Here is a 115,343-nt window from a genome sequence, read left to right as displayed (position 1 = left end):
AGATTTACCTCCGTTGAGAGGTGAACCTGGTGAGAATGTGTCTATGAAAACAGGTCTGTACCATCCCGAAGAATTCAAGGACAACTGTGGTTTTGGCCTGATCGCCCATATGACGGGTGAGCCGAGCCACCACCTTCTGCAAACTGCCATGCAGGCGCTGACGTGCATGACCCACCGCGGCGGCATCAATGCCGACGGCAAGACCGGTGACGGTTGCGGTCTGCTCATGCAGAAGCCCGATCAATTCCTGCGTGCCATGGCCCAGGAGCACTTCGCTGTCGAGCTGCCCAAGCAGTACGCCGTCGGCATGGTGTTCTTCAACCAGGACCCGGTCAAAGCCGAAGCTGCCCGCGCCAACATGGACCGCGAGATCCTCGCCGCTGGCCTGAAACTGGTCGGCTGGCGCAAGGTGCCGATCGACACCAGCGTCCTCGGCCGCCTGGCCCTGGAGCGCCTGCCGCAGATCGAGCAGGTGTTCATTGGCGGTGAAGGCCTGAGCGACCAGGAATTCGCCATCAAGCTGTTCAGTGCCCGTCGTCGTTCGTCGGTGGCCAACGCCCACGACGCCGACCACTACATCTGCAGCTTCTCGCACAAGACCATCATCTACAAAGGCCTGATGATGCCGCGCGATCTCGCGGCGTTTTATCCAGACCTGGGTGACGAGCGCCTGCAAACCGCGATCTGCGTGTTCCACCAGCGCTTCTCCACCAACACCCTGCCGAAATGGCCGCTGGCGCAGCCGTTCCGCTTCCTCGCCCATAACGGCGAGATCAACACCATCACCGGCAACCGCAACTGGGCCGTTGCTCGTCGCACCAAGTTCGCCAATGACCAGATCCCGGACCTCGAAGAGCTCGGCCCGCTGGTCAACCGCGTCGGTTCCGACTCGTCCAGCATGGACAACATGCTGGAACTGATGGTCACCGGTGGCATCGACCTGTTCCGCGGCGTGCGCATGCTGGTACCGCCAGCGTGGCAGAACGTCGAGACCATGGACGCCGACCTGCGCGCCTTCTACGAATACAACTCCATGCACATGGAGCCGTGGGATGGCCCGGCCGGTATCGTCATGACCGAAGGCCGCCACGCGGTGTGCCTGCTCGACCGTAACGGTCTGCGCCCGGCGCGCTGGGTGACCACCACCAATGGTTACATCACCATCGCCTCGGAAATCGGCGTATGGGGCTATCAGCCTGAGGAAGTGCTGGCCAAGGGCCGTGTCGGCCCGGGCCAGATCCTTGCCGTGGACACCGAAACCGGCCAGATCCTCGACACCGACGCCATCGACAACCGCCTGAAGTCGCGCCACCCGTACAAGCGCTGGCTGCGTCAGCACGCCACCCGCATCCAGGCGACGCTGACCGACGACCAGGGTGTGGCCAGCTACGACGCTGACCAGCTCAAGCAATACATGAAGATGTTCCAGGTCACCTTCGAAGAGCGTGACCAGGTACTGCGCCCATTGGGTGAGCAGGGCCAGGAAGCCGTTGGCTCGATGGGTGACGACACGCCGATGGCCGTGCTGTCGCAGCGCGTGCGCTCGCCGTACGACTTCTTCCGCCAGCAGTTCGCTCAGGTAACCAACCCGCCGATCGACCCGCTGCGCGAAGCGATCGTGATGTCGCTGGAAATCTGCCTGGGTGCAGAGCGCAACATCTTCCAGGAGTCCCCGGAGCACGCTTCGCGGGTCATCCTCAGCTCGCCGGTCATCTCGCCCGCCAAGTGGCGTTCGCTGATGAACCTGGAGCGCGAAGGCTTCGACCGCCAGCTGATCGACCTCAACTATGAGCAGGGCGTCGGCCTGGAAGCGGCCATCCGCAACATTGCCGACCAGGCCGAAGAAGCTGTGCGTGGCGGCAAGACCCAGCTGGTGCTGAGCGACCGTTATATCGCCCCGGGCAAGCTGCCGGTGCACGCTTCGCTGGCCGTTGGTGCAGTGCACCACCGCCTGACCGAACAGGGCCTGCGTTGCGACAGCAACATCCTGGTGGAAACCGCTACCGCCCGTGATCCGCATCACTTCGCCGTGCTGCTGGGCTTCGGTGCCTCGGCCGTTTACCCGTACCTGGCGTATGAAGTACTGGCTGACCTGATCCGTACCGGCGAAGTGCTGGGCGACCTGGACGAAGTGTTCAAGTACTACCGCAAAGGTATCTCCAAGGGCCTGCTGAAGATACTGTCCAAGATGGGTATCTCCACCATCGCCTCATACCGCGGTGCACAGCTGTTCGAAGCCATTGGCCTGGCCGAGGAAGTGGTAGGCCTGAGCTTCAAGGGCGTGTCCAGCCGCATCAAGGGTGCGCGCTTCGAAGACCTGGAAAACGACCAGAAGCTGCTGGCGGCCGAAGCCTGGAGCGCGCGCAAGCCGATCCAGCAAGGTGGCTTGCTGAAGTTCGTCCACGGTGGCGAATACCACGCCTACAACCCGGACGTGGTCAACACCCTGCAAGCCGCCGTGCAGCAGGGCGACTACGCCAAGTTCAAGGAATACACCACGCTGGTGGACCAGCGCCCGGTGTCGATGATTCGTGACTTGCTCAAGGTGAAAGTGGCCGACCAGCCGCTGGCGCTGGAGCAGATCGAGCCGCTGGAGGCGATTCTCAAGCGTTTCGACTCGGCGGGTATCTCGCTGGGTGCACTGTCGCCGGAAGCCCACGAAGCGCTGGCCGAGGCCATGAACCGCCTGGGCGCACGCTCCAACTCTGGTGAAGGCGGCGAAGACCCGTCGCGCTATGGCACCATCAAGAGCTCGAAGATCAAGCAGGTGGCCACCGGCCGTTTTGGTGTGACCCCGGAGTACCTGGTCAACGCCGAAGTGCTGCAGATCAAGGTTGCCCAGGGCGCCAAGCCGGGTGAGGGCGGCCAGTTGCCGGGCGGAAAGGTCAACGGCCTGATCGCCAAGCTGCGTTATGCGGTACCGGGCGTGACCCTGATCTCGCCACCGCCACACCATGACATCTACTCGATCGAAGATCTGGCGCAGCTGATCTACGACCTCAAGCAGGTCAACCCGCAGGCGCTGGTATCGGTCAAGCTGGTAGCCGAAGCGGGCGTGGGCACCATCGCCGCAGGTGTGGCCAAGGCCTATGCCGACCTGATCACCATCTCCGGTTACGACGGTGGTACCGGTGCTTCGCCGCTGACCTCGATCAAATACGCCGGCGCCCCTTGGGAACTGGGCCTTGCGGAAACCCACCAGACCCTGCGTGGCAACGACCTGCGTGGCAAGGTGCGGGTGCAGACCGACGGCGGCCTGAAAACCGGCCTGGACGTGATCAAGGCGGCCATCCTCGGCGCCGAAAGCTTCGGCTTTGGTACCGCGCCAATGATTGCCCTGGGCTGCAAGTACCTGCGCATCTGCCACCTGAACAACTGCGCCACCGGCGTGGCCACCCAGAACGACAAGCTGCGCAAGGACCACTACATCGGCACCGTCGACATGGTGATCAACTTCTTCACCTTTGTCGCCGAAGAAACCCGCGAGTGGTTGGCCAAGCTGGGCGTGCGCAGCCTTGGCGAGCTGATCGGCCGTACCGACCTGCTCGAAGTGCTGCCAGGTGACACCGAACGCCAGCAATACCTGGACCTGTCGCCGCTGCTGGGCAGCTCGCACATTCCTGCGGACAAACCGCAGTTCTGCGAAGTCGACAAGAACCCGCCGTTCGACCTGGGCGAGTTGGCCGAGAAGATGGTTGATATGGCCATGCCGGCCATCCGCGACCAGGCGGGTGGCGAGTTCAGCCTCGACATCTGCAACTGCGACCGCTCCATTGGTGCGCGTGTGTCGGGCGAAATCGCCCGTCTGCACGGCAACCAGGGCATGGCCGCGGCGCCGATCACCTTCCGCTTCAAGGGCACTGCGGGCCAGAGCTTTGGCGTGTGGAACGCTGGTGGCCTGAACCTGCACCTGGAAGGCGACGCCAACGATTACGTCGGCAAAGGCATGACCGGTGGCAAGGTCACCATCGTGCCGCCAGCCGGCAGCCCGTTCGAAACCCAGCACAGCGCCATCGTCGGCAACACCTGCCTGTACGGTGCCACTGGCGGCAAGCTGTTTGCCGCAGGTACTGCGGGCGAGCGCTTCGCTGTACGTAACTCCGGCGCCCATGCTGTTGTCGAGGGCACTGGCGATCACTGCTGTGAATACATGACCGGCGGCTTTGTCTGCGTTCTGGGCAAGACCGGTTACAACTTCGGTTCTGGCATGACTGGCGGCTTTGCCTACGTGCTCGACATGGACAATAGCTTCGTCGACAAGCTCAACCACGAGCTGGTGGAAATCCAGCGTATCAGTGGTGAAGCGATGGAGGCCTACCGTAGCCACCTGGCGCGTGTCCTTGCCGAGTATGTGGATGAGACCGGCAGCGAGTGGGGGCGTGAGCTCTCGGAGAACCTGGACGACTACGTGCGGCGCTTCTGGCTGGTCAAGCCGAAGGCAGCCAACCTGAAGCAGCTGCTGTCCAGCACCCGTGCCAACCCGCAGTAAAAACAGCTGCAAGTGGCAAGCCTCGAGCTGCACGTAATGGCAGTGAGAGGTTTGCCCGGCTTAAGTGATCGTCTTGCGGCTTGCAGCGTGTAGCTTGCAGCTGCTGTAAAGAGGTTTTGAAAAATGGCTGAACGTCTGAACAACGACTTCCAGTTCATCGAAGTGGGCCGAAAGGACCCGAAAAAAAAGCTGTTGCGCCAGCGCAAGAAGGAGTTCGTGGAAATCTACGAACCGTTCAAGCCGCAGCAGTCCGTAGAGCAGGCGCACCGCTGCCTGGGCTGCGGTAACCCGTATTGCGAGTGGAAGTGCCCGGTACACAACTTCATCCCCAACTGGTTGAAGCTGGTCTCCGAAGGCAACATCCTGGCCGCGGCGGAACTGTCGCACCAGACCAACACCCTGCCGGAAGTATGCGGCCGTGTTTGCCCGCAAGACCGCCTGTGCGAGGGTGCCTGCACCCTGAACGACGGTTTCGGCGCGGTGACCATCGGCTCGGTGGAGAAGTACATCACCGACACCGCCTTCGCCATGGGCTGGCGTCCGGACATGTCCAAGGTCAAGCCAACCGGCAAGCGCGTTGCCATCATCGGCGCCGGCCCGGCGGGCCTGGGCTGCGCCGACGTGCTGGTGCGCGCCGGGGTAACCCCGGTGGTGTTCGACAAAAACCCTGAGATCGGTGGCCTGCTGACCTTCGGTATCCCCGAGTTCAAGCTGGAAAAGACCGTGCTCAGCAACCGCCGTGAAGTGTTCACCGGCATGGGCATCGAGTTCCGCCTGAACACCGAGGTGGGCAAGGACGTGACCATGGAACAGCTGCTCGCCGAGTACGACGCGGTGTTCATGGGCATGGGTACCTACACCTACATGAAGGGCGGCTTCCCGGGTGAAGACCTGCCGGGCGTGCATGACGCACTGGACTTCCTGATCGCCAACGTCAACCGCAACCTGGGCTTCGAGAAGTCGCCGGAAGACTTCGTCGACATGCAGGGCAAGAAAGTGGTGGTGCTGGGCGGTGGTGACACCGCGATGGACTGCAACCGTACCTCGATCCGTCAGGGTGCCAAGGCGGTAACCTGTGCTTATCGTCGTGACGAAGCCAACATGCCGGGTTCGCGCAAAGAGGTGAAGAACGCCAAGGAAGAGGGCGTGAAGTTCCTCTACAACCGTCAGCCCATTGCCATTGTGGGTGAGGACAAGGTCGAAGGCGTCAAAGTGGTCGAGACCCGCCTGGGCGAGCCTGATGCCCGTGGCCGCCGCAGCCCTGAGCCAATCCCGGGCTCCGAAGAGATCCTGCCGGCAGACGCCGTGGTAATCGCCTTCGGCTTCCGCCCGAGCCCGGCACCGTGGTTTGAACAGCATGGCATTCAGCTGGACAGCCAGGGCCGTGTGGTTGCCCCGGAGAAGGGCAAGTTCAAGCACCAGACCAGCAACCCGAAAGTGTTTGCCGGTGGCGACATGGTGCGCGGTTCGGACCTGGTGGTGACTGCGATCTTCGAAGGGCGTACGGCTGCCGAGGGTATCCTGGACTACCTCGAAGTCTGAGGTTCGACCTGTTCGCGGGCATGCCCGCTCCCGCAGGGTTAAGCGCAGAACCCGTGGGGGCAGGCATGCCCGCGAAGCTTTTGTATACAAAAACGCTTGATCTGTGGCATCCAATAGACAAAACACATGGCCATGGCCGTGCCTTTTGCGCTGGTGTCTGAGAAAATGCCCGCACTATTTTTCCGGATGCCGACATGACTGCCCTGAAGAACGATCGTTTCCTGCGTGCACTGCTCAAGCAACCCGTAGACGTCACCCCGGTGTGGATGATGCGCCAGGCCGGCCGCTACCTGCCGGAGTACCGCGCCAGCCGCGCCAAGGCCGGTGACTTCATGAGCCTGTGCATGAACCCGCAGTTCGCCTGCGAGGTCACCCTGCAGCCGCTGGACCGCTACCCGCTGGACGCAGCGATCCTGTTCTCGGACATCCTTACCATTCCCGATGCCATGGGCCTGGGCCTGTACTTTGAAACCGGCGAAGGCCCGCGGTTCAAGAAGGTCATCAGCACCCCCGCCGACATCGAGGCGCTGCCAGTTCCGGACCCACAGAAAGACCTCGGCTACGTGATGGATGCGGTCAGCACCATTCGCCGTGAGCTCAATGGCCGTGTGCCGCTGATCGGCTTCTCCGGCAGCCCGTGGACGCTGGCCACCTACATGGTCGAGGGCGGCTCGTCGAAGGACTTCCGCAAGACCAAGGCCATGGCCTACGACAACCCGCAAGCCCTGCACCTGCTGCTGGACAAGCTGGCCCAGTCGGTCACCAGCTACCTTAACGGCCAGATCCTGGCCGGCGCCCAGGCTGTGCAGATCTTCGACACCTGGGGCGGCAACCTGTCGGCGGCGGCCTACCAGGAGTTCTCACTGGCCTACATGCGCAAGATCGTCAGCGGCCTGATCCGCGAGCACGAGGGGCGCAAGGTGCCGGTGATCCTGTTCACCAAGAATGGCGGCTTGTGGCTGGAAAGCATTGCTGAAGCTGGTGCCGACGCGCTGGGCCTGGACTGGACCTGCGAGATCGGCGACGCCCGTCGCCGCGTGGGTGACAAGGTGGCGCTGCAAGGCAACATGGACCCGACCGTGCTGTACGCCAAGCCCGATGCCATTCGCAAGGAAGTGGCGCGCATCCTGGCCAGCTATGGCCACGGCACTGGCCATGTGTTCAACCTTGGCCACGGCATCACGCCGGAAGTTGACCCGGAACATGCGGGTGCATTCATCAACGCCGTGCACGAACTGTCGGCGCAGTACCACCAGTGACTTGATGCACTGCACAGTAAACCCGGCTTCGATGCCGGGTTTTTTGTGCGTTAAGTTTGAATTCAGCGATCGTCGCTAATCTGGTCCCATCGAAACCGAAACAGGACCCGATCCTCATGAAAATCCGTTATCTCGCCCTCATCCTCGCCCCCTTGTTCAGCACTGGCGCATTTGCCGCTGGCTACACCGGCCCTGGCGCCCAGTCGGTAACTACGGTTGCCGCCGCCAACGACGCCGCCGATGACACCCCGGTTGTGCTGCAGGGCTTCGTGACCAAGAAGATCAACAACGACGACAAGTACGAGTTCAAGGACAACACCGGCACCATCACTGTCGAGATCGACGACGAGGACCTGCCGCCGACGCCGTTCAACGACAAGACCAAGGTGAAGCTGACCGGTGAGGTTGAAAAGCACCTGATGAGCCGGGAAGTGGATGTGGATATTGTCGAGATCATCAACTGATCTGATGGCCTCTTCGTGGTCACCCCCGCACCCACAGGTTGTGGGTGCGGGCGTGCCCACGAACGCATCAAACCGTTTTGGGTGGTAACTTGCTCAGATGCAACGCCACCATCAAGGCCACCGCCAGCAAGCTGCCAATGAACAGCCCGATCCCGTTCCAGCCCCACTGGTGCCAGAACACCCCGCCCGCCGTACCGGCCACGCTGGAGCCAGCGTAGTAGCAGAACAGGTACAGCGACGACGCCTGCCCCTTGGCCTTCAGCGCCCGGCGGCCGATCCAGCTGCTGGCCACCGAGTGCGCACCAAAGAAGCCGAAGGTGAACACCAGCATGCCCACGATCACCATCACCAGTGGACTGGCCAGCGTCATCAGCAAGCCAACCGCCATTACCACGATACTGGCCCAGAACACCTTGCGCCGGCCCAGTTTGTCCGCCAGGGCGCCGACCTGTGCCGAACTGTAGATACCCGACAGGTAAACCACCGACAGCAGGCCGACCAGCGCCTGGTTCATGTGGTAGGGCTCGGCCAGCAGGCGGTAGCCGATGTAGTTGAACAATGTGACGAAGGCGCCCATCAGCAGGAAGGCTTCAAGGAACAGCCAAGGCAGGCCGGCGTCCTTGAAGTGCATGACAAAGCCGTCCAGCAGGCTGCGTGGGTTCATCGTCTGTGCGCGAAAATTGCGTGACTCCGGCAGCACCTTCCAGAACACCAGCGCGGCCACCAGGGCCAGGCCGCCAATGGTCAGCATCGCCATGTGCCAGCTGACGAAGTCGATCAGTACGCCCGTGATGAGCCGCCCGCTCATGCCGCCAATCGCGTTGCCGCCGATGTACAGGCCCATGGCCAGGCCAATGTGTTGCGGGTGGATCTCTTCGCTCAGGTAGGTCATTGCCACTGCCGCCAGGCCGCTCAGCGACAGGCCGACCAATGCGCGGGTGGCCAGTACCAGCTCCCAGCTGGGCATCACTGCGCTGGCCAAGGTGGACAGGGCGGCGCAGACCAGCGCGAATACCATCACGGGCTTGCGTCCGATGCGGTCAGAAATGGGGCCGGTGATCAGCAGGCCGAACGCCAGCATGGCGGTGGACACCGACAGCACCAGGCTGCTCTGTGCCGCGTTGATGGCAAACTCCCTGGACAGCAGAGGCATCATCGGCTGTACGCAGTACAGCAAGGCGAAGGTGGCGAAACCGCCGCTGAACAAGGCCAGCACGGTTTTCATGAAGGCGGGTGTGCCTTTTTCGATCCACATTTCGGTCAGGGTGGCAGGTTTTGGCTCAAGGAGGAGGGGGGCTACTGCAGTTTTCACGGGCGGGTACCTCTGGCGCAATGAAAAAAGCATATAGCTGGCTAACGATTAGATCCAATATATTGTTCGACCTATTTGAGATGTTTGGCGACTTGTTTGGAGCGGATCATGGAACTGCGTCATCTGCGTTACTTCATTGCTGTGGCCGAAGAGCTGCACTTTGGCCGCGCCGCCCAGCAGCTGGGTATTTCCCAGCCGCCCTTGAGTCAGCAGATCCAGGCCCTGGAGCAGGAGTTGGGGGCCCGGTTGTTCGACCGGACCAACCGTCGTGTCGAACTGAGCGAGGCCGGTCGATTGTTCCTCGAGGAAGCGCGCCAGGTATTGGCGCAGGTGGAGAAGGCCGCGGATGTCGCCCGGCGTGCGCAGTTGGGCGAGCTGGGCGAGATGAAAATCGGTTTCACTTCCTCGGCCCCGTTCACCTCGAAAATCCCCAAGGCCATTCACGCCTTCCGTCAGCGCTTTCCGGCGGTGCACCTGAACCTCAAGGAAATGAGCAGCCGTGACGTTGCCGAAGGGGTATTCGACGAGTCCATCGAGGTGGGGTTGATGCGGCCGATGCCGCTGCCGGAGGGGTTGGTGGCCACCGAGTTGTTCCGAGAACCGTTGGTGGCGGTGATCAATGCCTCGCATCCGCTGGCCGAGGGCACTGAGCAAGGCGTCTACATGGCGGCGTTGGCCCCTGAGCCCTTCGTGTTCTTCCCGCGCAGCTATGGCAGCGGTTTGTATGCACAATTGCTGAGCATGGCCCGGCATGCGGGTTTCAGCCCCCATTTTGCGCAAGAGGCAGGGGAAGCGATGACCATCATCGGCCTGGTCTCGGCGGGGCTGGGGGTGTCGGTGTTGCCGGCGTCGTTCCAGCGCATGCGCATCGAAGGGGTGGTGTACCGCACCTTGCTCGATGAAGAGGCGATGACGGCGGTGTGGCTGGTGCAGCGCGAGCGTGGTCATTCGGTGATGGCCAAGGCATTTGCCGAGTTGTTGACAGGGCAGGTGGTCGGTCAGGCGTGATGCCGGTCAAATGGCACTGGTCATTGCCCCACTGCCACCACATACTCGGGCATTCGTTGATACACGGAGGTCAATCATGCGGCGCGTGGTGTTCAATCAGAAAGGTGGCGTGGGCAAGTCGAGCATTGCCTGCAACCTGGCGGCGGTCAGTGCCAATGAAGGCTACCGGACCTTGTTGATCGACCTGGATGCCCAGGCGAACTCGACCCAATACCTCACCGGCCTGACCGGAGAGGACATCCCCATGGGCATCGCCGATTTCTTCAAGCAAAGCCTTTCCAGCGGGCCGTTCAGCAAGAAGAACAAGGTCGATATCTACGAAACCCCGTTCGACAACCTGCATGTGGTCACCGCCACTGCCGAGCTGGCCGACCTGCAGCCAAAGCTGGAGGCAAAACACAAGATCAACAAGCTGCGCAAGTTGCTCGACGAGCTGGACGAGGATTACGAGCGTATCTACATCGATACCCCGCCGGCGCTTAATTTCTATGCGGTTTCTGCGCTGATCGCTGCCGATCGCGTGCTGATCCCCTTCGACTGCGACAGCTTTTCGCGCCAGGCCCTGTATGGCCTGCTGGCCGAGATCGAAGACCTCAAGGAAGACCACAACGAAGACCTGGTGGTCGAAGGCATCGTGGTCAACCAGTTCCAGTCACGTGCCAGCCTGCCACAGCAGATGCTCGACGAGCTGTTGGCCGAAGGTTTGCCGGTGCTGCCGGTGTACTTGGGCAGCTCGGTGAAAATGCGCGAATCGCACCACGCCAGCCTGCCGCTGATTCACCTGGAGCCGCGGCACAAGCTGACTCAGCAGTTTGTCGAGTTGCATTCGCTGCTTGAAGAAAACGCTTAAACCCCTTGGCTACGCAGCCACTCTAGCAGCGACTGGAGTGGAAACGCCCCGGCCTGACGGCTGATTTCGCGGCCGTTCTTGAACAGCAGCAGGCTGGGGATCGAGCGTATGCCCAGTTGCCCTGCGAGGTTACGGTTGGCTTCGCTGTCGAGCTTGGCCAGGCGACAGCGGCCAGCAAGCTTCCGGGCGGCCTCTTCGAAGGTGGGGGCGAATGACTTGCACGGGCCGCACCAGTCGGCCCAGATGTCGACCAGCAGCGGCAGGTCGCCTTTGATCTGGCTGGCGTAGCTGGCTTCGGTAAGTTCGAAGGGGGTGCTCAACAGCACATCCTTTTTGCAGCGACCGCATTTCGGCGCATCGCCCAGGCGCTCGGCGGGCAGGCGGTTGAGGCCGTTGCAGTGGGGGCAGGGGATTACCAGTGGGTCGGTCATTTCATCTCCGGTGTTGGGTTCACGGTTTCCTTGTGGGAGCGGGCGTGCCCGCGAACACCGGCGAAGCCGGTGCAATCCATCACGTTGCCTGCTTCGCGGGCACGCCCGCTCCCACAGGATTCGGCGCTAATCAGGAAGAGCAGCTGATTTCCAGGTGCTTGCCCCACTCCGGCGGTCGCTCGGCGTAGGCCTGCATCCCGGGCTGTTCCTCGAACGGCCTGGTCAGGACTTGGTGCAGCCGTCGAACTTCACTGTAATCCCCCGCCTCGGCCGCTTCGATGGCTTTCTGCGCCAGGTAGTTGCGCAGCACGTACAGCGGGTTTACCGCATGCATACGCTCACGGCGGCCTTCGGCATTGCCGGGTTCACGCCCACAGCGGGCCAGGTAGTCTGCGCCCCAGGCATCGAAACCGGCCAGGTCGATAAAGTCATCGCGCGCCACCTTCAGCGCCTCAGCCACCGGCTGCTCACCCAGTTTGCGGAAGAACAGGCTGTAGTCCACGCCACCGCGTTGCATGCACTGCAGCAGGCGCTCGACCAGCGCCATGTCATCATCTTCGGCGGTGGTCAGCCCCAGGCGCCGGCGCATCAGGTCCAGGTAATGGGCCTGGTACAGCGGCAGGAACAGGCCCAACGCTTCCTTCAGTGGCTCAACTTCGATCACGGTGGTCAGTGCCTGGGCCAGCGCGCTGAGGTTCCAGTGGGCGATGGGCACCTGGTTGGCGTAGCTGTAGCGGCCACGGTCGTCGGAGTGGTTGCAGATGAAGTTGGCGTCGAAGTCATCCAGGAACGCATAGGGGCCAAAATCGAAGGTGATGCCGAGGATCGACATGTTGTCGGTGTTCATCACGCCGTGGCAGAAGCCATACGTCTGCCAGCGGGCGATCAGTTCGGCATTGCGCTCGACGATGGTGCGGAACATGGCCAGGTAAGGCTGCTCGGCGTCACGGCATTCGGGATAGTGCTGTTCCAGCACATGGTCGATCAACACGCGCTGCTGCTCAGGCTGCTTGGTGTAGTAGAAGTACTCGAAATGGCCGAAACGCACATGGCTCTGCGCCAGACGCGTCAGCATGGCCGCGCTTTCACGGGTTTCGCGCCACACTGGGGTGCTGGAACCGATTACGCACAGTGCCCGGCTGGTAGCGATACCCAGGGCGTGCAGGGCTTCGGAGGCGAGAAACTCGCGAATCGACGAGCGCAGCACGGCGCGGCCGTCACCCATGCGGGAGTAGGGTGTCTGGCCGGCGCCCTTGAGGTGCAGGTCCCAGTGTTCGCCTGCGTCGTTGAGCACTTCGGCCAGCAGCAGGCCACGGCCGTCGCCCAGACGTGGGTTGTACGAGCCGAACTGGTGGCCGGAATAAACCATCGCCCGAGGGTCGGCCTCTTCCCACAGTTTGTGGCCGCTGAACAGTTCGGCGAACACCGGCAGCTCGGCCTGGGCGGGGTCGAGGTCGAGCAAGGCCATGGCCGACTCGCTCGCTACCACCAGGCGCGGGTCTGCGATGGGTTCAGGCAGCACCTGGGTGGAGAACGCATCGCCCAGGCGGGCGAAGCGGTTGTCGAAGGTGAGTTGGTCGAGGGCTTTCACGGGACTGCTCCTTGGAATCGGTGCCTATGGGGCCGCTTGGCGGCCCTTCGCGGGTGAACCCGCCCCTACAAAGAACATGCAGTGCCTGAAAGCAGTGCGGTCCCTGTGTAGGAGCGGGTTCACCCGCGAACGAGGGCGAAGCCCTCGCAGCCATTTTGCACACAATAAAGTATTCGAGCCTATTCAGGCCGAAGCAGTGCCATCCGGTTTCGGCTGCTCCATCGGAATCAATTGCTGCTTGCTGCCCTTCGCATCCATCAGGAACACCTCTACCTGGCGTACCGAGATCTTGATGTTGTGGGCCTTGAACTCGCGGTTGATGTAGCGGTTGATCTCGTCCAGCGTCGGGTTGCGGTCGCCCAGGTCGCGGACGTGCATGCGCAGTTCGTGGTCCAGCGAGCTTTCGCCGAAGTTGAGGAAGTACACGATCGGTTCCGGATCCTTGAGCACGCGTGGGTTCTCATGCGCGCCCTTGAGCAGCAGGTCGCGCACCAGGTCGAGGTCTGAGCCATAGTCGATGCCCAGCTTCAGCGTCACCCGGGTGACCGTGTCGGTCAGCGACCAGTTGATCAGTTGGCCAGTGATGAAGGTCTTGTTGGGGACGATGATGTCCTTGCGGTCGAAGTCGGTGATGGTGGTGGCGCGGATGCGGATCTTGCTTACCGTGCCCGACAGGTTGCCGATGGTGATGGTGTCGCCAATCCGTACCGGGCGCTCGAACAGGATCATGATGCCGGAGATGAAGTTGGCGAAGATTTCCTGCATGCCGAAGCCCAGCCCTACTGACAGCGCGGCCACCAGCCATTGCAGCTTGTCCCAGCTCACCCCCAGGGTCGACAGGGTGCTGACGATGCCGATGCCGACGATGGTGTACGACAACAGTGTGGTGGTGGCGTAGGCACTGCCCTGGGCCAGGTTCAGGCGAGACAGCACCAGTACCTCCAGCAGGCCTGGCAAGTTACCGGCCAGGGCGAAGGTGATGCCGACGATCACCAGCGCGCCGAGCAGGTCGCCGAGGCTGATCGGTACCATGCTGGCGGCGGCGCCGGTGCCGCTGGTGTATTCGTAGAGGACGAAATTGTTGAGGTAGGCGAACACCGAGATCAGGTCGGCCCACACCCAGTACAGGCCGGCGATGAAGCCGCCGAGCAGGGCCAGGCGGATCAGGCGCAGCGACTGCTGGTTGACCTGTTCGATATCCAGCGTTGGCTCCTCGGTGATGACTTCGCCATCCAGCCCTTCCTTGGCTGCCGCACGCTTGGTCAACGCACGCTGGTAGGCCAGGCGTCGTGCAGCCACCGACAGGCCGCGCACGAAGGCGGCTTCTATCACCAACCAGAACAGCAGCAGGTACAGGGTGTAGATGAGGCGGTCAGTAAGCTTCAGTGCCGTGTAGTAGTAGCCGAAGCACACGGCGACGAACAGGGCGATGGGCAGGGCGGTGAATGCTACCCCCACCGCCCTGCGGAACAGCGAGGTGTCACGGTGTGCCGGGCTGCTGAGCAGCAGACGGCTGAGCAGCCAGGCCATCAGCGCATAGCAGGTCAGCACCACGCCGATGCCCAACACGTCGTCTGCCAGTGCTGAAGGTTGGTGCTCGGCCACCGCCACCACGCCGACCAGTGCCAGCACCACGGTGCCCAGGCGGCGAACCCAGCCGCGCAGGAACTCGACCTGTGGTTTGTGCCAGCGGAAGTGGACTTCCGCCACGCCACCGGGTGCGAGGATACGGTAGGCGGTGTAGAACACCAGCCAGGCCTGGGCCAGCTGCCAGAGTGCGGCGCCCAGGTTGGCGTTTTGCCCGCGGGCGTCGATCTGCAAGGCATAGCTGCACAGCGCCAGGCCAAGGCTGACCGGCATCGCCAGCAGAATGTTGATAAGGATTGCCTGGGGCGTGTGCCATTGGCTGTCACGGCGGAAGTGGCCGATATCCTGGTGCACTTTGCCTAACCGTTGGTAAAGGTATTTGCGCCGCCACAACAGCGCGCCGATCACCAACAGCAGCGGCAGGAACAGCAACGGGCGCTGGCTCAGGCCATCGGCCAGCTCTTTCAGGCTGGAGCCCCATGGCAGGTTGGCGACCTGGTCGGCCAGGCGCTCTGGCACGTATTGCAGCCAGTCCCAGTCCAGCGGCTTGTTGCTGGGGATCCAGAACATTTGCTCGTCGAGGGTGGTGCGCAGGCTCTGCGCGGTGCCCAGCAGCTGCTTCTGGTTGAGCTGCAGGGTGATCGATTCGTTGAGCAGCGCCGACAGCTCGCGGTTCAGCCGCTCCAACAGGTCGCTGCGGGTGATGGCCACTTCCAGCAGGGCCTTGCGCAGCTGCGGTGTCACAGCTTCCTGCGGTTGCGCCGCCAGCAGCTTGTCGACGTAGGTGACCGGGCTGCTCATCTGCTCGCGTTGCTGGTTGACTTCGAACTGGTACAGGCGGGTGTCGGCGATCTGGTCGGCCAGGTCGCGGTCGACCTTCAGGTGCGGCAGTGTCTGTTTCTGTTTATAGAGAATCTTCGACAGCAGCAGGCTTCCCTTGAGCACGTTGATCTGCTCGTCAAGCGCCTGGTCGGCCTGGGTCAGGCTGTCGAGCTGCTGCTTGGTGCGCAGGTTCTGCTGGGTCAGTTCGTTAAGGCGATCGGTGCTCTTGAGCAGGTAGTCGGAAAGCTTGAGGTTGATCGCGCTTTCAGTGGCCAGCAGGCTGCTGCCGCCGGCCTTCTGAGCCTCGATCGACTGCTGGGTGACGGCTTCCTGGGACTGGGCCAGGCGTTTGGCGTTGATCAGCGTCTGCAGGTCCTGGATTTCCTGCTCCAGGCGCGCAGCGCGCTCGACCAGCAGGTCGTGACGCGCATTGCCGAGGTCTTGCAGCAGGCTGTTGCCGGCCAGTTCCTGGCGGCGCAGCAGGGTCAGCGCGTTGAGCGAAGCCAACTCGGCGTTGAGCTGATTGCGCTGGTCGGCATTGATGGCTTTGCCACCGTCCTTGCCGGTTTTGAGTATGTTGTTGATCTGCTGGGTGCGGGTCTGGCTGCTGCTGATCTCCGCCTGGGCACGCTCGGGGCGGGTTTGCGAGTTGATGATCAGGCTGTTGGCTTCAGACAACGCCTTTTGCAGCTCGCCCTGCAGCGTGTTGCGTTCGCTGAGCATCTGTTCAAGCTGTGGCACGGTGAGGTTGGCGTAGCGCTGTGCCACCGGTTGTGCCTTGGTTTCCTTGAGCCTGGCCAACTCCTTCTGGCTGTCGCTGGTCTCCTTGGGGGCACTGCTCAGCTGCTGCTTGAGTGCAGCCAGTTTCTTTTCGTTGTCTTCCTTGGCAGCAAGCAGGCTCAACGTTTGTTCGAGCACCTGCTGCAGCGCCTTCTGGTCTGCCTCGGGCAGCTTGCGCTCGGCGATCTTGTCGAGGCTGTTCTGGATACTGGCGGTGGTCGGGGCTTCTGCCGCGCTAGCGGCAAAAGAAAGGGACAGGCACAACCCGAGCAGGGCTGTGCGAAGGTACACGCGCAGGGACATAGGCAGACTACTTGTGGATCCGGCTGAAACGAAGTTTAGAGGAACAATCCTGGTCCGGGTCGCGTTCCTTCGGGGAATCTGACGCCTACTTTCTGGATCTTGTTCCCGTCCATGGTCGCCACGGTCCAGATCGTGCCATGCCATTCGACCTGGTCCCCCACTACTGGAGCGCCTCCGACCTTCTGTCGGATGAACTGCGCCAGCGGCATTTTCGCGTCGAGGCCATCGAGCTTCAGGCCATACAACGCTGCCACCGCCCCCAGTTCGGCATCGCCTTCGAGCACGAAGTCGCCGAAGAAACGCAGGTCCAGGCCACGCTGTGGCGCTTGGCTGAACAATTTGCCGAGGGCCGGCAGGTTGTGCTCGTGGCCGATCACGCAGAGCATGTCGCCCACTTCCAGCACGGTGCTGCCCGACGGGTGCAGCAGTTGCTCGCCACGGAACAGCGCGGCAATCCGTGTGCCTTCGGGCATTTTCAGCTCGCGCAGGGCGGCACCGATGCACCACTTTTCGGCGCCCAGGCGGTAGACGAACATTTCCCACTCGCTGGTGATGTGCACTTCCAGGGCGGAGCGGGAAATCGGCGCCGGGTCTGGCGGTACGGTCACTTTCAGCAGCTTGGCCATCCACGGCAGGCTGGTGCCCTGCACCAGCAGTGACACCAGCACGATGAAGAACGCCAGGTTGAAGAACAGCTGGGCGTCTGGCAGGCCCGCCATCAGCGGGAACACCGCCAGAATGATCGGTACCGCGCCGCGCAGGCCGACCCACGAAATGAAGCCCTTTTCGCGGCCGTGAAAAGCCTTGAACGGCAGCAGGGCCGCGACCACCGACAGTGGCCGCGCCACCAGGATCATCCACAGCGCCAGGCCCAGTGCCGGCAGGGCGATGGGCAGCAGGTCGTGCGGGGTGACCAGCAACCCCAGCACCAGGAACATGCCGATCTGGGCCAGCCAGGCCATGCCGTCGAGCATATGCAGGATGCCATGGCGGCTACGGATCGGCTTGTTGCCCAGCACCAGGCCGCACAGGTAAACGGCGAGGAAGCCGCTACCATGCAGGGCGTTGGTCAGCGAGAACATTACCAGGCCGCCGGCCACTACCAGAATGGGGTACAGGCCGCCGGCCAGATTGATACGGTTGACCAGTTGCAGCATCAGCCAGCCGCCACCCAGGCCCAGCAGCGCGCCGATACCGAACTCACGCAGCAAGTGGCCCAGCAGGCTCCAGTGCAGGCCGGTCTCGCCGCTGGCGATCATGTCGATCAAGGTGACAGTGAGGAACACCGCCATCGGGTCGTTGCTGCCCGACTCGATCTCGAGGGTAGCGGAAACCCGCTCGTTCAGGCCTTTGCCGCCAAGCAGTGAGAACACTGCAGCGGCGTCGGTGGAGCCGACGATGGCGCCGATCAGCAGGCCCTGGATCAGGCTCAGGTTGAACAGCCAGGCGGCGATCAGGCCGGTGAGGGCGGTGGTGATCATCACCCCGACCGTGGCCAGCGACAGCGCCGGCCACAGCGCCACGCGGAAGCTTGCCACCCGCGTACGCAGGCCACCGTCAAGCAGGATGACGGCCAGTGCCAGGTTGCCCACCAGGTAGGCGGTTGGGTAATTGTTGAAGATGATGCCGCCACCATCGACACCGGCGAGCATGCCGACGGCGAGGATGATGACCAGAATAGGGATACCCAGGCGCGATGACAGCGAGCTGACCAGGATACTTGCACCCACCAGCAATGCGCCGATCAGGAACAGGCTGTTGATGGTGCTTGCATCCAAAGGCAGGTACTCCGAGACAGCGGGGAAGGGGCGTGGTAGCGCATTCAGCAACAGCTAGCAGGTCGCGTGCCAATCGATTCTAACCTGAGGCCGACGCAGGCTGTAAAGCGATACCGCATCGTCGCTGCGGCTTGCGGCTGTAATGGTTCGCCCACTGTCAGGCAGCCAAGTGACATGAATGTCAAAGAAACCACTTCTCTCGCCCAGGTGGCCCAGCGCCTGCTCGGGCAATTTCCTGATTTGCACAATCTGGCGCGCCAGGCGGCGGGCCACGTGCTTCGCCGCCAACTGGGGTACTGGCTGGACCCGGACGGGCTCTATTGGCACGAGTTCCAGTCGGCGGCCAGCAGTTCGTCGAGCTTCACCGGCTGGCGCCACAGTGGGCCGCCACTGCGGTCTTTGAGCCTTACCGAACTGGTCATCCAGCGATTCGGCCCGCAGCAGCAGGCCAGTGCTGACGAGTTGAGTGTTTATGGTGGCTTCTACCGGGTGGATGCCAGCCACGCAGTTTACGACGAGCGCAACGAAGTGCGGCTCGACCCTCGGCAAGTACTGACGGCGTTCTGGCAGTTGGATTTTGCAGGGCGCTACACCGAGGCGCTGAGCAAGTTCCGGTCACGGCATGGCGAAGACTATTGTGTCCTGGCCCGTGCCCGCTTCATTGCTGCTGTGGGCCAATCTGCGCTGAGCCAACCTGAGCGCCAGGAACTGATGGCGGTGACGGTCGCTGATGCCGCTCTGCCAAGCACCGTGCAAGGCCTGCGACAGGCCAGGCAGGCGAATGCCCAACCTCAATGGAACGCTCTTGTCATCGGCGGTATCAGCGCCAAGCTGATGTTCTTGCACAAGCTGAAGACTGGCAGGTTGTGCCTCTATCTTGCCGATGCGCAGGCTGTGGTGAAGGTATTCGACGATCGCCATGCGTTCCAGATGTGGATGGCTGACCAGGCCACCACGACTGCGGGGCGAGAGCGGCTGGTCAGGCTGTTCGTCGGGGACGGGGTACTGGCGCAGTCGCTACGCCCGCGTCTACGCAATTACTTCAAGTTGCTCGCACAGTCGCGAGGCGACACCACGTTTTCAGGACAGGCCATTGAAGGGGACCTGTTCGTTCGTCTGCGCGATTCGGTCATGGATGATCTGACCAGCGACGCCCACGAACGGCTGACCACCAACGCACAGTTGCGCAAGGCCGATTGGCTGTCGGGCTTGCAAGCAGCGAGTTTTATAATTGCGCCGATGGCGCCGCTTGGCTGGCCAGTGATATTGGCATCGCTCGGTCTGGGCACCGCAAGCCTGGCGCTGCACCTGGACCGGGCAATCAATGGCAAGCAGGCCTGGCGCACGGCAGCATGGTGGTCAGTACTGACGGATATCCTGTTCATCCTGCTCGATATAGCCATGATGCGTGCCAGCGAGCTGTTCACTGATGGCCACGTCCCCCCGCGTGTGACTGGTCAGGCGCAAGCCTCCGCTGCCAAGGTCGATTGGGAGCTTTACATGGCGCCGGCGGCAGACGACCTGCTGGCTGTGTCGGATCAGGCGCTGGCCCGCCAGGAAGCCCTGTTGGGCGCGGTTCCGTGGGCTGATCTCGATGCCGTGGGGCCCAATGGCGAGTATCTGGATGCATTCGGTGAGCCCTACCCCGTCTACCGCGATGAGCTCGGGTTTGGTTCGCCCGCCATTGCCGAGTACACCAGCTCGCCGGAGCGCTACAACAACCTGTGGCGGGGTATGCCGCTGGAGGGCACTCGCGCCGGGAATATCCAGCGCAGCCATGACCTTGCCCGCGCACTTGGGCAGATTGGCGTCAGTAATCAGGTAAGGCTGTATCGGGCTGCCTCCAGCCTGCGGGGCACGGGTTTTCAGGCAGTTGGTGAGGGTGCCATTGAAGTGGGTGACGTGCTGGTGACCACCGACTTCACGTCATTCACGGAAAACCCCTATGCCCTCTGGGAGGTTTTCAACGACCCGCAGACCCAGGTCAGCGGCAGGGGGGCTTTTGATGAAAATGCGTTGGTGTATGTATTGGAACCGGGCGAAGACATGCAGGCGACGCCCATCGGGCCCTTTTCAAGGCGACCTGATGAAGCGGAGTCTTTGATGATGCCCGGGCGCTACCTGCAAGTGGAAAAGGTGACGGCCGTTCAAGGGCACAATTATCGCTTTACCGAGGTGTGCCTGAAGGCACTGGCGCAGGCGCCAGGCGGGAAGGCCGTGCGTGAAATGCGCACAGGACAGTTGTTCGATCGCCAGGCGCTGGCGGGGCGACTGGGTGTCGAGGATGATTCGTTGATGCGCACATTCTTTGCGCTGCCCGCCTGAGCAAACGTGAAAGGGGCCGCTGCGCGGCCCCTGATCAAGGCCTCAGCCCTGTTTCACTTCACGCATCGGCTTGCCTTTCACTGGTGCATCCCCCGCCACGTAGTACTTGGCGGTGCTGCGCGGCAGTGGCTTGCGACCACGGATCTTGTCCGAAATCTTCTCGGCGATCATGATCGTGGTGGCGTTGAGGTTGCCGGTGATGATCAGCGGCATGATCGAGGCATCGACCACGCGCAGGCCCTTCATGCCGTGCACGCGGCCTTCACCATCGACCACCGCCATGTCGTCGGTGCCCATCTTGCACGAGCAGGACGGGTGGAAGGCGGTTTCGGCGTGCTCGCGGATGAACTTGTCCAGCTGCTCGTCGGTTTGCACGTCGGCGCCCGGGCTGATTTCGCGGCCACGGTACGGGTCCAGCGCCGGCTGGGCCATGATTTCACGGGTCAGACGAATGCCGTCACGGAATTCCTGCCAGTCCTGCTCGGTGGACATGTAGTTGAACAGGATGCTCGGGTGCTGGCGCGGGTCTTTCGACTTGACCTGAATGCGGCCACGGGCAGGCGAGCGCATGGAGCCCATGTGCGCCTGGAAGCCATGTTCCTTCACGCCATTGGAGCCGTTGTAGTTAATCGCAACCGGCAGGAAGTGATACTGGATGTTCGGCCACTTGAATTCCGGACGAGTCCGGATGAAACCCCCGGCCTCGAACTGGTTGCTGGCGCCGATACCGGTGCCGTTGAACATCCATTCGGCACCGATCGCCGGCTGGTTCCACCATAGCAGCGACGGGTATAGCGAAACCGGCTGGGTGCAGGCGTACTGCAGGTAAAGTTCCAGGTGGTCCTGCAGGTTTTCGCCAACGCCCGGCAGGTCGTGCACAACCGGGATGTCGAGGCTTTCCAGCAGGGCGCGCGGGCCGACGCCGGAGCGCTGCAGCAGTTGCGGCGAGGCGATGGCCCCGGAGCTGACGATCACTTCCTTGCGGGCGCGGGCTTCAACGCGCTCTTCGCTGTCGCCGACCAGGTAGGTCACGCCGATGGCGCGCTTGCCGTCGAACAGAACGCGATCCGTGAGGGCGTGAGTGACGATGGTCAGGTTCGGGCGCTTCTTGGCCTGGTCCAGGTAACCACGGGCAGTGCTGGAGCGGCGGCCGTTCTTGGTCACGGTGCGGTCCATCGGACCGAAGCCTTCCTGCTGGTAACCGTTGAGGTCTTCTGTGCGTGGGTAACCGGCCTGTACGCCAGCTTCGACCATGGCATGGAACAGCGGGTTGTTGCCGGCTTTCGGCGTGGTCACGCTGACCGGGCCTTCGCCGCCATGGTAGTCGTTCGGGCCGATGTCACGGGTTTCGGCCTTGCGGAAGTACGGCAGGCAGTCCAGGTAGGTCCAGTCTTCCAGGCCTGGCAGTTCTGCCCAGCCGTCGAAGTCCATGGCGTTGCCGCGGATGTAGCACATGCCGTTGATCAGCGACGAGCCACCCAGGCCCTTGCCACGGCCACATTCCATGCGGCGGCCGTCCATGTACGGCTCCGGGTCGGTCTCGTAGGCCCAGTTGTAGCGGCGGCCTTGCAGCGGGAAGGCCAGGGCGGCTGGCATCTGGGTGCGGAAGTCGAAGCGGTAGTCGGGGCCACCGGCTTCCAGCAGCAATACGGTGACGCCGGCGTCTTCGGTCAGGCGGGTCGCCAGGGTGTTACCGGCCGAGCCGGCACCGACGATGATGTAATCGAATTCTTGGGACATGAAAGTACCCTCGTGTTGGCGGTGATCGGGGAGCGGGAACGCCCGTGCGCGGTGGCACGGGCGAGGCTAGACAGGGTTCAGAAAACCGAGTTGTAGCCGCCCAGCTCGACCTGGACCGACTTGATGCGAGTGTATTGAGCCAGCGAGCTGACGCCGTTTTCACGGCCGACGCCCGACTGCTTGTAGCCACCTACCGGCATTTCGGCCGGCGATTCACCCCAGGCGTTGATCCAGCAGATACCGGCTTCGAGCTTGTGGATGATGCGGTGGGCGCGGGTGATGTCGTTGGTGCAGACGCCGGCGGCCAGGCCGTAGTCGGTGTCGTTGGCACGGCGGATCACTTCTTCTTCGGTTTCGTAGGTGAGGATGCTCATCACCGGGCCGAAGATCTCTTCCTTGACGATGGTCATGTCGTCGGTGCAGTCGGTGAACACGGTCGGGGCAACGAAGGCACCTTTGGCGAAGTCACCGGCAGTCAGACGCTCGCCGCCGCACAGCACGCGGGCACCTTCTTCCTTGCCTTTGGCGATGTAGCCCAGCACGCTTTCCATGTGCTGGAAGCTGACCAGCGGGCCGAAGTTGGTGTTTTCGTCTTCCGGGTTGCCAACGCGGATGCGGGCAACGCGCTCGGCGATCTTGGCTTCGAAGGCCGCCTTCATTTCAGCCGGGATGAACACGCGGGTGCCGTTGGTGCACACCTGGCCCGAGCTGTAGAAGTTGGCCATCATGGCGATGTCAGCGGCCTTGTCCAGGTCGGCGTCGGCACAGATGATCAGTGGCGACTTGCCGCCCAGCTCCATGGTCACTTCCTTCAGCGAAGAGCTGGAGGCGCTGGCCATGACTTTCTTGCCGGTGGTGGTGCCGCCGGTGAAGGACACTTTTTCGATGCGCGGGTGCTCGGTCAGCCAGGTGCCGACTTCGCGGCCGCTGCCGGTCAGAACGTTGAACACACCGTTCGGCAGGCCGGCTTCGGTGTAGATCTCGGCCAGTTTCAGGGTGGTCAGCGAGGTGACTTCCGACGGTTTGAAGATCATCGCGTTGCCAGCGGCCAGGGCCGGGGCAGACTTCCACAGGGCGATCTGGATCGGGTAGTTCCAGGCACCGATACCCACGGTCACGCCCAGCGGCTCGCGGCGGGTGTAGACGAAGGACGATTCGCGCAGCGGGATCTGCTCGCCTTCGATGGCCGGTACCAGGCCTGCGTAGTATTCCAGCACGTCGGCGCCGGTGACGATGTCGACGTAGCGGGTTTCGGAGTACGACTTGCCGGTGTCCAGGGTTTCCAGCATGGCCAGCTCGTCGTTGCGCTCGCGCAGGATGTCGACGGCGCGGCGCAGGATGCGCGAACGCTGCATGGCAGTCATCGCAGCCCAGACTTTCTGGCCACGCTCGGCGCTTTCCACGGCCTTCTCGACGTCAGCCTCGGTAGCACGCTGTACGTGGGCGAGGACTTCGCCGGTGGCCGGGTTGATGGCTTCGAAAGTGGCATCGCTGCCAGCGTCGACGTAAGCGCCATCAATGTAGAGTTTTTGCGTTCCGAAACGGGCCATAGTGTCCTCGCAAGTGCAGTTTGTGGTTTGGCTTGCGCGTCATGCTCCTGCCGGGTTGGCAAGGGCCCTGCGCGCATTGTCAGCAGCCTGGTCGTTTGTGCCCAGGGTGTGCTGCTTGGCCAGTTGTAGTTCCATGTATTCGTAAGCAATCCGTATCGCCTGGTCGGTGTCGAATGCATCACCCGACAGGGCGCCACGCAGCCACAGGCCGTCGATCAGGGCTGCCAGCCCGCGGGCGGCCTTGCGCGCATGGTAGAGCGGCAGGGCGCGGCGGAACTGGCAGCACAGGTTGGAATACAAGCGGTGGTCGTTGATCCGCTGCAACCTGTGCAAATCGGGCTGGTGCATGCTGGAAGCCCAGAAGGCCAACCAGGTTTTCATTGCCGGGCCGTTTACCTGGCTGGCATCGAAGTTGCCCTCGATGATCACTTTCAGGTGAGCGCGCGGGCTGTCGTCTTTCAGGGCCTGGCGACGTGCTCTGACGCCTTCGTTGAGCATGCTCATGATGTAACCCATCGTCGCTGCGATCAGGCCGTTCTTGTCCCGAAAGTAGTGACTGATGATGCCGTTCGACACACCGGCCAAACGGGCAATCAGCGCAATGCTGGCGTCCCCCAGTCCGACCTGATCGACCGCCTGCAATGTGGCTTCGATCAACTGCTGGCGCCGGATGGGTTGCATACCGACCTTGGGCATCTTGCTATCTCCTCAGGCCTGCGAGCAGACGACAGGCGGCTGACTCGGCGAAGGCCAGTCTATTTTGATTTGATTGAACGTTCAATCAATAAAGAATAAGCTCTGCGACAATTTGTGCCATTGACAGTTTTTCAGGCGGTCGAGAAGGCACGGATTGACACCCCAGGAAATCGCGTAACCCCCGGAATACAAGGTGTTGACGGGCATGAGCGATGCGAAATGCAGATTCTGCCGTACGGCCATTGGCCCTGCGACAGGCCCTTGGAGCGGGCGGGGTGACCTGTGACGAATGCGCGCACCTCCGTTGAGGCGTGGCATTTTCAGCAGGCCACCTGTCTGTTTTTGGCAACGTATCGATTCGGGATCACGGTTTCCAGGGTTCTTTTATAACACCTGATGCAGTGGGGATATTCCACCAATTGCTCGGGAAAGACTGATTAGCCTCCACAGCCGCACTGCCCGGAGCATTCGTGCAATGAGTTCTGCCTCACTTACCAAGCCCCCCGCCGAGAGGGTACGGGTCAACCGCGTGGTGTTTTTCACCTCCGCGCTGATGATCCTTGTTCTGACTGCCTTGCTGATCGCTGTACCCGAAACCGCCGGCCAGGTGCTGGGCGTGGCCCAGAAGTGGCTGACGCGCACCTTTGGCTGGTACTACATGCTGGTCATCTGCGGATACCTGCTGTTCGTCGTCTACCTGGCTTTCTCCGACTACGGCAGCCTCAAGCTGGGTGGCAAGGACGACCAGCCTGACTTCAGCTATGGCGCCTGGGCCGGCATGCTGTTCTCGTCCGGTATCGGTATTTCGCTGCTGTACTTCGGCGCCTCCGAGCCCCTGGACCACTACTTCAACCCACCGGAGGGCACTCCTGCCAGCCTCGAGGCTGCGCGCCAGGGCCTGCAGCTGACCTTCCTGCACTGGGGCCTGCACGGCTGGGCGATCTATGCCCTGGTCGGCCTGGCCGTGGGTTACTTTGCCTACCGCCACAACCAGCCGTTGGCACTGCGCTCGGCGCTGTACCCGCTGGTGGGCGAGCGTTGGGTCAAGGGCGCTGCCGGCAACGCCGTCGATATCTTCGGCATGTTCGTCACCCTGCTGGGCCTGGTGACCAACCTGGGCATCGGCGCGATGCAAGTGTCGTCCGGCCTGGAATACCTGTTCGGCATGGACCACAGCAAGACCAACCTGCTGGTGGTGATCCTGGTCATGGCCGGCGTGGCTACCGTGGCAGCGGTATCGGGCGTGGAAAACGGCATCCGCCGCCTGTCCAACCTGAACATCATGCTGTTCAGCGGCCTGTTGATCTTCGTGCTGCTGGGCGGCGAGACCCTGCACCTGCTCAACGGCTTCGTGCAGAACGTCGGCGACTACCTGAACGGCATCGTGCTGAAAACCTTCGACCTCTATGTGTATGAAGGCGAAGCCGGCAAGTCGGAGCGCTGGTTGGGCCTGTGGACCGTGTTCTACTGGGCCTGGTGGATCTCCTGGGGCCCGTTCGTCGGCATGTTCATTGCGCGTATTTCCAAGGGCCGCACCGTGCGCCAACTGGTGATGGGCGTGCTGCTGATCCCGCTGGGCTTCACCCTGGCCTGGCTGTCGATCTTCGGCAACACCGCACTGGACCTGGTGATCAACCAGGGCGCCGTGGAGCTGGGCAAGACTGCGCTGGAACAGCCATCGATGTCGATCTACCAGCTGCTGGAATACTTCCCGGCAGCCAAGATCGTCATTGGTGTGGCAGTGTTCGTCGGGTTCGTGCTGTTCCTCACGCCGGCCGACTCCGGCGCGGTGATGATGGCCAACCTGTCGTGCACAGGCGGCAAGGTCGACGAAGATGCCCCGCACTGGATGGTGGTGTTCTGGTCCGTGGTGATCACCCTGGTGACCATCGGCCTGCTGTTTGCCGGTAACTTCGAAGCCATGCAGACCATGGTCGTGCTGGCGGGCCTGCCGTTCTCGGTGGTGCTGGTGCTGTTCATGTTCGGCCTGTACAAGGCCATGAAGCAGGACGTGGTGATCGAGCAGGAGCGCGCCGAACTGGCCGCCCGTGGCCGTCGCGGCTTTAGCGAGCGCCTGACCCAGCTGGAACTGCAGCCGACCCAGGCCGTGGTGCAGCGCTTCATGGACAAGCAGGTCAGCCCGGCGTTGAAAGAAGCCGCTGCACAGCTGCAGACGCAGGGCTTCGAGGTGGAAACCCGCGTTGGCCAGTCGCGCAACCTGATGGGCTTGCGGGTGATGATGGAAGAGGGCAACCCGTTCGTCTACGAAGTGAGCCTTGACGGCTATATGGCCGCGCCGAGCGAGGCGCCGGTCGAGGGTGAGCCTGAACTGCGCCAGCGCTTCTACCGCGCCGAGGTCTATCTGCATGACGGCAGTCAGGAGTACGACCTGATGGGCTTTGCCCCAGACCAGATCGTGCGTGATGTGCTCGATCAGTTCGAGAGCCATCGCCAGGTGCTTGGCCGCGTCTATAGCTGACAGCCCGGCAGGTCGCCGCACCGCCAGGTGCCGCGGCCTGCCAGCAGCAATATGTAGCACCTGTTTCGCTACCATTTCCAGGACGCTTTGTGGTTCATTCCACAACGAGTCCTGGTCATGCCCGCCACTCACGCGCACAACCTCAAACACGCAGTCGCCGCCCAGTTCGCCAGCCGTCCCATGCTCCGCCAGGTCGTAGGCGAACAGGTCATGAAGGTGATCCTGGAGCACTATCCTCTGGTTGGCGTGCATCGCCCTGAAATGACCTCGGCTGCACCGCTGTACCTGATGTCCCTGCAGCCGGATGGCGTCTGGCGCCCTCAGCCGCTGGTGGATGTTGTGCTGCAGGCCCTGCTTGCGGCTAAACCACTGGACCTCGCCCCGGCGGGCGACTACCGCCTTAGCCTGAACCCGCCCCGGCGCTTTTTCGCCATCGAGTCGAGCTTCGAAACGGCTGAGGGCGATTTGATCGAGCCCGCGCGCCTGACCGATGGCCTCAACGCGTTGCTGCCAATGCTGCTTTGGCACTTCCAGCAAGCGCAGATCGACTATTGGAACGGCGACGGCACGATCGACCGGGACCTGTGGTTGCAACAGTTGTTGCGCGCCAACCTGCTCGATGGCCTGAAAGACGAAGCGCTGGACGACGAACAGCGCAAGCTTCTGCGTGACCTGATGATGGGCAACCGCACCGGGCTCGATGTGCAGCTGGTGCGGGTAGCCTTACGTGAGGGCGAAGACACGTTCCATGAGCTGTTGCCCGGCTTGCTGATTACCGCCTCCAGTGAGGTTCGCGAACTGACACTCTGGTGTTCTCCCGAAGGCCTGGTCCGCAGTTTCGACGCCCAGGCTGCATTCGGCGCGGCGTTGCAAATACAGATGGCTGGACGTTACCGGTTTGATGAGTTGAACTGGCAGGGCCTGACCGTGGAGGGCGACGCTTTCGCCCTGTACAGCGCCTCGCTGCTGGAAATCTTGCTCGAGCGCGTGGCCCGCCTGCGCTGGAGTGCGATCGACAGCGTCGACCAACTGGAGCACTACTGCCACTTGGCCTGCGACCCCGCATCATTTTTCGCCGAGTTCAGTGACCATGGCACCGGTGGGCTGGGCCTGGCGCTTCCCAAGGGCCTGTCGCGAGCCGATACGGATAGCCAGACCGCTTACCTCCAAGCCATGCTCGACTTGTCGCTACTGCAACAGCACAGCCCAGCGCAGGGCATTCAGGACGGTCTGCCGGACTTGCACACCTATGCGGCGACGCGCCTGCGCGAAGCGATGCTGCATGACCACCCGGTAGACGCCAATTATTTTCCTGATGACCTTCTCCTCACGGTCGAGACCTTTGTCAGTGACGGTCACGGGCTGGGCTTCGGCCAGAAGACCGGTGAAAAGACGTTGACCCTGACGCAGCTGGCGATCGGCCGCCTGGATGCCACCGCAGGCGGGGTGGTGACACACATCGCCCACCGGGAAAACCAGCTGATCATGAAGTGGATGACCATTGATTACGTCCGTGAGCTGGTGCAGCGAGTCGATATCGGCGGCAGTTATCCACGGCATGTTCAGTCGATGCTCGATCGCTCGGCGAGCCGCGCCGAACACATCTCGGCATTTGCCATACGCTGGCGTGTCACCCTGATGTTCGATGCTGCGCGGGCGCGTGCCGTCAAACGGCTCGACAAATTCGCCTACGGCGCCCTGGCAGAATTCTGCCGTAGCGGCGCGGAAGGGGCAGCCGCAGTGCGGATTGCACCGCTTGCGTTCAAACGCTCGCCGACATCAGAGAGGGTCGACGTCGCGCATGGTTTCTACGTGATCGAACTCATCGAGTTGGGTGTTCATCTGTTGTACTGCCCGCTGTACACCGAAAAGGCGCTGATTCAGTACGACAGCGCTCAAGCACTGTTGGATGCGATCATCCGCCCGGGGGCGTTGCAGGACAACGTGCTGCTCTGGATCGAGCAAGCTCAGCGCGCGGTCTACGGCAATGGTGGCTTCCGGGAGCCGCACCTGCCCCAATGGCTGCTCGACCCTTACACCCTCCCGGAGAAACCGCAGCCTGTTCAGTTGGCGCTGCAATTCTGGGCGCGGGACGTGGATCGGCAGATGTTCGAAGCCAAGGGCCGGATGTTGCTGGAGCTGGCGGATCGCAGCGCCATGAGCAACAGCGAGGTGCGCTGGCGGCTGGTCACGGCATTTTCCTGGGAGCTGCTGAATGTTGTGTTTCCGGTGTTGCCAGGGCCGCTCACCTCGGTTGCCTGGCTCTACATCGGCATGCGCAGCTTGATCAACGATGTGCAAGGACTGGCCAGCTCGCATCTCGACGAGCGCATCCAGGCGATGGTCGATGTGCTGAACAACACCTTGCTGGCGCTGATACACCTGCAGACGCCGAAACTGGCAGCGCCGCCTGTTTCTGGCGACCTGCCGCCAGCGCTGCTACAGGGGCCACCTGCCGGCACTGGGGTCGAGTTGGCGAACCTTTGCGCAGCAACGCGGGAGCCCAGCGCCTCGGTCGACAGCCTGCAGGCCATGGCCAACACCCACCTCGATTTTTCCTGGCGTGGGGCTGGGGGGCTCAATGGCCTGTCAAGTGCCCAGCGCGGCCAGATGCGCGCGTTGGCGGTCAGTGTTTTGCTGGAAGGGCGCGAACCGCAGACGCAGGGCGTGGCCGCGGGGCTGGTACGGATCGGGGATGATTTCTATGTGTCTCTGGACGGTGATGTCTACCGAGTCAGCCTTGATAACGCAGCGTTTCGCATCATTGGTCCGGACGGCACGGTTGGGCCATACCTGATGCGCGACGGCAATGTCTGGCGCCTCAATAATTCGCGCTTGCACGGTGGCAATGATCGCTCCGGCGAGTTGGCCCGCGAGCGATTGCGCAAGAAGCTTGACGGGCCGATCGCCAAGGCTCAGGCCGAGATAGAGCGGCTTATCCTGGCCGCAGAGGCTGCCACGAAGGATTTCAACGCGTTGAGCGAGCAGATTGTCGGTTTGCGTGATCCGGTAAAAAAAGTCGAGGAACGGTTGCAAAAGGCGCCACCCACCGAGCCGGGCGAACGTGCGCAATTCGAGCAGGCTACCGAGTTGTTCAAGCTCAAGTTCCAGCAGTTGCAAGAGCAGACGAGTAAGTTGCGCAACCAGCGCCTGCCCTTGAACGAGAGATTGTTCCTTGATTATCTCGAGGCCGAACGCAACATTACCTACGTGCTTGACAAGTCGAGCGCCTCGACGCACGTCGGCAGCGTAAGAGATCAACGGATACTCTTGGGCCAGGTCCGCAAGAACCTGATCAGCTTTGGCATGTTTTTCATTGATGAGCTACTGGCCTTGGGTGGGTTCAGGGAATATGACCAACTCACCAATGCGCTCAATGTCGCACCGCCAGAGAAACAGGCCGAGTTGTATGCCAGGTTCCGGACGATGTTGGAAAAGTTGCTTGAAGAGCAGCCCAGGATCATCAATGTCTCCAGCCAGCTGGATCGCCTGTTGGCCATCACCGACATCGACATGCAAGTGCCTTACGTCAATACCACGCTGACCGTTTCGAGCATTATCGAGAGCCGTAAGACGACCACGATCAACATCCGGTTTTTCCAGGCCATGGGCCTGGTCGAGCTGGCCCTGCAGTGGCACAAAGGCACGCCTACCCAGCACTACATGATCTTCCGCCATGCGCTCGCCAGTCAGCGTTTGCGGGTGGCTGCACAAACCCATCATCTGCTGATGTTCTGTGACTTGCCTGTCGCCGAACGAATCGAGGTGCTGCAAAGTGCGTGGGACGAATACCTCGCGGCGATTCTCAACGCCGAACGGATCAAGACACTCGGCAGCAAGCTCATCGATGTCCAGCGCCTTGAGGCCTACAAGCAACAGATGGTGGAACTGAAAACCATAGCCGGTGAGGCGTTGGTCGAGGCCATGCGCGAGCAGGCGGACGGGCAGGTCCGTGGCACACGTCGTGCGGTCTATTCACGAAAGAGCCTGCAGGTGGCCCATACGCGGGCTGGTCAGATAGTCATTGGCAGCGAATCGGTGGTCGACGGGCAGGCTGTGCTGCAAGTTGTAGCGGCTTTCAACAAGAGTGCGCTGCATCGCTTCCAGAAGCAGGGAAACACCTGGGTTGAAGAGGTAGCCGCGGGCGAACCGGAACAGCAGTCGCGGACTTCTACGCCGGAGTCCGAAAGGAACAACCGGGAACTGGCCGAGGCCATGCTGGCACAGAACGAAAATGTCATCGCTCAAGCCAGAGCCCTGGTTGCCAAGGATGCTGACGACATGGGCCTGATGTCGATGCTGGACGGCCAGATCAACGAAGTGTCCGAGTTGCGTGAACAGCTCAGCGATGCCAACGCAGAGCACGCGCTGCTGGCGGGCATGGACGATGCGCTGATTCAGTTGCGTCAGGCCCGCCGCGACTGTTTGGTAGCGCTTTACAGCAAGACGCGCTATCCAGGTGCCAGAGGGCTGAATTTTCTCCATCAGCAGGGTTTGCTCGCCGTGGAATATGTCGGGCCTCGGCAGGTGGTTTCCGATGGCTATCTGGACGAGTACCGGATCAGCCTGTTGCGTGCTCCCGGTGAGAGTCGAGGTAAACCCTTGTGGGCCGCGCATTTCCATTTTGCCGACTCGCAGGCGGCGCCGACGGCGTTTGGCAAAGGCCATCTCAAGCTGTGGAGCCAGCGCAAGATGGGGTATCGCGAGCAAATGAAGGCGGCGAGCGAGGGGCAGGTACTGAGCATTTATCGGGGTAACCTGACCTACGCACAGGCCAGGGATGTCATTCCGTTCAACCTCTGAACATTCGCCCGGGTGGCCCAGCGGCTGCCCGCGATCGGCAAATGCTAGCGATTGCTGTAACGGCCATGCTTACCGTGTGCAGGCATGGCCTGGTTGCCACGTGTGGCGATCATCTGTTGCAGCGTGACCAGTTCGATACCCAACTGCTTGAGCCGTGGAATCTGACTTTCCAGCACCGCTAGCGTCTGCGGGTAGGGGTGGCCGATCAACACGGCCGAGCCTTGCTTGCGGGCCAGCGTAATACCCTGTTGCAGCTGAGCGTCGATGGCTTCCGGCGTGCGCACGTCATCCAGAAATACATCCCGTGATACATGCGCGACATCGTGTGCTTGAGCCTCGGCCGCGGCAACCGTGGCGGCACTGGTGCGGCTGTCGACAAAGAACAGATGGCGCCGCTGCAGCTCGCCCATCAACCACGCCATGGGTTCACGCTGTGCGGTCATGCGGCTGCCCATGTGGTTGTTGATGCCGGCGGCGTAGGGCACCTTGACCAATGCTGCGTCCAGGCGCCGCGCCAGCTCTTCGATGGCGATGCCCGGGTGCCAGGCATAGGGCCCGGTGGCCGGGTCCATGGGCATGTGCAGGATCACCGTCTTGCCGGCCTTGTGCGCCTGGCGTGCAAAGTCGGTGGCATGCGGGGTGTCGGGCATGATCGCCATGGTCACCGGCCCAGGCAGGGCCAGGGTACGGCTGTCGCGCTCCGGGCTCTGGCCCAGGTCGTCGATGATGATGCTCATGTAGGCCTTGTTGGCCGGTGCCGCTTGCGCGATTCCGGCCATCAGGCAAAACAACAGACACAGCAGAAAACGCATAGGGTGGCTCAGTCGCCCTTGGTGATGTTCAGGCCCTTGAGCAGGCTCAGTGCCTGGCTCAGCTGGAAGTCGTCATCCTGCGGGCGTTCCTTGCGCTTGCTGCTGCCGGTCGGGCGGTCGGCGCCGCCGTTGCCGTTGCCCAGGTGGCCCTGCAGGTCGGCTTCCTTGAAGTTTTCGGTGTCGGCTTCGGCGGTGAGCTTGGCCGGGCGCACCTCGATGTCCGGGACAATGCCCTGGGCCTGGATCGAGCGGCCGTTGGGGGTGTAGTACAGCGCAGTGGTGAGCTTCAGGGCGCGGTCGTTGGCCAGTGGCAGCACGGTCTGCACCGAGCCTTTGCCGAAGCTGTCGGTGCCCATCAGCACGGCGCGCTTCTGGTCCTGCAGGGCGCCGGCGACAATTTCCGATGCCGATGCACTGCCACCGTTGATCAGTACCACCAGCGGCACGCCTGCGCTGGCATCGGCCGGGTCGGCCGAGAAACGCAGCTCGGAGTTGGCGATGCGGCCCTTGGTGTAGACGATCAGGCCTTTGGTCAGGAAGTGGTCGGCCACTTCCACTGCCGATTGCAGCACGCCGCCTGGGTTGTTGCGCAGGTCCAGCACCACCCCGCGCAGCTTCTTGCCGTTGTCCTTGCGCAGCTTGGCCAGGGCCTTGCCCACTTCGTCACCGGTCTTGACCTGGAACTGGGTGATACGGATGTAGCCGTAGTCGTTCTCCAGTAGCTGGCTCTTCACGCTCTTGACCTGAATGACTGCACGGGTCAGGTTCACGTCGAACGGGTTGCCGCCGTCGCGCACCAAGGTCAGGGTTATCTTCTCGCCGACCTTGCCGCGCATCTTGTCGACGGCTTCGGTCATGGTCTGGCCGCGGGTCGGGGCGCCGTTGATCTTGACGATCAGGTCACCAGCCTGCACGCCGGCCCGCGAGGCTGGGGTGTCGTCGATTGGCGAGACCACCTTGATGAAGCCGTCTTCCTGGCCTACTTCAATGCCCAGCCCGCCGAACTCTCCGCTGGTGCTTTCCTGCAGCTCCTGGAAGTCCTCGGGGCCAAGGTAGGCCGAATGCGGGTCAAGGTTGCTGAGCATGCCCTTGATGGCGTTTTCCAGCAGGGTCTTGTCGTCTACCGGTTCGACGTAGGCGGCCTTGATGCGGTCCAGGACCTCGGCGAAGGTGCGCAGTTCTTCCAGCGGCAGTGGCGCCTTGGCGGTCACCTCGGTGGCTGGCACTGCGGCGGCCTTGGCCGGCTCTGCGGCGGTGGCCAGGGGCGCGCCGACCGCCAGGGCGATGGACAGGGCCAGCTGGGTGAGACGAGGCGAGTGCAGCATGTCGAACGAACTCCTGATCCTGTAAGCGCTCCCTGGGGAGCATCGGCGCAGCACTCAGGCTGCGCCGTAGAAATTTGACTAGCCCCGGCACCACTGCGAAGGGTCGGTAGGCCGGCCCTGCTGGCGGATAGCGAAATACAAGCCTGCCGCGTCCTGACCACCGCTGTCGCCAACGGTGGAAATGGCTTCACCGGCCTTGACGATATCACCGGCATTCTTGAGCAGGCTCTGGTTGTGGCCGTACAGGCTCAGGTAACCGTTGCCATGGTCGAGAATGACCAGAAGCCCGGCACCGCGCAACCAGTCCGCGAATACCACACGCCCGCCGTGCACGGCACGTACCTGGGTGCCTGGGTTGGCGCTGATCATAACCCCGTCCCACTTGGCACGGGCGTCGCTACCGCGGGCATCACCGAAACGTGCCAGCAATCGACCATTGACTGGCCATGGAAGTTTGCCCCGCGCAGCAGAAAATGCGCCGCCGTAGTTGGCGCCATCGCTGGAAACCATCGGCCCGAGGGTGGTACGGGCCTTTTTCGGCGGTTCCACTGGCTCTGCAGGCTCACGGGCCCGGTCGCGGGCAGCGGCGGCGGCCAGCGCTTCCTGCTGGCGGCGTTTTTCCGCTTCCTGCTGCGCCAGCAGGGCCTTCTTGCGTGCCTCTTCAGCTTCACGCGCCTGGCGGGCGAGGGTTTCCTCGATGGTCTTCAGGACCTTGGCCAGGTCGGCCTGGTCCTGTTCGCGCGCTTGCAGCTTCTGATCGCGGTCCTTCACATCGCTGTTGAGCTTTGCCAGTACCTGCTGGCGCTTGGCGCGCTCGGTTTCCAGGGCCTGGCGACGGCTGTCGAGGTCGGTGCGCTGGGCCAGCAGTTGTTGTTGCTGGCTGGAAATTTCCTGTTCGACGTTGGCCAGTTGGCGCAAGGTCTCGTTGAAGGTGCGCAATTGCTCCAGGCGCGCCTTGCTCAGGTAGTCGTAATAGGTGAGGGTGCGGGCGAATTTCTCGGGGTTCTGCTGGTTGAGCAGCAGCTTGAGGTATTCCTCGCGACCGTTGTTCTGGTAGGCCGAACGGGCCTGAATGGCGATCAGTCGTTGTTGTTCAACGCGGGCGCTCTGGAGTTTTTTTTTCTCGGTATCAAGGCGCTCCAGCTCGCCTTCAGTCTTTTTTAGTTCTTGCTGCAGGGCCTCCACCTGCTTTTCGAGGTTGCCGATGTCGGTTTCGGTGGCTTTGAGGTCTTTTTGCACACCGGCCTTTTCTTCCTGGAGCTTGCTCAGCGTTTTCTTGAGCTCGGCAATGTCCTGGCGGGTGGCATCCAGTTGCTGCTGGGTCTGCGCACGCTCATCGGCGAAGGCCGGGCTGAGCAGGCAAGACAGGGCTAGGAGGATCAGGGCGCGAAGCATGGGGTTTGGCGTACCAAGGATGGAGACTGGCCTAGTATGCCCGCCTGGGCAGGCAAAAAAAACGCCTCGCTGCGGATGCAGGGGGGCGTTTGTCTGGAATTCATGTGCAATTGGGGCTGCAACGCAGCCCCTTTCGACATTCAGGCGTCGACCAGAATCGAAGTACCGGTCATTTCCACCGGCTTTTCCAGCCCCAGCAGCTTCAGCATGGTCGGCGCCACGTCGGCCAGCACGCCGCCCTCGCGCACTTTCACGTTGCGCTTGCCCACGTAGATGAACGGTACCGGCTCGGTCGTGTGCGCGGTGTGCGCCTGGCCGGTGCACTCGTCTTCCATCTGCTCGACGTTGCCGTGGTCAGCGGTGATCAGCGCTTCGCCGCCGACCTTGTCCAGTGCGTCGACAATGCGCCCTACACAGGTATCCAGTGCTTCGACGGCCTTGACCGCTGCCTCGAACACGCCGGTGTGGCCGACCATGTCGCCGTTGGCGTAGTTGACCACGATGACGTCGAAGCGCTGCTGTTCGATGGCTTCGACGATGCGATCGGTCACCTCTGGTGCGCTCATTTCCGGTTGCAGGTCATAGGTGGCGACCTTCGGCGACGGGATCAGGATGCGTTCTTCGCCTTCGAACGGCTCTTCGCGGCCACCCGAGAAGAAGAAGGTGACGTGGGCGTATTTCTCGGTTTCGGCGATGCGCAGCTGGGTCTTGCCGTTCTTCGCCAGGTATTCGCCCAGCACGTTGTTCAGGCTGGACGGGGCGAAGGCTGCTGGTGCCGGGATCTTCGCCGAATACTGGGTCAGGCCGATGTACGCCGCCATCTTCGGCAGGCGCGCACGGGCGAATTCCGTGAAGTCTGGTTCTACGAATGCACGCGACAGCTCGCGAGCACGGTCGGCGCGGAAGTTCATGAAAATCACGGCATCGCCATCTTCGACCTTGACGGCTTCGCCAATGCGCGTGGCCTTGACGAATTCGTCGCTTTCGTCGCGGGCGTAAGCTGCTTCAAGGCCTGCCAGGGCTGTGTCAGCGGTGTACTCGGCAGCGCTGTCGACGATGAGGTTGTAGGCAGCGCTGACGCGGTCCCAGCGGTTGTCGCGGTCCATGGCGTAGTAGCGGCCGATCAGGCTGGCGATACGGCCCTTGCCCAGTTTGGCGAAGGTGGCGTCGAGCAGTTCGATGGACGACTGCGCGCTGCGTGGCGGGGTGTCGCGGCCATCGAGGAAGGCGTGCAGGTAGATCTTTTCGGCGCCACGCTGGGCGGCCAGTTCGGCCATGGCCACCAAGTGGTCCTGGTGGCTGTGTACGCCACCATCGGACAGCAGGCCGAGGATGTGCACGGCCTTGCCAGCACCGACTGCCTTGTCCACAGCACCGGTCAGTACCGGGTTTTCGAAGAACTCGCCGTCGCGGATGGCCTTGGTCACCCGCGTGAAGTCCTGATACACGACGCGACCTGCGCCGAGGTTCATATGACCGACTTCGGAGTTGCCCATCTGCCCGTCCGGCAGGCCGACATCCATGCCCGAGCCGGAAATGAGGCCATGCGGCTGGGTGGCGCACAGGCGGTCATAGACCGGTTTATTGGCGGCAAAGATGGCGTTGTGTTCGGGGATATCGCTATGGCCGAAGCCATCCAGGATAATCAGGACCAGGGGTTTGGGCGTGCTCGTCATCAATCAAACTCACGGTTGTTCAAAGATGATAAAGACACGCATTTTAGGGCAAATACGCCACCTGCGGCGAATATTCGTCCCATTCCACCGACCGGCGCACCTGTGGTGGCAACATGAAGGTGGTTTTGTGGCCGGCCCGTCGGGCTTTGGTGGCACCAAGGGGCTGTGTATACTGGCCGGCATTTTCAATCGCCTGGAACACCGCTGATGGTTGCTCACCTGATTCAATTCGCGACAGATCACTACATCCTGGTTGCGATCTTCCTCATTCTGCTGGTCCTGCTGCTCATCAATGAAATCCGTCGTGGTGGCCAAAGCCTGACTAACGGCCAACTGACAGCCCTGGTCAATGCCGAGAAGGCCCTGGTGATCGACATTCGCCCGGCCAAGGAATACTCCGCCGGTCATATCGTCGGTGCGGTGAACATCCCGCAGGACAAGCTGGCCAACCGCATGACCGAGCTGGGCAAGCATAAAGAAAAGACCCTGATCGTCGTCGACGCGATGGGCCAGCAGTCCGGCACCATTTGCCGCGAGCTGCTCAAAGCTGGTTACAACGCCGCCAAACTGAGCGGTGGCGTTTCCAGCTGGAAAGCCGATAACCTGCCCCTGGTGAAGTGATATGAAGCCTGTCATCGTCTACTCCAGCGACTACTGCCCCTACTGCATGCGCGCCAAGTACCTGCTCGAGAGCAAGGGCGTGGCCTTCGAGGAAATCAAGGTCGACGGCAAGCCGCAGGTTCGCGCCGAGATGAGTCAGAAAGCCGGCCGCACGTCGGTGCCGCAGATCTGGATCGGCAGCACCCATGTCGGTGGATGCGATGACCTCTATGCCCTGGAGCGCGCGGGCAAGCTCGACGCGTTGCTGGCGGCCTGATTTGCACTGCATTCAAAAACATTAGGATAAGGATCTGACATGACTGACCAACAGACCAACGGCGCTGCTGCAGAAGACAACAGCCCTCAGTTCTCCCTGCAACGCATCTATGTGCGTGACCTGTCGTTCGAGGCCCCGAAAAGCCCGCAGATCTTCCGTCAGACCTGGGAACCGAGCGTTGCCCTGGACCTGAACACCAAGCAGAAATCCCTGGAAGGCGACTTCCACGAGGTCGTGCTGACCCTGTCGGTTACCGTCAAGAACGGTGACGAAGTGGCCTTCATTGCTGAAGTGCAGCAGGCCGGTATCTTCCTGATCGCCAACCTCGATGCGCCTTCGATGAGCCACACCCTGGGTGCGTTCTGCCCGAACATCCTGTTCCCTTATGCCCGTGAGGCCCTGGACAGCCTGGTGACCCGCGGTTCGTTCCCGGCGCTGATGCTGTCGCCGGTCAACTTCGACGCCCTGTACGCGCAAGAAATGCAGCGTATGCAGGAAGCGGGTGAAGCGCCTACTGTGCAGTAATTACTGCCGGTATAAAGAAAGCGCCTCTCGGGGCGCTTTTTTGTTGCCTGTGCGGGCCTCTTCGCGGGTAAACCCGCTCCTACAGGGGATCGCGCCGTTGCCTCGACCTGCGTAGGAGCGGGTTTACCCGCGAAGAGGCCGGCACAGGCAACACATCAGCTCCCGGCAAACCCGTTCTGCCGCCACGCCTCATACACCGTCACCGCCACGGTATTGGACAGGTTCAGGCTACGGCACCCCGGCCGCATCGGCAGGCGCAGGCGATGCTCGGCCGGCAGGCTGTCCAGCACCTCGGCCGGCAACCCGCGGCTCTCTGGCCCGAACAGGAAGGCGTCGCCCGGCTGGAAGGCCACTTCGTGGAACGGGTGCGAGCCCTTGGTGGTAAAGGCGAACAACCGTGGGTTGCCAAGGCTTTCCAGGCATCCGGCCAAGCTCTCGTGGCGCTTGAGCGTGGCATACTCGTGGTAGTCCAGCCCTGCGCGGCGCAGGCGCTTGTCATCCAGTTCGAAGCTGATGGGTTCGATCAGGTGCAGGGCGCAGCCGCTGTTGGCGCATAGACGAATGATGTTGCCGGTATTCGGCGGAATTTCTGGTTGAAAAAGGATGACGTGAAACATGCACGGCTCCAAACGTGAAGATGACGGGCATTCTACCCCTGAACCGGACGTGCGTTCGAAGGCCTTCCCACGGGTGATGCTGTCGTTGGCGATCGTCGGCTTGATGGTAGGGCTGATGATCGGTCGCCTGACTACGCCGGACGAGCGTGAACTGCAGCAGGTGCAAGTGATGCAGGATGGCCTGGAGCTGTGGTTCAACGAAGAGCCCCAGCTGCATGGCGAGAACGTGGAAGGGACGGTGGCGTTGCTGTTCCAGGCCCAGGGCAAGGCTCAGCAAGGGCAGCTCAGCTTGCAGGGCAAGCCGGTGAGCTGGCGGGTACAGCACAGCAAGGAAGGTTTGTTGCTGACGGTGGTGGCCGCGCGCCCCCTGCACGGCGAATGGGCCGGTGCAGAGGACGCTGGGCGCTGGCGGGTGCAAGTGAAACTGCACGAATAAAAGAGGGGATATCCCGGCCTGCCTGTACCAGGGTCCCCAAAAGGGGTACTGCGTATAAAGGGGGGATGCCCGGCCTGCCTGTACCGAGGTCCCCAAAAGCGGCGGTGCTGCAAATAAAAGAGGGGTTCACCCGGCCTGCCTGTACCAGGGCCCCCGAAACTGGAGATGTATTGCTTATTGCAGGGGGCGTGCCAGTTTTGCAAAAGCCGTGAATACTGGGCTTTGCGGGTGATTTGGCCGGATTTTGAGGGGATTTGTGCCTTCGAGAGGTGCAGCGGGCACAGGAACGGTGCATTCAGACGGCTGAAATGGCTGGGGCCGCTTTGCGCCCCATCGCGACACAAGGCCGCTCCCACAGGACCGTGGTAGGAGCGGGTTTACCCGCGAATACGGTGGCGGCGGCAACGGTGAGCGGCAGGTGGAGATTGGCCAGCAGGCCCGGCCTCTTCGCGGGTGAACCCGCTCCTACGACGACCGCGATGTGTGCCCACCGCCGTGGTAGGAGCGGGTTTACCCGCGAATACGGTGGCGGCAGCAACGCTGAACGGCAGGTGGAAATTGGCCAGCAGGCCCGGCCTCTTCGCGGGTGAACTCGCTCCTACGACGACCGCGATGTGTGCCCACCGCCGTGGTAGGAGCGGGTTTACCCGCGAATACGGTGGTGGCGGCAACGCTGAACGGCAGGTGGAGATTGGCCAGCAGGCCCGGCCTCTTCGCGGGTGAACCCGCTCCTACGACGACCGCGATGTGTGCCCACCACCGTGGTAGGAGCGGGTTTACCCGCGAATACGGTGGCGGCGGCAACGCTGAACGGCAGGTGGAGATTGGCCAGCAGGCCCGGCCTCTTCGCGGGTGAACCCGCTCCTAAGACGACCCCGATGTGTGCCCACCGCCGTGGTAGGAGCGGGTTTACCCGCGAATACGGTGGCGGCAGCAACGCTGGGCAGGTGGAAATTGGCCAGCAGGCCCGGCCTCTTCGCGGGTGAACCCGCTCCTACGACGACCGCGATGTGTGCCCACCGCCGTGGTAGGAGCGGGTTTACCCGCGAATACGGTGGCGGCGGCAACGCTGAACGGCAGGTGGAGATTGGCCAGCAGGCCCGGCCTCTTCGCGGGTGAACCCGCTCCTACGACGACCCCGATGTGTGCCCACCACCGTGGTAGGAGCGGGTTTACCCGCGAATACGGTGGTGGCGGCAACGCTGAACGGCAGGTGGAGATTGGCCAGCAGGCCCGGCCTCTTCGCGGGTGAACCCGCTCCTACGACGACCGCGATGTGTGCCCACCACCGTGGTAGGAGCGGGTTTACCCGCGAATACGGTGGTGGCGGCAACGCTGAACGGCAGGTGGAGATTGGCCAGCAGGCCCGGCCTCTTCGCGGGTGAACCCGCTCCTACGACGACCGCGATGTGTGTCCATCGCATCAGCCTTGGGGGCAGAGGTGATCCTGTGGGAGCGGCCTTGTGTCGCGATGGGCTGCAAAGCAGCCCCAGCAATCTAGAAGGCTAATTCAGCGCTCAGTGGTCATCACCTTCCTCATCATCCCCACCAGCCACATTCATCCCCAGCTCCTTGATCTTGCGTGTCAGGGTGTTACGCCCCCAACCCAGCAACAGCGCGGCATCGCGACGGCGACCGGCGGTGTGCTTGAGTGCCGTCTCGATCATGATCCGTTCAAAGCTCGGCACTGCGCTGTCCAGCAGGCTGGTCTGCCCGCGCGCCAAGGCCTGGTCGGCCCACTGGCGCAAGGCCTGCTCCCAGTTGGTTACCGGCGCGGCATCGTGTGGCAGGTTCAGCAGTTCGGGTGGCAGGTCGCCGATCAGCACTTCGCGGCTGGAGGCCATCACGGTGATCCAGCGGCAGGTGTTCTCCATCTGCCGCACATTGCCAGGCCATGGCAGGTTGCGGATGAACTCTTCGGTTTCCGGCTTGAGGATCTTCGGCTCGACTGCCAGCTCCTGGGCCGCCCGGGCAAGGAAGTGGCGGGCGAGGGCGGGGATATCCTCGCGGCGGTCGGCCAGGCGCGGAATATGGATACGGATCACGTTCAGGCGGTGGAACAAGTCCTCACGGAACTTGCCGGCCTGCACCAGTGACTCCAGGTTCTGGTGGGTGGCGGCGATGATGCGCACGTCGACCTTGACCGGCACATGGCCGCCCACGCGATAGAACTCGCCATCGGCCAGCACACGCAGCAGGCGGGTCTGGGTGTCGGCAGGCATGTCCCCAATTTCGTCGAGGAACAGCGTGCCACCATCGGCCTGCTCGAAACGGCCGCGACGCAAGTTGGCAGCACCTGTGAAGGCGCCTTTCTCATGGCCGAACAGCTCCGACTCCATCAAGTCCTTGGGGATGGCAGCCATGTTCAGGGCAATGAACGGCGATGCTGCGCGTGGGCTGTGCCGGTGCAGGGCGTGGGCCACCAGTTCTTTGCCGGTGCCGGACTCGCCGTTGATCAGCACGGTGATGTTGGAGTGGCTGAGGCGGCCGATGGCGCGGAACACCTCCTGCATCGCCGGGGCTTCACCAATGATTTCCGGGGTGCGCGCCAGGTTCTGTGGCACATCCAGGCCTTGCTGCTCCTGGGCGTGCTGGTTGGCGCGCTTGACCAGCGATACCGCTTCGTCGACGTCGAATGGCTTGGGCAGGTACTCGAAGGCACCGCCTTGGTACGAGGCCACGGCGCTGTCCAGGTCGGAGTGGGCGGTCATGATGATGACCGGCAGGCGCGGGTGCTGCTCGCGGATCTGCGCCAGCAGGTCGAGGCCGCTGGTGCCAGGCATACGAATGTCGGAAATGATCACGTCGGGTTGCTGACGTGCCAGGCGCCCCATGACACCGTCTGCGCTGTCGAAGCTCTGGGTGGTCATGCCTTCCTGTTGCAGGGCTTTTTCCAGGACCCAGCGGATGGAGCGATCATCGTCGACGATCCATACGGTTTCACTTCGGCTCATGAGGCGGTGGCTCCTTGTTCCAGAGGCAGGTAAATCGAGAAGGCGGTATGGCCAGCGTGGCTTTCACACTCGATCAGGCCCTGGTGCTGGCTGATGATGTTCTGGGTAATGGCCAGGCCCAGCCCGGTACCGTCCGGGCGGCCACTGACCATGGGATAGAAGAGGGTTTCCTGCAGTTCCGGCGGGATGCCTGGGCCGTTGTCGATGATCTCTACCCGCGCTACCAGGCGGTGACGCACGTGGCCGATGGTGAACTGGCGCAGGGCGCGGCTGCGCAAGGTGATGCGACCCAGGCGCAGCTCATTCTGCGAGCTGATCGCCTGCATGGCGTTGCGCACGATGTTGAGTACGGCCTGAATCATCTGTTCTCGGTCGATCAGCACGTCCGGCAGGCTTGGGTCGTAATCGCGCACCAAAGTGATGCACCCCTGGCTTTCGGCATCGACCAGGCTGCACACCCGCTCCAGCACTTCGTGAATATTGGTCATGGCCAGCGACGGCAGCTTGTTCGAGCCGAGCATGCGGTCGACCAGGTTACGCAAGCGGTCGGCCTCTTCGATGATCACATTGGTGTAGTCGCGCAGCCCTTCCTCGGGCAGTTCGCGGGCCAGTAGCTGGGCCGCTCCGCGGATGCCGCCAAGGGGGTTCTTGATTTCGTGGGCCAGGCCGCGCACCAGCATCTTGGTGGTTTCCTGCTTGCTCAGTTGGGCCTCTTCCTTGGTGATGCGCAGCAGACGGTCCCGCGGGTGCACCTCGAGCAACAGCAGGGTCTGGCCTTGATGCAGTATCGGCGTTACCGCGTAGTCGACGGTGATGGTCTGCCCGGTCAGCGATGTAAGCTGCGCTTCACGCTTGGTAAACGGGTGCGCCTGCTCGACCGCCTGGCGCAGCGAACTGAGCGCCTCGGTCGATTCGGTGAACAGCTCGCTGATGAACTGCCCATGGCTGCGCTGGCCGCTGACGGCCAGCAGCATTTCTGCGGCCGGGTTCATGTACTCCAGGCGCAGCTCGGCATTGAGCAGCAACGTGGCGGTGGTCAGGTTGTCCAGAAGCAGACGGTGCTGTGCATCGCTGATGGTCATAAGGCGTCGTTGACCTCGTTTGGCGCTTGCCTGGCACTTGGGGCCAGATCCGGGCGTGCTGTGGATCCGCTGATGCGAGACTCTCTTCCTGCAAAAAATGCAAGAAACAAACCAAGGCTCCGAAAAGAAGCGGAAATAGCTGAGAAAGGCCTGGATTTGCGCTCAATCGGATCAAAATTTGCTGAGCGGGCGCTCCGCGCGACCTGTTTTGGGGTGCATGGCGGAGCGTTCGGCGTTGTTATGCACCAATATAGAGCATTGGCGCGTCTAGTGTTTCGGGCACAGCTGTGCGGTTGCGCGGACCAGGGCTAGGTGGCGTATCGGGTCATTGGTGCGGGCGTGCAGGGCGTTGGCGAGTTTCCGCGCGCAGTCCTTTGGAGGGTGCCGGTCGAAGCGCCCCAACTCGAATAGAAGTGTTGTCTGAAGCTTGTCCAGACGAGGTCGCAGTTGGTCGACCAGATCAAGGACGGCTGCTGATGGCCTCTGCTCTAGCATGACCCAGCGATCGAGCAAGGTGTACTGCACCAGCTTGTTGGCCTCGATCTGGTCGCTGAAGAAAGCTGCGGCGCGTTCAGGGCTGAGGTCATGGTCGGCAGCCTGCTGGCGCACCAGGGCAAGGACTTCGCGCTCGCGCTCGGGCGCTGCTACGGCAAGGTTGTGTTCCCACTTGTGCAGTGCAACCGAGCTGGCCAGCTCCAGTCGGTACTCGATGTTGGATAGGAGTGGGTTGAATTCAGGCTGGGAGGCTTCAGGAGCGATGCAGCCGATCAAGGCAAACGGCAAGCAAAGTGACGTGATGGCCAGGCGCATGGTGTTCTCCATTCAGAGGGAGAATGGATTGTGCGCAGTTGACCAACTGCTGCTTGTAGGGGCGTTCTGATTCGCATGTATGAAAACAAAAACGGCCTCCCGAGGGAGGCCGTCGTGATCATGTCATCGGCGCGAGGCGCCAATCAGATCAGCAGCTGTAGTACAGCTCGTATTCCAGCGGGTGTACGAAGGTACGGACCTTGATTTCTTCTTCGCTCTTCAGCTCGATGAAGGCATCGATGAAGTCATCGGAGAACACGCCGCCCTTGGTCAGGAACGCACGGCCTTTATCCAGCTCTTCCAGAGCTTCTTTCAGGCTGCCGCACACTTGCGGGATGTTCTTGGCTTCTTCTGGCGGCAGGTCGTACAGGTTCTTGTCGGCCGCGTCGCCTGGGTGGATCTTGTTCTGGATGCCGTCCAGGCCAGCCATCAGCAGGGCCGCGAACGCCAGGTACGGGTTGGCCGATGGGTCCGGGAAGCGTGCTTCGATACGGCGGGCTTTCGGGCTGCCAACGTAAGGAATACGGATCGAGGCGGAACGGTTGCGAGCCGAGTAGGCCAGCATTACCGGGGCTTCGAAGCCTGGGACCAGACGCTTGTACGAGTTGGTCGACGGGTTGGTGAAGCCGTTCAGGGCCTTACCGTGCTTGATGATGCCGCCGATGAAGTACAGGGCGGTGTCGGACAGGCCGGCATAGCCTTCACCCGAGAAGGTGTTCTTGCCGTCTTTCCAGATCGACATGTGCACGTGCATGCCCGAGCCGTTGTCGCCGTACAGTGGCTTCGGCATGAAGGTGGCGGTACGGCCGTAAGCGTCGGCAACGTTGTGCACGACGTATTTCAGCGCCTGTACTTCGTCAGCCTTCTTCACCAGGGTGTTGAACTTGACGCCGATTTCGTTCTGGCCGGCAGTCGCCACTTCGTGGTGGTGAACTTCAACGGTCTGGCCCATTTCTTCCAGGGCGTTGCACATGGCAGTACGGATTTCGTGGTCGTGGTCGAACGGCGGAACCGGGAAGTAGCCGCCTTTCACGCCTGGACGGTGGCCTTTGTTGCCGCCTTCCACGTCAGCGCCGGTCATCCACGAGCCCTGCTCGGAGAAGATCTTGAACATCGAACCGGAGATGTCCGAGTGGAACTTCACTTCGTCGAAGATGAAGAACTCAGGCTCTGGGCCGGCGAATACGGTGTCACCGATGCCGGTGCTCTTCAGGTACTCTTCGGCGCGCTTGGCGATGGCGCGTGGGTCGCGGTCGTAGCCCTGCATGCTCGACGGGTCGACGATGTCGCAGGTGATGATCAGGGTTGGTTCTTCGGTGAACGGGTCCAGAACGGCGGTTTCGTCGACCGGCATCAGGATCATGTCGGAAGCTTCGATGCCTTTCCAGCCAGCGATGGAGGAACCGTCGAACATCTTGCCGACTTCGAAGAAGTCTTCGTCCAGCGCATCACGCGACGGCATGGTCACGTGGTGCTGAATGCCTTTGGTGTCCGTGAAACGCAGATCAATCCACTTGACGTCATGATCTTTGATGAGTTGAACCGACTTCGACATGTTGTCCTCCGGATGGTCTAGAGCGCGGTGGGCCGCTGCCCTGGAAAAAGGGTGTTGCCGGGCGCGGATAGTCGGCCAAGCTTACCTGCCTCACAAGGGAGCAAATTGCATGCCAGTGCCCGAAAATGGCGAGGGTGGGATAAAAGGGGGCGTTTGCGGGCATTTGTCGTTGGGTTAGCGGGTAAAAGTGCACCCTTACGATGCGTTTTTTGATCGTATCGCACCAATAAGGTGCGTGGCGTGTGGCGTGCCAGCTTCTAGGGCCTCTTCGCGGGTAAACCCGCTCCTACGGGCGGGTTTACCCGCGAAAGGGCCGGAACAGGCGCTGCAAAACCTGGCCTCTGCATTTATCTCAAAGCTTCTGATCAAAAGTTGGTCAAATCCTGAGCAATTTCCGATATAATTCGCGCCCCTCATTTTCGGCAGGCCCTGCGCGCGCTGTTAACCAATGAAACTTATCGTCAAAGTCTTCCCAGAAATCACCATCAAAAGCCGGCCGGTGCGCAAGCGCTTCATCCGCCAGCTTGGCAAGAACATCCGCAACGTGCTCAAGGATCTCGACCCTGAGCTCGCGGTCGATGGTGTCTGGGACAATCTCGAGGTGGTCACCCGCGTCGAAGACGAAAAAGTCCAGCGCGAGATGATCGAACGCCTCACCTGCACCCCGGGTATCACCCACTTCCTGCAGGTAGAGGAATACCCGCTGGGTGACTTCGACGACATCGTCGCCAAGTGCAAGCACCACTTCGGCCACCTGCTGGCCGGCAAGCACTTCGCCGTGCGCTGCAAACGCGGTGGCCACCATGACTTCACCTCGATGGACGTCGACCGTTACGTCGGCAGCCAGCTGCGCCAGCAGTGTGGCGCCGCCGGGATCGAGCTGAAAAAGCCTGAAGTGCTGGTGCGCATCGAAATCCGCGACCAGCGCCTGTACGTGATCCACAACCAGCACAATGGCATCGGCGGTTATCCGCTGGGTGCCCTGGAGCAGACCCTGGTGCTGATGTCCGGTGGTTTCGACTCCACCGTTGCGGCCTACCAGATGATGCGCCGCGGCCTGATGACCCACTTCTGCTTCTTCAACCTCGGCGGCCGTGCCCACGAGCTGGGCGTAATGGAAGTGGCCCATTACCTGTGGAAAAAATACGGCAGCAGCCAGCGCGTACTGTTCATCAGCGTGCCGTTCGAAGAAGTGGTTGGCGAGATCCTCAACAAGGTCGACAACAGCTACATGGGCGTGACCCTCAAGCGCATGATGCTGCGCGGCGCCGCCCATATGGCCGACCGCCTGCAGATCGACGCGCTGGTGACCGGCGAAGCGATTTCCCAGGTGTCCAGCCAGACCCTGCCGAACCTGTCGATCATCGACTCGGCCACCGACAAGCTGGTGCTGCGCCCGCTGCTGGCCAGCCACAAGCAGGACATCATCGACCAGGCCACCGAAATCGGCACCGCGGACTTTGCCAAGCACATGCCGGAATACTGCGGCGTGATCTCGGTAAACCCGACCACCCATGCCAAGCGTCACCGCATGGAGCACGAAGAAAAGCAGTTCGACATGGCCGTGCTGGAGCGCGCTCTTGAGCGCGCCAAGTTCATTTCCATCGATCATGTGATCGATGAGCTGGGCAAGGACATCGAAATCGAGGAAGTGGCCGAGGCGCTGCCAGGCCAGATCGTCATCGACATTCGCCACCCCGATGCCCAGGAAGACGAACCTCTGGTGCTGGAAGGTATCGAAGTCCAGGCCATGCCGTTCTACGCCATCAACAGCAAGTTCAAGCACCTGGACCCCACGCGCCAGTACTTGCTGTATTGCGACAAGGGTGTGATGAGCCGTTTGCACGCACACCATCTGCTCAGTGAGGGACATGCCAATGTGCGTGTTTATCGTCCGACATAAGACGCCGGGGCTGTATGGCGGCAGTATTCGCCATCGCCCTCCCGACCGCCGGGCCCGCTGAGCCTTAAACGGTACATATTGGCCGCCTACACTGGGCGGCAACCGAATCCTCTGATCGAGATACACTTGTGATCGAAAATCTGCGTAACATCGCCATCATCGCCCACGTTGACCATGGTAAAACCACTCTGGTCGACAAACTCCTGCGTCAGTCCGGCACTCTGGAGCGTAACGAGCTCAACGACGAGCGCGTCATGGACTCCAACGACCAGGAAAAAGAGCGCGGTATTACCATTCTGGCGAAAAACACCGCCATCAACTGGAACGGCTACCACATCAACATCGTCGACACCCCCGGCCACGCCGACTTCGGTGGCGAGGTTGAGCGTGTAATGTCGATGGTCGACTCCGTGCTGCTGCTGGTCGACGCCCAGGACGGCCCGATGCCGCAAACCCGCTTCGTGACCAAGAAGGCTTTCGAAGCCGGCCTGAAGCCAATCGTCGTGATCAACAAGGTTGACCGTCCGGGCGCACGTCCTGACTGGGTTCTGGACCAGATCTTCGACCTGTTCGACAACCTCGGTGCCACCGACGAACAGCTGGACTTCAAAGTGGTCTACGCCTCGGCCCTGAACGGCATTGCCGGCCTGGACCACACTGCCATGGCCGAAGACATGACCCCGCTGTACCAGTCGATCATCGACAACGTACCAGCACCGTCTGTTGACCGCGACGGCCCGTTCCAGATGCAGATCTCCGCACTGGACTACAACAGCTTCCTCGGCGTGATCGGTGTTGGCCGCATCGCCCGTGGCCGCGTCAAGCCGAACACCCCGGTTGTCGCCATCGACACCAACGGCAAGAAGCGTAACGGCCGTATCCTGAAGCTGATGGGTCACCACGGTCTGCACCGCGTTGACGTCGAAGAAGCCCAGGCTGGCGATATCGTCTGCATCAGCGGTTTCGATGAGCTGTTCATCTCCGACACCCTGTGCGCCCCGGATGCGGTAGAAGCGATGAAGCCGCTGACCGTTGACGAGCCGACCGTTTCGATGACCTTCCAGGTCAACGACTCGCCGTTCTGCGGTAAAGAAGGCAAGTTCGTCACCAGCCGTAACATCAAGGACCGTCTGGACAAGGAGCTGCTGTACAACGTTGCTCTGCGCGTTCAGGAGACCGACTCCCCTGACAAGTTCAAGGTTTCGGGCCGTGGTGAGCTGCACCTGTCGGTGCTGATCGAAACCATGCGTCGTGAAGGCTTCGAAATGGCCGTGGGCCGTCCTGAAGTGATCATCCGCGAAGTCGACGGCGTGAAGCAGGAGCCGTTCGAGAACGTCACCATCGACATCCCTGAAGAATCCCAGGGCAAGGTCATGGAAGAGATGGGTCTGCGTAAAGGCGACCTGACCAACATGGTTCCGGATGGCAAGGGCCGTGTTCGTCTGGAGTACAACATTCCAGCCCGTGGTCTGATCGGTTTCCGTAACCAGTTCCTGACCCTGACCAACGGTGCAGGCATCCTGACCTCGATCTTCGATCGCTACGACACCATGAAGTCGGGCCAGATGTCCGGCCGCCTCAACGGCGTACTGGTTTCGGTCGAGACCGGCAAGGCACTGACCTACTCGCTGGAAACCCTGCAGGCTCGCGGCAAGCTGTTCGTTGAACACGGCCAGGAGATCTACAACGGTCAGATCATCGGTCTGAACAGCCGTGACAACGACCTGGGCGTGAACCCGACCAAAGGCAAGAAGCTCGACAACATGCGTGCTTCGGGCAAAGACGAAGTCATCGCCCTGGTGCCACCAGTTCGCCACACCCTCGAGCAGGCCCTGGAATTCATCCAGGACGACGAGCTGTGCGAAGTGACGCCTAAGTCGATCCGTCTGCGCAAGAAGATCCTGGACGAAGGCGAGCGTACCCGCGCAGCCAAGAAAGCCAAGAACTGAGTTAGCTCAGGCTGAATGAAAACGCCCCCGGTCGAAAGGCCGGGGGCGTTTTTGTTTGCCTTGTGGAAAGCTCCAGTAGGAAGCGACTGTGTTTTGCAGGTGTTTGTTCGACGGCAAACCGAGGAGCCTTGTGACAATCAGAGGCCCTGCCTAGGTTGGCTGGCTCTTGCTTTGGAGCTTGGAACATGAATTGTCGTTACCTGTTGTTTATTCCGTGTCTCGCCGTCAGTTTTCAGGCCAGTGCCCAGCAGGCGTGTAGCGCGCTGCGACCGCAGGAATTAGCCCGCTGTCATGTCGAGAAGGTGAGACAGGCACCCTTGCAGTACCAGTTGGAGCAGAAGACACCCGCACAGGGCTATACGCTGTATCAATACCGGATGACCTCACAGACCTGGTCACCTGAGCCCGTTGTTGAGCCTCGCCTGTGGGAGCACCGCGTCGAACTGTTCGTGCCAGACGTGGCATTGGCGGAGAAAGCGTTGGTAGTGGTCAATAACGGTGTGAGGTTTGGTGAGGAACAACAAATCCCTGACTACTCGTCCGAGGCGTTGAGTGCCATTGCCGTGCAGACACAGACTGTTGTGGCGTCGATCAGCGATGTGCCCAACCAGTATGTGACCTTCCGTGATGCACAAGCGCCGATGCGCGAGGATGATGCCGTGGCCCACACCTGGGCGCATTGGCTGCGTAACGAAGCGGCTGCCCCGGAGCTGCCGCTGCATGTGCCAATGGCCGCTGTCGCCAGCAGGGGCATGGACCTCATGGCTGACGCGTTGCCCGAGCTACGCCTCGAGCAGTTCATCATCACCGGTGCCTCGAAACGCGGTTGGAGTGCATGGCTGACGGCCATGGCCGATGATCGGGTAGTTGCCATCGTGCCCAGCGTCATCGATGTTGCCGACACTTCCAGCATGCTGGAGGGCTTGCGCAAGCGGTACGGTGGTTCATGGCCATTGGCGCTCTGGCCCTATCAGGCTGCGGAAGTCTTGCAGCAGTTGGGCAGCCCGGCCTTCGCTCGGTTGATGGCACTGATGGACCCGATGCAGTACCTGGATGAGCCGGGTGCTCGCCTGAAGATACCGAAATACCTGGTGTCCGCCAGCGGGGATGATTTCTTCGCCCCTGATCACGCCACGGACTACCTGCAGCGCCTGCCTGGCCAGACCAGCCTCAGGGTGCTGCCGAACTCGGACCATGGGGGCGTGCGTGCGCATATTGTCACTACCCTCGTGCCGATGGTTCAGCGTATCCAGGCCAGCCTGCCCATGCCTCGCGTGCAAGTGGCTCCGGGCGAAGGAGCTGCGCATGTGCTGGTACGGCTTTCGGAAATGCCTGTAGCAGTGAAGGTGTGGACTGCGGCTAACCCCTTGGATCGGGACTTCCGCCATGCCTGTGGGGTACGCTACACATCGCAGACGATCATCCCCAGTGAGGCCTTCAGCCTTGACTGGGCGCCGCCGGCGCAAGGCTGGCAGGCGCGGTTCGTAGAGGCGCGGTTTGCTGATGGTTTCGTCGTCACCAGCCCGGTCAGCGTTTTGCCGCAGACTTATCCTGAGCATCCACCAGCGGATCAGGGGGGTGCTTGCCGGAGCTTCCCCGCTGGTTGAAATGGGAGCGGTGGGTTCAGTGCTTCATGCCCAACTCGGCATCGCCACAGAATCGAGCGCCGCCCGCGCGGCACTCGATTTATGCCCCGGTGCAAGACTCAACGCCCAACCACCTTGGGCTTGTAGGCGCAATACCCCGGCCGCGGTCCGACCTTGGGGTGGTTGCGGCAGGTATCCGGGCGCTTGTCATAAATGGTGCACAGCCGGCTTTTACGATCCAGGTACATGCAGTCGTCGTTGCTCATCCGGGTCAGGGTGAAGATCCCGGACTTCTGGTTGAAGCGCTCGATGATGCCTTCTTTTTGCAGGCGCTTGGCCACGTTCTTGGGTGGTTCGTCTTTTTCGAACTCGTCAACCACGCCGATACGGATCAGATCCTTGATCTTCACCTCCACCGGCAGGGTGCAGCAGGTCGAATGGCAGCCATGGCACATGTTGCTGGTGTAGCGCTGCCAGGTCTCCAGGCGGTCGACTTCGGCCGCGGCGATCAGGGTCGTTTTCATCTTTATAGGGTGGATCACGGTCTTGGGGCGCGCGATGATACCGGAATTGTTCAATTTATGAACAACCTTTTGCCGGAATCGCAAAGTGGGCATGAAAACTGCGAACCGTAACTGTCGCTCTCTGTCGAAGGGTCTAGTCTCAACACTCTCCCTCCGCTTTCGTCAACTTGCCCGAGGATGCCGCATGTCCCAGGAACCTAAAGCACGTGACGCCGAAGTCGCGGATTTTCGCGCTGCTGTACTGAACAAGCTGACCTATGCGGTCGGCAAGGACCCCGAGCACGCCTTCGACCATGACTGGTTCGAAGCCATTGCCCTGGCCGCGCGCGATCACATGGTCGACCACTGGATGGATCACACCCGGCAGGCCTATCGGCGCAGCCAGAAGCGGGTCTACTACCTTTCCCTGGAGTTTCTCATCGGCCGCTTGCTGTACGACAGCCTGAGCAACCTGGGCCTGCTGGACATCGCCCGCGATGCGCTGGAAGGGCTGAATGTGGACCTCGAACGCATTCGCCTGCTCGAGCCGGACGCCGCGCTGGGCAATGGTGGCCTTGGCCGTCTGGCGGCGTGCTTCATGGAGAGCATGTCTACCCTGGGTATCGCTGCCCATGGTTACGGCATCCGCTACGAGCACGGGCTGTTCCGTCAGGCCGTGGTCGATGGCTGGCAGCAGGAACAGACCGAGAACTGGCTGGATTTCGGCAACCCCTGGGAGTTCGAGCGCGCCGAGGTGATCTACCCGATCAGCTTTGGCGGCAGTGTCGAAACGGTGCACGATGCAAGCGGTACCCAGCGCCAGGTATGGTGGCCGGGCGAGACGGTGCGGGCGGTGGCCTACGACACGCCGGTAGTCGGCTGGCGTGGATCCAGCGTCAACACCCTGCGCCTGTGGCGTGCGCGGGCGCTGGAAGAGCTGCATCTGGAGCGCTTCAACGCCGGTGACCACTTGGGGGCTGTGGCTGAAGTGGCGCGTGCCGAGAGCATTTCGCGTGTGCTGTACCCAGCCGACAGCACCGAGGCCGGCCAGGAACTGCGCCTTCGCCAGGAGTACTTTTTCGTCTCGGCTTCGCTGCAGGACTTGCTGCGGCGCCACCTGAACATGAACAAGGACCTGCTCAACCTGCCTGATGCAGCGGCCATCCAGCTAAACGACACCCACCCTTCGATTGCGGTGGCGGAGCTGATGCGGTTGCTGGTGGATCAGCACGAAGTGCCTTGGGAAAAGGCCTGGGAGCTGACCGTCGGCACGCTCGCCTACACCAACCATACCCTGTTGCCAGAAGCCCTGGAAACCTGGCCGGTAGCGCTGATGGAGCGCATGCTGCCGCGGCACATGCAGATCATCTACCTGATCAATGCCTACCATATCGATGCGTTGCGGGCCAAAGGCCTGCACGATTTCGACGTGCTGCGCGCGGTTTCGCTGATCGAGGAAGACAACGGCCGAAGGGTGCGCATGGGTAATCTGGCGTTTCTCGGCTCGCACAGCGTCAACGGTGTGTCGGCGCTGCACAGCAAGTTGATGAAGAGCACGGTGTTCTCCGAGCTGCACAAGCTCTACCCGCAACGGATCAACAACAAGACCAACGGCATTACCTTCCGCCGCTGGTTGTACCAGTCCAACCCTCAGCTGACCGAGATGCTGGTCGAGGCGCTTGGGCCGGAACTCAAGGACGACCCGCAGACGCTCCTGGCGGGCCTGGTGCCGTTCGCCGACAAACCCGGTTTCCGCAAGCAGTTCGCTGCCCAGCGGCTGCACAGCAAGCGTGCCCTGGCCAGCATCATTCAGGATCGCATCGGCGTCACGGTCAACCCCGAGGCGTTATTCGACGTTCAGGTCAAACGCATTCACGAATACAAGCGCCAGTTGCTCAACCTGCTGCACACCGTTGCACTGTACCAGGCCATACGCAACGACCCTGGCACCAACTGGGTGCCGCGGGTGAAGATCTTCGCCGGCAAGGCTGCGGCCAGTTACCACCAGGCCAAACTGATCATCAAGCTGGCCAACGATATCGCCCGGGTGGTGAACAACGACCCGACAGTGCGCGGCCTGCTGAAGGTGGTGTTCCTGCCCAACTACAACGTCAGCCTGGCCGAGAGCATCATCCCGGCGGCAGACCTTTCCGAGCAGATATCCACCGCGGGTTACGAAGCTTCCGGTACCAGCAACATGAAGTTCGGCCTCAATGGTGCGTTGACCATTGGCACCCTGGATGGCGCCAACGTGGAGATGTGCGAACAGGTGGGGGCCGACAACATGTTCATCTTTGGCCTGACCTCGCAGCAGGTTGAAGCGCGCAAGCGTGCCGGTGATTTTGGCGCCAATGCTGCCATAGCCGCTTCCAACCGCTTGACCGATGTGTTGCAGGCCATTCGCAGTGGTGTGTTCTCGCCAGACGACCCTTCCCGGTACACCGGGTTGATCGACGGCCTGGTGGCCTATGATCGCTTCCTGGTGTGTGCCGATTTCGATGACTACTGGGATGCTCAGCGCCGGGTCGAGGATCTGTGGCACACACCGCAGGAGTGGTGGCGCAAGGCGGTGCTCAATACCGCGCGGATGGGCTGGTTCTCGTCGGATCGGACCATTCGCGAGTATGCGACCGAGATCTGGAAGGCGCTGGATTGAGACAGGCCTGTGCTGGCTTGTTCGCGGGTAAACCCGCTCCTGCAGGGCTCTCATAAGCCTGTAGGAGCGGGCGCGCCCGCGAATCGCCCCACAACCAGACCACCGGCCTGGCGAAGGCTGAACTACCGACCTATTGTGCCGTCTGAGAGCCGTGGCGAGTCTCATCACTCGCTAGCCCGTCACTCTCCCTGTAAACTGCGTGGGTTTTTCATCCCCCCAATCCGTTCGGAGCCATACATGTCCCGCGTTACCCTGAGTCGCTATCTGATTGAGCAGACCCGCAGCAACAACACCCCTGCCGATCTGCGCTTCCTGATCGAAGTGGTAGCGCGTGCGTGCAAGGAAATCAGCCACCACGTGTCCAAAGGCGCCCTCGGTGGTGTGCTGGGCAGCATGGGCACTGAAAACGTGCAGGGCGAGGTCCAGAAGAAACTGGACGTGATTTCCAACGATATCCTGCTGGAAGCCAACGAGTGGGGCGGTCACCTGGCTGGCATGGCTTCCGAAGAAATGGACAACGCGTACCAGATCCCGGGCAGGTACCCGAAAGGCGCCTACCTGCTGGTCTTCGACCCGCTGGACGGTTCGTCGAACATCGACGTCAACGTGTCGGTCGGTACCATCTTCTCGGTTCTGCGTTGCCCTAACCAGTACCTGAGCCAGAACGAAAGCCTCAACGAAGAAGCGTTCCTGCAGCCAGGTACCGAGCAGGTTGCTGCCGGTTATGCCATCTACGGCCCGCAGACCATGCTGATCCTGACCCTGGGCAACGGCGTCAAGGGCTTCACCCTGGATCGCGAACTGGGCAGCTTCGTGCTGACTCACGAAAACATCCGCGTACCGGAGACCACCGCCGAGTTCGCCATCAACATGTCCAACCAGCGTCACTGGGAAGCCCCGGTACAGCGCTATGTGGGCGAACTGCTGGCAGGCGAGACCGGCCCGCTGAAGAAGAACTACAACATGCGCTGGATCGCCTCGATGGTGGCCGACGTGCACCGCATCCTGACCCGTGGCGGCCTGTTCATGTACCCACGTGACGCCCGCGAACCAAGCAAGCCGGGCAAGCTGCGCCTGATGTACGAAGCCAACCCGATGTCGTTCATCATCGAACAGGCCGGTGGCGCTTCCACCAACGGTTACGATCGCATCCTCGACATCAAGCCAGAAAGCCTGCACCAGCGCGTGTCGGTGATTCTCGGCTCGAAGGAAGAGGTCGAGCGCGTCACCGCTTACCACAAGGAGTAAGTCATGCTCGCACCTTGGCAGCCGTTGCTGGAATGGTGGTTCGGTTGGGGCACCAGTGCCCAGGCCGTGGCTGACGAGAAGAGCACGCTGTGGTTCGGCAAGCATTACGATGCCGACGCCCATGCGCTGTTTGGCGACCTGGTCGAGCACGCCCTGGCGGGTGGGCTCGAAGAGTGGCAGCAAACCCCGCAGGGCTGGCTGGGCCTGCTGATTTTGCTCGACCAGCTGCCACGCATGATCTACCGCGACACGCCGCGTGCCTTCGACGGCGACCGGCGTGCCCAGGTAGTCGCCATGCAGGGCCTGCAGAAGGGCTGGGACTACCAGCTGCTGCCGATCCAGCGCGTGTTCGTGCTGCTGGTACTGGAGCATGCCGAAGTGCTGGACTGGCAGAACCTGTGCGTGGAGCGTTATCGAATGCTGCTGGACGAACAGCCCGAGGCCAACCGCCGGCTGTTCGAAGGCTTCCTCGACTATGCCGAGCAGCACCAGCGGGTAATTGCCCGCTTCGGGCGCTTCCCGCACCGCAACCTGGTGCTGGAGCGGCCGAGCACCAGCGAAGAGATGGACTTTTTGCTGGAACCTGGTTCCCGTTTCTGAGGCCCAGGGAGCCTGCTGCGCAGGCATCGCAACGCAAGGCCGCTCCAACGGGGGCGGCCTTTTTTATTGGGCGCATGATTAATGCTTTGTGATTAATCGCACAGTAGTGGCCATCCGACCAATGGTGTAGGGGCATAGGGGGTGGGGCAGGGAACCTGGGAGGGATTTTCACGTCGAAGGTCACTGCAGGCCACTCGCCTGTATCATCTTTCAGGAGTGTCCCTTCATGTCGTTGCGTTCCCTCGCCCTGTTGTCGCTGTGCGTCGTGCTGACTGCCTGCAGCAAGATCAATCAGGAAAACTATTCCAAGATCAAGGCCGGTATGAACAAGGCCGAGGTCGAGCAGTTGCTCGGCACGCCGACCGAATGTTCTGGCGCGTTGGGCATGAGCAGCTGCACCTGGGGGGACGAGAAGAGCTTCATCAGCGTGCAGTACGCAGCTGACAAGGTGCTGATGTATTCCGGGCAGGGCCTCAAATGAGGCGTGCGTACCTGCTGATGGGGGTATGCCTGGCGTTGCTGCTGGGCGGCTGTGCAGGTTCCGTGCACGACCCGCTGGCGCCGAAAACCGCCGGAAATGTCGACCTCAAGCGCTACCAGGGCAAATGGTACGAGCTGGCGCGCCTGCCCATGCGCTACCAGGAAGGCTGCGAGCAGTCCGAGGCCCATTACAACCTCAGGCCTGATGGCAGTTATGGCGTGCTCAACCGCTGCCGCACCATGGGTGATGAATGGCTTCGCGCCGAAGGGCATGCGAATATCCAGGAGCCGGGGCACACCGACAAGCTATGGGTCGAGTTCGATAACTGGTTCACCAGGCTGGTGCCAGGCGTGGCGCGGGGTGAGTACTGGATTCTTTATGTGGACGACCACTACCGTACGGCCATCGTCGGCAGCCCGGACCGCAAATACCTTTGGATTCTGTCGCGCACGCCGACACTGCCGGCCTGGGAGCGTGAGAACCTGCTGTCCAGGGCGCGGCAGCAGGGGTATGACACCAGCCGCTTGATCTGGCGGGCGTCCGATCAGCAAATAGTAAAAATGCACTGAGTTTTTTGGGGTTGCGTTGCAACCCTTCGCGGGCAAACCCCACAGGTTCTGCACTGAACCCTGGGCTGCCCCCAAGACATTTTGTGGGGCAGTCAACCTGTGGGAGCGGGCTTGCCCGCGAAGGGCTGCAACGCAGCCCCGGTACACTCAGCCCAAAAGCTGGCGCAACACCTCGGCAAACGCCCGCCCGCTTTCTTCTTCTTGCGCATGCCGCCCCTGGCGCACCACCCACTGCCCATTCACCATGACATCGCGCACCTGGCGATCGCCGCCGGCAAACAGCCAACGGTTGAGAATGGCATCACCCTCCGCCATGGCGATGTAGGGGTCCTGCCCATCGAGCACCAGCCAGTCGGCACGCTTGCCCACCGCCAACTCGCCGACCGCCTGCCCCAGCGCCTGCGCACCACCGGCCAGCGCCGCGTCATACAGCGTGCGCCCGACCATCGGTTGGTCGCCGCGATACAGGCGGTTGCGCCGCTGGTCCCGCAGGCGTTGGCCATATTCCAGCCAGCGCAACTCCTCCACCACGCTTAACGACACATGGCTGTCCGAGCCAATGCCCATGCGCCCGCCCTGTGCCAGGAAATCCACTGCCGGGAAGATCCCATCGCCCAGGTTGGCTTCGGTGGTCAGGCACAACCCGGCCACCGCGCCGCTGCGGGCCATGGCGGTCACTTCGTCCGGTTCGGCATGGGTAGCGTGTACCAGGCACCAGCGGCGGTCCACGTCCACGTGCTCGTACAGCCACTGCAGCGGGCGCAGGCCGCTCCAGGCCAGGCAGTCGTCGACTTCCTTCTGCTGTTCGGCGATGTGGATATGCACTGGGCACTGCCTGTCGCTGGCCGCTAACACTTCGGCGATCTGCCCAGGCGTTACCGCCCGCAGCGAGTGGAAGCACAGGCCCAGTTGCTGCGCCGGTTGCGCGGCCAGCAGCGGGGCGAGCTGGGCTTGCAGCTGCAGGTACTGCCCGGTGGAGTTGATGAAGCGCCGCTGCCCGTCGTTCGGCGCCTGGCCGCCAAAGCCTGCATGGCTGTACAGCACCGGCAGCAAGGTCAGGCCGATGCCGCTGTCGGCTGCGGCCGCGCTGATGCGTCGCGACAGCTCGGCGGGGTCGGCGTAGGGCTTGCCGGCCTGGTCGTGGTGCACGTAGTGGAACTCCGCCACCGAGGTATAACCGGCCTTGAGCATCTCGATGTACAACTGGCGAGCGATGACCTGAAGCTGCTCTGGGTTGATCTGCCCGACCAGGCGGTACATCAGGTCTCGCCAGGTCCAGAAACTGTCGTTGGGGTTGCCGGCAACTTCCGCCAGGCCTGCCATGGCGCGCTGGAAAGCGTGCGAGTGCAGGTTGGGCATGCCGGGCAGTAGCGGGCCGGCCAGGCGCTCGGCGTCTTCGGCCGAAGCGCCAGGCTCGATGCTGGCCACACGGCCATCGCTGGCGACCTCGATACGCACATGGCTGGCCCAGCCCGTAGGTAGCAGGGCGCGTTCGGCGAAGTAGGCTGACATCGGTGGAATCCTGTTATTGTTAACTTGTATATACATATACAGGCGTTTGCCTGCCGGGTAAACTGCGGCAAGCTACCGCTCATTTCATTTGCACAAGGATCCATCGCCGTGCCGACACCTCCTGTCTCCGTGCTGGTTGCCCAGATGGGCGAGGGCCCGGCGCCGCTCTACGCCCGGGTCAAACAGATGATCATCCAGCAGATCGACAACGGCAGCTGGCCACCGCATCACCGGGTACCCTCCGAGAGCGAGCTGGTCAACGAGCTGGGCTTCAGCCGCATGACCATCAACCGCGCCCTGCGTGAACTCACCGCCGAAGGCCTGCTGGTGCGCATGCAAGGGGTCGGCACCTTCGTGGCCGAGCCCAAGGGCCGTTCGGCGCTGTTCGAGGTCAACAACATTGCCGACGAAATTGCCGCGCGCGGGCACCAGCATAGCTGCCAGGTGATCACGCTTGCCGAAGAAGCGGCCGGCTCCGAACGGGCGCTGGCCCTGGACATGCGTGAAGGTCAGCGAGTCTTCCATTCGCTGATCGTGCATTTCGAGAACGGCGTGCCGGTGCAGATCGAGGACCGTTACGTCAACGCGGCCATTGCGCCCGATTACCTCAAGCAGGATTTCACCCGGCAGACGCCTTACGCCTACCTGTCCCAGGTGGCGCCGCTGACGGAGGGCGAGCACGTGGTCGAGGCAATCCTGGCCGAGCCGGAAGAATGCACCCTGTTGCAGATCGACCGGGGCGAGCCTTGCCTGCTGATTCGTCGTCGCACCTGGTCCGGCCGCCAGCCGGTGACCGCTGCACGGCTGATCCACCCCGGTTCCCGTCATCGCCTGGAAGGACGTTTCAGCAAATGAGTCAGCTGCAATTGTTGCGTGCGCACAATTACCCGCGCATGCCTTGGAAGAATGGTGGTGGTTTCACCGAAGAGATCACCCGCGACAGTGGCGAGGGTCTGGACGGTTTTGGTTGGCGTCTGTCGATTGCCGACATCGAAGAGTCGGGCGGGTTTTCCACCTTTGCCGGCTACCAGCGGATCATCACCGTGCTGCAGGGCGACGGCATGCGCCTGCTGGTCGATGGCCAGGCCAGTCGGCCATTGCTGGCGTTCGATGCGTTTGCGTTCAGCGGCGAGAGCCAGGTCAGCTGCAAGTTGCTGGGTGGGGCGATCCGCGATTTCAACCTGATCTATGCACCGCAGCGATATCGGGCGCGGTTGCAGTGGCTGGATGGCACCAGCCGGGTGTACAGCTCGGCGTCGACGGTGTTGTTGTTTGCTGCCAGCAGCCATGTTGAGGTGACCATCGTGGGGCGTGAAACGCAGCGGCTAGGGTTGTATGACTGCCTGCGGCTGGAGGGCAATGACGAATTGCTTGGGCTGGAGGTTCAGGGGCGGTTCTGCCTGATCGAACTGGTTGAACGCTGAGGGTCTGGCTGTAGGTTTTTGTCGCCTGTGAGATCGAGCGCCGCAGGTGTCCGGCTCGACACATTCTGCGCCTGTGAGATCGAGCGCCGCCCGCGCGGCGCTTCGCGGGTAAACCCGCTCCTACGTTTGTTTCAGGCCAATTATGCCTGTGGGATTTGCGCGCGAACGCCTTGGTGCCCATCTCGATATCGCGTCGTACCAGCAAGGCGGTCGCGCGCGCCAGGCACAGGATGCACTGGCCCGAAACAAACGTAGGAGCGGGTTTACCCGCGAAGCGCCGCGCGGGCGGCGCTCGATCTACGCACCGCCGCAGAACTCAAGCCGGACTACGTTTGTTTCGGGCCAATTATGCCTGTGGGATTTGCGCGCGAACGCCTTGGTGCCTATCTCGATATCGCGTCGTACCAACAAGGCGGTCGCGCGCGCCAGGCACAGGATGGACTGGCCCGAAACAAACGTAGGAGCGGGTTTACCCGCGAAGCTCCGCGCGGGCGGCGCTCGATCTATACCCCAACATAAATCTCAAGCCAGGAACGACAAGGTCCGATTATTTTGGTTGTCCATGCTTGTACATACAAGTAAAGGTGTGTTTGTATATTGACCACGACATACCCGCCCGCGGACGACCGCAGAGGACCTTTCCCGTGACCGACAACAACAAATACCGTGACGTTGAAATCCGTGCCCCACGTGGCAACAAGCTGACCGCCAAAAGCTGGCTGACCGAAGCGCCACTGCGCATGCTGATGAACAACCTCGATCCACAGGTCGCGGAAAACCCGAAAGAGCTGGTGGTATACGGCGGTATCGGCCGCGCCGCGCGCAACTGGGCCTGCTACGACAAGATCGTCGAAACCCTGACCCGCCTGGAAGACGACGAAACCCTGCTGGTGCAGTCGGGCAAGCCGGTCGGTGTGTTCAAGACCCACAGCAACGCACCGCGCGTGCTGATTGCCAACTCCAACCTGGTGCCACACTGGGCCAACTGGGAACACTTCAACGAACTGGACGCCAAGGGCCTGGCCATGTACGGCCAGATGACCGCCGGCAGCTGGATCTACATCGGCAGCCAGGGCATCGTCCAGGGCACCTATGAAACCTTCGTCGAAGCCGGTCGCCAGCACTACGGCGGCAGCCTGAAAGGCAAGTGGGTACTCACCGCTGGCCTGGGCGGCATGGGCGGCGCCCAGCCACTGGCCGCGACCCTGGCCGGGGCTTGCTCGCTGAACATCGAATGCCAGCAGAGCCGTATCGACTTCCGCCTGGAAACCCGCTACGTCGACGAGCAGGCCACTGACCTCGACGACGCCCTCGCACGCATCGCCAAGTACACCGCCGAAGGCAAGGCCATCTCCATCGCCCTGCACGGCAACGCCGCCGAAATCCTCCCAGAGCTGGTCAAGCGTGGCGTGCGCCCGGACATGGTCACCGACCAGACCAGCGCCCACGACCCACTGAACGGCTACCTGCCAGCCGGCTGGACCTGGGAACAGTACCGCGACCGCGCGCAGACCGAACCGGCTGCAGTGGTCAAGGCCGCCAAGCAGTCGATGGCCGTGCACGTGCAGGCCATGCTGGACTTCCAGAAGCAGGGCATCCCGACCTTCGACTACGGCAACAACATCCGCCAGATGGCCAAGGAGGAGGGCGTGGCCAATGCCTTCGACTTCCCAGGCTTCGTCCCGGCCTACATCCGCCCACTGTTCTGCCGCGGCGTCGGCCCGTTCCGCTGGGCGGCGCTGTCCGGTGAAGCCGAGGACATCTACAAGACCGACGCCAAGGTCAAGGAACTGATCCCCGACGACGCCCACCTGCACCGCTGGCTGGACATGGCTCGCGAGCGCATCAGCTTCCAGGGCCTGCCGGCACGTATCTGCTGGGTGGGGCTGGGCCTTCGCGCCAAGCTGGGCCTGGCTTTCAACGAAATGGTCCGCAGCGGCGAGCTGTCGGCACCGGTGGTGATCGGCCGTGACCACCTCGACTCCGGCTCGGTATCCAGCCCGAACCGCGAAACCGAGGCCATGCGTGATGGTTCGGACGCTGTTTCCGACTGGCCGCTGCTTAACGCCCTGCTTAACACCGCAGGCGGCGCCACCTGGGTATCGCTGCACCATGGCGGTGGCGTGGGCATGGGCTTCTCGCAGCACTCGGGCATGGTCATCGTCTGCGACGGTACCGATGAGGCCGCCGAGCGTATCGCCCGGGTACTGACCAACGACCCAGGGACTGGCGTCATGCGTCACGCCGATGCCGGTTATGAAATCGCCATCGACTGCGCCAAGGAGCAGGGCCTGGACCTGCCGATGATCACCGGCTGATCACCACGCTTTGGATCGCACCCTGCAAGGGGTGATACTGAACAACAAGAAGGAGCGCGCAGGCACCCACAAGCGGGCCTGCGGCTCCACGCGATTTGGAGTAGTAACGTGACCGAACTCACCCTCAAGCCCGGCACCCTGACCCTGGCCCAGCTGCGCGCGATCCATGCCGCGCCTGTGCGCCTGCAACTGGATGCCAGCGCCGCACCGGCCATCGACGCCAGCGTCGCCTGTGTCGAGCAGATCATTGCCGAAGACCGTACTGCCTACGGCATCAACACCGGTTTCGGCCTGCTGGCCTCGACCCGCATCGCCAGCCATGACCTGGAGAACCTGCAGCGTTCGCTGGTGCTGTCCCACGCTGCCGGTATCGGCGCGCCGCTGGATGACGACCTGGTGCGGTTGATCATGGTGCTGAAGATCAACAGCCTCAGCCGTGGCTTCTCCGGCATCCGCCGCAAAGTCATCGACGCGCTGATTGCCCTGGTCAACGCCGAAGTCTACCCGCACATCCCGCTGAAAGGCTCGGTAGGCGCATCCGGTGACCTTGCCCCGCTAGCGCATATGTCGCTGGTGCTGCTGGGCGAAGGCAAGGCCCGCTACAAGGGCCAGTGGCTGCCGGCCACCGAAGCCTTGGCGATTGCCGGCCTCGAACCGCTGACCCTGGCCGCCAAAGAGGGCCTGGCCCTGCTCAACGGTACCCAGGCCTCCACCGCCTATGCCTTGCGTGGCCTGTTCCAGGCCGAAGACCTGTATGCCGCGGCCATCGCCTGCGGCGGCCTGAGCGTCGAAGCTGCGCTGGGCTCGCGCTCGCCCTTCGATGCGCGTATCCACGAAGTGCGTGGCCAACGCGGCCAGATCGACACCGCGGCCTGCTTCCGCGACCTGCTGGGCGACTCCAGCGAAGTGTCGCTGTCGCACAAGAACTGCGACAAGGTCCAGGACCCGTACTCGCTGCGCTGCCAGCCGCAGGTCATGGGTGCCTGCCTGACCCAGCTGCGCCAGGCCGCCGAGGTACTGGGCATCGAAGCCAACGCCGTGTCGGACAACCCGCTGGTGTTCGCTGCCGAAGGTGATGTGATCTCCGGCGGCAACTTCCACGCCGAACCGGTGGCCATGGCCGCCGACAACCTGGCCCTGGCCATCGCTGAAATCGGCTCGCTCAGCGAGCGCCGCATCTCGCTGATGATGGACAAGCACATGTCCCAGCTGCCGCCGTTCCTGGTGGAAAACGGTGGGGTCAACTCCGGCTTCATGATCGCCCAGGTCACCGCTGCCGCCCTGGCCAGCGAAAACAAAGCCCTGTCGCACCCGCACAGCGTCGACAGCCTGCCAACTTCGGCCAACCAGGAAGACCACGTGTCGATGGCCCCGGCCGCCGGCAAGCGCCTGTGGGAAATGGCCGAAAACACCCGTGGCGTGCTGGCCATCGAATGGCTGGGCGCGTGCCAGGGTCTGGACCTGCGCAAAGGCCTGAAGACTTCGGCCAAGCTGGAGCAGGCGCGCCAGGCGCTGCGCAGCGAGGTGCCGCACTACGACCGTGACCGTTTCTTCGCGCCGGATATCGAAAAGGCCGTGGACCTGTTGGCCAAGGGTAGTCTGACCGGCTTGCTGCCGGCGGGTGTGCTGCCAAGCCTGTAATGCTCCTTGGGGCCGCTTGGCGGCCCTTCGCGGTCAAGCCCGCTCCTGCACAGATTGCGATCTGCAAACGCTATCCATGTAGGAGCGGGCTTGCCCGCGAAGGGGCTGCGCAGCAGCCGCTCAATCTCACGACCACAAAAACAATTCAAGGACGTGACATGCAACAAGCTCAAGGTCTCAAGCGCGGGCTAAGTGCCCGCCACATCCGTTTCATGGCCCTCGGCTCCGCCATCGGCACCGGCCTGTTCTACGGCTCTGCCTCGGCCATCCAGATGGCAGGCCCGGCCGTGCTGCTGGCCTACCTGATCGGCGGCGCTGCAGTGTTCATGGTCATGCGCGCTCTTGGCGAAATGGCCGTGCACAACCCGGTGGCCGGCTCCTTCGGCCACTACGCCACCACCTACCTCGGCCCAATGGCCGGTTTCATCCTTGGCTGGACCTACGCTTTCGAGATGGTCATCGTCGCCATCGCCGACGTCACCGCGTTCGGTATCTACATGGGCTTCTGGTTCCCGGAGGTAGCCCGCTGGATCTGGGTGCTGGGCATCGTTTTCCTGATCGGCGGCCTCAACCTGTGCAACGTCAAGGTATTCGGCGAAATGGAATTCTGGCTGTCGCTGCTCAAGGTCGGCGCCATCGTGGCGATGATCCTGGCCGGCCTCGGCATCATGGCCTTCGGTTTCAGCCAGGTGGGTACCGGGCATGCCGTGGGCATGAGCAACCTGTTCGACCATGGCGGCTTCATGCCTAACGGCGTGGGTGGCTTGATCGCGTCGTTTGCGGTGGTGATGTTCGCCTTCGGCGGTATCGAGATCATCGGCGTCACTGCCGGCGAGGCAAAAGACCCGCAGCGCGTCATTCCCAAAGCGATCAACGCGGTGCCACTGCGGATCCTGCTGTTCTACGTGCTCACCCTGTTCGTGCTGATGTGCCTGTACCCATGGCCGCAGATCGGCAGCCAGGGCAGCCCTTTCGTGCAGATCTTCAGCAACCTGGGCATTGGCTCTGCCGCTGCCGTGCTGAACGTCGTGGTGATTTCCGCTGCCATCTCCGCCATCAACAGCGACATCTTTGGCGCTGGCCGCATGATGTATGGCCTGGCCCAGCAAGGCCACGCCCCGCGCGGCTTCAGCAAGTTGTCGAAACATGGCGTACCGTGGATGACCGTTGTGGTGATGGGGGCTGCGCTGCTGATCGGCGTATTGCTCAACTACCTGATCCCGGAAAATGTGTTCCTGCTGATTGCCTCGATCGCCACCTTCGCCACGGTGTGGGTGTGGCTGATGATCCTGCTCACCCAGGTAGCCATGCGCCGCAGCATGAGCCGCGAGGAAGTGGCCCAGCTCAAGTTCCCGGTACCGTTCTGGCCATACGGCCCGGCCATGGCCATTGCGTTCATGGTGTTCATCTTTGGCGTGCTCGGCTACTTCCCGGACACCCAGGCGGCATTGATCGTCGGCGTGATCTGGGTGGTGTTCCTGGTGGCGTCCTACCTGCTGTGGTGCAAGCCGCGCGCAGGGCAGGGCCAGCCGGTAGCGGAGCCGGCCGAGCTGCACCGCTAGCAAAGGAGATTGTGCATGAGAACCCTCTGGCAGCATTGCCATGTTGCAACCATGGCCGACGGCCGCTACTCGGCCATCGAGGACGCGGCGATCGTCACCAGCGCCGGGCTGATCGAGTGGATAGGCCCACGCGCCGAGCTGGCGCCCGTCGAAGCTGACCGCACGGTTGACCTGGGTGGTGCCTGGGTCACTCCCGGGCTGATCGACTGCCACACCCATGCGGTTTTCGGCGGCAACCGCAGCGGCGAGTTCGAGCAACGCCTGCAGGGCGTGAGCTATGCCGAAATCGCCGCACAGGGTGGCGGTATCGCCAGCACTGTGCGGGCTACCCGTGCGGCCAGCGAAGACGAGTTGTTCGCCAGTGCTCGCCAGCGCGTCCGGGCACTGATGCGTGATGGCGTGACCACCCTCGAGGTCAAGTCCGGCTACGGCCTGGACTTGGCCAATGAGCGCAAGATGCTGCGAGTGGCCCGGCGCCTGGCCGACGAGCTGCCGCTGACGGTGCGTGCCACGTGCCTGGCAGCGCACGCTTTGCCCCCGGAGTACGCAGGCCGGGCCGATGACTACATCGCGCACATCTGCGATGAAATGTTGCCGGCCCTGGCCGCCGAAGGCCTGGTAGATGCGGTGGATGCCTTCTGCGAACACCTCGCGTTCTCGCCGGCCCAGGTCGAGCGGCTGTTCATCAAGGCGCGCGAACTGGGCCTGCCGGTCAAGCTGCATGCCGAACAGCTGTCATCGTTGCACGGCTCAAGCCTGGCCGCGCGTTACCAGGCACTGTCGGCTGACCACCTGGAGTTCATGACAGAGGAAGACGCCGTGGCAATGGCAAACGCCGGCACGGTCGCCGTGCTGCTACCGGGTGCGTTCTACTTCCTGCGTGAAACACAGCTGCCGCCAATGGATGCATTGCGCCGCCACGGGGTAAAGATTGCCCTGGCCAGCGACCTCAACCCCGGCACCTCGCCAGGGTTGTCGCTGCGGTTGATGCTGAACATGGGCTGCACCTGCTTCCGCATGACGCCGGAAGAGGCCCTGGCAGGCGTTACGGTGCACGCCGCCACGGCGCTGGGCCTGGGTGACAGCCACGGCTCGCTGCAAGTGGGCAAGGTGGCCGACTTCGTCGCCTGGCAAATCGAACGCCCCGCCGACCTGGCCTACTGGCTGGGTGGCGACCTGCCCAAGCGCGTAGTGCGCATGGGCCATGAAATCTCCAACTGAGCGAGGCACGATGGACAAGGTACTGAGTTTTCACCAAGGTCGCCTGCCGCTGCTGATCAGCATGCCGCACGCTGGCTTGCGTCTGACCGACGCCGTGCGCGACGGCCTGGTCGACCAGGCGCAAAGCTTGCCGGACACCGACTGGCACATCCCGCAGTTGTACGACTTTGCCCGTGACTTGGGCGCCAGCGTGGTGGCCGCAGAGTACTCACGCTTCGTCATCGACCTGAACCGTCCGGATGACGACAAGCCGCTGTACGTCGGCGCCACCACGGGCTTGTACCCGGCGACCCTGTTCGGCGGCGAACCCCTCTTCAAAGACGGGCTGGCGCCGTCTGGCGAAGAGCGCAAACGCTACCTGGAGCAGATCTGGCGCCCTTATCACGCGACCATTCGTCGTGAGCTGGACCGCTTGCGTGAGCAGTTTGGCTATGCGCTGCTGTGGGATGCCCATTCGATCCGTTCGCTGATCCCGCACCTGTTCGACGGCAAGTTACCGGACTTCAACCTGGGTACTTTCAACGGCGCCAGTTGCGATCCGGCACTGGCTGAGCGGCTGCAGGGTGTGTGCGCCAAGGTGCAAGGTTACAGCCATGTGCTTAATGGTCGGTTCAAAGGCGGTCACATCACCCGGCATTATGGCGACCCGGCCAACCATATCCATGCTGTGCAGCTGGAGCTGGCGCAAAGCACCTATATGGAGGAAGTCGAGCCATTTGCCTACCGGGAAGACTTGGCGCAACCGACGCAAGCGGTATTGAGGCAGCTACTGCAAGCGCTGCTGGCCTGGGGCGACGAGCGTTACAAGCGTTGAGTGGAGGCGGCGACGCTATCGGCGTCGCCAGGCACCGTGGGAGGCAGTTGCCGGAATTCTGCGCAAGGGTCGATTCGCGCCGTTCGAACGCGTCAGCAAGGACGGTGCTGAAAGCGCAATTCAGGTTTATGATGGCCCACGGCCGAATAATCCTCACACGGAGTGCGCAATGCAGACCCTCTACCCGCAGATCAAACCCTACGCCAGGCACGATCTGGCCGTGGAAGCGCCGCATGTGCTTTATGTCGACGAAAGCGGCTCGCCGGAAGGTCTGCCCGTGGTGTTCATCCACGGAGGCCCCGGTGCTGGCTGCGACGCCCAGAGCCGCTGCTACTTTGATCCCAACCTGTACCGCATCATCACCTTCGACCAGCGCGGCTGTGGCCGCTCCACGCCCCATGCGAGCCTGGAGAACAACACCACCTGGCACCTGGTCGAAGACCTGGAGCGCATTCGCGAACACCTTGGCATAGACAAGTGGGTGCTGTTTGGTGGCTCTTGGGGCTCGACCCTGGCCCTGGCCTACGCTCAGGCTCACCCCGAACGCGTGCACGGCCTGATCCTGCGCGGCATCTTCCTGTGCCGGCCGCAGGAAATCGAGTGGTTCTACCAGGAAGGCGCCAGCCGCCTGTTCCCCGACTACTGGCAGGACTACATCGCACCGATTCCACCGGAGGAACGCGGCGACCTGGTCAGGGCCTTCCACAAGCGCCTGACCGGTAACGACCAGATCGCCCAGATGCACGCCGCCAAGGCGTGGTCCACCTGGGAAGGCCGTACCGCCACCCTGCGCCCCAACCCGCTGGTGGTCGACCGCTTTTCCGAACCGCAGCGGGCGCTGTCGATCGCCCGCATCGAATGCCACTACTTCATGAACAACGCCTTCCTCGAACCGGACCAGCTGATCCGCGATCTGCCCAAAATCGCCCACCTGCCGGCGGTGATCGTGCATGGTCGCTACGATGTGATCTGCCCCTTGGACAACGCCTGGGCGTTGCACCAGGCCTGGCCGAACAGTGAGTTGAAAGTGATCCGTGACGCCGGTCACGCGGCTTCCGAGCCTGGCATCACCGATGCCTTGGTGCGTGCCGCCGACCAGATGGCCCGACGCCTGCTCGACCTGCCCCTGGAAGAAGCATGAGGGGCCTGCTGCAGCGCGTGCGCGGTGCGCGGGTTGAAGTGGCGGGGGAGGTGGTCGGCGCCATCGACCAAGGGTTGCTGGTGCTGGTCGCGGTCGAGCCTGAAGATTCCCGTGAACAGGCCGATAAGCTGTTGCACAAGCTGCTGAACTACCGGGTGTTCAGTGACGAGCAGGGCAAGATGAACCTGTCGCTCAAGGGTGTCGGGGGTGGCCTGCTACTGGTGTCACAGTTCACCTTGGCGGCCGACACCCGCAATGGCATGCGTCCAAGCTTCTCGACCGCAGCGCCACCGGCCCTCGGCGCCGAGTTGTTCGACTATCTTTTGCAACAGGCAAAAGCTCAGTACGCCGACGTAGCCAGCGGCCGTTTTGGTGCGGATATGCAGGTGCACCTGGTCAATGATGGCCCGGTAACATTTATGTTACAAATATGAGGTCAAAAAACCCGTTGTTCACAGGAAAACAAGGGGTTTTGTACGATAAATAGTTGCTCCAGCCTGATGCGTTGTCACGCAACCTGCTGGATAATCGCGCGCTGCATGGACCTGCGTTCGTAGGTCCGTTTCACTCTGACTCGAGCATTGTCTGGATCCGTTTGGGGAATCATTACGCCCTCTCGGGGTCCGAACAGTGCTCGCCAACCCGGCATTTGTCGCTGGCCGTTGGTTTCATGATCTGTTTTCGGCGAGGGTTGCTCGTGATTGTTAGTCCCCAAAAAGCATCAAGAATCCCCAGCGTCGGGCTACGCAAGGCGCTGATGGCCAGTGTGGCTCTGGTCGGCCTGATGAGCGCGGGCCAGCTGTGGGCATTCAATCTTGACGATGTTGCTGCCAAGGCAAAGGATCTGGCCGGCCAGAAGTACGAAGCGCCAAAAAGCAACCTGCCGGCCGTGTTCCGCGACATGAAGTTCGCGGACTACCAGAAAATCCGTTTCCTGCAGGAAAAGGCCGAGTGGGCCAAGGACAAGACCCCGTTCAAGCTGTCGTTCTATCATCAGGGCATGCACTTCGACACCCCGGTGAAAATCAACGAGGTCACCGCCACCAAGGTCGAGGAAATCAAGTACGACCCGGACCGCTTCGAGTTTGGTGACGTGCCGCACGACCCGGAAACCACGAAAAACCTCGGTTATGCCGGTTTCCGCGTGCTGTACCCGATCAACAAGGCCGACAAGCAGGACGAGATCATGACCCTGCTTGGCGCCAGCTATTTCCGCGTGGTCGGCAAGGGTCACGTGTACGGCCTGTCTGCCCGTGGCCTGGCCATCGACACCGCCCTGCCGTCGGGCGAAGAATTCCCGCGCTTCACCGAGTTCTGGGTTGAAAAGCCCAAGCCAGCCGACAAGCACCTGGTGATCTACGCGCTGCTGGATTCGCCGCGCTCCACCGGCGCCTACAAGCTGACCCTGCGTCCAGGCAACGACACCGTGGTCGACGTGCAGTCCCGCGTGTTCCTGCGTGACCATGTCAGCCGCCTGGGCATTGCGCCGCTGACCAGCATGTACCTGTTCGGCCCCAACCAGCCGTCCAAGGTGCTCAACTACCGCCCGGCCCTGCACGACTCCGAAGGCCTGTCGATCCATGCCGGCAACGGCGAGTGGCTGTGGCGCCCGCTGAACAACCCGAAACACCTGGCCGTGAGTAACTTCAGCGTCGAGAACCCACGTGGTTTCGGCCTGATGCAGCGTCAGCGCGCCTTCAGCGACTACGAAGACCTCGACGACAACTACCAGAAGCGCCCAAGCGCCTGGATCGAGCCGAAGGGTGACTGGGGCAAGGGCAGCGTCGACCTGGTCGAAATCCCGACCGCCGACGAGACCAACGACAATATCGTGGCCTTCTGGAGCCCGGAGAAACTGCCGGAGCCAGGCAAGCCGTTCGAGTACGCCTACCGCCTGCACTGGACCATCGACGAGCCGAAGTTCCAGGCCCCTGATCTGGGCTGGGTCAAGCAGACCCTGCGTTCCACGGGTGACGTCAAGCAGTCCAACCTGATCCGCCAGCCAGATGGCAGCGTGGCATTCCTGGTCGACTTCGCCGGCCCGGCGCTTGCCGCCCTGCCGGAAGACACCGCCGTGCGCAGCCAGATCAGCGTGGGCGACAACGCCGAGGTGGTCGAGAACAATCTGCGCTATAACCCTGAGACCAAGGGCTGGCGCCTGACCCTGCGCCTGAAGGTCAAGGAAGCCAACAAGTCGACCGAAATGCGCGCCGCACTGGTGCGTGATGTACCGGTCGAGCCTGCCAAGCCTGCCCAGGACGCCAAGCAGGACAAGGCCGCAGCCAAGCATGCCAAGGCCGAGAAAGCCGTCAAGGCTGAGCAATCTGCCAAGGCCGAACAACCTGCCGCCGATGCGGCGCCCACCAACGGGGCCCCGGCCACCACCGAGAAGGTGCTGACCGAGACCTGGAGCTATCAGTTGCCTGCCGATGAGTAACTCAAGCGCAAGGCCGGAATCGCTTGGCGAGTACCTGGCCCACCTACCACTGAGCGACGAGCAGCGGGCTGAACTTGCCAGCTGCACCTCGTTCAGTGAGCTACACCAACGCTTGGCGGCCAACCCGGCCGCCAGCTCTGCCGAGGCCGTGCAGGCCTCGGTGGGCCCGCGCCTGACCGTGGGCAGCGCCGCCGAGCTGGAAGAAGCCGAAATGCTCGGCGTCGACGGCAGCGGCCGCCTGTGCCTGAAGATCGCCCCGCCGATCAAACGCACCAAGGTCGTGCCCGAGCCATGGCGCACCAATGTGCTGATCCGCATGTGGCGACGCATGACCGGCCGGCCCAACGCCCCGCAGCCGCCCAAGCGCGAGCTGCCGCCGGCCCGCTGGCGCACGGTCGGCTCTATCCGCCGTTACATTCTGCTGGCGCTGATGATCGGCCAGACCATCGTCGCTGGCTGGTACATGAAAGGCATCCTGCCGTACCAGGGCTGGTCGTTCGTGGACCTTGACGAAATCGTCAACCAGCCGCTGTGGGACACGGTGGTGCAGGTGTGGCCGTATGCCCTGCAAACTTCCATCCTGATCCTCTTCGGCATCCTGTTCTGCTGGGTGTCGGCGGGCTTCTGGACCGCGCTGATGGGCTTCCTCGAGCTGCTCACCGGGCGCGACAAATACAAGATTTCCGGTAGCAGCGCAGGCAACGAGCCGATCGCGCCCGAGGCGCGTACCGCGCTGGTGATGCCGATCTGCAACGAAGACGTGCCGCGGGTGTTCGCCGGCCTGCGCGCAACGTTCGAGTCGGTGGCCGCCAGCGGCAACCTCGACCGGTTCGACTTCTTTGTGCTCAGCGACACCAACGACACCGACATCGCCGTGGCCGAGCAACAGGCCTGGCTGGATGTGTGCCGTGAAACCAAAGGCTTTGGCCGCATCTTCTACCGCCGCCGTCGGCGCCGTGTAAAGCGCAAGAGCGGCAACCTCGACGACTTCTGCCGTCGCTGGGGTGGCGAGTACAAGTACATGGTCGTGCTCGACGCCGACAGCGTCATGAGTGGCGAGTGCCTGAGCAGCCTGGTGCGCCTGATGGAGGCCAACCCGGACGCCGGCATCATCCAGACCGGGCCGAAAGCCTCGGGCATGGACACCCTGTATGCACGCATGCAGCAGTTCGCTACCCGCGTGTACGGCCCACTGTTCACTGCCGGTCTGCACTTCTGGCAGTTGGGTGAGTCGCACTACTGGGGCCACAACGCGATCATCCGCATGAAGCCGTTCATCGAGCACTGCGCCCTGGCGCCGTTGCCGGGCAAGGGCGCGTTCGCCGGTGCCATCCTTTCCCACGACTTCGTCGAAGCCGCGCTGATGCGCCGTGCCGGCTGGGGTGTGTGGATTGCCTACGATTTGCCGGGCAGCTACGAAGAACTGCCGCCAAACCTGCTCGACGAGCTCAAGCGCGACCGTCGCTGGTGCCACGGCAACCTGATGAACTTCCGCCTGTTCCTGGTCAAGGGCATGCACCCGGTTCACCGTGCGGTGTTCCTTACCGGGGTGATGTCTTACCTGTCGGCGCCGCTGTGGTTCCTGTTCCTGGTGCTGTCGACCGCGCTGCTGGCGACCAACACGCTGATGGAGCCGCAGTATTTCATCGAGCCGTACCAGCTTTACCCGCTGTGGCCGCAGTGGCACCCGGAGAAGGCTGTGGCGCTGTTCTCCACCACCATTGTGCTGCTGTTCCTGCCCAAGCTGCTCAGCGTCATCCTGATCTGGGCCAAGGGCGCCGTCGAGTACGGTGGACGCGTCAAGGTCACCTTGTCGATGCTGATGGAGATGCTGTTCTCCATGTTGCTGGCACCGGTACGCATGATCTTCCACACCCGCTTCGTGCTGGCCGCGTTCCTCGGCTGGGCTGCGACCTGGAACTCGCCGCAGCGTGACGACGATTCCACGCCGTGGGGCGAAGCGGTGCGCCGGCATGGCCCGCAGACGCTGCTGGGCATTGCCTGGGCCGCACTGGTGGCGTGGTTGAACCCGAGCTTCCTGTGGTGGCTGGCGCCTATCGTCGGTTCGCTGGTGCTGTCGATCCCGGTATCGGTGATTTCCAGCCGCACCCGCCTGGGCCTGGCGGCCAAGGACGAGAAGCTGTTCCTCATCCCAGAGGAATACGCCACGCCACAAGAGCTGTTGGCTACCGACCAGTACACCCACGAAAACCGCTGGCATGCCCTGCATGATGGCTTCGTGCGGGCCGTGGTCGACCCGCGGCAGAATGCCCTGGCCTGTGCCATGGCCACTGCCCGCCATGGCCAGGCGGCACCGATCGAAGCGTTGCGTGCCGAGCGCGTTGCCAAGGCGATTGAAGTCGGACCAAAAGGCCTGGACCTCAATACTCGCCTGGCCCTGCTCAGCGACCCGGTGGCACTGAGCCGCCTGCACGAGCAGGTGTGGGCCGAGCACAATGCGGCATGGATCGATGTGTGGCGTGCGTCGATCAACAATGACCCGCATTCGCCGCTGTTGCCGTTGCACCCTGAAAACGCAGGCCAACCGAGCCTCGTCGGCGCCTGATCGGGCCTGTTCGCGGCGGTTCGGCGCCCCGATGAACCCGCTCCTACGGGGCGCCTGATCGGGGCTCTTCGCGGGTGAACCCGCTCCTACGGGGCGCCTGATCGGGCATCTTCGCGGGTGAACCCGCTCCTACCAGGGATACACATGCCCTTGTAGGAGCGGGTTCACCCGCGAAGCTTTTTGGCCTAACCCCCTCATTTTGGCCAACAAAGTCCCCCCGCGGCTATAGGTCCACGGGCCGCCATGCGTTAGCATCCCTCTCCGATACGACGCTTCGGCCAGTACGGTCGTGCCAACACAATAAGATTCGCTACTTTTCTTGCTAGGGGACTTGGTGATGATCAAGAAATACCTTTCGCGACTGCTGGTCGGTGTGACCGCCCTGGTCGCCGTGACCGCGGCCCAGGCGGGCGCCATCGATGACGCGGTCAAGCGCGGCACCTTGCGGGTGGGCATGGACCCAACCTACATGCCGTTCCAGATGACCAACAAACGTGGCGAGATCATCGGCTTCGAAGTCGATATCCTCAAAGCCATGGCCAAGTCCATGGGCGTGAAGTTCGAGGCAGTGTCCACCGCCTATGACGGCATCATCCCGGCCCTGCTGACCGACAAGTTCGACATGATCGGCAGCGGCATGACCCTGACCCAGGAGCGCAACCTGCGCCTGAACTTCAGCGAACCCTTCATCGTGGTTGGCCAGACCCTGCTGATCCGCAAGGAGCTGGCTGGCGAGATCAAGTCGTACAAGGACCTGAACAACGAGAAGTACCGCCTGACCTCCAAGCTTGGCACCACCGGCGAAATGGTCTCCAAGAAGCTGATCAGCAAAGCCAAGTACCACGGCTACGACAACGAACAGGAAGCCGTCATGGACGTGGTCAACGGCAAGGCCGACGCCTTTGTCTATGACGCGCCGTACAACGTGGTGGCGGTGGATAAAGCCGGCGCCGGCAAGCTGCTGTTCCTCGACGAGCCCTTCACCTACGAGCCGCTGGCTTTCGGCCTGAAGAAAGGCGACTACGACAGCATCAACTTCATCAACAACTTCCTGCACCAGATCAAGCACGACGGGACCTACGATCGTATTCACGACAAGTGGTTCAAGAACAAGGACTGGCTGAAGGAAATGGAATAAGGCTCAGGCCACAAGCCCGGCTTTATGACCCCGACGCGCAGGCAAACCCTGCGCGTTCGCATTTACGGAAGTACCCCACGTGATCAAACACAAGAAAGCCCAGTGGCCTTGGCATGGGTTGACTGCCCTGGTCCTGGTAGGCCTGGCGCTCAGCCTTTACATGGCCACCTCGATGATTTCCTACGAGTGGCGCTGGAACCGCGTACCGCAGTACTTCGCCTACAAGGCCGAGGAAACACAACGCGCTGCCGGCTACGGCACTGTGCAGGAAATCGTCATTTCCGGTGACAACGCCCGCGTCACGCTGAAGGACGAAAGTGGTGCCGAGCAAGTGCTCGATGTGGACAAGGACAGCCTGCAACTGAGCCGCGGCGACGATGTTGCCGAAGGCGACCAGATCGGGGTAACCCGCCATTGGGCCGCTGGCCCGCTGGCATGGGGCCTGTGGACCACCTTGTGGATCTCGGTGGTGTCCGGGGCGCTGGGCCTGGTGATCGGCCTGTTCGCCGGATTGTGCCGGTTGTCGAACAACCCGACCCTGCGCGACCTGTCGACCGTCTATGTCGAACTGGTGCGCGGCACGCCGCTGCTGGTGCAAATCTTCATCTTCTACTTCTTCATCGGCACCGTGCTCAACCTGTCCCGCGAGTTTGCCGGGGTAGCGGCGCTGGCATTGTTCACCGGTGCTTACGTGGCCGAGATCGTCCGTGCTGGCGTGCAGTCGATCGCCAAGGGCCAGAACGAGGCTGCCCGGTCGCTGGGCCTGAACGCTGGCCAGTCGATGCGCCATGTGATCTTGCCGCAGGCGTTCAAGCGCGTGCTTCCGCCCCTGGCCGGCCAGTTCATCAGCCTGGTCAAGGACACCTCGCTGGTGTCGGTGATCGCCATCACCGAGCTGACCAAGAGTGGCCGTGAGGCCATCACCACCTCGTTCTCTACTTTCGAGATCTGGTTCTGCGTGGCAGGCCTGTACCTGCTGATCAACCTGCCGCTGTCGCACATCGCCAGCCGGCTCGAGCGGAGGCTTGCGCAAAGTGATTGAAGTTCGTGACCTGCTGAAAGTCTTCGACACCCGTGGCCAGGTGGTAAGGGCTGTGGATAACGTCACCACTCAGGTCGCCAAGGGCGAAGTGGTGGTCGTGCTCGGCCCGTCGGGGTCGGGCAAGTCGACGTTCCTGCGCTGCCTCAACGGCCTGGAGCATTTCGACCAAGGCCATGTGGCCATCGACGGCCTGCAACTGGCCGACCCCAAGACCGACATCAATGCCTACCGCCGCGAAGTCGGCATGGTGTTCCAGCACTTCAACCTGTTTCCGCACATGACTGTGCTGGAAAACCTGTGCCTGGCGCAAAAGGTGGTGCGCAAGCGCAACAAGGCTGACCGCGAAGCCAAGGCCCGGGCGTTGCTGGAGAAGGTGGGTATTTCGCAGAAGGCCAACGAGTACCCGTCGCGCTTGTCTGGCGGCCAGCAACAGCGGGTGGCGATTGCCCGGGCCCTGGCGATGGACCCGAAAGTGATGCTGTTCGACGAGCCGACCTCGGCGCTTGACCCGGAAATGGTCGGCGAAGTGCTGGACGTGATGAAGACCCTGGCCCAGGAAGGCATGACCATGGTCTGCGTCACCCATGAAATGGGCTTTGCCCGCGAAGTGGCTGACCGGGTGCTGTTCTTCGACCATGGCAAGCTGCTGGAAGATTCCGCGCCAGGCGCGTTCTTTGATTCGCCGAAGGACCCGCGCGCGCAGGCGTTCCTGCGCCAGGTATTGTGAAACTTGGTGGGCGGTAGAGCGTAGCCAACCCCCGAAACTCGCTTTCTGCGGGTTGGCTATTTCACTCATCCGTTGATTTGGAATACAGCTGGCAAATGAATAATTGCGTGGCTTAAGTGATTTTTCTAATTGCTTTTGAAGCTACATGAGGATATTTATTCGTTAGGTAATTTAGACGGCTGCGCGCTGCCTGAATTGCTATTTTGTTCTGTTCAACTCGCCACTTTGCTGCCTCAACTTTCGACGGTGTTTGCTCTAGTTGGAGGCGCTTTGTAGTCAACTGGTCATGCTTGGCTGCAAGCTTCCTCAATCCGGACGCTTTATCGGCGTAACCTGCGTATAAGTAACTTCCCTTTACGCCGTGCTTGCTATTTTCGTATATGACTGTTCCATCCATTTTGCTCATGTCGTCCATGAGCGCTAACATTTCCTCATTTATTTCTTGGAGTCTGGTATCAGTCGTTTGAATATCTTGCTGTATCTGAGCGTGTTTTCTTTCTTCGTTTCCGACGTTAAACTCTAAATTTTCAGTGCTGTCTATGTGATGTTTCAAATTTTTTGAAGCTTTGACTAGAGACTTTCCAGCTTTCCAATCCTTGTAGCGCGCTATAAGTCCACGGGCATTTCCTGAAGGATCATTATAATTAATCGGGTCTCCCGCAGTGTAAGCATATGCATTAAGATTTCCGGCCAAGAATATGCTGGCACGATCGGCAGAAATAAATCGCCTCAGACGGGGGCTGTATCCACGTTCTCCGCGGCCTAACAAGTACACGCCGAAATATTCCAGATACTCTCCGTTGAAGCCTAGTGTTACAGGTAAAGGCCCAGTGCCGTAATTTCCATAAGCACAGTATGTCACGCTGTTGATGGCAGAACTCTGGGTCGAAACCAACACGGACTTTGCTCTGTCCAAAGCAATCAGGTTGGTCTCGGTAAAGAGTGACCCCCCTAGCTGGCACAGCGGAGTGCCGGCCGCGTTCATTACTCTTATTGAACTACCAGGCACTCCAATAGATGCGAGCCGATCATGCTCATAAAAGCGTAACTGACGATTAGCCATCAGAAGATTCCCTGTTGAATCATGACCTCAAGGATGCGGGCAGCAAGGTAGCCCCGACAACTGGCAAAAATGCCAGGTTGGTGCGCTCCGGTAATTCTTTATGCCCAAGCCTGGGTTGAACGGTCGAGGGGCTGCAAAGCAGCCCCGCTAACCTCAGATGCTGAACCGCCCAACCATCCCCCGCAATTGCTGCCCCAACTGCTCCAGCTCCCCGCTCGAGGCTGCCGTCTGCTCACTGGCCGCACTGGTCTGATCCGAAACATCCCGCACATTGATCACACTTCGGTTGATCTGCTCGGCCACCACGCTCTGTTCCTCACTGGCGGTGGCGATCTGCTGGTTCATGCCCTGAATGCTCGATACCGTGTCGGTGATCTGGCTCAATGCGTGCCCGGCCCTGCGGCTCAGCTCCACGCTTTGTTCGGTCAGGCTCTTGCTGCTGTCCAGCAAGCGGGTCACTTCGTCGGTACCGTTGTGCAGGCTGTCGATCAGTTGGCCGATCTCCTCGGTCGCCGTCGACGTGCGCTGGGCCAGGCCACGCACCTCATCGGCCACCACGGCAAAGCCGCGCCCGGCTTCACCGGCCCGTGCCGCTTCGATCGCTGCGTTCAGCGCCAGCAGGTTGGTCTGTTCGGACACCGACTTGATCACATCGAGGATGCTGCCAATCCGCTGGCTCTCGCCTGCCAGGTGCTGCATGGCCGCCAGACAATGGTCCATCTGTCCGGCCAGTTGTTCGATACGGCCGATGGCTTCGGCGACTACCTGGTCACCCACCTGTGCCTGCTGGTCAGCGTTGGTCGCGGCCAGGGAGGCTTGCTCGGCGTTCTGTGCCACTTCCTGTACGGTGGCGCTCATCTGGTTCATGGCAGTGGCCACCTGGTCGGTTTCCTCGCGCTGCTGATTGATGCGCAGCTTGGTGTCTTCGCTACTGGCCGCCAACTGCGTGGCGGCCTGTGACAGCTGGCCGACACCCTGATCAATGCCGCCGATCAGCTCGCGCAGGCTCAAGGTCATCTCGCGCATGCTGGTTTGCAGCTGGCCCATTTCGTCGCGACGTTGCACGGTGTCGACCTGGCTCAGGTCCCCTTTGGCGATGCGGGCGGCCACAGCCAGCGTCTGGCGCAACGGCTGGGTGATCTGCAAGGTGATCAGCCAAGCCGCCAGAGCCCCTACCACCATTGCCAGTAGCGCCACACTGGTCAGCAGCGACCGGGCGGCCAGGGCCTCACTGTCGCGTTGTTCGACCTTGCGTTTGCCCAGTTCGAGGCTCACTGTTCGCAGCTCATTGCCCATGTTTTCCATGTTGTTCTGCAACTGCTCGACACGTACGGCGGCGCGGCGATACTGATCCAGGCTGGTGCGGTACTTGCTCAGCTCGACACCCGGTTGCTCACTGATGGCGCGTGGCAAGCCCAACGGCGCAAGGCCTTCAAGCAGTTGCGCAAGGCTACTGTCGGCGGCGTCGAGGGCGTTATCACCGACTTTGGCAAAATCCTCGACCGGGACGAAGGTGTAGGCTGGAACCAGGCTTTGCTGGTTGGCACCTTCGACATGCCGGCTGAGGGTGTCCATCAGGCCCAGCACACCACTTTGCTGACTGTCGTCAGGCATTTTCAGCAAGGCCTGGGTCTGCAGTTGGTCAATCGCCTCGCTGAGTGCATGCTCCTGCGACTGCAGGGCTTCGCGCAGGGCTACACGGCTGGCGACGCTGCGCTGCAGTTCGCTGAAGTTGTCGCGCAGGCTCTGCAACAATGCCATTTTTTCTGTCAGCAACTGCCGTGACTCATCGACATTACTGCGTTGCTGCAGGGTGGTCAGCATGCTGTTGAGCTGGTCGAGGATGTTGCTTATGCGCGCTCTGCTGGCATCGTCGTTGAGCACGCGGTAGGTGATGCGTTCCGCGCGCAGGTCTTTTGTCAGGTCGTTGATCAGGCCTATTTCGCTGAGTTGCTGTGAGCGCACGATGGCACCATCCAGGGCACGCCAGCCGCTGATGGTGGTGGCCAGGGTGAGCAGCAGGACCACGGCAAAGCCGAGGGCCAGCTTGGCGGCGACACTGATGTTGCCGAGCTTGCGGTTGAGGGAGCCAAGCATGGGGAATCTCCGAACGAGTGAGAGAAAGGATGCAGGCGCATGGCTGGCATCACATCCCTGCCCATCGGCAGCGGAGCTGTAGGACTTGACCTGATAATCAGGTAGGAAATTTCGTCGCGAACAGTAGGATGCATATCGTCCTGTGCCGTCCTCTTCGCGGGTGAACCCGCTCCTACAGCGGCCTGTGCATGTGTGTAGGAGCGGGTTTACCCGCGAATACGGTGGTGCCGGCAACGGTGAACGGCGGGTGGAGATTGGCCAGCCGGCCTGGCCCATTCGCGGGTGAACCCGCTCCTACGAAGGCCTGTGCATTGTGTGTAGGAGCGGGTTTACCCGCGAATACGTTGGCGGCGGCAACGGTGAACGGCGGGTGGAGATTGGCCAGCAGGGCCGGCCCTTTCGCGGGTGAACCCGCTCCTACGACGGCCTGTGTATGTTGTGTAGGAGCGGGTTTACCCGCGAATACGGTGGTGCCGGCAACGGTGAACGGCGGGTGGAGATTGGCCAGCAAGGCCGGCCCATTCGCGGGTGAACCCGCTCCTACGACGGCCTGTGCATGTGTGTAGGAGCGGGTTTACCCGCGAATACGGTGGCGGCGGCAACGGTGAACGAAGGGTGGAGATTGGCTAGCAGGGCCGGCCCTTTCGCGGGTGAACCCGCTCCTACAGCGGCCTGTGCATATGTGTAGGAGCGGGTTTACCCGCGAAGAGGACGGACCGGGCGACCGCTAGTTCAGATCACAGCCTGAACCGCCCAACCAACCCTTGCAAATGGGTACCCAACCGCGCCAGTTCCACGCTGGAGCTGGCCGTCTCCTCACTGGCCGCCGAGGTCTGGTCGGAAATATCACGCACATTCATCACGCTGCGGTTGATTTCTTCGGCCACCGCCGTCTGCTCCTCGGCCGCCGTGGCAATCTGCTGGTTCATCGCCTGGATCGACGACACCGTGCGGGTGATGGTTTCCAGCGAGCTGCCGGCGCGGCGGGTCAGCTCGACGCTGCTGTCGGTCAGTTGGCGGCTGTTGTCCATCACGCTGGCCACCCGTTGGGTGCCGCTTTGCAGGCCGGCAATCAACTCTTCGATCTCTTCGGTCGACTGCTGTGTGCGCTGGGCCAAGCTGCGCACTTCGTCGGCAACCACGGCAAAGCCACGCCCGGCCTCACCGGCGCGGGCGGCTTCGATTGCTGCGTTGAGGGCCAGCAGGTTGGTTTGCTGGGCCACCGATTTGATTACGTCGAGTACGCTGCCGATCTTGTCGCTTTCGGTCTTGAGCAGGTTCATCGCTTCGCTGGAGTTGACCACTTCGCTGGCCAGGCGCTCGATCTGTGCCACTGCCTCGCCCACCACGCGATCGCCCTCGCGGGCCTGCTGGTCGGCCATCAAGGCGGCTTCCGAAGCCTGTTCGGCATTGCGTGCCACTTCGTGCACGGTGGCAGTCATCTGGTTCATCGCAGTCGCCACCTGGTCGGTTTCGACCTTCTGGTTGTTGACCCCGGCGCTGGTCTGTTCTGTCACCGCCGACAGCTCCTCGGCAGCGCTGGCGATCTGCGTCACGCCGTCGCCAATGCCGCCGATCAGTTCACGCAAACCTTGGGTCATGCGATGCATGCTGGCCTGCAATTGGCCCAGCTCGTCGCGGCGTTGTACCTGCAGGCTCTGGGTCAGGTCTCCACTGGCCACACGCTCTGCGGCGCGCAGTGTTTGGCGCAGCGGGATGATGATTTGCCGGGTAATGGCCCAGGCGGCCAGCAGGCCAAGGGCCAGTGCCAGCACGGTGGCAACCGTGAGCAGTGTTTTGGCCTGCGCGGCAGCGGCATCGCGCACCTCGGTTTGCGAAGCGGTCATCATCTGGCTGGCCTGCAGCAGTACCGTGCCTTGTTCAACCATGCGTTGCAGCGCTTGCTCGCTGGCGAGCTGGGCATTGCCGAACTGGGTCACCGCATCGCGGTAGCCGCCCATGGCTGTGGCGGCATCATCCAGGCTGGCAGCATGTTCGGCTGGCACTTTGGCCGGCAGTGCACGCAGCTCGGCCAAGGCCTGGTCGATGGCCTTCAGTGCCGTTTGCTGGTAATCGGCATTGCCGCTGTAGGTGTAGCCACGCACCTGGAAACGCGCTTGTTGCAGCAGGGAGCTGACGTCCACCGCGTGCTGGTACTGGTTGATGTCAGCGCCTTGCAGCAGGCTACGCTGTACGCGGCCTATCAAATCCACGGCCTTATCGGCGCTGCTACCCAGTACATCACGGCTGGCTTCGCGGCGTTGGTCGGCCTGCTTCAGCTCGTTGAATGCCTGCTGGTAGATGCGCACTGCCTCGCGTTGCTGTTCGAGGCGTTGGCGATCGGCGGGTTGTTCGATCTGGCCAAGCATCAGCTGCACCTGGCGATCGAGGTTGCTCAGGGCTTTTTCCAGTTCTGCCAGCGAAGCGTCGTCGCGGCGGCGATCGTACTGCTGGCGGGCGATGCGCAATTCCTGGGTGTATTGCTGGATGACCGAGATGTTTCCCAGTTTGTCGCCACGGTCGATGATGCTGTCCATGCCGTGCCAGCCGGTCAGGGTAATCGCCAAGGTCAACAGAAGCACCAGGCCGAAACCCAGCCCCAGTTTGCGATTGACGCTCACATTGCCCAGCGATTGGGCTAACCATTGATACATGTTCGACTCCCCGGCGGCTTGGCAGCACAAATAATTGTATTGTTGCCAAGGCCATCGGCCCGGGAGGGGGAAACTTGATGGGCGAAGAAGGGGTGTTTGTGTCAGAAAATACGCGAAAGCAGCGCGGTGACGGCGGTCTCCACCCGCAAGATGCGATCACCCAGCTGTACCGGCGCCAGGCCTGCCTTGCCCAGCAGGTCGACCTCGTAGGGGATCCAGCCACCCTCAGGGCCGATGGCCAGGGTAACGGCTTGTTCTACGGCGCGCGGACAGGCTGGGTAAGGGCCGGGGTGGCCGACCAGGCCTAGGGTGCCGGCGGCGATGGTGGGCAGGCGGTCTTCGACAAAAGGCTTGAAGCGCTTTTCGATGATCACCTCGGGCAGCACGGTGTCACGCGCCTGTTCCAGGCCCAGGATCAGGTTCTCGCGAATGGTGTCGGGCTGCAGAAAGGGCGTTTGCCAGAAGCTTTTCTCGACCTTGTAGCTGTTCAGCAGGATCAGCCGCGGCACGCCCAGCGTGGCCACGGTCTGGAACAGCCGTCGCAGCATTTTTGGACGAGGCACCGCCAGCACCAGGGTCAGCGGCAGCTTGGCCGGTGGCTGCTGGTCGAAGGCCACTTCAAGTTCGGCTTCGTGCTTTTCCAGGCGCAGCACCGTGGCCTTGCCCATCAGGCCGTTGATACGGCCCACGCGCAGGTTGTCGCCCACTGCCACGCGGTGGATTTCCTGCATATGGGTGAAGCGCCGATCAGCAAGAACGACGCGGTTGGCCGAGACGAAGTCGGCCTCTTCAAGAAGCAACAGGTTCACGGTTGGGTCGCTGGTGGCTGGTCGTTATGGTCGTCGGCGGTTTCGTCGTGGGCGGTGCGCTTGCGGATCAGGCTGCCGCACAGCACGCCGATCTCGAACAGCAGCCACATGGGCACGGCCAGCAGGGTCTGGGAGAAGATGTCCGGTGGGGTGAGGACCATGCCGACCACGAAGCAGCCGATGATCACATACGGGCGGACTTTCTTCAGGTACTTCACGTCGACCACGCCGATCCACACCAGCAGCACCACCGCCACTGGGATTTCGAAGGCCACGCCAAAGGCGAAGAACAGCGTCATCACGAAGTCGAGGTAGCTTGCGATGTCGGTCATCATCGAAACGCCTTCTGGCGTGGCGCTGGCGAAGAAACCGAAGATCAGCGGGAATACCAGGAAATAGGCGAATGCCATGCCGGCATAGAACAGGAAGATGCTCGACACCAACAGTGGAATGGCGATGCGCTTTTCATGGCGGTACAGCCCTGGCGCGATAAAACCCCAGATCTGCTGAAGGATGAACGGGATGGCCAGGAACAGCGAGACGATCATGGTCAGCTTGAACGGCGTGAGGAACGGCGAGGCCACATCGGTGGCGATCATCGTTGCATTGGCCGGCAAGTGCTCGCGCAGTGGCGCGGAAACCAGTGTGTAGATCTGCTGGGCGAAGGAGAACAGCCCGGCAAAGATCAGGAAAATGACGGCAACGCAGCGCAGCAGGCGGGTGCGCAGTTCGGTCAGGTGCGAAACCAGCGGCATTGGCTGGTCGTGTTCCGGATTCTCGCTCATGGGGCTCGCGGCGGTTGAGGCGGTTCAGACGGTGCGGCCGGGGCAGCGGGTGCTTCGACCGGCCTGGCTTCGAGCCCGGCAGGTGGCTGCACGCTGGCCGTGGTGACCGGCGGCTGCGCGGGTGGCGTCATTGGGTTGAGGATACGCTTGGCTTCCTCTTCCATCTGCAGGATGTGCTCGTTATGCAGTTGGCGGCGGATGTCGTCGGCGCCTATTTCGCGCTCCACTTCCATCTTGATGCTGTTGAAGCTGCGTTTGAGCCGGCCGATCCACAGCCCTGCCGTGCGCGCGGCACCCGGCAGGCGCTCGGGGCCGAGCACCAGCAGGGCGACCAGGCCGACGAGCAGCAGCTCGCTGAAACTCATGCCGAACATGGGTCAGTCTTTCCGCTGCGGCTCTTGGACCGGGTGGGCCTGGCCTTCGATGGTGTGGCCTTGCTGCGGCTGCGCGGTGTTTTGCACCGGTGGCACAGGCTGCGCAGGCGGCGGAGTCTGCTCGGCCGGCTTGGTCTCTTCTTCGTTCATGGCCTTGCGGAAGCCCTTGATCGACTCGCCCAGGTCGCTGCCGAAGTTCTTCAGCTTCTTGGTGCCGAACACCAGGACCACGACGACCAGCAGGACGATCCAGTGTTTCCAGTCAAAGATACCCATTTCGTACTCCTGAAAATTGTGTGTACAGCATATCGATGTGGCAACCCGGCGCCTGTGGGAGCGGGCGTCCCCGATAAAACATCAGGCAGATGGCTGGCGTGCGGCCTTTTCATCATGCCCGGAAAGCCCGAAGCGGCGTTCCAGTTCATCCAGCACGGCTTGCGGATGCTGGCCCAGCGCGCTGAGCATCACCAGGCTATGAAACCACAGGTCGGCGGTTTCGTAGATGACATCGCTGTAATCCTTGCTGATCTGGGCATCCTTGGCCGCAATGATCGTTTCGACCGACTCTTCGCCGAGCTTTTCAAGGATCTTGTTCAGGCCCTTGTGGTACAGGCTGGCCACGTAGGAGCTGTCAGGCGCCGCTTGCTTGCGTTCTTCAAGCACTTCGGCCAGGCGGTTGAGGGTGTCGCTCATGTCAGTGTCCTGCGCTGTAGATGGCATCCGGGTCCTTCAGGACCGGGTCGACGATTTTCCACTGGCCGTCTTCATAGACGCGGTAGAAGCAGCTTTCACGACCGGTATGGCAGGCGATGTGGCCCAGTTGCTCGACCATCAGGATGATCACGTCGGCGTCACAGTCCAGGCGCAACTCATGCAGTTTTTGCACATGCCCGGACTCCTCGCCTTTACGCCACAGCTTGCCACGCGAACGCGACCAGTAGATGGCACGCTGCTCGGCGGCGGTCAGGGCCAGCGATTCACGGTTCATCCAGGCCATCATCAGCACGCGTCCGGTCTTGTGGTCCTGGGCGATCGCCGGTACCAGGCCATCGCTGTTCCACTTGATCTCGTCCAGCCAGTCTTTCATCGTCGACTCCAAAGCGGGCCCGCTCCTGTGCCGGGCCCTTTGCGCTAGTGTGCCAGCCACAGGCGCGGCTGGCTATTGGCGCACGATCAGGTAAAGGCCCGCAGCCAGCATCAACCAGGCTGGCCAGGCGGCCGGGGCGGCCAGGCTGGCGGTTTCGGCAGCGCCTGCGGCCAAGACTGCGCCACCGCCAAGCAGGCCGGCACCCAGCAGGCGCAGCGCCCAGCGGTCGCCCTGGCGGCGCCGTTCCGGCAATTGTGGATCGTGCAGGTGAGGCTGCGACAGGCGTTCGAGCAGGTCGCGGGTCATGCCGGCCAGGTGCGGCAGTTGCTCTACCTGGCTGTGCAGGTTGCCGAACACGGCCTTGGGGCTATAGCGGTCGCGCATCCAGCGTTCGAGGTACGGCTTGGCGGTGCTCCACAGGTCCAGCTCGGGGTACAGCTGACGGCCCAGGCCTTCGATGTTGAGCAGGGTTTTCTGCAGCAATACCAGCTGTGGCTGCACTTCCATGTTGAAGCGCCGTGCAGTCTGGAACAGGCGCATCAGCACCTGGCCGAAGGAAATATCTTTTAACGGTTTCTCGAAGATCGGCTCGCACACGGTGCGAATCGCTGCTTCGAACTCGTTGACCTTGGTGTTTGCCGGCACCCAGCCCGAGTCGATGTGCAACTGGGCGACGCGGCGGTAGTCACGCTTGAAGAACGCAAACAGGTTGCGCGCCAGGTAGTCCTGGTCCTCGGCGGTGAGGCTGCCGACGATGCCGCAGTCGATGGCAATGTACTGCGGGCTCCACGGTTTGACCGTGCTGACGAAGATGTTGCCGGGGTGCATGTCGGCATGGAAGAAGCTGTCGCGGAACACCTGGGTGAAGAACACTTCCACGCCGCGCTCGGCCAGCAGCTTCATGTCGGTGCGCTGGTCGGCCAAGGTGGCCATGTCGGTCACCGGTACGCCGTAGATGCGCTCCATCACCAGCACCTTGGGGCGGCACAGGTCCCAGTACACCTGGGGCACGTACATCAGCTCGGAGTCTTCGAAGTTGCGCCGCAGCTGGCTGGCGTTGGCAGCCTCGCGCAGCAGGTCGAGCTCGTCGTAGATGGTTTTTTCGTAGTCGCCGACGATTTCCACCGGGTGCAGGCGACGGGCATCCGCCGAGGCGCGTTCGGCGGCCTTGGCGATCAGGAACAGCCAGGCCAGGTCCTGGGCGATGACCGGCTTCAGGCCCGGGCGCACCACCTTGACCACCACCTCTTCGCCGGTTTTCAGGCGTGCGGCGTGCACCTGGGCCACCGAGGCCGAGGCCAGAGGCTCGACGTCGAAGCGGTTGAACACCTCGCCGACCTTCGCACCGAGCTGTTCCTCGATCAAGGCCACGGCTTGTTTCGGGTCGAACGGTGGCACACGGTCCTGCAACAGCATCAGCTCGTCGGCGATGTCGGGGGGCAGCAGGTCGCGGCGGGTGGACAGCAACTGGCCGAACTTGATGAAGATCGGCCCCAGGTCTTGCAGTGCCAGGCGCAGGCGCGCGCCACGGCTGAGTTCGGTGGGCTTGCGTGGCAGCCAGCGCCACGGCATCAACAGGCGCAGGCTGGCCAGCCACCAGGGCAGCAAGGGCTGGTCGAACAGCAGGTCATCGAGGCGGTAGCGGATCACCACACGCTGGATGCGAAAAAGACGTCGGACGGCGAGCAGCTTCATGCGTTATCGCTGGTATCAAGGGATCGGGAGAGGCGCCTGAGGCGCGCTTCGAGGCGTTCTGTATCAAGCTTCAAGGCATCGAGCTCGCTGAAGGCGGCTTCGGCCTCGCGCTTGCCGACCAGGGTACGGGATTCTTCGGCCAGGTATTCGGACAGGTTCTGGCTGAACCGTGCCAGGCCTTGGCGAGTCCAGCGAGCGCGCAGGCGGATATGGCCGGCCAGCATTGCCGTGGCGACCGGGCCAAGCCAGCGTTGCAGCTCGTGCTCCCAGTCCAGCTCCAGGTCCTGCAGCACACCGAACAGGTCGAGCAGTACGGCGCTGTCGCCGTGCAGTTCGACCTGCGGGCTGTGCAGCACGGCGGTCTTGTCCTTGGCCAGGGCCAGTTGCGCCAGGCTACCGGCGGGGGCGCGCAGGCTGCAATCGACCTCACCCTGCCAATGGGCGGCGAGCATCAGGCCCTCCTCATCGGGCAGGATGAACACCTGCAGGGCCGGTTGGCGGCAGTCGATCTCGATGACCTTGCCTTCCAGCGCGGCCAGCCGCGGCAGGGCCGTGCTGTCCAGGTGCAGGACGCGGTTCAGGCCATGTTCGACGCTGGCGAGCAGCCCGGCCAGCAACATCAGGGCTTGATCCCCCGGTGCACGGCAACGATGCCGCTGGTCATGTTGTGGTAGGTGACGCGGTCGAAACCGGCCTCGACCATCATGCTCTTCAGGGTTTCCTGGTCCGGGTGCATGCGGATCGACTCGGCGAGGTAACGGTAGCTCTCGGCGTCATTGGTGATCAGCTTGCCAGCCAGCGGCATGAAGGCGAACGAGTAGGCGTCGTAGGCCTTGGACATCAGCTTGTTGGTCGGCTTGGAGAACTCCAGGATCAACAGGCGGCCACCGGGCTTGAGCACGCGCAGCATCGAACGGATGGCGGCGTCCTTGTGGGTGACGTTGCGCAGGCCGAAAGCGATGGTCACGCAGTCGAAGTGGTTGTCCGGGAACGGCAGCTTTTCAGCGTCGGCCTGGACGAACTCGATGTTGCCGGCCACGCCACGGTCAAGCAGGCGGTCACGGCCAACCTTGAGCATCGAATCGTTGATGTCGGCCAGCACCACCTGCCCGGTCGGCCCGACAAGACGCGAGAACTTGGCCGCCAGGTCACCGGTACCGCCGGCGATGTCCAGCACGCGGTTGCCGCTGCGCACGCCCGACAGCTCGATGGTAAAGCGCTTCCACAGGCGGTGCATGCCGCCGGAAAGCACGTCGTTCATCAGGTCGTACTTGGCTGCTACCGAGTGGAACACTTCGGCGACTTTCTTCGCTTTCTGGCTTTCAGGCACGTCCTGGTAGCCGAAATGGGTGGTGGGTTCGGCGTGGTCGCCTTTGCGCTGGTCGTTCATATCGCTTCACCGAAAAAAATTACCGCCATTCTAGGGCGAACGGGCGGATTTGTCTTGGCGGGGTGTGCCAGTGGGCAGGGGCGGGCATAATGCGCATTATGTCTACATCTTCAGGAACGCCCGCATGACCCAGATCAGCGTCGAACGCAAACACTCCCTCGGCCGTGATGCCGCCCGCGCCAAGGCCGAAGCGCTGGTCGACAAGCTCAGCCGCGAGTACGACCTCAAGGCCACCTGGAACGGTGACCGGGTTGACGTTGCGCGCAGTGGCGCCAATGGCAGTGTGCACATTGGCGACGACAGCATCCGTGTCGAATTGAAGCTGGGCATGATGCTGTCGATGATGAGCGGCACCATCAAGGGTGAGATCGAGCGGGCGCTGGACAAGGCCCTGGCCTGAGCCAGAGCCGCTCTCAGATTACTGCGGCGCGTCCGCCGGAAAGGGAATGATGCCAATCACCTGCTCCAGGCGCAGATCGCCGCGGTAGATCGCGATGCGCTCGTGTGCGTCTGCGGCCTGCTCGAGCATGGCCTTTCGGCCCCTTACGCCTGCATCCCAGAATTTGAGGTGGCCCTTGACGAAGTCATGCCCCCTCGCTTCGAGGCTGGGGTAGTGAAAATGCGCCTCCCACAGTACCCGCTGTGGCGCTTGCACATTGCGAATCTCGTAGACGTCGAGGTAATCATTGGCGTGACGTAGCTGCCGGCGAATCACGGTCTGCCTGATCCGAATCCGCTTCTGCTCAGCCAGGAAGCGAAGGGCCTTGCCGTCGGGATGGCGGGTGTTCAGATACGCGTCGGTGAGCAGCCGAAGCCTTTCGTGATGGACGCGGTCTACCGCTGCCCGAAGGAGATCGACCAGGCTGGAGTCCAGTGGATTGTTCAGCTCGGTCAGTTGTTGCTGCACTTCGCGCATGTCACCTGCCGGCCATTCCAGAAAGTCGGCCAGGCTGTTGGGCTCATCGGCATAGTGCGCGGCGAAGGCAATTTTCCCATCCACCTCTGCCAGCAGGCGGCTTGCGCGCTGGCGCAGCTGTGCCCGGTCGTACTGGGCCGGCCGCGCTTGCTCAGGTACGGCATGCCACACCCCGTCGCGTTGCGCGAAACTGCCGGCAGGCTCCTGGTTGAATGCACTGCGCTGGATGGCCCGATTGCCCATTTGGTCGATTTCCACCAGCAGCGGTCGACCTCGGTCAACACGGATGACCCGGCGCCTGATCGTTGCGGGGCGATGGTAGGGCGCTGGCGAGGGGGGACTGATGCCGCTGTCGAGGTTGGTCAGGGTCGCGCTCAGTTGCTGCTCCGTGATCTGGGTAATGCTGGACAGTTCGCGTATGTATTCGTCCAGCACGTCAGCGACCAGCGCAGGCGAGTCCAGTGTCCTCATGTATTGGGCGCGATCCAGCACGGTACGGTATTTCTGAAGGATATCCTCAAGCAGTTCGGCTTTGACCTGGGCCGTCTCTTCGGTGGCTGCCAGCCCGTCGTGGCTCCAAACCGTACGGCTGAATTCGATGCCGCTGAGCGGCGCGCGCATCGCAAGCAAATGCTCGGCCGTGTCCGCAGAGAGCCGGGTCTTGTCCACGGCGAGGTAGGCCAGGTCACTGAGCAGCTGGGCCCGAATGACCAGTGTCGAATACGTCCTGCGTCGAATGGTCTGGGCGAGTTTCGTGGCTTTATTGGGAAAATCGATCTTGGGGTCCTGCAGTGCTTGCGCGAGGGTCCGGTCCAGCCGCTGGCTGACGACAAGCAGGCGGCGGCTGGCCTGGCTAGAATTGCGTACCCGTTCGCGATAATCGAGGTATTGCTGTATCTGCTCGGCAGTCTCTGGAACGCGGGGCAGCCCGATGGACTGTGCGCTCAGTGCCTGGTGGTCGACCTGCTCCAGCAAGCGGCGGCACAACAGCATGTCGTTTTCGATGGCTGCACCGTACCAATTGCCGTATCGGCGTCGGTTCGGGGCTCGGGTGTCGAATTTGCTGAACCGTGGTTCGGCCATCTCCTTGAATACTTCGATATTCCCGTGCAGCAGCGTGCTCTGCCGTTCCAGGTACAGCGCGGATGCCCTGATTTCCGGTAAGTGGCGTAGGCGCTGGGCTTTGAGTGCCTGCACCTGAAGCTGCAAGGCTGGCGGCGGGGTAGCGCGCTCATGTGCAGGTAATGCATCGATAGCCAGGCTGTATTCCAGCGCGAGGTCGTCATAAGCCTGCAGTTGTACTTGGCTGCGCTCCATCAGTGGTGCCATCTGATTCAGCGCTTGTTGGTTAGCCGTGGCGGTTGCGCTCAACGTGTCGAACCGCTGGCGGTTTTCCGCGTTGATGGATTGCCTGTTCCTTGGCATGCCGCCAAAGAGGGTCAGATTCAAAGTCCATTGGCCATGCCAGCGCGTCAACCAGGGGCCTTTCTGGCGTTCACGACCCACGATATGGTAGCCGTCCGGGGCGCCATTCCATTGGGACACCCATTCGCTGCTGCTCGGCTCTGGGCCGATGATCTGCATGCCGTTCCAGGTCTCGATGACCTCATAGACGTCATCGCCCAGCTTGACGTAGTAACGGCCGGCGATATTGAACAACCCACGCAAACGGCCCTTTGTCAGTGGCGCGTGCCCTTCGAGTGGCTGCGAGGCTTGCAACTGGGCCATTGCCTGGCGTTCCTGTACCGACAGGTTGCTCAGGCGCTGCTCGTCATGCCAGCTTTCTACACGAACGCGCGTGGGCTGCGGCGCCTCGACGGGGGCCTGCCACGGTTTCTCCTGTGGCTGCTCGAGCGCTGGGGGCGGGGATTCTTCCTTCGGCGCAGGGCCTGAAAAACGCAACGTAGTGGCCGCTTCGCTGTTGGCAGGTGGCGTTGCGGGGCGATGCGCAAGGAGCAAGGCCAGGTTGGTGAGAAGGTCTATGGCGGCGACGATCTTATCGTCACCGCTGCGCTTGATCAGCGCCTCCACGTCTTCCTTGGCCGCCGACAGCGCCACGACCAGCCATAGCAGGGTGGTCATCGGGCCATGCCAAAGCTGGGTGACGGTATTGAAGATCGCCCAGGCAGCCTCCTTCACCAAAGCCCGCACTTCCTGGGCATTTGAGACGCTGTTGCTGGCTGAGGCCAATAACATGGTGTCGATGCGGGCGTTGAACAGGTGGATGTCCAGATCATCCGTCCAGGCCTGGAACGAGGCCTGAACCGGGCGTGTTAGGCGTTGCAAGAGACCGTCCAGCAGCTCGACCGGCACATTGAGCAGGTGCATCAGTTTGGTAATGTTCGGGTGCAGGTGCGGGTGCTTGAAGCCGTCGTTCTGGTAAATCGGACGCGCGGCATCGTCGAGCCAGGCCAATACGCTCTCTTGCAGTTCGCCCCTGCTGCGGATTGCGTCCATCAGCAATTCGAGGGTCGGAAATTCCTGCAACGTTCTGTCGGCATAGAAGGGGCGGTACAAGACCCAGCTGCCGCTTGCCGGTATTTCGATGATGAACATTCCGTGCACCACATCGCTTGCCGAAGCGCCAGGCGCGCAAAGGAACGCCAGGGGGGCGACGCGCAGAAGGTCCGCGCGATTGTCCATGCCCTGGCAGAAGCTGAGCATTGCCTGGCTTGCCGTTTCGCCAAGCTGTCGCTCGATCTTGGCCTTCAGGGTGCTGAACCGAAGGGCGTAACGCCACTCCCTGGCATGTTGCCTGATTCGTTCGGACCTGCGCGGTTCGGTTCTGACTTGATCTTGCAGGTAAGTGGGGTAGTGACCGCCGATATCGACCTGATGAATCAGCGCCCTGATCTGCTCGATGCTTAGCCAGTCCTTCACGGGCGAGCCATCCTCGAAACTGAGCCCGGTCATCACCTCGCCAGCCTCAAGGCGCAGGCGGGAGATCGCCAGGTCGGTCAGGGGCTCCGTGCGCAAGAACAGTGACTGCCCTTGTGTGCCGGCGCCGATGATGGCCTGGGAAATGCGGATGTGCACCTTGTTCGGGTCGTGTACCGCCTTGTCTGGGTAGCGGGTCTGCAGGGTCTCACGCAAGCGGCGAGCGGCGTAATCACGGATATCTTCGACATCGCCCAGCGATGTGCAGCCCTTCGACCGACCTTGGTTCGCCGCCAGATCGAGCAGTGCAGTGTGATAGGCGTAGCGGTCCTCAGCGCTGGCATTGAGCAGCCATCGCGGTGGGCTGACAGCGGGTGCAGTTCGTTCCTGCGAAGGCAGGTCGAAGAAGTAAGCTGACGGGTCGCTCACCTGGCGCAGTTGTCGCTCCAGCTCGTCGACGGTTGCCAGGCTACCAAGACGCAGGCGTCCGATGTCGTCAAGGATATCGTTCAGCAGCTGCCTGGCCTGGAAGGCGAAAGGGCGTCCGATCACCGGTGTGTGCGCCCAGGACAACGCTTCGAAGCGATAGCGTTGCGCTAGCTGCCGTTGCAGCGCGGTGGCAAAGCTGGGCAGGTCGACATGGCGACGAACCGAACCGCAGGGCTTGCATTGCAGAACCAGGTTGCGGTTGCCACTTGTGGTGATGAGCAATAGATCCGGTAGGGTAACGGTGTGTGCCCCGCCATCCGTTTCGAGCGTGACTTGTATCGCCTCGACAGCCAGGCTCTCGAATACCCCGTCGAGCAGTGCGTACATTGCAGCTTTTTCATCATCTGCCAGGCCTTGGCCAGGGAGGTTCTCGAGCAATGCGGCCTTGATGGTGTGTTCCAGCCAGAGCATGCGCGAGACTTGGCTGTCTTCGTCGAGCCCGTTCCAGAAGCCGATCTGGGCTTGCTGGAAGGCGGGTATCAACGCACCAAGCACTGTATCGAAGTCATCGTTGAGCTTCGTCAGGTCCGGGGTGATTTCGGGTTGGCGGAGGTTGTCCGGGCCTTGCTGCTGAATTTGAAACACATGGGGTGGGCTGATGCTCAGCTTGTCTGCGGCGCTTAGTTGCACAGGTTCCTTGGCCAGAAAATGCCTGAGAAGCTCGTCCGGCAGCCCGCTCTGACGTGGGAGATCACCTGTGCTGGCCGGTGCATGCAGGATGACGAAAGGATCGAGCGATGTGATGTGAGGGTGGTTGCGGTGCAACCATGGATACCGGTCGCTGAAAGTCTGGAATGCTTCTTTTGATAAAACGTCCCGCAGGCTGGGTCGTTTGGAGAAACAGGCTGCCACGCTTTGCTTGAACGTCAGCCTGGGTGGGTTTGCTACAGCAGTCATGGCGTCGATGTCCGTGAGGTGAAGCCTGCGACGCTAGCGCTATGGTCAACGGGGCTTGCGGTATATAGATGCGACAACGACGACCTTAGGGTGAGGTTTCTAATTTTCTTCCCTACCTTAATGCTCAAGCCCAGCCTCCATGGGCGGTTTTCCACCACTCATGAGCATGAGGTACACAGCATGGCCAAAGTGATTGTGAAGAAAAAAGACGAAGCCCTGGGCACGCTTGGCGAGGTGCGCGGCTATGCGCGCAAGATCTGGCTGGCCGGTATCGGCGCCTACGCCCGCGTCGGTCAGGAAGGCTCTGACTACTTCAAAGAGCTGGTCAGGGCGGGTGAAAGTGTCGAGACGCGCGGCAAGAAGCGCATCGACAAAGAGCTCGATGCCGCCAACCACCAGCTTGACGAAGTCGGTGAAGAAGTGAGCCGCGTACGCGGCAAGGTAGAAATTCAACTCGACAAGATCGAAAAAGCTTTCGACGCACGGGTCGGTCGCGCCTTGAATCGCCTGGGTATTCCGTCTAAACATGACGTTGAGGCGTTGTCGACCAAGCTTGAACAGTTGCATGAGCTGCTTGAGCGCGTCGCGCACAAACCATAAGGAGAGCAGGATGGCTGGCAAGAAGAACACCGAAAAAGAAGGCAGCTCCTGGGTCGGCGGGATCGAGAAATACTCCCGCAAGATCTGGCTGGCGGGGCTGGGTATCTATTCGAAGATCGACCAGGACGGCCCGAAGCTGTTCGACTCGCTGGTGAAGGATGGCGAGAAGGCCGAGAAGCAGGCGAAAAAGACGGCTGAAGATGTTGCCGAGACTGCCAAGTCTTCGACCACTTCGCGGGTGTCAGGCGTGAAGGACCGTGCGCTGGGCAAGTGGAGCGAACTTGAAGAAGCCTTCGACAAGCGCCTTAACAGCGCCATCTCGCGCCTTGGCGTGCCGAGCCGCAACGAGATCAAGGCACTGCACCAGCAGGTGGACAGCCTGACCAAGCAGATCGAGAAGCTGACCGGTGCTTCGGTTACGCCGATTTCGTCGCGCGCTGCAGCAACCAAGCCGGCTGCAAGCAAGGCTGCGGCCAAGCCACTGGCCAAGGCAGCAGCCAAGCCTGCGGCGAAAACGGCGGCGGCCAAACCTGCTGGCAAAACCGCAGCGGCCAAACCCGCAGCCAAAACCGCAGCGGAAAAACCTGCAGCTAAGCCAGCAGCCAAGCCTGCAGCGGCCAAACCTGCGGCAGCCAAGAAACCTGCGGTGAAGAAAGCTCCAGCCAAACCGGCAGCGGCCAAACCAGCAGCACCAGCTGCCAGCGCTGCGCCTGCAGCGACCACAGCACCGGCAACTGCCGCCACCCCGGCCAGCAGCACGCCATCGGCACCGACTGGCACCGGTACCCTGATCTGATACTGCGTCGCTTTCTTCGCGGGCTCGCCCGCTCCCACAGGTACAGCGCAGATCCGAACATCAGCGCAGACCCTGTGGGAGCGGGCATGCCCGCGAAGGCCCCACCACGGATCTGCTCGGCCTACCCCTCCAGGTACTTCACTGCCAGCTGCTCCGCCGCCGCCCGGGCCTGGGCCTGCAGATGCGGCGCCACCAGCATCATCACCTGATACACCACGATCCCCACATCCCCCTCGCGCCCCAGCACACGCTGGTAATCCAGCGAGAACATCAGCGTCAGTGTGATCTGCTCAACCAGTTGCCCCAGCGCCTGGGTATCACTCTCTACCAGCCCCTGGCTCTTGAGGCTGGCCAACAGCGCCGCCAGCGTGCGTTTGATTGCATTGATCAGGCTGCGCATGCCTCGGGCGAGTTTGGGCAGGCGCCCGGTCAGGTTGGACAGGTCCTGGAACAGGAAGCGGTACTGAGCCATGCGCTCGACGATCAAGTGCAGAAACAGCCAGTAATCCTCTGCGTCCAGCCGCACCTCCAGCGGTGGGTCCAGCAACGGCATCAACGCTTCTTCAAAACGCTCGAACAAGCCCAGTACCAAGGGCTCCTTGCCATGGAAGTGGTAGTACAGGTTGCCTGGGCTGATGCCGAGTTCGTTGGCAATTTCCAGAGTGGATACGTTGGGTTCGCCCTGCTGGTTGAACAACTGCAGGGCGCATTCAAGGATACGGTCGCGGGTTTTCATCCAGTCAGCAGCTCATCGGGTCAGCACGTAGGTGCCTGGCGCGGGGCCCAGCGGTGGATAAGTGGCGTTGCCCAGTTCAGTGCGCGGCGCCTTGAGCAGGCCGGAGCGGGCGGTGATCCACTCCAGCCACAATGGCCACCAGCTGCCTTCGCTGCGCTTGGCGTCGTGGAACCAGGCGCGTGGGTCGCTGCTCAGCTTGGGGTTGGCCAGGTAGTAGGCCTTCGGGTTGCCTGGCGGGTTGATGATGCTCTGGATATGCCCGCTGTTGGCCAGCACGAAGCGCCGCTCGCCACCCAGCAGCAAGGCCGAGCGGTACACCGCGTCCCATGGTGTGATGTGGTCGTTGCTGCCGGCCACGGTAAAGCTGTCGATATTGACCTGCTGCAGGTCGATCGGCGTCCCGCACACCTCCAGCCCGGACGCATAGGTCAACGGGTTGAGCTTGAAAAACTCCAGCAGGTCGCCATGCAGCGCGGCGGGCAGGCGCGTGCTGTCGGCATTCCAGTACAGGATGTCGAACGCCGGCGGTGTCTTGCCGAGCAGGTAGTTGTTGACCCAGTAGTTCCAGATCAGGTCGTTGGGCCGCATCCAGGCGAAGATCCGCGCCACTTCGCCACCGTCCAGCACGCCACGCTGATAGGAGCGTCGCTTGGCCGCTTCGATGGTCTGCTCATCGGCGAACAGGCTGGCCGGGCTTTCGAACTTGCTGTCCAGCAAGCTGACCAGATACGTGGCACTGCGCACCCGGCGCAATTGCTTCTTGGCTTGCAGATGGCCTTGCAGTGCGGCCATGGTCAGGCCGCCGGCACAGGCACCCATCAGGTTGGGGTCGCGGTTGCCGCTGATACTGCGGCAGGCATTGAGCGCTTCCTCCAGGGCTTGCACATAGCTGGAAAGGCCCCATTCACGGTGGCGTGGGTCGGGGTTGCGCCAGCTGACCATGAACACCTGCAAGCCGCTTTTGAGCATGTACTGGACGAAGCTGTTGGTAGTACTGAGGTCGAAGATGTAGAACTTGTTGATCTGAGGCGGCACGACCAGCAGTGGGCGTGCGTGCTGCTTTTCGCTCATCGGCGAGTACTGGATCAGCTCCAGCAGCTCGTTGCGAAATACGACTGCGCCAGGGGTTGCGGCCAGGTTGACTCCCACTTCGAAGGCGCGCTCGTCCACCTGGCGCGGCAGCCCATCGTTGTGACGCAGGTCGTCGAGCAGGTGGGCCACGCCGCGCACCAGGCTCTGGCCGCCGGTGTTGAACAGCTCTTTGACCGCCAGCGGATTGAGCAGTGAGTTGCTGGGCGCCAGCGCATCGTTGATCAGGTTGAACAGGAAGTGGGCGCGGGCTCGATCATCGTCGTTCAAATGGCTTTCATCGATCCACTGGCGTGTCTGCTTCTGCCAGGCCAGATAGGCCTGCAGGCCGCGGCGGTAGAACGGGTTCTGGCTCCAGGTCGGGTCACTGAAGCGTGCGTCACGCGGGTTCGGCTGGTAGGGCGTGTCCCCCAGCATCACCCGCCCCAACTGCCCGCCAAGCGCCAGCAGATGATGCGCGGTATGCAGCGGGTGGCGCAGGCCGTGACGGCCGACGTTACGCAGCGTGGAAAGCAGGTCGCGGCCGCGAAGGCCGAGGATCGCGTTCTGCACGTTCATGCCGGTGGCGGGGAGCGTTCTCGATCCTTTGGCCGGTTTGTCTGTCATGGCAACACTCCCTCGTCTGATCCATTTCCCTGTCAGGCCGCAGCTGTTTCACCCCCCCGAGGCCGGACGGGGATGCATGACCGCACGCTGACGTTCTTCCTGCAGGAACTTCATGATGATCGGGGCGACGGCTTCGGCACGGGTGATCAGGAACAGATGTCCGTCGTCGATAATGTGTAGCTGGGCATTGGGAATCCGCCAGGCCAGCAGGCGCATGTTGATCAGCGGGATCAACGGGTCGTCGTCGCCGGCCAGTACCAGGGTGGGCTGCCGGATCTTGTGCAGCCAGTGGATGCTGGTCCAGCCCAGCCCGGCGAACAGCTGCCAGTAGTAGCCCAGCTTGCCGCCGGAGCGCACCTTGGCGGCATGGTGCATGGCCAGGTCGGGGTCACGTCGGAAGCCGCCGCCATAGATCATCGGCGCAATGCGGATGACATGCGATGGCTGCACGTAACGCCGGGGGCTGGCCATCATCCACAGCACCTTGGGCTTGCCTGGCACCATTACCGCACCGGCAGCGGTGGCGGCCAGCACCAGCTTCTTGCAGCGCTCGGGGTAATCGTGAGCAAACTGCTGGGCCAGGGCGCCGCCCCAGGACACGCCGATGACGTTGACCTGGCCGTAGTCGAGGTAGTCGAGCATCCGCGCGGTCAGCTTGGCCAACCCAGGGAAGCGGTACGGGTTGCGTGGCGTAGACGAGCCGCCGACCCCGGGCACATCGAAGGCGATGACTTCCAGGTCCGGGTCAAGTGCATCGATGAACGGGAACACCAGCTCGAGGTTGGCGCCGATGCCGTTGAAGATCAGCAACGGCGTCAGGTGCGGCTTGCCGGGGCGAACAGCGGTGCGGATGGACTGGTTGTCCAGCTCGACGGTCCTGAAAATATAGGGTTGCGGCATGCACGTGACTCTTGGGTGAAGTAAACACCGTGGCGCCGTGCAGGCCGCCACGGCGCTGTAACTCAACGCTCGTGAACGTAGGTGCCTGGGGAGGCTTCGCCGGCGGCATAGGTACGGTTGCCCAGGCGGGTCGGTGCCTTTTTCAGCGCGCCGGCACGCTCGCCCAGCCAACTCTGCCAGTGCAACCACCAGGAGTCTGCATGCTTGATGGCATTTTCCTGCCAGGCCACCGGGTCACCCGGGCGATCGGCACCGGTCATGAAACGTGCCTTCGGGTTACCCGGCGGGTTGAGGATGCTCTGGATATGCCCGCTGTTGGACAGTACGAATTCGATCTTGCCGCCGAACAGATGTGCCGAGCGGTAGCATGACGGCCATGGGGTGATGTGGTCGTTGGTGCCGGCGAGGCTGTAGATGTCGCATTTGACCTGTTTCAGGTCGATCGCGGTGCCGCACACTTCCAGGGCGTCGGGGCGGGTCAGCGGGTTGCTCTTGAACATTTCGATCAGGTCGCCGTGGAAGGCGGCCGGCAGGCGTGTGGTGTCGTTGTTCCAGAACAGGATGTCGAACACGGGGGGCTCATTGCCGAGCAGGTAGTTGTTTACCCAGTAGTTCCAGATCAGGTCGTTGGGGCGCATCCAGGCGAACACCTTGGCCATTTCGCTGCCTTCCAGCACGCCCGCCTGATAGGAGTGGCGCTTGGCGGCCTCCAAGGTCTGCTCGTCGACAAACAATGCAACCTGGTTGTCCATGGTGGTGTCCAGCACGCTGACCAGCAGGGTCAGGGCGTTGACCTTGTTCTCGCCAATGGCGGCATAGTGGCCCACCAGTGCGGTACAGGTGATGCCACCGGAGCAGGCGCCGAGCATGTTCAGGTCCTTGCTGCCGGTAATCGACAGCACCGCGTCGACGGCTTCTTTCAGCGCATCGATGTAGGTGGACAGGCCCCATTCGCGCTGGGCCTTGGTCGGGTTGCGCCAGCTGATGATGAAGGTCTGCTGCTGCGAGCGCAGGCAGAAGCGCGCCAGGCTCTTTTCCGGGCTGAGGTCGAACACGTAGAACTTGTTGATCTGCGGTGGCACCACCAGCAGCGGACGGGCATGCACCTGCTCGGTGATGGGGCTGTACTGGATCAGTTCCAGCACATCGTTGCGGTACACCACCGCGCCTTCGCTGGTGCCCAGGTTCTTGCCCACTTCGAAGGCATCCATGTTCACCTGGCTGGGCATGCCGCCGTTGTTGACCATGTCCTTGGCCAGGTTGGACAGGCCATCGAGCAGGCTCTTGCCGCCGGTTTCGAAGAAGCGTTTGACCGCAGCCGGGTTGGACAGGGTATTGGTCGGCGCCATGGCCTCGGTCATCAGGTTGATGACGAACTGGCCGCGGCTGATGTCCTGGGGGGACAGGTCGCTGCTGCTCACCCAGTCCTGCAGCTCCTTGCGCCAGGCCAGGTAGGTTTGCAGGTAGCGGCGGTACAGCGGGTTGTTGCTCCAGGCCGGGTCATTGAAGCGACGGTCGTCGCTGTCCGGGGCCAGGCTGGATTTGCCCAGCAACACGTTCTTCAGCTCCAGGCCAAAGTGAGCCACATGCTTGGCGCTGTGCAGCGGTTGGCGCACGGCCTGGCGCAGCACGGTGCGTGCCGAGCTAAACAGGTCCTTGCGGCGGATGCCGATGACCGGGTTCAGCCCCAGGGTGTTTTCCGAGGCCTGCCGCTGCAGCTCATCGTTGTTCTTGTTACTCATCTACGACGCTCCGTTGTCCTGAGACGAGTACCGGTTGCTGTGGCGGGTGCACAGCCCTGAGCCCGGTACTGCTACTCGGGTGACCAGTGATAAGGAACAGCGGTGCTGCGTGGGTTCTGCCGACCTGCAAAGTCATGCAGGGAACTTGCCACACCCATTGGTTACCCGACTTTCGTGTAATGCGCAAGACAGCCCTTCACTGGGCTGTCTGCAAGTCATTCAAACAGATGAATTTAGAAAATGCGCTCTAAACCCCGCAGGCCTTGCGCTAGAGCATGAGCTTGACCACAGATTCGGCTGGGTCGCGGGATTTGCCGGCCTTGTGCAACTCGTCGAGGTATTCCGCCCACAGTTGTTCCTGGCGCAGGCACAGTTGCTCAAGGTATTCCCAAGTGAACAAGCCGCTGTCATGGCCGTCGTCGAAGGTCAGTTTCAGTGCATATTGGCCGGCAGGTTCCAAGCCACTGAGGCCGACGTTGATCTTGCCGAACTGCAGGATGGGGTTGCCGTGGCCCTGGACCTCGGCGGAGGGAGAGTGCACGCGCAGGAATTCGGCGGGCAGGTGGTAGACCTCGCCGGGCGCGTAGGTGAGGCTGAGGGTCTTGGAGGCTTTGTGCAGGTTGATGGCGGTAGGCAGGCGGGCCATGGGCAGAATCTCTCGGGAGCTGATGAAGCACAGCTTCCAGCTTATGGGGGAGGGATTCAAGGGCCTCTTCGCGGGCAAGCCCGCCCCCGTACGGATCACCACAGGCCCAAGGGTTGTGGTGGCGCGTGCAGGAGCGGGCTTGCCCGCGAAACTGTCGAAACCGGTCTTACAGAATGTAACGCGACAGGTCTTCGTTCTGTGCCAGCTCACCCAGGTGGCTGTTCACATACGCCGCGTCGATCTGGATCGGCGCTTCGTCATGGGTGCTGGCCAGGTCGCCCGCACTGAACGACACTTCTTCGAGCAAACGCTCGAGCAGGGTGTGCAGGCGGCGGGCACCGATGTTTTCGGTCTTCTCGTTGACCTGGTAGGCAATCTCGGCCAGGCGCTTGATGCCGTCGGCGAGGAACTCGATGTTCAGGCCTTCGGTCTTCAGCAATGCCTGGTACTGCTCGGTCAGCGACGCGTGCGGCTCCTGCAGGATGCGCTCGAAGTCTTCCGGGGTCAGTGCCTTCAGCTCGACACGAATCGGCAGACGGCCTTGCAGCTCGGGCACCAGGTCGCTCGGCTTGCTCAGGTGGAATGCACCCGAGGCAATGAACAGAATGTGGTCGGTCTTGACCATGCCCAGCTTGGTGTTGACGGTGCAGCCTTCGATCAGCGGCAGCAGGTCGCGCTGTACGCCTTCACGGGACACGTCGGCGCCGCCAACGTTGCCACGCTTGGCAACCTTGTCGATTTCGTCGATGAACACGATACCGTGCTGTTCGACTGCTTCCAGGGCCTTGGCCTTGAGCTCTTCCTCGTTGACCAGGCGGCTCGCTTCTTCATCGCGAACCATCTTCAGCGCTTCTTTCACCTTCAGCTTGCGCGCTTTGCGCTTGCCCTTGCCCATGTTGGCAAACAGGCTCTGCAGCTGGTTGGTCATTTCTTCCATGCCAGGCGGCGCAGCAATTTCGACACCGACGGCATCGGCCACTTCGATCTCGATTTCCTTGTCGTCCAGCTGGCCTTCGCGCAGGCGCTTGCGGAACAGCTGGCGGGTGTTGGAGTCGCTGCTGGTCTGTGCGGCTTCTTCGCTGAAGCTGGTGACGCGTGCCTGGGGCAGCAGGGCGTCGAGGATGCGGTCTTCGGCGGCGTCTTCGGCGCGGTGGCGCACGCGGATGATTTCCTGCTCGCGCAGCATCTTCAGCGCGGCATCGGCCAGGTCACGGATGATCGACTCGACGTCGCGGCCCACGTAGCCCACTTCGGTGAACTTGGTGGCCTCGACCTTGAGGAACGGCGCGTTGGCCAGTTTGGCCAGCCGGCGGGCGATTTCGGTCTTGCCGACGCCGGTAGGGCCGATCATCAGGATGTTCTTGGGGGTGACTTCGGCACGCAGCTCGGCAGGGAGCTGCATGCGCCGCCAGCGGTTGCGCAGGGCAATGGCCACGGCGCGCTTGGCGTCGTCCTGGCCGATGATGTGGCGGTTGAGTTCGTGGACGATCTCGCGGGGGGTCATGGACATGATCAATACGGTCCTTGGGCAGGTGAGTCAGCGTGGAAAAGCCCCTTCACCGGGAAGGGGCGCCAGAACAGCTGAATCAGTCGGCCAGGTCCTGCTCCTCGATGGTCAGGTTGTGGTTGGTGAACACGCAGATGTCGCCGGCGATGTTCAGGGCGGTCTCGGCGATTTCGCGGGCCGAGAGGTCGGTCTTGTTCAGCAGGGCACGGGCTGCGGCCTGGGCATAGGCGCCGCCGGACCCCATGGCGATCAGGCCATCTTCGGGTTCGACCACGTCACCGTTGCCGGTGATGATCAGGGATGCATCCTTGTTGGCCACGGCCAGCATGGCTTCCAGGCGGCTCAGGGAGCGGTCGGTACGCCATTCCTTGGCCAGCTCGACGGCGGCGCGTACCAGGTGACCCTGGTGTTTTTCCAGCTGACCTTCAAAGCGCTCGAACAGGGTGAAGGCGTCGGCAGTGGCGCCGGCGAAGCCCGCGATGACCTGGCCGTGGTACAGGCGGCGCACCTTCTTGGCGTTGCCTTTCATCACGGTGTTGCCGAGGGATACCTGGCCGTCGCCGCCCATGACGACTTTGCCGTTACGGCGGACAGAAACGATTGTGGTCAAGGGGAGAGTCTCCACGCAGCGGGGCGAAAGTGCCTGATGCAGACTCATATGGGGGTGGGGGGAAGGATTTCAACCGGGGGGGATGAATGGTCGCGCTTGGCGGGGGGACTATGTGAAGGCATTCGCGGGCACGCCCGCTCCCACAGGGTTACCACATGCCTTGGAATTGTGGTGATCCTGTGGGAGCGGGCGCGCCCGCGAAGCATGTTACTCAGGCCTCGTGGCAGATGTGCCCATCGACCAAGGTATAACGCACCGCGCCCGGCAGGCAGTGGCCGATGAACGGGCAGTTCTCGCCACGGGAGAACCATTGTTCGCCAGCAACGGTGGACGCTTGCGGGTCGAACAGCACCAGGTCGGCCGCGCCACCCACTTTCAGCTCACCGGCCGGCAGGCGCAGGGCGGCAGCCGGGCCGCTGCTCAGGCGGGCCAGCAAGGTCGGCAGGTCGAGCAGGCCGTCCTGCACCAGGGTCATGGCCAGTGGCAGCAGCAACTCGACGCTGCTGATACCCGGCTCGGTGGCGCCGAACGGGGCCAGCTTGGCGTCGCGCTCGTGCGGCTGGTGATGGCTGGAGATGGCCTGGATCACCCCCGACTTCACCGCCTCGCGCAACCCGTCACGGTCGGCAGCGGTGCGCAGCGGCGGCTGCACGTGGTACAGGCTGGAGAACTCGCGCAGCGACTCGTCCGTGAGGATCAGCTGGTACAGCGCTACATCGGCGGTTACCGGCAGGCCCAAGGCCTGGGCCTGGGCGATCAGCCGCGCGCCACGGGCGCTGGTGATCTGGCTGAAGTGCGCACGCACGCCGCTCTGTTCCACCAGCAGCAGGTTGCGCGCCAGGGCCACGGTTTCGGCGCTCTCCGGGATGCCCGGCAGGCCGAGGAAGCTGGCCATGGCACCTTCGTGGGCCAGGCCGCCCTGGGCCAGATCGCGGTCCTGGGAGTGGAACACCACCGTCAGGTCGAAGGTGGCGGCATACTCCAGGGCGCGGGCTAGGGTACGGTTGTTGGGGATTTCCTTCAGGCCGTTGCCAAACGCTACGCAACCGGTGTCACGCAGGGCCACCAGTTCGGCCAGTTGCTCGCCCTCCAGGCCCTTGGTCAGGGCGCCGACCGGGTAGACCTTGCTGTTGGCGGCTTCGCGGGCGCGGTCAAGGATAAGTTCGGCTACCGCCGAGGTGTCCAGCACCGGCTTGGTCTGTGGCGGGCAGCACAGGCTGGTGACACCGCCGGCAACGGCAGCGCGGGTTTCACTGGCGATGTTGCCTTTGCGGCTGTAACCCGGCTCGCGCAGGGACACGCCCAGGTCAACCAGACCGGGCGCAGCGACCAGGCCATCAGCCTGGATCGTGCGGCTGGCGCTGAAACCGGCCGGTGCGGCGCCGATGGCGACAATGCGGCCGCCGTCCAGGTGCAGGTCGGTGACCTGGTCCAGGCCGCTGTTGGGGTCGATGACCCGGGCGCCGAGAATACTGATGGTCACTGGGCGTTCTCCTGGTCCAATTGACGTTGCGCGTTCTGCCCGCTCATGGCCATGGACAGCACGGCCATGCGCACGGCGATACCGTAGGTGACCTGGTTGAGGATCACCGAGTGCTTGCCATCGGCAACCGCCGACTCGATTTCCACGCCACGGTTGATCGGGCCCGGGTGCATGACGATGGCGTCAGGCTTGGCCCCGGCCAGGCGCGCGGTCGTCAGGCCGAACAGGCGGTAGAACTCACCTTCGCTGGGCAGCAGGCCACCGGCCATGCGCTCACGCTGCAGGCGCAGCATGATCACCACGTCGACGTCCTTCAGGCCTTCGGCGAGGTCGGTGTAGACCTTTACGCCGTACTGCTCGATACCGATCGGGATCAGGGTTTTCGGCCCGATCACGCGGATGTCCGGGCAACCCAGCGCTTTGAGCGCGAGCATGTCGGAACGGGCCACACGCGAGTGCAGGATGTCGCCGACGATCGCCACGGACAGGTTTTCGAAGCTGCCTTTGTGACGGCGGATGGTGAGCATGTCGAGCATGCCCTGGGTCGGGTGCGCGTGGCGGCCGTCACCGCCATTGATCACGGCCACTTCCGGGCACACGTGCTCGGCGATGAAGTGCGCGGCGCCGGAGTCGGAGTGGCGTACGACGAACATGTCGGCGGCCATGGCTTCGAGGTTGCGCAGGGTGTCGAACAGGGTTTCGCCCTTGCTGGTCGAGGAGGTCGACACGTTCAGGCTGATCACGTCGGCCGACAGGCGCTGGGCTGCCAGTTCGAAGGTGGTACGGGTACGGGTCGAGTTCTCGAAGAACACGTTGCACACAGTCTTGCCGCGCAGCAACGGGACTTTTTTCACAGCCCGGGCACCGACTTCCAGGAAGGAGTCGGCGGTGTCGAGGATCTCGGTGAGCAGTTCGCGGGGCAAACCGTCAAGCGAGAGGAAGTGGCGCAGCTGGCCCTGATCATTGAGCTGCAGCGGGCGCTTGGCGTCGATTGGCGTCATCGCGGGGGACTCTTAAAGGGCGGAAGCGGAGGCGAGGTCCTGGCGCTCGAGGGCGAGCGGTGCGGGTCCGGTCAATTTTACCCGTTCATGGGCGGCCAGCGACAGGGTAGCGCCGAGCACGTTCGGGCGAATCGGCAGTTCGCCGGCATCCAGGTCCAGCAGGCAGACCAGGGTGACGCTGGCCGGGCGGCCGTAATCGAACAGTTCGTTGAGCGCAGCGCGGATGGTACGACCGCTCATCAGCACGTCATCCACCAGCACCAGGTGCTGGCCTTCGACCTCGAACGGCAACTCGGACGGGCGCACTTGTGGGTGCAGGCCGTTCTGGCTGAAGTCGTCGCGGTAGAACGACACGTCCAGGGTGCCCATTGGGCTGGTGTCGCCCATGGCATCCTGCAGGGCCTGGGCAACCCAGACGCCGCCGGTGCGGATACCGATGTAACGGGGCTCGGTGATTGCCCGGCGCGCCAGGTGGGCACGAAGGTCGACAGCCATCTGCCGGATCAGCTCGGCGGGATTGGGTAGGCTCATTGCGGGCTCCTCGGAAGGGTGCGCCGGGTGGGCCCGGCGGCAAAGATGATCAGGTATTGGCCTCCAGCCAGCCTTGCAGCAACAAGGCGGCGGCAATGGCATCGACCGGGTTGTCGCGGTAGCTGCCACGCTGGCCGCCACGGGCCATGCGCTCGCCTTTGGCCTCGAAGGTGGTCAGGCGCTCGTCGTGCGTGTGCACGGGCAGGTTGAAGCGGCCGTTCAGGCGGCGGGCGAACTTTTCGGCGCGGGCGCTCATTTCGCTGGGTGTGCCGTCCATGTTCAGCGGCAGGCCTACGACAATGGCATCTGGCTTCCATTCGGCAATCAGCTTTTCCACCTGGGCCCAGTCCGGTACGCCGTTCTGCGCCTTCAGGGTGCACAGTTCGCGGGCCTGGCCGGTAATCACCTGGCCGACGGCCACGCCGATCTGTTTGCTGCCATAGTCGAAGCCCAGCAGCAGGCGTAGATCAGCCATCAGGCGTGGCCCGCCTGGCTGGTCAGCAGGTGCAGGTTGATCCCCAGGCTGGCGGCCGCAGCCTCAAGGCGCAGGTCGCTGGCCATGCCGAAGACGATTTCCGGGTCGAACGGGCAGTTCAGCCAGGCGTTGTCGGCCAGTTCCGCTTCCAGTTGGCCCGCTTCCCAACCGGCATAGCCCAAGGTGATCAGGCTCTGTTTCGGGCCCACACCGGCGGCGATAGCCAGCAATATGTCCTGTGACGTGGTCAGCGACAGCCCTTCCAGCGCCACGCTGGCCTGGAAACTGCACTCGCTGCTGTGCAGCACGAAGCCGCGGTCGGTTTGTACCGGGCCACCCTGGTAGATCGGCACCTGCAAGGTGCTGGCCGGCGGCGTTTCGTCCGGGCGCAGTTGCTCGAGGATGTCGGCCAGGCTCAGTTCCTGTGGTCGGTTGACCACCAGGCCCATGGCGCCATGCTCATTGTGCTCGACGATATACGTGAGGGTCTGGGCGAAGTTCGGATCGGCCATGTGCGGCATGGCGATCAGGAACTGGTGCTTGAGGTAGCTGGGTGCGAGGGTTTTCATGGGGGATAGTGTGGCGCCAGGTGGCGAGACTGACAAGGTGGGCTTTGTGTCGCTTGTGCCGGCCCCTTCGCGGGCATGCCCGCTCCCGCCGATACTCCACAGGCTTCAGCGCCGGTGAGCAACCTGTGGGAGCGGGCGTGCCCACAAAAAGAGGCCGGCACAGGCAGAAAATCAGTTACTGGACAAACGGTCCCCACGGGCAAAGCGCCAGGTGCGGATGATCTCCAGCCGGTCGAACTCGGCCAGATCCCCGGTAAACGGTGCAAACGGCGCGGCCAGCCGCACGATGCGTTGCGCCGCCTGGTCCAGCACGGGCTGCCCGGATGATTCCAGTACCAGCACCTCGTACAGCGAGCCATCGCGGTTGATCGACACCATCATGCGCAAGTTGCCGTAGATCTGCTGTCGGCGTGCTTCGTCGGGGTAGTTGAGGTTACCCACGCGCTCGACCTTCTTGCGCCACTCTTCCTTGTACCAGGCGCCCTTGTCGCGCATGGTCGACGCGGCGTTCAGGCGATGGATGCGCGGGCGCTTGGCGTACATCTGCTGCTCGTTGGACAGCTCCGCTTCCAGGCTGGCGATCTGGCTGGACAGCTGCGAGCTGTCGAAGTCCGGTGCCGGTGCGGCTGGCTTGGGCTGCGCCTTGCTTTCCTTGGGTTTGGGCTCGACCTTGTGCGGCTTGGGCGCCGTCGTCACCACTGCCGACTTTTTCGGGGGAGGGGGTGGGACCACCTCGGGCCTGGCCGCAGGCGGTGGGGTGATCTTGTTGATCTTGCTGTCCTGGAACGGCGCCAGCTCGGTGGTCTTGGGCACCGCTTTCTTGTCCAGGGTGCCGCTGCCTTGCTGGTTGTCCTGGGCCTGGAAGTCAGCCTTCTCGGGCGGTTTCTCGCTCTTGAAGGTGGCCAGGGTGATGTCCATGGTGTGGCGGATTTCGGCAGGCTTGACCACGGTGAAGCCGACGCCAAGGATCAGCGCCAGGTGCACCAGCGCAGCCAGGAACAGGGTGAAGCCAAGCCGGTCCGCAGGGCGAACACGGGGAGGCAGCAGGTCGGCAGGGACGTCAGCGGGGTGCGTCATCAGGTATCCAGCAACCGCAGGGCGGGGCAGCAGCTCAGTCGAATAGGACCGGCATCATACCCCACTCTACGGCTTTACTTCGCGTTGGCTGTCAGCGTGCCTTTAGCTTGCGATCAATGGCATCCATCAGCTTGCCACCGATATCGGTGTTGTAGGCGGCATCGATTTCGCGGATACAGGTGGGGCTGGTGACGTTGATTTCGGTGAGGTAGTCGCCGATCACGTCCAGGCCAACGAACAGCAGGCCCTTCTCGCGCAGCGTCGGGCCGACCTGGGCGGCGATCCAGCGGTCGCGCTCGGTCAGTGGGCGGGCTTCGCCACGCCCGCCCGCGGCCAGGTTGCCACGGGTTTCGCCGCTGGCCGGAATGCGTGCCAGGCAATAGTCCACTGGCTCGCCATCGATCATCAGGATGCGCTTGTCGCCGTCCTTGATTGCCGGCAGGTAGGCCTGCGCCATGATCTGCTGGGTGCCCAGTGCGGTCAGGGTTTCCAGGATCACCGACAGGTTGGGGTCGCCAGCCCGGTGACGGAAGATCGACGTACCGCCCATGCCATCCAGTGGCTTGAGGATCACGTCGGCATGCTTGGCGGTGAATTCGCGAATGATGTCCGGGCGGCGGCTGACCAGGGTCGGGGTGGTGCATTGCGGGAACAGCGTGGCAAACATCTTCTCGTTGCAGTCGCGCAGGCTTTGCGGGCGGTTTACCACCAGTACGCCGTCGTTCTCGGCTTGTTCCAGCAGGTAAGTGCTATAGACGAACTCCATGTCGAAGGGCGGGTCCTTGCGCATCAGGATCACGTCCAGCTCGGCCAGCGGGCTGTCCTGCTCCTCGCCCAGTTCGAACCAGCGTGCAGGGTCGGCAAACACCTTCAGCGGGCGCATGCGGGCGCGGGCCTTGCCTTCGCCCTGATACAGGTCTTGCTGTTCCATGTAGAACAGGCTCCAGCCGCGTGCCTGGGCGGCCAGCAGCATGGCCAGCGAGCTGTCCTTCTTGTAGGAGATGGACGCGATGGGGTCCATCACAATGCCGAGGCGAACGCTCATGGTGGGTCCTCTTGGCGGCAGGTGGCCGCGGTGGATCGAAAGAAAAGTGGCTCAGGGTGGCGCCGCGAACGCCGACGGTCAAGGGGCGCGGCAGATGGAATGGCCACCCGGAGTATGCTAAAAATGCAGCTGCAAGCCTTGAGCTACAAGCCTCAAGAAAAGAGCATCCATGCGCCGAGCTGCTTTCTTGCAGCTTGCCGCTTGCAACTTGCGGCTTCAATCCTACTGGTAGGCGTCTATGGAACAACCCCTGAAGGTGATGGTGATCGACGATTCCCGCACGATCCGCCGCACCGCGCAGATGTTGCTCGGTGAAGCGGGCTGCGAGGTGATCACCGCCAGCGATGGCTTCGATGCCCTGGCCAAGATCGTCGACCATCAGCCCAGCATCATTTTCGTCGATGTGCTGATGCCACGCCTGGACGGCTACCAGACCTGCGCGGTAATCAAGCACAACAGTGCCTTCAAGGACACCCCGGTTATCCTGCTGTCGTCCCGCGATGGCCTGTTCGACAAGGCCCGCGGGCGGGTGGTCGGTTCCGATCAGTTCCTGACCAAACCGTTCAGCAAGGAAGAACTGCTCGACGCGATCCGCGCCCATGTGCCCGGGTTTGCCGCACCTCAACAACACGCACCCTGACCGAGCCCCGCCATGGCGCGGTCCTACTTTCCTGATGGGGAAACAGCATGGCCCGAGTTCTGATTGTCGACGACTCGCCGACAGAGATGTACAGATTGACCGAATGGCTGGAAAAGCACGGCTACCAGGTGCTCAAGGCCAGCAACGGTGCCGACGGCGTGGCCCTGGCCCGGCAGGACAAGCCCGACGCGGTGCTGATGGACATCGTCATGCCTGGCATGAACGGCTTCCAGGCCACCCGCCAGCTCAGCAAGGACCCGGACACCAGCGCTATTCCAGTGATCGTGGTAACCACCAAGGACCAGGAAACCGACCGTATCTGGGCCACGCGCCAGGGTGCCCGTGACTTCCTGACCAAACCGGTGGAAGAGGAGGCGCTGATCGCCAAGCTCAAAGAAGTGCTGGGGGCTTGACCACCCGCCCGCAAGGCGCGTCGCTGACCGCCTTTGAGTTGTTGCTGGACATCGACCGGCGCTGTCGCCTGCTGGTTGCCGACCAGCCGCCGCAGGACAACCGCGTGCAGCAGTGGAGCGGCATTGGCTTTCGCATTGCCGGGCAGTGGTTCGTCGCGCCCATGGGCGAAGTGGCCGAGGTGCTGCGCGAACCGCGCAGTAGCCGCGTCCCCGGCGTGCAGCCGTGGGTGTGCGGGGTGGCCAACCTGCGTGGCCGGCTGTTGCCGGTGATGGACCTGAGCTGCTTCTTTGGCCTGGGCCACGCCGCACCGGGCAAGCAGCGGCGAGTGCTGGTGCTGGACCACGACGACCTGTTCGTCGGTTTGCTGGTCGACGAGGTGCTGGGCCTTCAGCACTTTGCCCTCGACAGCCTGCAGCTGTCGCCGCCGCAGCCGCTGATCCCTGCCGCTGCACGCTTTGTGCAGGGGTATTTTCCGCGTGAACGTAACTGGGCGATCTTCAGCCCCTTTGCCCTGGCCCAGGCGCCGGGCTTTCTCGATGTGGCGTTATAGGACCTGCGAACGTGAACAAGCCTGCCACCCCCGTCACTGCCACCACCGTGAGCCCACGTACCCGCAGCATCGCGCAGATCACCGTGCTGTTCCTGATCCTGATCCTTTCGATCATCTTGCTGTTCGCCAACTTTGCTTACCTGAATACCCAATCCAACTACGACAAGCAGTACATCGGCCATGCCGGCGAGCTGCGCGTGCTGTCGCAGCGTATCGCCAAGAACGCCACCGAGGCGGCCACCGGCAAGGCCCTGGCCTTCAAGCTGCTGTCGGATGCGCGCAATGATTTCGAACGGCGCTGGGGTTACCTGCGCCAGGGTGACAAGTCCACTGGCCTGCCGCCTGCGCCACCTGCGGTGCGTGACGAGATGGAATCGGTACGCCGCGACTGGGAAAACCTGCGCAAGAACACCGACATCATCCTGGCCAGCGAGCAGACCGTGCTGTCGCTGCACCAGGTGGCAGCGACCCTGGCCGAGACCGTGCCGCAGCTGCAGGTGGAATACGAAAAAGTGGTCGAGATCCTGCTGCAGAGCGGTGCCCCGGCCAATCAGGTTGCGGTGGCCCAGCGCCAGCTGTTGCTGGCCGAACGCATCCTTGGTTCGGTCAACACCGTGCTGGCCGGTGACGACAGCGCCGCCCAGGCGGCCGATGCCTTCGGCCGCGACGCCGGGCGCTTTGGCCAGGTGCTGGAGGGCATGCTCGATGGCAATGCGACAATCCAGATAACCCGCGTCGAGGACGCCGATGCGCGTGCGCGGCTGGCCGAAATTGCCGAGTTGTTCCAGTTCGTTGCCGGTTCGGTGGATGAAATCCTCGAAACCTCGCCCGAACTGTTCCGTGTGCGGGAGGCTGCGGGCAACATCTTCAGCCTTTCGCAAACCCTGCTCGACGAAGCGTCGCACCTGGCGAACGGTTTCGAGAACCTGGCTGGCGGGCGCACCCTCGACACCGTTGGCGGCTATGCCCTGGGGCTGCTGGCGCTGGCCTCGATCATCCTCATCGGCCTGGTCATGGTGCGCACCACCAACCGCCAACTGCGCGAGACCGCAGAAAAGAACGAACGCAACCAGCAGGCCATCATGCGCCTGCTCGACGAAATCGAAGAGCTGGCAGATGGCGACCTGACGGTAACCGTATCGGTGACTGAAGACTTTACCGGCGCCATTGCCGACTCGATCAACTATTCCGTGGACCAGTTGCGCGACCTGGTCGCCACCATCAACCACAGTGCAATGCAGGTCGCTGCCGCCGTGCAGGACACGCAGAACACTGCGCGGCAACTGGCCAAGGCCTCCGAGCACCAGGCTGCACAGATCAGCGAGGCGTCCGAGGCGGTGGGTGACATGGTCGAGTCGATCGACCGGGTTTCGGCGCATGCCTACGAATCGGCCAAGGTGGCCGAGCGTTCGGTGGCCATTGCCAACAAGGGCAACGAGGTGGTGCACAACACCATCAACGGCATGGACAACATTCGCGAGCAGATCCAGGACACCGCCAAGCGGATCAAGCGCCTGGGCGAGTCCTCCCAGGAAATCGGCGACATCGTAAGCCTGATCGACGACATTGCCGACCAGACCAACATCCTTGCCCTGAACGCCGCCATCCAGGCCTCGCTGGCCGGTGAGGCCGGGCGCGGGTTTGCCGTGGTTGCCGACGAGGTGCAGCGCCTGGCCGAACGCTCATCGTCTGCCACCCGCCAGATCGAGGCGCTGGTGCGTACCATCCAGGCCGATACCAACGAAGCGGTGATCTCCATGGAGCAGACCACCGCCGAAGTGGTGCGTGGCGCACGCCTGGCCCAGGATGCCGGGGTGGCGCTGGCCGAGATCGAAGGGGTATCGCAGAACCTCGCCGACCTTATCCACAGCATCTCCGACGCTGCCCAGTTGCAGACCTCGTCGGCCGGGCAGATCTCCCACACCATGGCGGTGATCCAGCAGATTACCGCGCAGACCTCCGCCGGCTCCGGTGCCACCGCCGACAGCATCCGCCACTTGGCCCGCATGGCCAGCGAGATGCGCCGTTCGGTGTCCGGTTTCACCCTGCCACCACCGACCGAGCCGCGTTGAGGAATAGTGACCATGGCTTCTGCAGTAAGCCCCGAGCGTCACGAAACAGTGGCGCTGGCCTGGACCAAGGCCGCCATCCTCGATTGCCTGGGCCAGGCACGGCAGGCGCTGGAGCGCTTTGCCGGCGAGACGGGCGACCTGTCGATGATGGCTTTCGTGGTCGACAACCTGCACCAGGTGCACGGCTGCCTGCGCATGCTCGAACTGCGCGGCGCCACGCGCCTGGCGGAGGAGCTGGAGCTGTTTGCCAGGGCGTTGGCCGACGGCCAGGTCAGCCCCCGGGGTGATTGCCTGGGCGCATTGTTCCGCGGCCTGGAGCAGTTGCCCTCGTACTTGGAGCGGTTGCGCGGTGCCCGCCACGACCTGCCACTGGTGATGCTGCCGTTGCTCAACCAGCTGCGCGCCTGCCGGGGGGAGGAACCGCTGGCCCAGGCCAGCCTGATGACCGGCGCCGCCCAACGCTTTGCGGGTGACGATGACCTTGCCAACCTCGACCTGTCGCTGGGCAACTGGCGTGATCAACTGCAGGCCGGGTCGGGGCGCGATGCGCTGCGTTCGGTGGTGACTGCACTGTGCGATGACTTGATGCGCATCAAGGAGCGCCTGGACCAGTTCGGGCGCGGCGACCGTCAGCACCGCGAACAGCTCGATGCGCTGCTGGCACCGTTGCGCCACGTGGCTGACACCCTGGCGGTACTGGGCTTTCAGCAACCGCGGCGGGTGATCATCGACCAGGTGCTGGCGTTGCAGGCATTGGCTCAGGGCGAGCGGGCGGTGGACGACGCGGTGTTGATGGATGTGGCGGGGGCCCTGCTGTACGTGGAGGCCTCCCTGAACGGCATGGTCGGCCCTTTGGAGGAAAACGGCCAAGGCAGCCTGCCGGGCTCGGACCTGGCCGAGATACGCCAGCTGGTGCTGAATGAATCGCTGAACGTGTTGCAGCAGGCCAAGGATCTGATCGGCGATTACCTGGAGTCCGACTGGCCGCGGCAACGCCTGCAGCCCTTGCCGGGGCTGTTACAGCAGATCCGCGGGGCATTGGCCATGTTGATGCTGCCGGCCGTGGCCGAGCTGTTTGTCGGCTGCGCAAGCTATGTGCAGCGTTGGTTGCAGCACCTGGAGGAAGAGCCGCCGATTGATGAGCTGACGCACTTGGCCGAGGCACTGAGCGCTGCCGAATGCTACCTGCAATGGCGGACGGCAGACCCGCTGGCCGATGGCCAACCCTTTATCGAGATGGCACGGGCCAGCCTGGCGGCGCTGGGTGTGCAGTGCGCGGTGATCGGGGCCAGCCCAGACCAGGACGGCAATGGCGATGGCATCGATGACGAGCTTCGCCAAGTGTTCCTTGACGAGGCGGGCGAACTGCTGCCGGAAATCGAGCGCCACTGGCTGCGCTGGCGTGCCGACAACCAGCAGCGCGAGGCACTGGGCGAAGTGCGTCGCGCGCTGCATACACTCAAAGGCAGCGGCCGCATGGTCCATGCCGAGGCGGTGGCTGAACTGGCCTGGGGCGCCGAGCACCTGCTGAACCGGGTGCTCGAGGGCCGCAGCGTGCTCACCCCGGAAGGGGTTGTAGCGCTGCAGCAGGTGTTCGTTCACCTGCCTGACTTGCTGGCCGACTTTGCCGCCGGCCAGTTGCCGCAACTGACTGAAATCGAGCAATTGGCCGGGCACCTGCACAGCCTGGCCGAAAACGATGCCCCGACGGCTGCCGGTGTCGATGGCCTCGATCCGCAGTTGCTGGGCATTTTTCGTACCGAGGCGCAGGGCCATCTGGCCAGCCTTGAGGTTTATCTGCAAAGCACCGGTGGCCACGACACGCCGGTCAGTGATGACTTGCAGCGTGCCTTGCACACACTCAAAGGCAGTGCCGCCATGGCCGGTGTGATGCCGGTGGCCGAACTGGCCACTGCCTTCGACCGCCTGGCCCGTGAGTACAAGGGCCATCAACTGCCACTGCAAATGGCCGAAATGGAATGGCTGGAGGCTGCGCGGTCGTTGTTCCATCTGGGCTTGGCGCAACTCGATAGCACGCCCCTGGCCGCCATCCCCGGTGCCGCGGAACTGATCGAGCAGGTTGGCCAGGCCGTGGACCGCCGCCTGGCCAGCCTGCATGAAGACCCGCACCATGCCGGCCGCAGCAAGCGTGATCCGCAGTTGGTCGCCAGCTTCCTGGCCCAGGCCATGGACATCCTGCTCGATGCAGA

90 protein-coding genes and 3 pseudogenes (1 of these 93 cut by a window edge) are annotated in these 115,343 nt (G+C 62.5%); 45 read left to right on the top strand and 48 right to left on the bottom strand.

All coding sequences use genetic code 11. From position 1 onward, the window contains the following. The first annotated feature begins 43 nt into the window (after nucleotides 1-43). The 4 genes from gltB (at nucleotide 44) to AC3RCM_RS25805 (ending at nucleotide 7,754) form a co-directional block, all read left to right on the top strand. Entirely contained in the window at nucleotides 44-4,489 is a 4,446-nt protein-coding gene (gene gltB, locus AC3RCM_RS25820) for a glutamate synthase large subunit (protein ID WP_020191280.1), read from the top strand. 123 nt (nucleotides 4,490-4,612) lie between these two features. Next, the gene (locus tag AC3RCM_RS25815; RefSeq protein WP_003249156.1) at nucleotides 4,613-6,031 is read left to right on the top strand and encodes an FAD-dependent oxidoreductase; all 1,419 of its coding nucleotides are present in this window, start codon (nucleotides 4,613-4,615) and stop codon (nucleotides 6,029-6,031) included. A gap of 194 nt (nucleotides 6,032-6,225) precedes the next feature. Then, nucleotides 6,226-7,290, top strand: a complete 1,065-nt coding sequence (gene hemE, locus AC3RCM_RS25810) for a uroporphyrinogen decarboxylase (RefSeq protein ID WP_492629255.1) — start codon at nucleotides 6,226-6,228, stop codon at nucleotides 7,288-7,290. A gap of 116 nt (nucleotides 7,291-7,406) precedes the next feature. Beyond that, nucleotides 7,407-7,754, top strand: coding sequence for a YgiW/YdeI family stress tolerance OB fold protein (locus tag AC3RCM_RS25805; protein WP_014859120.1), 348 nt, complete (start codon nucleotides 7,407-7,409; stop codon nucleotides 7,752-7,754). A 67-nt stretch (nucleotides 7,755-7,821) separates the two neighbouring features. Here AC3RCM_RS25805 and AC3RCM_RS25800 read toward each other — a convergent pair whose 3' ends face one another. Next, nucleotides 7,822-9,009: an MFS transporter gene (locus AC3RCM_RS25800; RefSeq protein WP_232968725.1), complete on the bottom strand. Its 1,188-nt coding sequence runs from the start codon at nucleotides 9,007-9,009 to the stop codon at nucleotides 7,822-7,824. A 165-nt stretch (nucleotides 9,010-9,174) separates the two neighbouring features. Here AC3RCM_RS25800 and AC3RCM_RS25795 point away from each other — a divergent pair, with 165 nt between their 5' ends. Together AC3RCM_RS25795 and AC3RCM_RS25790 are read left to right on the top strand one after the other, a co-directional pair. Continuing rightward, on the top strand, nucleotides 9,175-10,074 hold the full coding sequence (locus tag AC3RCM_RS25795; RefSeq protein ID WP_064491022.1) for a LysR family transcriptional regulator: 900 nt from the start codon (nucleotides 9,175-9,177) through the stop codon (nucleotides 10,072-10,074). 76 nt (nucleotides 10,075-10,150) lie between these two features. After that, nucleotides 10,151-10,924, top strand: a complete 774-nt coding sequence (locus AC3RCM_RS25790; protein WP_010955617.1) for a ParA family protein — start codon at nucleotides 10,151-10,153, stop codon at nucleotides 10,922-10,924. On the opposite strand, the gene trxC is transcribed toward AC3RCM_RS25790, so the two are convergent. The 4 genes from trxC to AC3RCM_RS25770 form a co-directional block, all read right to left on the bottom strand. Beyond that, on the bottom strand, nucleotides 10,921-11,355 hold the full coding sequence (trxC, locus tag AC3RCM_RS25785; protein ID WP_010955616.1) for a thioredoxin TrxC: 435 nt from the start codon (nucleotides 11,353-11,355) through the stop codon (nucleotides 10,921-10,923). The two genes, AC3RCM_RS25790 and trxC, sit on opposite strands and share 4 nt — an antisense overlap. A gap of 130 nt (nucleotides 11,356-11,485) precedes the next feature. Next, a complete protein-coding gene (gene selO, locus AC3RCM_RS25780) occupies nucleotides 11,486-12,946 on the bottom strand; it encodes a protein adenylyltransferase SelO (protein WP_064491021.1) in 1,461 nt (486 codons plus the stop codon). Nucleotides 12,947-13,129: 183 nt separating this feature from the next. Beyond that, entirely contained in the window at nucleotides 13,130-16,438 is a 3,309-nt protein-coding gene (gene mscK / locus AC3RCM_RS25775) for a mechanosensitive channel MscK (protein ID WP_492629254.1), read from the bottom strand. 35 nt (nucleotides 16,439-16,473) lie between these two features. Beyond that, complete coding sequence (locus AC3RCM_RS25770) at nucleotides 16,474-18,216, bottom strand: potassium/proton antiporter (protein WP_064491019.1); 1,743 nt, start codon at nucleotides 18,214-18,216, stop codon at nucleotides 16,474-16,476. Nucleotides 18,217-18,390: 174 nt separating this feature from the next. Between AC3RCM_RS25770 and AC3RCM_RS25765 the strand changes: the two genes are divergently transcribed. After that, complete coding sequence (locus AC3RCM_RS25765; protein ID WP_064491018.1) at nucleotides 18,391-20,541, top strand: dermonecrotic toxin domain-containing protein; 2,151 nt, start codon at nucleotides 18,391-18,393, stop codon at nucleotides 20,539-20,541. 42 nt (nucleotides 20,542-20,583) lie between these two features. Here the strand turns inward: AC3RCM_RS25765 and betA are convergent, their stop codons facing one another. From betA to betI, 3 genes are all read right to left on the bottom strand, one after another. After that, nucleotides 20,584-22,281, bottom strand: a complete 1,698-nt coding sequence (gene betA / locus AC3RCM_RS25760) for a choline dehydrogenase (RefSeq protein WP_010955611.1) — start codon at nucleotides 22,279-22,281, stop codon at nucleotides 20,584-20,586. A 77-nt stretch (nucleotides 22,282-22,358) separates the two neighbouring features. Further along, nucleotides 22,359-23,831, bottom strand: coding sequence for a betaine-aldehyde dehydrogenase (gene betB / locus AC3RCM_RS25755; protein ID WP_003249182.1), 1,473 nt, complete (start codon nucleotides 23,829-23,831; stop codon nucleotides 22,359-22,361). 39 nt (nucleotides 23,832-23,870) lie between these two features. After that, entirely contained in the window at nucleotides 23,871-24,527 is a 657-nt protein-coding gene (gene betI / locus AC3RCM_RS25750; RefSeq protein ID WP_014859113.1) for a transcriptional regulator BetI, read from the bottom strand. 532 nt (nucleotides 24,528-25,059) lie between these two features. Between betI and AC3RCM_RS25745 the strand changes: the two are divergent. The 3 genes and pseudogenes from AC3RCM_RS25745 to AC3RCM_RS25735 all read left to right on the top strand — a co-directional run bounded on the left by AC3RCM_RS25745 (nucleotide 25,060) and on the right by AC3RCM_RS25735 (nucleotide 31,809). After that, a pseudogene (locus AC3RCM_RS25745) lies at nucleotides 25,060-26,594 on the top strand (BCCT family transporter). Beyond that, a complete protein-coding gene (locus AC3RCM_RS25740) occupies nucleotides 26,542-27,006 on the top strand; it encodes a hypothetical protein (protein WP_172830944.1) in 465 nt (154 codons plus the stop codon). The pseudogene AC3RCM_RS25745 and the gene AC3RCM_RS25740 overlap by 53 nt, the downstream one beginning before the upstream one ends. A 117-nt stretch (nucleotides 27,007-27,123) precedes the next feature. Next, the gene (locus tag AC3RCM_RS25735) at nucleotides 27,124-31,809 is read left to right on the top strand and encodes a dermonecrotic toxin domain-containing protein (protein WP_064491017.1); all 4,686 of its coding nucleotides are present in this window, start codon (nucleotides 27,124-27,126) and stop codon (nucleotides 31,807-31,809) included. A 44-nt stretch (nucleotides 31,810-31,853) separates the two neighbouring features. Here the strand turns inward: AC3RCM_RS25735 and AC3RCM_RS25730 are convergent, their stop codons facing one another. The 4 genes from AC3RCM_RS25730 to gpmI form a co-directional block, all read right to left on the bottom strand. Further along, nucleotides 31,854-32,621: a divergent polysaccharide deacetylase family protein gene (locus tag AC3RCM_RS25730; RefSeq protein ID WP_064491016.1), complete on the bottom strand. Its 768-nt coding sequence runs from the start codon at nucleotides 32,619-32,621 to the stop codon at nucleotides 31,854-31,856. A gap of 8 nt (nucleotides 32,622-32,629) precedes the next feature. Further along, on the bottom strand, nucleotides 32,630-33,946 hold the full coding sequence (locus AC3RCM_RS25725; RefSeq protein WP_004576741.1) for a S41 family peptidase: 1,317 nt from the start codon (nucleotides 33,944-33,946) through the stop codon (nucleotides 32,630-32,632). 78 nt (nucleotides 33,947-34,024) lie between these two features. Then, nucleotides 34,025-35,341, bottom strand: coding sequence for a murein hydrolase activator EnvC family protein (locus tag AC3RCM_RS25720; RefSeq protein ID WP_014592693.1), 1,317 nt, complete (start codon nucleotides 35,339-35,341; stop codon nucleotides 34,025-34,027). Between the two features lie 140 nt (nucleotides 35,342-35,481). Continuing rightward, nucleotides 35,482-37,017 (bottom strand): 2,3-bisphosphoglycerate-independent phosphoglycerate mutase, encoded by a 1,536-nt coding sequence (gpmI, locus tag AC3RCM_RS25715; protein WP_010955606.1) that lies wholly within the window; start codon nucleotides 37,015-37,017, stop codon nucleotides 35,482-35,484. Between gpmI and AC3RCM_RS25710 the strand changes: the two genes are divergently transcribed. Genes AC3RCM_RS25710 through secB form a run of 4 tightly spaced genes read left to right on the top strand, consistent with a single transcriptional unit; the run spans nucleotide 37,007 to nucleotide 38,419 of the window. Further along, nucleotides 37,007-37,225 carry a hypothetical protein gene (locus AC3RCM_RS25710; protein WP_156356161.1) on the top strand — a complete coding sequence of 73 codons (219 nt, stop codon included), beginning with the start codon at nucleotides 37,007-37,009 and terminating at the stop codon, nucleotides 37,223-37,225. The genes gpmI and AC3RCM_RS25710 overlap by 11 nt on opposite strands. Then, nucleotides 37,225-37,638, top strand: a complete 414-nt coding sequence (locus AC3RCM_RS25705) for a rhodanese-like domain-containing protein (protein WP_010955605.1) — start codon at nucleotides 37,225-37,227, stop codon at nucleotides 37,636-37,638. Before AC3RCM_RS25710 ends, AC3RCM_RS25705 begins: the two co-directional genes overlap by 1 nt. Before the next feature lies 1 nt (nucleotide 37,639). Then, nucleotides 37,640-37,894 carry a glutaredoxin 3 gene (grxC, locus tag AC3RCM_RS25700; RefSeq protein WP_003249204.1) on the top strand — a complete coding sequence of 85 codons (255 nt, stop codon included), beginning with the start codon at nucleotides 37,640-37,642 and terminating at the stop codon, nucleotides 37,892-37,894. A gap of 39 nt (nucleotides 37,895-37,933) precedes the next feature. Next, nucleotides 37,934-38,419 (top strand): protein-export chaperone SecB, encoded by a 486-nt coding sequence (gene secB, locus AC3RCM_RS25695; protein WP_003249206.1) that lies wholly within the window; start codon nucleotides 37,934-37,936, stop codon nucleotides 38,417-38,419. A 155-nt stretch (nucleotides 38,420-38,574) separates the two neighbouring features. Here secB and trmL read toward each other — a convergent pair whose 3' ends face one another. Next, the gene (trmL, locus tag AC3RCM_RS25690) at nucleotides 38,575-39,036 is read right to left on the bottom strand and encodes a tRNA (uridine(34)/cytosine(34)/5-carboxymethylaminomethyluridine(34)-2'-O)-methyltransferase TrmL (RefSeq protein ID WP_003249209.1); all 462 of its coding nucleotides are present in this window, start codon (nucleotides 39,034-39,036) and stop codon (nucleotides 38,575-38,577) included. On the opposite strand from trmL, the gene AC3RCM_RS25685 reads away from it, so the two are divergent. Further along, nucleotides 39,035-39,472 carry a hypothetical protein gene (locus AC3RCM_RS25685; protein ID WP_064491015.1) on the top strand — a complete coding sequence of 146 codons (438 nt, stop codon included), beginning with the start codon at nucleotides 39,035-39,037 and terminating at the stop codon, nucleotides 39,470-39,472. The genes trmL and AC3RCM_RS25685 overlap by 2 nt on opposite strands. 1,517 nt (nucleotides 39,473-40,989) lie before the next feature. On the opposite strand, the gene ntrC is transcribed toward AC3RCM_RS25685, so the two are convergent. The 4 genes from ntrC to glnA all read right to left on the bottom strand — a co-directional run bounded on the left by ntrC (nucleotide 40,990) and on the right by glnA (nucleotide 45,873). Further along, complete coding sequence (gene ntrC, locus AC3RCM_RS25680) at nucleotides 40,990-42,426, bottom strand: nitrogen regulation protein NR(I) (RefSeq protein ID WP_010955601.1); 1,437 nt, start codon at nucleotides 42,424-42,426, stop codon at nucleotides 40,990-40,992. Then, nucleotides 42,423-43,508, bottom strand: coding sequence for a nitrogen regulation protein NR(II) (gene glnL / locus AC3RCM_RS25675; RefSeq protein ID WP_010955600.1), 1,086 nt, complete (start codon nucleotides 43,506-43,508; stop codon nucleotides 42,423-42,425). The genes ntrC and glnL overlap by 4 nt, the downstream gene beginning before the upstream one ends. 267 nt (nucleotides 43,509-43,775) lie before the next feature. After that, on the bottom strand, nucleotides 43,776-44,318 hold the full coding sequence (gene aroQ, locus AC3RCM_RS25670) for a gamma subclass chorismate mutase AroQ (protein ID WP_336087546.1): 543 nt from the start codon (nucleotides 44,316-44,318) through the stop codon (nucleotides 43,776-43,778). Nucleotides 44,319-44,466: 148 nt separating this feature from the next. Then, nucleotides 44,467-45,873, bottom strand: coding sequence for a type I glutamate--ammonia ligase (gene glnA / locus AC3RCM_RS25665; RefSeq protein WP_003249219.1), 1,407 nt, complete (start codon nucleotides 45,871-45,873; stop codon nucleotides 44,467-44,469). A gap of 448 nt (nucleotides 45,874-46,321) precedes the next feature. On the opposite strand from glnA, the gene thiI reads away from it, so the two are divergent. From thiI to AC3RCM_RS25650, 3 genes are all read left to right on the top strand, one after another. After that, nucleotides 46,322-47,776: a tRNA uracil 4-sulfurtransferase ThiI gene (gene thiI / locus AC3RCM_RS25660; RefSeq protein WP_003249221.1), complete on the top strand. Its 1,455-nt coding sequence runs from the start codon at nucleotides 46,322-46,324 to the stop codon at nucleotides 47,774-47,776. A 128-nt stretch (nucleotides 47,777-47,904) separates the two neighbouring features. Next, nucleotides 47,905-49,725: a translational GTPase TypA gene (typA, locus tag AC3RCM_RS25655; RefSeq protein ID WP_003249222.1), complete on the top strand. Its 1,821-nt coding sequence runs from the start codon at nucleotides 47,905-47,907 to the stop codon at nucleotides 49,723-49,725. 302 nt (nucleotides 49,726-50,027) lie between these two features. After that, nucleotides 50,028-51,332 (top strand): PhoPQ-activated pathogenicity-related family protein, encoded by a 1,305-nt coding sequence (locus AC3RCM_RS25650; protein WP_492629253.1) that lies wholly within the window; start codon nucleotides 50,028-50,030, stop codon nucleotides 51,330-51,332. Nucleotides 51,333-51,430: 98 nt separating this feature from the next. Here AC3RCM_RS25650 and AC3RCM_RS25645 read toward each other — a convergent pair whose 3' ends face one another. Beyond that, entirely contained in the window at nucleotides 51,431-51,835 is a 405-nt protein-coding gene (locus AC3RCM_RS25645; RefSeq protein WP_003249225.1) for a YkgJ family cysteine cluster protein, read from the bottom strand. Between the two features lie 184 nt (nucleotides 51,836-52,019). Here AC3RCM_RS25645 and AC3RCM_RS25640 point away from each other — a divergent pair, with 184 nt between their 5' ends. The 5 genes from AC3RCM_RS25640 (at nucleotide 52,020) to AC3RCM_RS25620 (ending at nucleotide 57,368) form a co-directional block, all read left to right on the top strand. After that, entirely contained in the window at nucleotides 52,020-54,470 is a 2,451-nt protein-coding gene (locus AC3RCM_RS25640; protein ID WP_336087538.1) for a glycogen/starch/alpha-glucan phosphorylase, read from the top strand. A gap of 237 nt (nucleotides 54,471-54,707) precedes the next feature. Next, entirely contained in the window at nucleotides 54,708-55,718 is a 1,011-nt protein-coding gene (locus tag AC3RCM_RS25635) for a class 1 fructose-bisphosphatase (protein ID WP_010955595.1), read from the top strand. Nucleotides 55,719-55,721: 3 nt separating this feature from the next. Further along, nucleotides 55,722-56,318 carry a DUF924 family protein gene (locus tag AC3RCM_RS25630; RefSeq protein WP_104886960.1) on the top strand — a complete coding sequence of 199 codons (597 nt, stop codon included), beginning with the start codon at nucleotides 55,722-55,724 and terminating at the stop codon, nucleotides 56,316-56,318. A gap of 226 nt (nucleotides 56,319-56,544) precedes the next feature. Further along, nucleotides 56,545-56,799, top strand: coding sequence for an outer membrane protein assembly factor BamE domain-containing protein (bamE, locus tag AC3RCM_RS25625; protein ID WP_003249234.1), 255 nt, complete (start codon nucleotides 56,545-56,547; stop codon nucleotides 56,797-56,799). Beyond that, nucleotides 56,796-57,368, top strand: a complete 573-nt coding sequence (locus tag AC3RCM_RS25620) for a lipocalin family protein (protein ID WP_064491073.1) — start codon at nucleotides 56,796-56,798, stop codon at nucleotides 57,366-57,368. Before bamE ends, AC3RCM_RS25620 begins: the two co-directional genes overlap by 4 nt. Before the next feature lie 147 nt (nucleotides 57,369-57,515). On the opposite strand, the gene AC3RCM_RS25615 is transcribed toward AC3RCM_RS25620, so the two are convergent. After that, nucleotides 57,516-58,880, bottom strand: a complete 1,365-nt coding sequence (locus AC3RCM_RS25615; protein ID WP_064491074.1) for a formimidoylglutamate deiminase — start codon at nucleotides 58,878-58,880, stop codon at nucleotides 57,516-57,518. 144 nt (nucleotides 58,881-59,024) lie between these two features. Here AC3RCM_RS25615 and hutC point away from each other — a divergent pair, with 144 nt between their 5' ends. The 14 genes from hutC (at nucleotide 59,025) to AC3RCM_RS25545 (ending at nucleotide 76,911) form a co-directional block, all read left to right on the top strand. Beyond that, nucleotides 59,025-59,735, top strand: a complete 711-nt coding sequence (gene hutC, locus AC3RCM_RS25610; RefSeq protein ID WP_172830964.1) for a histidine utilization transcriptional repressor HutC — start codon at nucleotides 59,025-59,027, stop codon at nucleotides 59,733-59,735. Continuing rightward, the gene (locus AC3RCM_RS25605; RefSeq protein ID WP_064491075.1) at nucleotides 59,732-60,304 is read left to right on the top strand and encodes a HutD/Ves family protein; all 573 of its coding nucleotides are present in this window, start codon (nucleotides 59,732-59,734) and stop codon (nucleotides 60,302-60,304) included. The genes hutC and AC3RCM_RS25605 overlap by 4 nt, the downstream gene beginning before the upstream one ends. Before the next feature lie 644 nt (nucleotides 60,305-60,948). Then, nucleotides 60,949-62,622: a urocanate hydratase gene (hutU, locus tag AC3RCM_RS25600; RefSeq protein WP_014592682.1), complete on the top strand. Its 1,674-nt coding sequence runs from the start codon at nucleotides 60,949-60,951 to the stop codon at nucleotides 62,620-62,622. A gap of 108 nt (nucleotides 62,623-62,730) precedes the next feature. After that, nucleotides 62,731-64,263 (top strand): histidine ammonia-lyase, encoded by a 1,533-nt coding sequence (hutH, locus tag AC3RCM_RS25595; protein ID WP_064491103.1) that lies wholly within the window; start codon nucleotides 62,731-62,733, stop codon nucleotides 64,261-64,263. Nucleotides 64,264-64,421: 158 nt separating this feature from the next. Next, a complete protein-coding gene (locus tag AC3RCM_RS25590; RefSeq protein WP_003249253.1) occupies nucleotides 64,422-65,825 on the top strand; it encodes an amino acid permease in 1,404 nt (467 codons plus the stop codon). Nucleotides 65,826-65,840: 15 nt separating this feature from the next. Further along, complete coding sequence (hutI, locus tag AC3RCM_RS25585; RefSeq protein WP_336087516.1) at nucleotides 65,841-67,046, top strand: imidazolonepropionase; 1,206 nt, start codon at nucleotides 65,841-65,843, stop codon at nucleotides 67,044-67,046. Nucleotides 67,047-67,056: 10 nt separating this feature from the next. Continuing rightward, nucleotides 67,057-67,860, top strand: a complete 804-nt coding sequence (gene hutG, locus AC3RCM_RS25580) for an N-formylglutamate deformylase (RefSeq protein ID WP_492629252.1) — start codon at nucleotides 67,057-67,059, stop codon at nucleotides 67,858-67,860. A 169-nt stretch (nucleotides 67,861-68,029) separates the two neighbouring features. Continuing rightward, nucleotides 68,030-69,001, top strand: coding sequence for a prolyl aminopeptidase (gene pip, locus AC3RCM_RS25575; protein WP_003249260.1), 972 nt, complete (start codon nucleotides 68,030-68,032; stop codon nucleotides 68,999-69,001). Continuing rightward, complete coding sequence (gene dtd / locus AC3RCM_RS25570) at nucleotides 68,998-69,435, top strand: D-aminoacyl-tRNA deacylase (protein WP_492629251.1); 438 nt, start codon at nucleotides 68,998-69,000, stop codon at nucleotides 69,433-69,435. Before pip ends, dtd begins: the two co-directional genes overlap by 4 nt. A 263-nt stretch (nucleotides 69,436-69,698) precedes the next feature. Continuing rightward, nucleotides 69,699-71,438: a glucan biosynthesis protein G gene (locus tag AC3RCM_RS25565; RefSeq protein WP_202799852.1), complete on the top strand. Its 1,740-nt coding sequence runs from the start codon at nucleotides 69,699-69,701 to the stop codon at nucleotides 71,436-71,438. Next, nucleotides 71,431-74,004, top strand: coding sequence for a glucans biosynthesis glucosyltransferase MdoH (gene mdoH, locus AC3RCM_RS25560; protein ID WP_064491099.1), 2,574 nt, complete (start codon nucleotides 71,431-71,433; stop codon nucleotides 74,002-74,004). Before AC3RCM_RS25565 ends, mdoH begins: the two co-directional genes overlap by 8 nt. 340 nt (nucleotides 74,005-74,344) lie before the next feature. Continuing rightward, entirely contained in the window at nucleotides 74,345-75,142 is a 798-nt protein-coding gene (locus tag AC3RCM_RS25555) for a transporter substrate-binding domain-containing protein (RefSeq protein WP_026031986.1), read from the top strand. Nucleotides 75,143-75,221: 79 nt separating this feature from the next. Beyond that, a complete protein-coding gene (locus tag AC3RCM_RS25550) occupies nucleotides 75,222-76,184 on the top strand; it encodes an amino acid ABC transporter permease (RefSeq protein ID WP_010955582.1) in 963 nt (320 codons plus the stop codon). Next, nucleotides 76,177-76,911 carry an amino acid ABC transporter ATP-binding protein gene (locus AC3RCM_RS25545; RefSeq protein ID WP_064491104.1) on the top strand — a complete coding sequence of 245 codons (735 nt, stop codon included), beginning with the start codon at nucleotides 76,177-76,179 and terminating at the stop codon, nucleotides 76,909-76,911. The genes AC3RCM_RS25550 and AC3RCM_RS25545 overlap by 8 nt, the downstream gene beginning before the upstream one ends. A 112-nt stretch (nucleotides 76,912-77,023) precedes the next feature. Here the strand turns inward: AC3RCM_RS25545 and AC3RCM_RS25540 are convergent, their stop codons facing one another. The 14 genes and pseudogenes from AC3RCM_RS25540 to ubiE form a co-directional block, all read right to left on the bottom strand. Continuing rightward, the gene (locus AC3RCM_RS25540) at nucleotides 77,024-77,974 is read right to left on the bottom strand and encodes an RHS repeat-associated core domain-containing protein (RefSeq protein WP_081273151.1); all 951 of its coding nucleotides are present in this window, start codon (nucleotides 77,972-77,974) and stop codon (nucleotides 77,024-77,026) included. Between the two features lie 153 nt (nucleotides 77,975-78,127). Continuing rightward, nucleotides 78,128-78,832: a methyl-accepting chemotaxis protein gene (locus AC3RCM_RS25535; protein ID WP_371920368.1), complete on the bottom strand. Its 705-nt coding sequence runs from the start codon at nucleotides 78,830-78,832 to the stop codon at nucleotides 78,128-78,130. Between the two features lie 198 nt (nucleotides 78,833-79,030). After that, a pseudogene (locus AC3RCM_RS25530) lies at nucleotides 79,031-80,071 on the bottom strand (methyl-accepting chemotaxis protein); the annotation flags it as partial. Nucleotides 80,072-80,808: 737 nt separating this feature from the next. After that, nucleotides 80,809-81,522, bottom strand: a complete 714-nt coding sequence (locus AC3RCM_RS25525; RefSeq protein ID WP_371928153.1) for a methyl-accepting chemotaxis protein — start codon at nucleotides 81,520-81,522, stop codon at nucleotides 80,809-80,811. 141 nt (nucleotides 81,523-81,663) lie between these two features. Next, nucleotides 81,664-82,608 (bottom strand): annotated as a pseudogene (locus AC3RCM_RS25520) (methyl-accepting chemotaxis protein); the annotation flags it as partial. A gap of 218 nt (nucleotides 82,609-82,826) precedes the next feature. Continuing rightward, entirely contained in the window at nucleotides 82,827-83,534 is a 708-nt protein-coding gene (locus tag AC3RCM_RS25515) for a 16S rRNA (uracil(1498)-N(3))-methyltransferase (protein WP_020192065.1), read from the bottom strand. Further along, nucleotides 83,531-84,319, bottom strand: a complete 789-nt coding sequence (gene tatC, locus AC3RCM_RS25510) for a twin-arginine translocase subunit TatC (protein WP_198748271.1) — start codon at nucleotides 84,317-84,319, stop codon at nucleotides 83,531-83,533. Before tatC ends, AC3RCM_RS25515 begins: the two co-directional genes overlap by 4 nt. Beyond that, nucleotides 84,316-84,693: a Sec-independent protein translocase protein TatB gene (gene tatB / locus AC3RCM_RS25505; RefSeq protein ID WP_020192064.1), complete on the bottom strand. Its 378-nt coding sequence runs from the start codon at nucleotides 84,691-84,693 to the stop codon at nucleotides 84,316-84,318. Before tatB ends, tatC begins: the two co-directional genes overlap by 4 nt. A 3-nt stretch (nucleotides 84,694-84,696) precedes the next feature. Further along, the gene (locus AC3RCM_RS25500; protein WP_010955575.1) at nucleotides 84,697-84,969 is read right to left on the bottom strand and encodes a twin-arginine translocase TatA/TatE family subunit; all 273 of its coding nucleotides are present in this window, start codon (nucleotides 84,967-84,969) and stop codon (nucleotides 84,697-84,699) included. An 81-nt stretch (nucleotides 84,970-85,050) separates the two neighbouring features. Further along, entirely contained in the window at nucleotides 85,051-85,386 is a 336-nt protein-coding gene (locus AC3RCM_RS25495) for a phosphoribosyl-ATP diphosphatase (protein ID WP_003249283.1), read from the bottom strand. 1 nt (nucleotide 85,387) lies between these two features. After that, complete coding sequence (hisI, locus tag AC3RCM_RS25490) at nucleotides 85,388-85,780, bottom strand: phosphoribosyl-AMP cyclohydrolase (protein ID WP_003249284.1); 393 nt, start codon at nucleotides 85,778-85,780, stop codon at nucleotides 85,388-85,390. A 72-nt stretch (nucleotides 85,781-85,852) separates the two neighbouring features. Then, nucleotides 85,853-87,475, bottom strand: coding sequence for a ubiquinone biosynthesis regulatory protein kinase UbiB (ubiB, locus tag AC3RCM_RS25485; protein ID WP_198748272.1), 1,623 nt, complete (start codon nucleotides 87,473-87,475; stop codon nucleotides 85,853-85,855). After that, nucleotides 87,472-88,095 carry a ubiquinone biosynthesis accessory factor UbiJ gene (locus AC3RCM_RS25480; protein ID WP_409322745.1) on the bottom strand — a complete coding sequence of 208 codons (624 nt, stop codon included), beginning with the start codon at nucleotides 88,093-88,095 and terminating at the stop codon, nucleotides 87,472-87,474. The genes ubiB and AC3RCM_RS25480 overlap by 4 nt, the downstream gene beginning before the upstream one ends. Next, nucleotides 88,095-88,865, bottom strand: a complete 771-nt coding sequence (gene ubiE, locus AC3RCM_RS25475) for a bifunctional demethylmenaquinone methyltransferase/2-methoxy-6-polyprenyl-1,4-benzoquinol methylase UbiE (RefSeq protein ID WP_004576729.1) — start codon at nucleotides 88,863-88,865, stop codon at nucleotides 88,095-88,097. The genes AC3RCM_RS25480 and ubiE overlap by 1 nt, the downstream gene beginning before the upstream one ends. 124 nt (nucleotides 88,866-88,989) lie before the next feature. Between ubiE and AC3RCM_RS25470 the strand changes: the two genes are divergently transcribed. Beyond that, the gene (locus AC3RCM_RS25470) at nucleotides 88,990-89,265 is read left to right on the top strand and encodes a polyhydroxyalkanoic acid system family protein (RefSeq protein ID WP_003249289.1); all 276 of its coding nucleotides are present in this window, start codon (nucleotides 88,990-88,992) and stop codon (nucleotides 89,263-89,265) included. Between the two features lie 18 nt (nucleotides 89,266-89,283). Here the strand turns inward: AC3RCM_RS25470 and AC3RCM_RS25465 are convergent, their stop codons facing one another. After that, complete coding sequence (locus AC3RCM_RS25465) at nucleotides 89,284-94,044, bottom strand: hypothetical protein (RefSeq protein WP_492629250.1); 4,761 nt, start codon at nucleotides 94,042-94,044, stop codon at nucleotides 89,284-89,286. A gap of 180 nt (nucleotides 94,045-94,224) precedes the next feature. Between AC3RCM_RS25465 and AC3RCM_RS25460 the strand changes: the two genes are divergently transcribed. Continuing rightward, entirely contained in the window at nucleotides 94,225-94,644 is a 420-nt protein-coding gene (locus AC3RCM_RS25460) for a phasin family protein (protein ID WP_492629249.1), read from the top strand. Between the two features lie 10 nt (nucleotides 94,645-94,654). Further along, nucleotides 94,655-95,440: a phasin family protein gene (locus AC3RCM_RS25455; RefSeq protein ID WP_010955570.1), complete on the top strand. Its 786-nt coding sequence runs from the start codon at nucleotides 94,655-94,657 to the stop codon at nucleotides 95,438-95,440. Between the two features lie 121 nt (nucleotides 95,441-95,561). Here AC3RCM_RS25455 and AC3RCM_RS25450 read toward each other — a convergent pair whose 3' ends face one another. The 14 genes from AC3RCM_RS25450 to gshB form a co-directional block, all read right to left on the bottom strand. Then, entirely contained in the window at nucleotides 95,562-96,176 is a 615-nt protein-coding gene (locus AC3RCM_RS25450; RefSeq protein WP_010955569.1) for a TetR/AcrR family transcriptional regulator, read from the bottom strand. Nucleotides 96,177-96,188: 12 nt separating this feature from the next. Further along, nucleotides 96,189-97,871 (bottom strand): class II poly(R)-hydroxyalkanoic acid synthase, encoded by a 1,683-nt coding sequence (gene phaC / locus AC3RCM_RS25445; RefSeq protein ID WP_336094369.1) that lies wholly within the window; start codon nucleotides 97,869-97,871, stop codon nucleotides 96,189-96,191. Nucleotides 97,872-97,919: 48 nt separating this feature from the next. After that, a complete protein-coding gene (gene phaZ / locus AC3RCM_RS25440; RefSeq protein WP_010955567.1) occupies nucleotides 97,920-98,771 on the bottom strand; it encodes a poly(3-hydroxyalkanoate) depolymerase in 852 nt (283 codons plus the stop codon). A 62-nt stretch (nucleotides 98,772-98,833) separates the two neighbouring features. Next, nucleotides 98,834-100,513 carry a class II poly(R)-hydroxyalkanoic acid synthase gene (gene phaC, locus AC3RCM_RS25435; RefSeq protein WP_020191647.1) on the bottom strand — a complete coding sequence of 560 codons (1,680 nt, stop codon included), beginning with the start codon at nucleotides 100,511-100,513 and terminating at the stop codon, nucleotides 98,834-98,836. A gap of 268 nt (nucleotides 100,514-100,781) precedes the next feature. After that, nucleotides 100,782-101,159 carry a gamma-butyrobetaine hydroxylase family protein gene (locus AC3RCM_RS25430; RefSeq protein WP_003249306.1) on the bottom strand — a complete coding sequence of 126 codons (378 nt, stop codon included), beginning with the start codon at nucleotides 101,157-101,159 and terminating at the stop codon, nucleotides 100,782-100,784. Between the two features lie 166 nt (nucleotides 101,160-101,325). Then, entirely contained in the window at nucleotides 101,326-102,669 is a 1,344-nt protein-coding gene (gene hslU, locus AC3RCM_RS25425) for an ATP-dependent protease ATPase subunit HslU (RefSeq protein WP_003249308.1), read from the bottom strand. Between the two features lie 76 nt (nucleotides 102,670-102,745). Next, nucleotides 102,746-103,276: an ATP-dependent protease subunit HslV gene (hslV, locus tag AC3RCM_RS25420; protein ID WP_003249309.1), complete on the bottom strand. Its 531-nt coding sequence runs from the start codon at nucleotides 103,274-103,276 to the stop codon at nucleotides 102,746-102,748. A gap of 211 nt (nucleotides 103,277-103,487) precedes the next feature. Beyond that, nucleotides 103,488-104,759, bottom strand: a complete 1,272-nt coding sequence (locus AC3RCM_RS25415) for a dihydroorotase (RefSeq protein ID WP_010955564.1) — start codon at nucleotides 104,757-104,759, stop codon at nucleotides 103,488-103,490. Next, on the bottom strand, nucleotides 104,756-105,760 hold the full coding sequence (locus AC3RCM_RS25410; protein WP_003249311.1) for an aspartate carbamoyltransferase catalytic subunit: 1,005 nt from the start codon (nucleotides 105,758-105,760) through the stop codon (nucleotides 104,756-104,758). Before AC3RCM_RS25410 ends, AC3RCM_RS25415 begins: the two co-directional genes overlap by 4 nt. Before the next feature lie 12 nt (nucleotides 105,761-105,772). Beyond that, nucleotides 105,773-106,291, bottom strand: a complete 519-nt coding sequence (gene pyrR / locus AC3RCM_RS25405) for a bifunctional pyr operon transcriptional regulator/uracil phosphoribosyltransferase PyrR (protein ID WP_020191541.1) — start codon at nucleotides 106,289-106,291, stop codon at nucleotides 105,773-105,775. A gap of 49 nt (nucleotides 106,292-106,340) precedes the next feature. After that, nucleotides 106,341-106,766, bottom strand: a complete 426-nt coding sequence (gene ruvX / locus AC3RCM_RS25400) for a Holliday junction resolvase RuvX (RefSeq protein WP_010955563.1) — start codon at nucleotides 106,764-106,766, stop codon at nucleotides 106,341-106,343. Further along, nucleotides 106,766-107,335, bottom strand: coding sequence for a YqgE/AlgH family protein (locus AC3RCM_RS25395; protein ID WP_003249318.1), 570 nt, complete (start codon nucleotides 107,333-107,335; stop codon nucleotides 106,766-106,768). Before AC3RCM_RS25395 ends, ruvX begins: the two co-directional genes overlap by 1 nt. 171 nt (nucleotides 107,336-107,506) lie before the next feature. Continuing rightward, nucleotides 107,507-108,412 (bottom strand): energy transducer TonB, encoded by a 906-nt coding sequence (locus AC3RCM_RS25390; RefSeq protein WP_014592660.1) that lies wholly within the window; start codon nucleotides 108,410-108,412, stop codon nucleotides 107,507-107,509. A 91-nt stretch (nucleotides 108,413-108,503) separates the two neighbouring features. Further along, nucleotides 108,504-109,457 carry a glutathione synthase gene (gshB, locus tag AC3RCM_RS25385; protein WP_010955561.1) on the bottom strand — a complete coding sequence of 318 codons (954 nt, stop codon included), beginning with the start codon at nucleotides 109,455-109,457 and terminating at the stop codon, nucleotides 108,504-108,506. A gap of 238 nt (nucleotides 109,458-109,695) precedes the next feature. Between gshB and AC3RCM_RS25380 the strand changes: the two genes are divergently transcribed. The 5 genes in view from AC3RCM_RS25380 to AC3RCM_RS25360 are tightly spaced (at most 47 nt apart) and all read left to right on the top strand, a layout consistent with a single transcriptional unit that may run on beyond the window. After that, on the top strand, nucleotides 109,696-110,097 hold the full coding sequence (locus tag AC3RCM_RS25380) for a response regulator (protein ID WP_010955560.1): 402 nt from the start codon (nucleotides 109,696-109,698) through the stop codon (nucleotides 110,095-110,097). A 47-nt stretch (nucleotides 110,098-110,144) separates the two neighbouring features. After that, nucleotides 110,145-110,510, top strand: a complete 366-nt coding sequence (gene pilH, locus AC3RCM_RS25375; protein WP_003249327.1) for a twitching motility response regulator PilH — start codon at nucleotides 110,145-110,147, stop codon at nucleotides 110,508-110,510. Continuing rightward, nucleotides 110,507-111,061: a chemotaxis protein CheW gene (locus AC3RCM_RS25370; RefSeq protein ID WP_010955559.1), complete on the top strand. Its 555-nt coding sequence runs from the start codon at nucleotides 110,507-110,509 to the stop codon at nucleotides 111,059-111,061. Before pilH ends, AC3RCM_RS25370 begins: the two co-directional genes overlap by 4 nt. A 47-nt stretch (nucleotides 111,062-111,108) precedes the next feature. After that, on the top strand, nucleotides 111,109-113,133 hold the full coding sequence (locus AC3RCM_RS25365; protein WP_237715384.1) for a methyl-accepting chemotaxis protein: 2,025 nt from the start codon (nucleotides 111,109-111,111) through the stop codon (nucleotides 113,131-113,133). 12 nt (nucleotides 113,134-113,145) lie between these two features. Continuing rightward, nucleotides 113,146-115,343, top strand: partial view of a hybrid sensor histidine kinase/response regulator gene (locus AC3RCM_RS25360; RefSeq protein ID WP_492629248.1) — the 5' portion only. Its footprint extends 2,743 nt past the window's final position; only the first 2,198 of its 4,941 coding nucleotides appear in the window; the start codon lies at nucleotides 113,146-113,148; the stop codon falls past the right edge of the window.

Source organism: Pseudomonas sp. GW823-FHT05G12, from assembly GCF_058795575.1.
Note: the sequence above shows the minus strand (reverse complement) of the source record. Positions and strands in the feature narration are given on the sequence as shown.

Coding starts and splice junctions, on each gene's coding strand:
- gltB (WP_020191280.1), top strand. CDS start 44: ATGAAAACAGGTCTGTACCATCCCGAAGAATTCAAGGACAACTGTGGT.
- AC3RCM_RS25815 (WP_003249156.1), top strand. CDS start 4,613: ATGGCTGAACGTCTGAACAACGACTTCCAGTTCATCGAAGTGGGCCGA.
- hemE (WP_492629255.1), top strand. CDS start 6,226: ATGACTGCCCTGAAGAACGATCGTTTCCTGCGTGCACTGCTCAAGCAA.
- AC3RCM_RS25805 (WP_014859120.1), top strand. CDS start 7,407: ATGAAAATCCGTTATCTCGCCCTCATCCTCGCCCCCTTGTTCAGCACT.
- AC3RCM_RS25800 (WP_232968725.1), bottom strand. CDS start 9,009: ATGTGGATCGAAAAAGGCACACCCGCCTTCATGAAAACCGTGCTGGCC.
- AC3RCM_RS25795 (WP_064491022.1), top strand. CDS start 9,175: ATGGAACTGCGTCATCTGCGTTACTTCATTGCTGTGGCCGAAGAGCTG.
- AC3RCM_RS25790 (WP_010955617.1), top strand. CDS start 10,151: ATGCGGCGCGTGGTGTTCAATCAGAAAGGTGGCGTGGGCAAGTCGAGC.
- trxC (WP_010955616.1), bottom strand. CDS start 11,355: ATGACCGACCCACTGGTAATCCCCTGCCCCCACTGCAACGGCCTCAAC.
- mscK (WP_492629254.1), bottom strand. CDS start 16,438: ATGTCCCTGCGCGTGTACCTTCGCACAGCCCTGCTCGGGTTGTGCCTG.
- AC3RCM_RS25765 (WP_064491018.1), top strand. CDS start 18,391: ATGAATGTCAAAGAAACCACTTCTCTCGCCCAGGTGGCCCAGCGCCTG.
- betA (WP_010955611.1), bottom strand. CDS start 22,281: ATGTCCCAAGAATTCGATTACATCATCGTCGGTGCCGGCTCGGCCGGT.
- betB (WP_003249182.1), bottom strand. CDS start 23,831: ATGGCCCGTTTCGGAACGCAAAAACTCTACATTGATGGCGCTTACGTC.
- betI (WP_014859113.1), bottom strand. CDS start 24,527: ATGCCCAAGGTCGGTATGCAACCCATCCGGCGCCAGCAGTTGATCGAA.
- AC3RCM_RS25735 (WP_064491017.1), top strand. CDS start 27,124: ATGCCCGCCACTCACGCGCACAACCTCAAACACGCAGTCGCCGCCCAG.
- AC3RCM_RS25730 (WP_064491016.1), bottom strand. CDS start 32,621: ATGCGTTTTCTGCTGTGTCTGTTGTTTTGCCTGATGGCCGGAATCGCG.
- AC3RCM_RS25725 (WP_004576741.1), bottom strand. CDS start 33,946: ATGCTGCACTCGCCTCGTCTCACCCAGCTGGCCCTGTCCATCGCCCTG.
- AC3RCM_RS25720 (WP_014592693.1), bottom strand. CDS start 35,341: ATGCTTCGCGCCCTGATCCTCCTAGCCCTGTCTTGCCTGCTCAGCCCG.
- gpmI (WP_010955606.1), bottom strand. CDS start 37,017: ATGACGAGCACGCCCAAACCCCTGGTCCTGATTATCCTGGATGGCTTC.
- AC3RCM_RS25705 (WP_010955605.1), top strand. CDS start 37,225: ATGGTTGCTCACCTGATTCAATTCGCGACAGATCACTACATCCTGGTT.
- grxC (WP_003249204.1), top strand. CDS start 37,640: ATGAAGCCTGTCATCGTCTACTCCAGCGACTACTGCCCCTACTGCATG.
- secB (WP_003249206.1), top strand. CDS start 37,934: ATGACTGACCAACAGACCAACGGCGCTGCTGCAGAAGACAACAGCCCT.
- AC3RCM_RS25685 (WP_064491015.1), top strand. CDS start 39,035: ATGCACGGCTCCAAACGTGAAGATGACGGGCATTCTACCCCTGAACCG.
- trmL (WP_003249209.1), bottom strand. CDS start 39,036: ATGTTTCACGTCATCCTTTTTCAACCAGAAATTCCGCCGAATACCGGC.
- ntrC (WP_010955601.1), bottom strand. CDS start 42,426: ATGAGCCGAAGTGAAACCGTATGGATCGTCGACGATGATCGCTCCATC.
- glnL (WP_010955600.1), bottom strand. CDS start 43,508: ATGACCATCAGCGATGCACAGCACCGTCTGCTTCTGGACAACCTGACC.
- aroQ (WP_336087546.1), bottom strand. CDS start 44,318: ATGCGCCTGGCCATCACGTCACTTTGCTTGCCGTTTGCCTTGATCGGC.
- glnA (WP_003249219.1), bottom strand. CDS start 45,873: ATGTCGAAGTCGGTTCAACTCATCAAAGATCATGACGTCAAGTGGATT.
- thiI (WP_003249221.1), top strand. CDS start 46,322: ATGAAACTTATCGTCAAAGTCTTCCCAGAAATCACCATCAAAAGCCGG.
- AC3RCM_RS25645 (WP_003249225.1), bottom strand. CDS start 51,835: ATGAAAACGACCCTGATCGCCGCGGCCGAAGTCGACCGCCTGGAGACC.
- AC3RCM_RS25640 (WP_336087538.1), top strand. CDS start 52,020: ATGTCCCAGGAACCTAAAGCACGTGACGCCGAAGTCGCGGATTTTCGC.
- AC3RCM_RS25635 (WP_010955595.1), top strand. CDS start 54,708: ATGTCCCGCGTTACCCTGAGTCGCTATCTGATTGAGCAGACCCGCAGC.
- AC3RCM_RS25630 (WP_104886960.1), top strand. CDS start 55,722: ATGCTCGCACCTTGGCAGCCGTTGCTGGAATGGTGGTTCGGTTGGGGC.
- bamE (WP_003249234.1), top strand. CDS start 56,545: ATGTCGTTGCGTTCCCTCGCCCTGTTGTCGCTGTGCGTCGTGCTGACT.
- AC3RCM_RS25620 (WP_064491073.1), top strand. CDS start 56,796: ATGAGGCGTGCGTACCTGCTGATGGGGGTATGCCTGGCGTTGCTGCTG.
- AC3RCM_RS25615 (WP_064491074.1), bottom strand. CDS start 58,880: ATGTCAGCCTACTTCGCCGAACGCGCCCTGCTACCTACGGGCTGGGCC.
- hutC (WP_172830964.1), top strand. CDS start 59,025: ATGGGCGAGGGCCCGGCGCCGCTCTACGCCCGGGTCAAACAGATGATC.
- AC3RCM_RS25605 (WP_064491075.1), top strand. CDS start 59,732: ATGAGTCAGCTGCAATTGTTGCGTGCGCACAATTACCCGCGCATGCCT.
- AC3RCM_RS25590 (WP_003249253.1), top strand. CDS start 64,422: ATGCAACAAGCTCAAGGTCTCAAGCGCGGGCTAAGTGCCCGCCACATC.
- hutI (WP_336087516.1), top strand. CDS start 65,841: ATGAGAACCCTCTGGCAGCATTGCCATGTTGCAACCATGGCCGACGGC.
- hutG (WP_492629252.1), top strand. CDS start 67,057: ATGGACAAGGTACTGAGTTTTCACCAAGGTCGCCTGCCGCTGCTGATC.
- pip (WP_003249260.1), top strand. CDS start 68,030: ATGCAGACCCTCTACCCGCAGATCAAACCCTACGCCAGGCACGATCTG.
- dtd (WP_492629251.1), top strand. CDS start 68,998: ATGAGGGGCCTGCTGCAGCGCGTGCGCGGTGCGCGGGTTGAAGTGGCG.
- mdoH (WP_064491099.1), top strand. CDS start 71,431: ATGAGTAACTCAAGCGCAAGGCCGGAATCGCTTGGCGAGTACCTGGCC.
- AC3RCM_RS25540 (WP_081273151.1), bottom strand. CDS start 77,974: ATGGCTAATCGTCAGTTACGCTTTTATGAGCATGATCGGCTCGCATCT.
- AC3RCM_RS25535 (WP_371920368.1), bottom strand. CDS start 78,832: ATGAGCGCCACCGTACAGGAAGTGGCACAGAACGCCGAGCAAGCCTCC.
- AC3RCM_RS25525 (WP_371928153.1), bottom strand. CDS start 81,522: ATGAACCAGATGACTGCCACCGTGCACGAAGTGGCACGCAATGCCGAA.
- tatC (WP_198748271.1), bottom strand. CDS start 84,319: ATGAGCGAGAATCCGGAACACGACCAGCCAATGCCGCTGGTTTCGCAC.
- tatB (WP_020192064.1), bottom strand. CDS start 84,693: ATGTTCGGCATGAGTTTCAGCGAGCTGCTGCTCGTCGGCCTGGTCGCC.
- AC3RCM_RS25500 (WP_010955575.1), bottom strand. CDS start 84,969: ATGGGTATCTTTGACTGGAAACACTGGATCGTCCTGCTGGTCGTCGTG.
- AC3RCM_RS25495 (WP_003249283.1), bottom strand. CDS start 85,386: ATGAGCGACACCCTCAACCGCCTGGCCGAAGTGCTTGAAGAACGCAAG.
- hisI (WP_003249284.1), bottom strand. CDS start 85,780: ATGAAAGACTGGCTGGACGAGATCAAGTGGAACAGCGATGGCCTGGTA.
- ubiB (WP_198748272.1), bottom strand. CDS start 87,475: ATGAAGCTGCTCGCCGTCCGACGTCTTTTTCGCATCCAGCGTGTGGTG.
- AC3RCM_RS25480 (WP_409322745.1), bottom strand. CDS start 88,095: ATGTTGCTGGCCGGGCTGCTCGCCAGCGTCGAACATGGCCTGAACCGC.
- ubiE (WP_004576729.1), bottom strand. CDS start 88,865: ATGAACGACCAGCGCAAAGGCGACCACGCCGAACCCACCACCCATTTC.
- AC3RCM_RS25470 (WP_003249289.1), top strand. CDS start 88,990: ATGACCCAGATCAGCGTCGAACGCAAACACTCCCTCGGCCGTGATGCC.
- AC3RCM_RS25465 (WP_492629250.1), bottom strand. CDS start 94,044: ATGACTGCTGTAGCAAACCCACCCAGGCTGACGTTCAAGCAAAGCGTG.
- AC3RCM_RS25460 (WP_492629249.1), top strand. CDS start 94,225: ATGGCCAAAGTGATTGTGAAGAAAAAAGACGAAGCCCTGGGCACGCTT.
- AC3RCM_RS25455 (WP_010955570.1), top strand. CDS start 94,655: ATGGCTGGCAAGAAGAACACCGAAAAAGAAGGCAGCTCCTGGGTCGGC.
- AC3RCM_RS25450 (WP_010955569.1), bottom strand. CDS start 96,176: ATGAAAACCCGCGACCGTATCCTTGAATGCGCCCTGCAGTTGTTCAAC.
- phaC (WP_336094369.1), bottom strand. CDS start 97,871: ATGACAGACAAACCGGCCAAAGGATCGAGAACGCTCCCCGCCACCGGC.
- phaZ (WP_010955567.1), bottom strand. CDS start 98,771: ATGCCGCAACCCTATATTTTCAGGACCGTCGAGCTGGACAACCAGTCC.
- phaC (WP_020191647.1), bottom strand. CDS start 100,513: ATGAGTAACAAGAACAACGATGAGCTGCAGCGGCAGGCCTCGGAAAAC.
- AC3RCM_RS25430 (WP_003249306.1), bottom strand. CDS start 101,159: ATGGCCCGCCTGCCTACCGCCATCAACCTGCACAAAGCCTCCAAGACC.
- hslU (WP_003249308.1), bottom strand. CDS start 102,669: ATGTCCATGACCCCCCGCGAGATCGTCCACGAACTCAACCGCCACATC.
- AC3RCM_RS25410 (WP_003249311.1), bottom strand. CDS start 105,760: ATGACGCCAATCGACGCCAAGCGCCCGCTGCAGCTCAATGATCAGGGC.
- pyrR (WP_020191541.1), bottom strand. CDS start 106,291: ATGAGCCTACCCAATCCCGCCGAGCTGATCCGGCAGATGGCTGTCGAC.
- ruvX (WP_010955563.1), bottom strand. CDS start 106,766: ATGGCTGATCTACGCCTGCTGCTGGGCTTCGACTATGGCAGCAAACAG.
- AC3RCM_RS25395 (WP_003249318.1), bottom strand. CDS start 107,335: ATGAAAACCCTCGCACCCAGCTACCTCAAGCACCAGTTCCTGATCGCC.
- AC3RCM_RS25390 (WP_014592660.1), bottom strand. CDS start 108,412: ATGACGCACCCCGCTGACGTCCCTGCCGACCTGCTGCCTCCCCGTGTT.
- gshB (WP_010955561.1), bottom strand. CDS start 109,457: ATGAGCGTTCGCCTCGGCATTGTGATGGACCCCATCGCGTCCATCTCC.
- AC3RCM_RS25380 (WP_010955560.1), top strand. CDS start 109,696: ATGGAACAACCCCTGAAGGTGATGGTGATCGACGATTCCCGCACGATC.
- pilH (WP_003249327.1), top strand. CDS start 110,145: ATGGCCCGAGTTCTGATTGTCGACGACTCGCCGACAGAGATGTACAGA.